102 protein-coding genes, 1 tRNA gene and 3 pseudogenes (2 of these 106 running past the window's edge) are annotated in these 113,136 nt (G+C 64.7%); 66 read left to right on the forward strand and 40 right to left on the reverse strand.

From position 1 onward, the window contains the following. The 5 genes from ACVIGA_RS38120 to ACVIGA_RS38140 form a co-directional block, all read right to left on the reverse strand. Positions 1–345 carry the beginning of a DMT family transporter gene (locus ACVIGA_RS38120; RefSeq protein WP_456670085.1) on the reverse strand. 573 nt of this gene lie to the left of the window's left edge, so 345 of the gene's 918 nt are visible here — the first part of the coding sequence; the start codon lies at positions 343–345; its stop codon lies beyond the left edge, outside the window. A gap of 127 nt (positions 346–472) precedes the next feature. Then, a complete protein-coding gene (locus ACVIGA_RS38125; RefSeq protein WP_456670086.1) occupies positions 473–1,078 on the reverse strand; it encodes a GrpB family protein in 606 nt (201 codons plus the stop codon). Then, the gene (locus ACVIGA_RS38130) at positions 1,079–1,675 is read right to left on the reverse strand and encodes a DUF2889 domain-containing protein (protein ID WP_456670087.1); all 597 of its coding nucleotides are present in this window, start codon (positions 1,673–1,675) and stop codon (positions 1,079–1,081) included. 190 nt (positions 1,676–1,865) lie between these two features. Beyond that, positions 1,866–3,422 (reverse strand): long-chain-fatty-acid--CoA ligase, encoded by a 1,557-nt coding sequence (locus ACVIGA_RS38135; protein WP_456670088.1) that lies wholly within the window; start codon positions 3,420–3,422, stop codon positions 1,866–1,868. After that, positions 3,352–4,269 (reverse strand): TetR/AcrR family transcriptional regulator, encoded by a 918-nt coding sequence (locus tag ACVIGA_RS38140; RefSeq protein WP_456670089.1) that lies wholly within the window; start codon positions 4,267–4,269, stop codon positions 3,352–3,354. The genes ACVIGA_RS38135 and ACVIGA_RS38140 overlap by 71 nt, the downstream gene beginning before the upstream one ends. Here ACVIGA_RS38140 and ACVIGA_RS38145 point away from each other — a divergent pair. The 7 genes from ACVIGA_RS38145 (at position 4,256) to ACVIGA_RS38175 (ending at position 11,899) form a co-directional block, all read left to right on the forward strand. Further along, positions 4,256–5,440: a lipid-transfer protein gene (locus tag ACVIGA_RS38145; protein WP_456670090.1), complete on the forward strand. Its 1,185-nt coding sequence runs from the start codon at positions 4,256–4,258 to the stop codon at positions 5,438–5,440. The genes ACVIGA_RS38140 and ACVIGA_RS38145 overlap by 14 nt on opposite strands. An 8-nt stretch (positions 5,441–5,448) precedes the next feature. Continuing rightward, the gene (locus ACVIGA_RS38150) at positions 5,449–5,880 is read left to right on the forward strand and encodes a MaoC family dehydratase N-terminal domain-containing protein (protein WP_456670091.1); all 432 of its coding nucleotides are present in this window, start codon (positions 5,449–5,451) and stop codon (positions 5,878–5,880) included. Continuing rightward, entirely contained in the window at positions 5,877–6,284 is a 408-nt protein-coding gene (locus tag ACVIGA_RS38155; protein ID WP_456670092.1) for a MaoC family dehydratase, read from the forward strand. The genes ACVIGA_RS38150 and ACVIGA_RS38155 overlap by 4 nt, the downstream gene beginning before the upstream one ends. A 215-nt stretch (positions 6,285–6,499) precedes the next feature. Further along, positions 6,500–7,327, forward strand: a complete 828-nt coding sequence (locus ACVIGA_RS38160) for an SDR family NAD(P)-dependent oxidoreductase (RefSeq protein WP_456670093.1) — start codon at positions 6,500–6,502, stop codon at positions 7,325–7,327. A gap of 184 nt (positions 7,328–7,511) precedes the next feature. Further along, positions 7,512–8,657, forward strand: coding sequence for an acyl-CoA dehydrogenase family protein (locus tag ACVIGA_RS38165; protein ID WP_456670094.1), 1,146 nt, complete (start codon positions 7,512–7,514; stop codon positions 8,655–8,657). Positions 8,658–8,963: 306 nt separating this feature from the next. Beyond that, positions 8,964–10,628 carry a thiamine pyrophosphate-binding protein gene (locus tag ACVIGA_RS38170; protein ID WP_456670095.1) on the forward strand — a complete coding sequence of 555 codons (1,665 nt, stop codon included), beginning with the start codon at positions 8,964–8,966 and terminating at the stop codon, positions 10,626–10,628. Further along, a complete protein-coding gene (locus ACVIGA_RS38175) occupies positions 10,628–11,899 on the forward strand; it encodes an NAD(P)/FAD-dependent oxidoreductase (RefSeq protein ID WP_456670096.1) in 1,272 nt (423 codons plus the stop codon). The genes ACVIGA_RS38170 and ACVIGA_RS38175 overlap by 1 nt, the downstream gene beginning before the upstream one ends. Before the next feature lie 9 nt (positions 11,900–11,908). Here the strand turns inward: ACVIGA_RS38175 and ACVIGA_RS38180 are convergent, their stop codons facing one another. Together ACVIGA_RS38180 and ACVIGA_RS38185 are read right to left on the reverse strand one after the other, a co-directional pair. After that, positions 11,909–12,142, reverse strand: coding sequence for a hypothetical protein (locus ACVIGA_RS38180; RefSeq protein WP_456670097.1), 234 nt, complete (start codon positions 12,140–12,142; stop codon positions 11,909–11,911). Positions 12,143–12,150: 8 nt separating this feature from the next. Beyond that, positions 12,151–12,597 (reverse strand): hypothetical protein, encoded by a 447-nt coding sequence (locus ACVIGA_RS38185; protein ID WP_456670098.1) that lies wholly within the window; start codon positions 12,595–12,597, stop codon positions 12,151–12,153. A 29-nt stretch (positions 12,598–12,626) separates the two neighbouring features. On the opposite strand from ACVIGA_RS38185, the gene ACVIGA_RS38190 reads away from it, so the two are divergent. Genes ACVIGA_RS38190 through ACVIGA_RS38210 form a run of 5 tightly spaced genes read left to right on the forward strand, consistent with a single transcriptional unit; the run spans position 12,627 to position 17,261 of the window. Further along, positions 12,627–12,842: a hypothetical protein gene (locus tag ACVIGA_RS38190; RefSeq protein WP_456670099.1), complete on the forward strand. Its 216-nt coding sequence runs from the start codon at positions 12,627–12,629 to the stop codon at positions 12,840–12,842. Then, positions 12,829–14,538, forward strand: coding sequence for a circadian clock protein KaiC (kaiC, locus tag ACVIGA_RS38195; RefSeq protein ID WP_456670100.1), 1,710 nt, complete (start codon positions 12,829–12,831; stop codon positions 14,536–14,538). The genes ACVIGA_RS38190 and kaiC overlap by 14 nt, the downstream gene beginning before the upstream one ends. Then, positions 14,535–14,855, forward strand: coding sequence for a circadian clock KaiB family protein (locus ACVIGA_RS38200; RefSeq protein WP_456670101.1), 321 nt, complete (start codon positions 14,535–14,537; stop codon positions 14,853–14,855). The genes kaiC and ACVIGA_RS38200 overlap by 4 nt, the downstream gene beginning before the upstream one ends. Continuing rightward, a complete protein-coding gene (locus ACVIGA_RS38205) occupies positions 14,852–15,160 on the forward strand; it encodes a circadian clock KaiB family protein (RefSeq protein WP_223973248.1) in 309 nt (102 codons plus the stop codon). Before ACVIGA_RS38200 ends, ACVIGA_RS38205 begins: the two co-directional genes overlap by 4 nt. Before the next feature lie 7 nt (positions 15,161–15,167). Further along, positions 15,168–17,261: a response regulator gene (locus ACVIGA_RS38210; protein ID WP_456670102.1), complete on the forward strand. Its 2,094-nt coding sequence runs from the start codon at positions 15,168–15,170 to the stop codon at positions 17,259–17,261. A 123-nt stretch (positions 17,262–17,384) separates the two neighbouring features. Here ACVIGA_RS38210 and ACVIGA_RS38215 read toward each other — a convergent pair whose 3' ends face one another. Both ACVIGA_RS38215 and ACVIGA_RS38220 read right to left on the reverse strand, forming a co-directional pair. Next, a complete protein-coding gene (locus ACVIGA_RS38215) occupies positions 17,385–17,570 on the reverse strand; it encodes a hypothetical protein (protein WP_456671020.1) in 186 nt (61 codons plus the stop codon). An 887-nt stretch (positions 17,571–18,457) separates the two neighbouring features. Then, positions 18,458–19,438, reverse strand: coding sequence for an NADPH:quinone oxidoreductase family protein (locus ACVIGA_RS38220; protein WP_456670103.1), 981 nt, complete (start codon positions 19,436–19,438; stop codon positions 18,458–18,460). Between the two features lie 273 nt (positions 19,439–19,711). On the opposite strand from ACVIGA_RS38220, the gene ACVIGA_RS38225 reads away from it, so the two are divergent. The 7 genes from ACVIGA_RS38225 to ACVIGA_RS38255 all read left to right on the forward strand — a co-directional run bounded on the left by ACVIGA_RS38225 (position 19,712) and on the right by ACVIGA_RS38255 (position 28,233). Beyond that, positions 19,712–20,485 carry a motility protein A gene (locus ACVIGA_RS38225; protein WP_223973228.1) on the forward strand — a complete coding sequence of 258 codons (774 nt, stop codon included), beginning with the start codon at positions 19,712–19,714 and terminating at the stop codon, positions 20,483–20,485. Between the two features lie 28 nt (positions 20,486–20,513). Further along, positions 20,514–21,344 carry a flagellar motor protein MotB gene (locus tag ACVIGA_RS38230; protein WP_375780444.1) on the forward strand — a complete coding sequence of 277 codons (831 nt, stop codon included), beginning with the start codon at positions 20,514–20,516 and terminating at the stop codon, positions 21,342–21,344. Between the two features lie 112 nt (positions 21,345–21,456). Then, positions 21,457–23,391 (forward strand): potassium transporter Kup, encoded by a 1,935-nt coding sequence (locus tag ACVIGA_RS38235; RefSeq protein WP_456670104.1) that lies wholly within the window; start codon positions 21,457–21,459, stop codon positions 23,389–23,391. 154 nt (positions 23,392–23,545) lie between these two features. Further along, the gene (locus ACVIGA_RS38240; protein WP_456670105.1) at positions 23,546–25,471 is read left to right on the forward strand and encodes a potassium transporter Kup; all 1,926 of its coding nucleotides are present in this window, start codon (positions 23,546–23,548) and stop codon (positions 25,469–25,471) included. Positions 25,472–25,609: 138 nt separating this feature from the next. Next, positions 25,610–25,939, forward strand: coding sequence for a rhodanese-like domain-containing protein (locus ACVIGA_RS38245; protein WP_223973220.1), 330 nt, complete (start codon positions 25,610–25,612; stop codon positions 25,937–25,939). A gap of 8 nt (positions 25,940–25,947) precedes the next feature. Further along, positions 25,948–27,117, forward strand: coding sequence for an aminotransferase (locus ACVIGA_RS38250; RefSeq protein WP_375780447.1), 1,170 nt, complete (start codon positions 25,948–25,950; stop codon positions 27,115–27,117). A 6-nt stretch (positions 27,118–27,123) separates the two neighbouring features. Then, positions 27,124–28,233 carry a polyamine ABC transporter substrate-binding protein gene (locus tag ACVIGA_RS38255; protein ID WP_456670106.1) on the forward strand — a complete coding sequence of 370 codons (1,110 nt, stop codon included), beginning with the start codon at positions 27,124–27,126 and terminating at the stop codon, positions 28,231–28,233. Positions 28,234–28,354: 121 nt separating this feature from the next. Here the strand turns inward: ACVIGA_RS38255 and ACVIGA_RS38260 are convergent, their stop codons facing one another. From ACVIGA_RS38260 to ACVIGA_RS38290, 7 genes and pseudogenes are all read right to left on the reverse strand, one after another. Further along, the gene (locus ACVIGA_RS38260; RefSeq protein ID WP_375780449.1) at positions 28,355–29,290 is read right to left on the reverse strand and encodes a lipid A biosynthesis lauroyl acyltransferase; all 936 of its coding nucleotides are present in this window, start codon (positions 29,288–29,290) and stop codon (positions 28,355–28,357) included. 17 nt (positions 29,291–29,307) lie between these two features. Beyond that, the gene (locus ACVIGA_RS38265) at positions 29,308–30,585 is read right to left on the reverse strand and encodes a beta-ketoacyl-ACP synthase (protein WP_223973206.1); all 1,278 of its coding nucleotides are present in this window, start codon (positions 30,583–30,585) and stop codon (positions 29,308–29,310) included. A gap of 27 nt (positions 30,586–30,612) precedes the next feature. Then, positions 30,613–31,798: pseudogene (locus ACVIGA_RS38270) on the reverse strand (beta-ketoacyl-ACP synthase). Continuing rightward, positions 31,791–32,267 carry a 3-hydroxyacyl-ACP dehydratase FabZ family protein gene (locus ACVIGA_RS38275; RefSeq protein ID WP_223973202.1) on the reverse strand — a complete coding sequence of 159 codons (477 nt, stop codon included), beginning with the start codon at positions 32,265–32,267 and terminating at the stop codon, positions 31,791–31,793. Before ACVIGA_RS38275 ends, ACVIGA_RS38270 begins: the two are co-directional and overlap by 8 nt. Positions 32,268–32,276: 9 nt before the next feature. Further along, positions 32,277–32,576 (reverse strand): acyl carrier protein, encoded by a 300-nt coding sequence (locus ACVIGA_RS38280; protein ID WP_021081038.1) that lies wholly within the window; start codon positions 32,574–32,576, stop codon positions 32,277–32,279. A gap of 181 nt (positions 32,577–32,757) precedes the next feature. Further along, a complete protein-coding gene (locus tag ACVIGA_RS38285; RefSeq protein ID WP_456670975.1) occupies positions 32,758–33,114 on the reverse strand; it encodes a hypothetical protein in 357 nt (118 codons plus the stop codon). Positions 33,115–33,201: 87 nt separating this feature from the next. Further along, positions 33,202–34,083: an ion channel gene (locus ACVIGA_RS38290; RefSeq protein WP_456670107.1), complete on the reverse strand. Its 882-nt coding sequence runs from the start codon at positions 34,081–34,083 to the stop codon at positions 33,202–33,204. Between the two features lie 87 nt (positions 34,084–34,170). On the opposite strand from ACVIGA_RS38290, the gene ACVIGA_RS38295 reads away from it, so the two are divergent. Beyond that, entirely contained in the window at positions 34,171–34,797 is a 627-nt protein-coding gene (locus ACVIGA_RS38295) for a ParB-like protein (RefSeq protein ID WP_456670108.1), read from the forward strand. Here ACVIGA_RS38295 and ACVIGA_RS38300 read toward each other — a convergent pair. The 3 genes from ACVIGA_RS38300 to ACVIGA_RS38310 form a co-directional block, all read right to left on the reverse strand. Continuing rightward, positions 34,758–35,270, reverse strand: coding sequence for an MgtC/SapB family protein (locus tag ACVIGA_RS38300; protein ID WP_456670109.1), 513 nt, complete (start codon positions 35,268–35,270; stop codon positions 34,758–34,760). The genes ACVIGA_RS38295 and ACVIGA_RS38300 overlap by 40 nt on opposite strands. An 8-nt stretch (positions 35,271–35,278) precedes the next feature. Continuing rightward, positions 35,279–35,857 carry a peroxidase-related enzyme gene (locus ACVIGA_RS38305; RefSeq protein ID WP_375780451.1) on the reverse strand — a complete coding sequence of 193 codons (579 nt, stop codon included), beginning with the start codon at positions 35,855–35,857 and terminating at the stop codon, positions 35,279–35,281. A 98-nt stretch (positions 35,858–35,955) separates the two neighbouring features. Continuing rightward, positions 35,956–37,707, reverse strand: coding sequence for an ATP-binding protein (locus tag ACVIGA_RS38310; protein WP_375780452.1), 1,752 nt, complete (start codon positions 37,705–37,707; stop codon positions 35,956–35,958). A 514-nt stretch (positions 37,708–38,221) separates the two neighbouring features. On the opposite strand from ACVIGA_RS38310, the pseudogene ACVIGA_RS38315 reads away from it, so the two are divergent. The 7 genes and pseudogenes from ACVIGA_RS38315 to ACVIGA_RS38345 form a co-directional block, all read left to right on the forward strand. Further along, a pseudogene (locus ACVIGA_RS38315) lies at positions 38,222–39,997 on the forward strand (putative bifunctional diguanylate cyclase/phosphodiesterase); the annotation flags it as partial. A gap of 95 nt (positions 39,998–40,092) precedes the next feature. Continuing rightward, entirely contained in the window at positions 40,093–40,278 is a 186-nt protein-coding gene (locus ACVIGA_RS38320; protein ID WP_456670110.1) for a hypothetical protein, read from the forward strand. A 151-nt stretch (positions 40,279–40,429) separates the two neighbouring features. After that, positions 40,430–41,387, forward strand: a pseudogene (locus ACVIGA_RS38325) (catechol 2,3-dioxygenase). A gap of 137 nt (positions 41,388–41,524) precedes the next feature. Then, complete coding sequence (soxC, locus tag ACVIGA_RS38330; RefSeq protein ID WP_456670111.1) at positions 41,525–42,802, forward strand: sulfite dehydrogenase; 1,278 nt, start codon at positions 41,525–41,527, stop codon at positions 42,800–42,802. A gap of 34 nt (positions 42,803–42,836) precedes the next feature. Then, positions 42,837–43,334, forward strand: coding sequence for a c-type cytochrome (locus ACVIGA_RS38335; protein WP_456670976.1), 498 nt, complete (start codon positions 42,837–42,839; stop codon positions 43,332–43,334). Positions 43,335–43,470: 136 nt separating this feature from the next. Continuing rightward, complete coding sequence (locus ACVIGA_RS38340; RefSeq protein WP_456670112.1) at positions 43,471–43,788, forward strand: BA14K family protein; 318 nt, start codon at positions 43,471–43,473, stop codon at positions 43,786–43,788. 147 nt (positions 43,789–43,935) lie between these two features. After that, positions 43,936–45,423 (forward strand): amino acid permease, encoded by a 1,488-nt coding sequence (locus ACVIGA_RS38345; RefSeq protein WP_456670977.1) that lies wholly within the window; start codon positions 43,936–43,938, stop codon positions 45,421–45,423. Positions 45,424–45,618: 195 nt separating this feature from the next. Here ACVIGA_RS38345 and ACVIGA_RS38350 read toward each other — a convergent pair whose 3' ends face one another. After that, positions 45,619–46,968 (reverse strand): aminotransferase class III-fold pyridoxal phosphate-dependent enzyme, encoded by a 1,350-nt coding sequence (locus tag ACVIGA_RS38350; protein ID WP_456670113.1) that lies wholly within the window; start codon positions 46,966–46,968, stop codon positions 45,619–45,621. Positions 46,969–46,980: 12 nt separating this feature from the next. Continuing rightward, positions 46,981–47,922, reverse strand: coding sequence for an FCD domain-containing protein (locus ACVIGA_RS38355; RefSeq protein WP_456670114.1), 942 nt, complete (start codon positions 47,920–47,922; stop codon positions 46,981–46,983). A 56-nt stretch (positions 47,923–47,978) separates the two neighbouring features. Between ACVIGA_RS38355 and ACVIGA_RS38360 the strand changes: the two genes are divergently transcribed. The 6 genes from ACVIGA_RS38360 to ggt all read left to right on the forward strand — a co-directional run bounded on the left by ACVIGA_RS38360 (position 47,979) and on the right by ggt (position 55,972). Then, complete coding sequence (locus ACVIGA_RS38360; RefSeq protein ID WP_456670115.1) at positions 47,979–49,139, forward strand: C45 family autoproteolytic acyltransferase/hydolase; 1,161 nt, start codon at positions 47,979–47,981, stop codon at positions 49,137–49,139. A gap of 29 nt (positions 49,140–49,168) precedes the next feature. Then, the gene (locus ACVIGA_RS38365; protein WP_456670978.1) at positions 49,169–50,710 is read left to right on the forward strand and encodes an ABC transporter substrate-binding protein; all 1,542 of its coding nucleotides are present in this window, start codon (positions 49,169–49,171) and stop codon (positions 50,708–50,710) included. 16 nt (positions 50,711–50,726) lie between these two features. Continuing rightward, positions 50,727–51,671, forward strand: a complete 945-nt coding sequence (locus ACVIGA_RS38370; RefSeq protein ID WP_456670116.1) for an ABC transporter permease — start codon at positions 50,727–50,729, stop codon at positions 51,669–51,671. A gap of 16 nt (positions 51,672–51,687) precedes the next feature. Further along, positions 51,688–52,500 carry an ABC transporter permease gene (locus ACVIGA_RS38375; RefSeq protein ID WP_456670117.1) on the forward strand — a complete coding sequence of 271 codons (813 nt, stop codon included), beginning with the start codon at positions 51,688–51,690 and terminating at the stop codon, positions 52,498–52,500. Beyond that, positions 52,497–54,110: an ABC transporter ATP-binding protein gene (locus tag ACVIGA_RS38380; RefSeq protein WP_456670118.1), complete on the forward strand. Its 1,614-nt coding sequence runs from the start codon at positions 52,497–52,499 to the stop codon at positions 54,108–54,110. The genes ACVIGA_RS38375 and ACVIGA_RS38380 overlap by 4 nt, the downstream gene beginning before the upstream one ends. A gap of 155 nt (positions 54,111–54,265) precedes the next feature. Beyond that, positions 54,266–55,972: a gamma-glutamyltransferase gene (gene ggt, locus ACVIGA_RS38385; RefSeq protein WP_456670119.1), complete on the forward strand. Its 1,707-nt coding sequence runs from the start codon at positions 54,266–54,268 to the stop codon at positions 55,970–55,972. Positions 55,973–56,034: 62 nt separating this feature from the next. On the opposite strand, the gene ACVIGA_RS38390 is transcribed toward ggt, so the two are convergent. After that, entirely contained in the window at positions 56,035–56,385 is a 351-nt protein-coding gene (locus ACVIGA_RS38390; protein WP_456670120.1) for a hypothetical protein, read from the reverse strand. Between the two features lie 550 nt (positions 56,386–56,935). On the opposite strand from ACVIGA_RS38390, the gene ACVIGA_RS38395 reads away from it, so the two are divergent. The 4 genes from ACVIGA_RS38395 to ACVIGA_RS38410 all read left to right on the forward strand — a co-directional run bounded on the left by ACVIGA_RS38395 (position 56,936) and on the right by ACVIGA_RS38410 (position 60,644). After that, positions 56,936–59,413 carry a penicillin-binding protein 1A gene (locus ACVIGA_RS38395; protein WP_456670121.1) on the forward strand — a complete coding sequence of 826 codons (2,478 nt, stop codon included), beginning with the start codon at positions 56,936–56,938 and terminating at the stop codon, positions 59,411–59,413. 175 nt (positions 59,414–59,588) lie between these two features. Continuing rightward, on the forward strand, positions 59,589–59,789 hold the full coding sequence (locus tag ACVIGA_RS38400; RefSeq protein ID WP_456670122.1) for a hypothetical protein: 201 nt from the start codon (positions 59,589–59,591) through the stop codon (positions 59,787–59,789). 191 nt (positions 59,790–59,980) lie between these two features. After that, positions 59,981–60,054, forward strand: a tRNA-Gln gene (locus ACVIGA_RS38405). 182 nt (positions 60,055–60,236) lie between these two features. Next, positions 60,237–60,644 carry a GNAT family N-acetyltransferase gene (locus ACVIGA_RS38410; protein WP_375783610.1) on the forward strand — a complete coding sequence of 136 codons (408 nt, stop codon included), beginning with the start codon at positions 60,237–60,239 and terminating at the stop codon, positions 60,642–60,644. 24 nt (positions 60,645–60,668) lie between these two features. Here ACVIGA_RS38410 and ACVIGA_RS38415 read toward each other — a convergent pair whose 3' ends face one another. Continuing rightward, complete coding sequence (locus ACVIGA_RS38415; protein WP_456670123.1) at positions 60,669–61,313, reverse strand: TetR/AcrR family transcriptional regulator; 645 nt, start codon at positions 61,311–61,313, stop codon at positions 60,669–60,671. 117 nt (positions 61,314–61,430) lie between these two features. On the opposite strand from ACVIGA_RS38415, the gene ACVIGA_RS38420 reads away from it, so the two are divergent. Beyond that, positions 61,431–63,716: an arylsulfatase gene (locus ACVIGA_RS38420; protein ID WP_456670124.1), complete on the forward strand. Its 2,286-nt coding sequence runs from the start codon at positions 61,431–61,433 to the stop codon at positions 63,714–63,716. A gap of 114 nt (positions 63,717–63,830) precedes the next feature. Here the strand turns inward: ACVIGA_RS38420 and ACVIGA_RS38425 are convergent, their stop codons facing one another. The 3 genes from ACVIGA_RS38425 to ACVIGA_RS38435 all read right to left on the reverse strand — a co-directional run bounded on the left by ACVIGA_RS38425 (position 63,831) and on the right by ACVIGA_RS38435 (position 68,761). After that, positions 63,831–64,343 (reverse strand): invasion associated locus B family protein, encoded by a 513-nt coding sequence (locus ACVIGA_RS38425; RefSeq protein ID WP_456670979.1) that lies wholly within the window; start codon positions 64,341–64,343, stop codon positions 63,831–63,833. 105 nt (positions 64,344–64,448) lie between these two features. After that, complete coding sequence (locus ACVIGA_RS38430) at positions 64,449–67,595, reverse strand: efflux RND transporter permease subunit (RefSeq protein ID WP_456670125.1); 3,147 nt, start codon at positions 67,593–67,595, stop codon at positions 64,449–64,451. After that, positions 67,592–68,761: an efflux RND transporter periplasmic adaptor subunit gene (locus tag ACVIGA_RS38435; protein WP_456670126.1), complete on the reverse strand. Its 1,170-nt coding sequence runs from the start codon at positions 68,759–68,761 to the stop codon at positions 67,592–67,594. The genes ACVIGA_RS38430 and ACVIGA_RS38435 overlap by 4 nt, the downstream gene beginning before the upstream one ends. A 182-nt stretch (positions 68,762–68,943) precedes the next feature. Here ACVIGA_RS38435 and ACVIGA_RS38440 point away from each other — a divergent pair, with 182 nt between their 5' ends. From ACVIGA_RS38440 to ACVIGA_RS38470, 7 genes are all read left to right on the forward strand, one after another. Continuing rightward, a complete protein-coding gene (locus tag ACVIGA_RS38440; RefSeq protein ID WP_223973131.1) occupies positions 68,944–69,405 on the forward strand; it encodes a MarR family winged helix-turn-helix transcriptional regulator in 462 nt (153 codons plus the stop codon). A 127-nt stretch (positions 69,406–69,532) separates the two neighbouring features. Continuing rightward, positions 69,533–69,772, forward strand: coding sequence for a hypothetical protein (locus ACVIGA_RS38445; RefSeq protein WP_092085525.1), 240 nt, complete (start codon positions 69,533–69,535; stop codon positions 69,770–69,772). A gap of 227 nt (positions 69,773–69,999) precedes the next feature. Beyond that, positions 70,000–72,564 carry a TonB-dependent receptor gene (locus ACVIGA_RS38450; RefSeq protein ID WP_456670127.1) on the forward strand — a complete coding sequence of 855 codons (2,565 nt, stop codon included), beginning with the start codon at positions 70,000–70,002 and terminating at the stop codon, positions 72,562–72,564. A gap of 20 nt (positions 72,565–72,584) precedes the next feature. Next, a complete protein-coding gene (locus tag ACVIGA_RS38455) occupies positions 72,585–73,274 on the forward strand; it encodes a Fe2+-dependent dioxygenase (protein WP_456670128.1) in 690 nt (229 codons plus the stop codon). A 3-nt stretch (positions 73,275–73,277) separates the two neighbouring features. Further along, positions 73,278–74,345: a tonB-system energizer ExbB gene (exbB, locus tag ACVIGA_RS38460; protein WP_456670129.1), complete on the forward strand. Its 1,068-nt coding sequence runs from the start codon at positions 73,278–73,280 to the stop codon at positions 74,343–74,345. Positions 74,346–74,348: 3 nt separating this feature from the next. Next, complete coding sequence (gene exbD / locus ACVIGA_RS38465; RefSeq protein ID WP_456670130.1) at positions 74,349–74,813, forward strand: TonB system transport protein ExbD; 465 nt, start codon at positions 74,349–74,351, stop codon at positions 74,811–74,813. Between the two features lie 12 nt (positions 74,814–74,825). Beyond that, on the forward strand, positions 74,826–75,620 hold the full coding sequence (locus ACVIGA_RS38470) for an energy transducer TonB family protein (protein ID WP_375780491.1): 795 nt from the start codon (positions 74,826–74,828) through the stop codon (positions 75,618–75,620). 114 nt (positions 75,621–75,734) lie between these two features. Here ACVIGA_RS38470 and ACVIGA_RS38475 read toward each other — a convergent pair whose 3' ends face one another. The 4 genes from ACVIGA_RS38475 to ACVIGA_RS38490 form a co-directional block, all read right to left on the reverse strand. Beyond that, complete coding sequence (locus ACVIGA_RS38475) at positions 75,735–76,943, reverse strand: ABC transporter substrate-binding protein (protein WP_456670980.1); 1,209 nt, start codon at positions 76,941–76,943, stop codon at positions 75,735–75,737. Between the two features lie 239 nt (positions 76,944–77,182). After that, positions 77,183–77,590, reverse strand: coding sequence for a hypothetical protein (locus ACVIGA_RS38480; RefSeq protein WP_456670981.1), 408 nt, complete (start codon positions 77,588–77,590; stop codon positions 77,183–77,185). A 102-nt stretch (positions 77,591–77,692) separates the two neighbouring features. Further along, positions 77,693–78,373, reverse strand: coding sequence for a site-2 protease family protein (locus tag ACVIGA_RS38485; protein ID WP_456670131.1), 681 nt, complete (start codon positions 78,371–78,373; stop codon positions 77,693–77,695). A gap of 84 nt (positions 78,374–78,457) precedes the next feature. Continuing rightward, complete coding sequence (locus ACVIGA_RS38490) at positions 78,458–79,360, reverse strand: DMT family transporter (protein WP_456670132.1); 903 nt, start codon at positions 79,358–79,360, stop codon at positions 78,458–78,460. A 94-nt stretch (positions 79,361–79,454) separates the two neighbouring features. Here ACVIGA_RS38490 and ACVIGA_RS38495 point away from each other — a divergent pair, with 94 nt between their 5' ends. After that, entirely contained in the window at positions 79,455–80,324 is an 870-nt protein-coding gene (locus tag ACVIGA_RS38495; protein ID WP_456670133.1) for a LysR substrate-binding domain-containing protein, read from the forward strand. Here ACVIGA_RS38495 and ACVIGA_RS38500 read toward each other — a convergent pair. The 4 genes from ACVIGA_RS38500 to gntR form a co-directional block, all read right to left on the reverse strand. Then, a complete protein-coding gene (locus ACVIGA_RS38500) occupies positions 80,321–81,067 on the reverse strand; it encodes an SDR family NAD(P)-dependent oxidoreductase (protein WP_456670134.1) in 747 nt (248 codons plus the stop codon). The two genes, ACVIGA_RS38495 and ACVIGA_RS38500, sit on opposite strands and share 4 nt — an antisense overlap. A gap of 190 nt (positions 81,068–81,257) precedes the next feature. Beyond that, positions 81,258–81,989 (reverse strand): SDR family oxidoreductase, encoded by a 732-nt coding sequence (locus tag ACVIGA_RS38505; protein WP_456670135.1) that lies wholly within the window; start codon positions 81,987–81,989, stop codon positions 81,258–81,260. A 111-nt stretch (positions 81,990–82,100) separates the two neighbouring features. Beyond that, entirely contained in the window at positions 82,101–83,939 is a 1,839-nt protein-coding gene (locus tag ACVIGA_RS38510; RefSeq protein ID WP_456670136.1) for an IlvD/Edd family dehydratase, read from the reverse strand. 212 nt (positions 83,940–84,151) lie between these two features. After that, a complete protein-coding gene (gene gntR / locus ACVIGA_RS38515) occupies positions 84,152–85,180 on the reverse strand; it encodes an HTH-type transcriptional regulator GntR (RefSeq protein WP_223973093.1) in 1,029 nt (342 codons plus the stop codon). 205 nt (positions 85,181–85,385) lie between these two features. Here gntR and ACVIGA_RS38520 point away from each other — a divergent pair, with 205 nt between their 5' ends. The 15 genes from ACVIGA_RS38520 to ACVIGA_RS38590 all read left to right on the forward strand — a co-directional run bounded on the left by ACVIGA_RS38520 (position 85,386) and on the right by ACVIGA_RS38590 (position 100,868). After that, positions 85,386–86,453, forward strand: coding sequence for an ABC transporter ATP-binding protein (locus ACVIGA_RS38520; RefSeq protein WP_223973091.1), 1,068 nt, complete (start codon positions 85,386–85,388; stop codon positions 86,451–86,453). 118 nt (positions 86,454–86,571) lie between these two features. After that, positions 86,572–87,894 (forward strand): ABC transporter substrate-binding protein, encoded by a 1,323-nt coding sequence (locus tag ACVIGA_RS38525; RefSeq protein ID WP_223973089.1) that lies wholly within the window; start codon positions 86,572–86,574, stop codon positions 87,892–87,894. A 109-nt stretch (positions 87,895–88,003) separates the two neighbouring features. Then, positions 88,004–88,963, forward strand: a complete 960-nt coding sequence (locus ACVIGA_RS38530; RefSeq protein ID WP_223973080.1) for a carbohydrate ABC transporter permease — start codon at positions 88,004–88,006, stop codon at positions 88,961–88,963. Next, complete coding sequence (locus tag ACVIGA_RS38535) at positions 88,956–89,855, forward strand: carbohydrate ABC transporter permease (RefSeq protein WP_375780501.1); 900 nt, start codon at positions 88,956–88,958, stop codon at positions 89,853–89,855. Before ACVIGA_RS38530 ends, ACVIGA_RS38535 begins: the two co-directional genes overlap by 8 nt. Before the next feature lie 52 nt (positions 89,856–89,907). After that, the gene (gene denD, locus ACVIGA_RS38540; RefSeq protein ID WP_456670137.1) at positions 89,908–90,894 is read left to right on the forward strand and encodes a D-erythronate dehydrogenase; all 987 of its coding nucleotides are present in this window, start codon (positions 89,908–89,910) and stop codon (positions 90,892–90,894) included. 26 nt (positions 90,895–90,920) lie between these two features. Further along, a complete protein-coding gene (locus ACVIGA_RS38545) occupies positions 90,921–91,877 on the forward strand; it encodes a sugar kinase (RefSeq protein WP_456670138.1) in 957 nt (318 codons plus the stop codon). Continuing rightward, positions 91,874–92,524 (forward strand): bifunctional 4-hydroxy-2-oxoglutarate aldolase/2-dehydro-3-deoxy-phosphogluconate aldolase, encoded by a 651-nt coding sequence (gene eda, locus ACVIGA_RS38550; RefSeq protein ID WP_456670139.1) that lies wholly within the window; start codon positions 91,874–91,876, stop codon positions 92,522–92,524. Before ACVIGA_RS38545 ends, eda begins: the two co-directional genes overlap by 4 nt. 45 nt (positions 92,525–92,569) lie before the next feature. Beyond that, positions 92,570–93,739: an acetyl-CoA acetyltransferase gene (locus ACVIGA_RS38555; RefSeq protein ID WP_456670140.1), complete on the forward strand. Its 1,170-nt coding sequence runs from the start codon at positions 92,570–92,572 to the stop codon at positions 93,737–93,739. Positions 93,740–93,867: 128 nt separating this feature from the next. After that, positions 93,868–95,400, forward strand: coding sequence for a class I adenylate-forming enzyme family protein (locus tag ACVIGA_RS38560; protein WP_456670141.1), 1,533 nt, complete (start codon positions 93,868–93,870; stop codon positions 95,398–95,400). Positions 95,401–95,492: 92 nt separating this feature from the next. Then, entirely contained in the window at positions 95,493–95,693 is a 201-nt protein-coding gene (locus tag ACVIGA_RS38565; RefSeq protein ID WP_050404710.1) for a hypothetical protein, read from the forward strand. Between the two features lie 168 nt (positions 95,694–95,861). Continuing rightward, complete coding sequence (locus ACVIGA_RS38570) at positions 95,862–97,061, forward strand: CaiB/BaiF CoA transferase family protein (RefSeq protein WP_212315046.1); 1,200 nt, start codon at positions 95,862–95,864, stop codon at positions 97,059–97,061. A gap of 11 nt (positions 97,062–97,072) precedes the next feature. Continuing rightward, positions 97,073–98,239, forward strand: a complete 1,167-nt coding sequence (locus tag ACVIGA_RS38575; RefSeq protein WP_456670142.1) for an acyl-CoA dehydrogenase family protein — start codon at positions 97,073–97,075, stop codon at positions 98,237–98,239. Positions 98,240–98,347: 108 nt separating this feature from the next. Beyond that, entirely contained in the window at positions 98,348–99,484 is a 1,137-nt protein-coding gene (locus ACVIGA_RS38580) for a thiolase family protein (RefSeq protein ID WP_456670982.1), read from the forward strand. Further along, positions 99,481–99,840: a Zn-ribbon domain-containing OB-fold protein gene (locus tag ACVIGA_RS38585; RefSeq protein WP_456670143.1), complete on the forward strand. Its 360-nt coding sequence runs from the start codon at positions 99,481–99,483 to the stop codon at positions 99,838–99,840. The genes ACVIGA_RS38580 and ACVIGA_RS38585 overlap by 4 nt, the downstream gene beginning before the upstream one ends. 500 nt (positions 99,841–100,340) lie before the next feature. Next, positions 100,341–100,868 carry a carboxymuconolactone decarboxylase family protein gene (locus tag ACVIGA_RS38590; RefSeq protein ID WP_456670144.1) on the forward strand — a complete coding sequence of 176 codons (528 nt, stop codon included), beginning with the start codon at positions 100,341–100,343 and terminating at the stop codon, positions 100,866–100,868. Positions 100,869–101,054: 186 nt separating this feature from the next. Here the strand turns inward: ACVIGA_RS38590 and glsA are convergent, their stop codons facing one another. Both glsA and ACVIGA_RS38600 read right to left on the reverse strand, forming a co-directional pair. Then, positions 101,055–102,914, reverse strand: a complete 1,860-nt coding sequence (glsA, locus tag ACVIGA_RS38595; protein ID WP_456670145.1) for a glutaminase A — start codon at positions 102,912–102,914, stop codon at positions 101,055–101,057. A 282-nt stretch (positions 102,915–103,196) separates the two neighbouring features. Next, on the reverse strand, positions 103,197–103,418 hold the full coding sequence (locus tag ACVIGA_RS38600) for an acetyl-CoA carboxylase biotin carboxyl carrier protein subunit (protein WP_223973016.1): 222 nt from the start codon (positions 103,416–103,418) through the stop codon (positions 103,197–103,199). 130 nt (positions 103,419–103,548) lie between these two features. Here ACVIGA_RS38600 and ACVIGA_RS38605 point away from each other — a divergent pair, with 130 nt between their 5' ends. Then, a complete protein-coding gene (locus ACVIGA_RS38605; protein WP_456670146.1) occupies positions 103,549–104,568 on the forward strand; it encodes an IclR family transcriptional regulator in 1,020 nt (339 codons plus the stop codon). Next, positions 104,453–106,012, forward strand: coding sequence for an acyl-CoA carboxylase subunit beta (locus tag ACVIGA_RS38610; protein WP_456670147.1), 1,560 nt, complete (start codon positions 104,453–104,455; stop codon positions 106,010–106,012). The genes ACVIGA_RS38605 and ACVIGA_RS38610 overlap by 116 nt, the downstream gene beginning before the upstream one ends. 127 nt (positions 106,013–106,139) lie before the next feature. On the opposite strand, the gene ACVIGA_RS38615 is transcribed toward ACVIGA_RS38610, so the two are convergent. Continuing rightward, on the reverse strand, positions 106,140–107,303 hold the full coding sequence (locus ACVIGA_RS38615; RefSeq protein ID WP_456670148.1) for a patatin-like phospholipase family protein: 1,164 nt from the start codon (positions 107,301–107,303) through the stop codon (positions 106,140–106,142). Between the two features lie 221 nt (positions 107,304–107,524). On the opposite strand from ACVIGA_RS38615, the gene ACVIGA_RS38620 reads away from it, so the two are divergent. Next, a complete protein-coding gene (locus ACVIGA_RS38620; RefSeq protein WP_456670149.1) occupies positions 107,525–108,310 on the forward strand; it encodes an acetoacetate decarboxylase in 786 nt (261 codons plus the stop codon). Positions 108,311–108,327: 17 nt separating this feature from the next. On the opposite strand, the gene ACVIGA_RS38625 is transcribed toward ACVIGA_RS38620, so the two are convergent. Then, positions 108,328–109,632 carry an MFS transporter gene (locus ACVIGA_RS38625; protein WP_456670150.1) on the reverse strand — a complete coding sequence of 435 codons (1,305 nt, stop codon included), beginning with the start codon at positions 109,630–109,632 and terminating at the stop codon, positions 108,328–108,330. A 120-nt stretch (positions 109,633–109,752) separates the two neighbouring features. Then, the gene (locus tag ACVIGA_RS38630; protein WP_456670151.1) at positions 109,753–110,949 is read right to left on the reverse strand and encodes an acetyl-CoA C-acyltransferase; all 1,197 of its coding nucleotides are present in this window, start codon (positions 110,947–110,949) and stop codon (positions 109,753–109,755) included. Between the two features lie 589 nt (positions 110,950–111,538). Here ACVIGA_RS38630 and ACVIGA_RS38635 point away from each other — a divergent pair. Next, entirely contained in the window at positions 111,539–112,000 is a 462-nt protein-coding gene (locus ACVIGA_RS38635) for a hypothetical protein (protein WP_456670152.1), read from the forward strand. Positions 112,001–112,041: 41 nt separating this feature from the next. On the opposite strand, the gene ACVIGA_RS38640 is transcribed toward ACVIGA_RS38635, so the two are convergent. After that, positions 112,042–112,209, reverse strand: a complete 168-nt coding sequence (locus ACVIGA_RS38640) for a hypothetical protein (RefSeq protein WP_298364293.1) — start codon at positions 112,207–112,209, stop codon at positions 112,042–112,044. 282 nt (positions 112,210–112,491) lie between these two features. Here ACVIGA_RS38640 and ACVIGA_RS38645 point away from each other — a divergent pair, with 282 nt between their 5' ends. Further along, positions 112,492–113,136 carry the 5' portion of an MFS transporter gene (locus ACVIGA_RS38645; protein ID WP_456670153.1) on the forward strand. 618 nt of this gene lie beyond the right edge of the window, so only the first 645 of its 1,263 coding nucleotides appear in the window; the start codon lies at positions 112,492–112,494; its stop codon lies off the right edge, out of view.

Consider the following 113,136-nt stretch of genomic DNA (forward strand, 5'->3'; position numbering starts at 1 on the left):
GATCACGCTGCCGTGCCCGAGGGGCACGAACACGAAGCCGGCATAGCTGATCAGCGACATCACCGGCCCGCCCAGCATCATCAGCGCCATGCCGCGGCCCCATCCGATGCCGCAGAGGTCTTTCAGGCCGGCGCGCACAACGAGCGGGATGAACACGATGCCCGACCACAGGAAGCGATGCATCAAGAGGTCCACAGGCGTGAACCCGACTTTCAGGCCGTGCCGGGTCGCCACGAAGCCGAGAGCCCAGCACAGCGCCGCGCCAAGACCGCATGCGACCCCGAGCAGAATGGCTTTTTTGTCAGGAAGGGCTGCCGGCTTGGCGCCGGCCTTGTGTTCGTTCATGCCCGGACGAGTACGTTAGCTCCCAGGATGGATCAACCCATCGCGACGCAGGGCTGGTTGGCGCAGCAGCCAATTGCGAGGGTCTTGTTCGGTAAGGAACGTGCAGGCTTGCCAAGGTCCGCTTGTGCTATCGGGCTCGTGCCGCTGCGCGCCACGCACGCGCCTTGGCTGTGGTCTCCTCGACGAAAGCATCCTTGCCGGTCCGATAGGCTTCGATGTCGTCTTGTGAGGCGGCGGCGAGGGCCCGCTTGATGTCGGCGTAGGCGCGGGCCGACTCACCGTGAGCGCGCAGATAATCGCGAAACACCAGGCGCGCTTCCCAATTCGGATGCGACGGCTCCATCATGTGCAGATGGTGGGTCCACGGACCCGGCGGCCCCTTGCGGAAGAACAACTCGCCGGGGATCCACGATGCATATTCAGGTATGTAGGTATAGCCGAGCGCCTCCAGCGGCTTGATGCAGTGTTGCTCGGCCTCTTCGAGGCTTCGCACGCCAACCAGCAGGTCGATGATGGGCTTCGACGGCAGGCCTGGAACGGCCGTGCTCCCGACATGCTCGATGGCCAATGCGAACGCGCCGAGAGCCTGCTCGATCCGCGTGCGCTCCTGCGCGAACAAGGCGGGCCAGTTGGGATCATAATCCGACACGACAATCGACCCGGCGCCGTATTTCTCCACGTTCACCCCCTGATGCTTCTCACAGAGTATCCGTGGGCTGCGCTGGGGCGTCACTCACGAACCCTGCTTCAACTCGACAGGCTTCTTCGCGAACTGCGGAAAAGTCTCGGCCACGACGGGTCCATCCAGCCGCCACGAATAGCAGCCGCCGACGAAGAACGGTGGCTCAGTGACGCCCTGCTGGTGATCGAGCGCGCCGCGGCCCTGCGGGTCCTTGCCGGAGGTCGCGGTCTGGAACAGCGTCGTCACCGCGGGGCCCAGCAACTCGGCGAGATGGGTGCAGGTCTCGAGCTTGCCGATCTTGTGGCGGACCAGATCGCGCCAGCCCTTGCCGATGCGTTCGCCGACCAGGCGCTGCAGAATGCCTTCGACGTCGATGCAGGACGGGTAGGGCGTCGAGGCCATCGTGGTGCCGGTCTCGCGGATCGTGAAGCTGTCGTCGACCGCGAGCCGCAGCCTGATGTCGTGCACGGGATCCTCGGGCTGCTGCAGGCCGCGATGCTTGTCCTGCCGCGCATAGGGCTTGGTGTCGACCAGCCGCGCCTCGACCTCCCACAGCCCGTCGTCACGGAGATAGCCGAGACATTCGACGGAGCGGCGGTGCATCAGGCGGCGGGGTTTGCCGTCGGCGTTGGTATCAGGTGCGGACATCGGAACTCGCTGGATTGAATCTCAGATTGATCCAATCGGTCGTGTGCTCCGATGTCAACGTCCGCGGCTGAATGGCGTCATGAGGACCCTGTCATTCCGGGGCGATGCGGAGCATCGAGCCGGAATCTCGAGATTCCGGGTTCATGCTTCGCATGCCCCGGAATGACGAGAACTAGGTCGGAGCAGCGCATCAGCTGACGCGCCGCTCGCGGTTTTCCCAATACGGTTCGCGCAGCTCGCGCTTGAGGATCTTGCCGGCGCCGGAGAGCGGCAGCGGAGTTGCCGTGATGTCGACGCTGCGCGGGCATTTGTAGCCGGCGATCAGCGCCTTGCAGTGCTCCATCAGCTCGTCCGGCGTGGCGCTGGCGCCGGTCTTCATCACCACGACGGCGTGGACCTGCTCGCCCCAACGCTCGCTCGGGATGCCGATCACGGCGCATTGCGCCACCGCCGGATGCTGGGCCAGCGCATTCTCGACCTCGGCCGAATAGACGTTCTCGCCGCCGGAGATGATCATGTCCTTGACGCGGTCGACCACGTAGACGAAGCCGTCGTCGTCCATGTAGCCGCCGTCGCCGGTGTGCATCCAGCCGTCGATCACGGCGCGCGCGGTTTCCTCGGGCCGCTCCCAATAGCCCATCATGACCATATCGCCGCGCACCGCGATCTCGCCGACGGTGCCCAAAGGCACGACCTTGTCGTCGGCATCGACGATCTTGACCTCGGCGCCAAGCGTGGCGCGGCCGGCGCCGCGGTGCCGACCCTTGGCGCGGCCGTCGCCGATATGCTCCTTCCAGTGCAGCAGCGTCGCGATCGGCGACAGCTCCGTCATGCCATAGGCCTGGGTGAACTCGACATGCGGCAGCGCCTTCATGGCGCGCATCATCACGGCGTCGCTGATCACGGAGGCGCCGTAGGAGATCCGCTTCAGCGACGAGAGGTCGTAGTTGCCGAGCGTCGGGTGATCGACGAACATCTGGATCATGGTCGGAACCAGCAGCACGTCGGTGATGCGCTCCTTCTGCACGGCGCTTGCGACGCCGTCGGGCGTAAAGCCCTGGATCACGACATTGGAGCCGCCGGACAGCAGCACCGAATACATCGCCGCGCCATTGGCGAGGTGGAACATCGGCGCGGCGTGCAGATAGATCGAGGTGCCCGGCCACAGGCCTTCGCCGAGCGCGTTCAGCGCATTGGCCATCAGATTGCCATGGCTCAGCATCACGCCCTTGGAGCGGCCGGTGGTGCCGCCGGTGTAGAAGATGCCGGCGAGGTCGTCGCGGGTGCGCATCGCGTCCGGAATGGGCTCACTGCGCGCGATCAGTGTCTCGTAGTTCTCCATGCCCGCCGGCGTCTCGCCTTCGTCGGCATAGACCAGCTTGAGGCCCGGGATGGCCTTGGCGAGCGTCGCGCCGACCGGCGCAAACGCCTTGTCGACGAACAGGATCGTGGCGCGGCAATCGCGCAGCGCGTCCTCGTTCTCAATCGGCGACCAGCGGATGTTGAGCGGCACGATCACGGCGCCGGCCCAGCCGACGGCCAGATAGAGTTCGAGATAGCGGTCGGAGTTCAGCGACAGGATTGCGACGCGGTCGCCGTTATCGGCGCCAAGCGAGCGGATCGCGGCGGCGAGGCGGGCGACGCGAGTACCGACCTCGCGCCAGTTGCGCCGCTGCTCACCGCAGACGACCGCGAGCCCGTTTGGATTGACCTGCAGCGCCCGCCGCAGCCCGTGTGTGATGTTCACTCCCGTCCTCCCTTGATGCGTTTCCCACGTTTCCCTTGCGAGGCGGTTTGCCCGCCTTCTCTGCAGCCGGAACGGCTGCTTTGCGCGTTGATGTCGTTCGCGTTGTTGTTTTGGCGATGCCGTCGGTGAGGCGGATCGCGAATTCCTCGGCGACGGCGCGTCCGGTCAGCTCGCCGCCGGGTTGGAACCAGTGTCCGATCCAGTTCAGCGAGCCGGCGATGGCGAACGCCGCGAGCTTCGGGTCGCAGGGTTTCACCGAACCGTCCGCGATGCCAGTGGCGATATAGTCGCGGAAGGCACGGTCGATCCGCCGCTTCGCGGTCTGCACGGTCTTGCGGTTGTGCTCGCTCAGATCGCGGAGATCGAAGCGGACCAGGCTCTTGCCGTAGTCCGTCGTCATCAGCTCGGCGTAACGGATGGTGAGCTTGCGCAGCTTGTCGAGGCCGCTGCCGGCGCCGGCCGAGGTCTCGGCAATGCATTCGTCGACCAGCTCGTGGCCGATCGACCAGCACTCGAACAGGATCTCGTCCTTGCCGCGGAAGTAATTGTAGAGCGCCGGCTTGGTGATGTTCAGCCGCTTGGCGACGTCGTTCAGCGTGGCGCGGTGATAACCCTGTTCGAGGAACAGCTGCACGGCGGCGCGCAGCACGGCTTCGCGCTTCTCGTCGCGGGCGCGGCGCCGGCTCTCGAACGGCAGCCAGGGCGACTCGGTACTGGAAGGGGGGAAGCGGGCGTCCATCGCGTGGCTGTTGTCGCATTGACTCCGGAAGGGTGCCCGTATATTACCCATGGGTAATAAATAGTCCAGTGGGTAATTTCCGGGAGGATCCGCGATGACGTCACGCACCTATGTTGCCGGGGTCGGCATGATCCCGTTCGTCAAGCCCGGCGCCAATGCGCCGTATCATGTGATGGGCGCCGAGGCCGCCAAGCTCGCGCTCACTGACGCCGGGCTCGATTACGGCCGTGTGCAGCAGGCCTATGTCGGCTACGTCTATGGCGACTCCACCTGCGGCCAGCGCGCGCTTTATCCGGTCGGCATGACCGGCATCCCGATCGTCAACGTCAACAACAACTGCTCGACCGGCTCCACCGCGCTGTTCCTGGCGCGGCAGGCAATTGAATCGGGCGCCGCCGATTGCGTGATGGCCCTCGGCTTCGAGCAGATGAAGCCCGGCGCGTTGGGCGCCGTGTTCACCGATCGCCCCAGCGCGTTCGACGATTTCGACGCTGCCGCCGACAAGCTCGTCGATGCGCCCGGCGTGCCGCTGGCGCTGCGCTATTTCGGCGGTGCAGGCCTCAGTCACATGAAGAAATACGGCACGCCGCTCAGTGCTTTTGCCAAAGTGCGCGCCAAGGCGAGCCGTCACGCCAAGAACAACCCGCTGGCGCTGTTCCGCAAGGAAGTCACCGCCGACGACGTCATGAACGACCAGGTGATCTGGCCCGGCGTGATGACGCGGCTGATGGCGTGCCCGCCGACCTGCGGCGGCGCCGCCGCGATCCTGGTCTCGGAGAAATTCGCCGACCAGCACGGCCTCAACAAGAGCGTCCGCATCGCCGCGCAGGCGATGACGACCGACACGCCCTCGACCTTCGGTGCCTCCGACATGATGCAGGTGGTCGGCTACGACATGGCGCGCGATGCCGCGAGCAAGGTCTATGAAGCCGCCGGCATCGGGCCTGCGGATCTCGACGTCGTCGAGCTGCATGACTGCTTCGCCCACAACGAGCTGATCACCTATGAGGGGCTCGGCCTGTGCGGCGAGGGCGAGGCCGCGAAATTCATCGATGACGGCGACAACTCCTATGGCGGCAGGATCGTCACCAATCCGTCCGGTGGGCTGCTGTCCAAGGGCCATCCGCTTGGCGCCACCGGGCTTGCGCAGTGCTACGAGCTGACGCGGCAGCTGCGCGGTACGGCCGCTGCGACGCAAGTGGAGGGCGCGCGGCTCGGGCTGCAGCACAATCTCGGCCTCGGCGGCGCCTGCGTCGTGACGCTCTACGAACGCGCCTGAGGCAGCCCATGGTCGATCAATCCGCTGTCGGGCGTACGTTTACGCCGGTGACCGCGCGCGTCGAGCCGGGGCGTCTGCGCTTCTTCCTCGACACGCTCGGCGAGACCAATGCGGTCTATCGCGATGGGGCAGCGGCACCGGTGCCGCCGACCTATTTGTTTTGTCTGGAGATGATGGATGCGCCTGATGCGTTCGAGTTCCTGACCGCGCTCGGCATCGATCTCGCCCGCGTGCTGCATGGCGAGCAGCGCTTCGACTATCACGCCCCCGTTGTCGTCGGCGACACCCTGACCTTCCGGCCGCGCGTCACCAGCGTGACCGAGAAGAAGGGCGGGGCGATGACGCTGATCGTGGTCGAGACCGCGGTCACCGACCAGGCCGGCGTGCATGTCGCCGATACCTCGCGCACCATCGTGGTGCGCAATGCGAGGCCGTCATGAGCAGCAGCATCCCGTCGGTCGGCGACCGCATCGTCCACAAGGAATTCCCGCCGATCACCCGGCATCGCCTCGCGCTGTATTGCGGGGCCTCCGGCGATCACAATCCGATCCATGTCGATATCGACTTCGCCAAGCAAGCCGGCTTTCCGGACGTGTTCGCGCACGGAATGCTGGTCATGGGCTATCTCGGCCAGGCGCTGACGGACGCGGTCAGCCCGTCGCGCATCCGCTCGTTCTCGACCCGCTTTGCCGCGATCACCCAGCTCGGCGCCGCGTTGACCTGCGAGGGCACGGTGACCGAGCTGATCGAGCAGGGCGGCGAGAAGCGGGCAAAACTCACGCTGACGACGAAGGACCAGAACGGCGAGATCAAGCTCGCGGGGGAAGCAGTTATCGCGCTGTAGCGGGGTGACGAACTGTCGCCACGAAGAAACTGCGCTCCCTCGCCCCGCTCTTGCGGGGAGAGGGTTGGGGTGAGGGGCTGCTTCCGCGAGCTCTGCTCTCGGCGAGACCTTTACCCCCTCACCCGGAACGCATCTGACGATGTGTTCCGACCTCTCCCCGCAGGCGGGGCGAGGTGAAGCGGAACGCAACGAGAGAAGTCTTCGAGGGAGAAACCATGTCGAAACTGCAAGGCAAAGTCGCGCTCGTCTCCGGATCGGGCCGCGGCATCGGGCGCGCGATTGCGCTGAAGCTCGCGCGCGAGGGCGCGAAGGTCGTGGTCAACGATCTCGACGCGGAGCCGGGTAACGCCGTCGTCGCCGAGATCAAGGCCATGGGCGGCGAGGCGATCGCGGTCAATGGCAGCGTCGTCGAGACAGGCTTTGCAGATCGCTTCGTCGGTGCGGCCATCGAAACATTCGGCGGCCTCGACATCATCGTCAACAATGCCGGCTACACCTGGGACTCGACGATCCAGAAGATGTCGGACGAGCAGTTCCAGGCGATGCTCGACGTGCATCTGGTCGCCCCGTTCCGCATCCTGCGCGCGGCATCCGAGCCGATCCGGGTGATGGCGAAGAAGGAGGCCGAGGCCGGCCGCGAGGTGTTCCGCAAGGTCGTGAACATCTCCTCGATCGCGGGCCTCTACGGCAATGCCGGGCAGGCGAGCTATTCTTCCGCAAAGGCCTCGCTGATCGGGCTGACGCGCACGATGTGCAAGGAGTGGGGCCGCTACAAGGTCAACGTCAATTGCGTGGCGTTCGGCCTGATCAACACCCGCCTGACCCAGCCGATCGAGAGCCAGCAGAAGACCATCGACGTCGCCGCTCGCGACATCAAGGTCGGCGTCCAGCCGCAGATGCTGGAGGCGATGGGCCGGATGATCCCGCTCGGCCGCGGCGGCACGCCGGAAGAGGCGGCGGACGCGGTCTATCTGTTCTGCGCTCCGGAATCGAACTACATCAGTGGTCAGGTGATCGTCGCCGGCGGCGGTTTGATCGTCTAGTCTGGTTGCGTCACAACGCGTCGTGGTGCCTCCCCGTCATTGCGAGGAGCGATAGCGACGAAGCAATCCATCCTTCCGCACAAGCGGTAAGATGGATTGCTTCGCTTCGCTCGCAATGACGGGGATAGGTCCTGGTTGTCGGCACAAGCCGTTTATGACGCATAGAACTAACAAAGAGGGAATGATGCACTACCGATCGTCCTGGATGACCGAGGAGCTGGACACCTTCCGTGACCAGTTCCGCAAATTCCTCGCCAAGGATTTGGCGCCGCACGCCGAGAAATGGCGCGAGCAGAAGCTGGTCGACCGCTCCGCCTGGCGCGCGCTCGGCGAGATGGGCGCGCTGCTGCCGAGCGTGCCGGAGGCCTATGGCGGCCTGGGCGCCAGCTTCGCCTATGACGCCGCCGTGCTCGATGACCTCGAGAGCACGGTCCCGGAGCTGACCACCGGCGTTTCCGTGCACAGCGCGATCGTCGCGCACTACATCGTCAACTATGGCTCGGAGGAGCAAAAGCGGCGGTGGCTGCCGAAGATGGCGTCGGGCGAGATGGTCGGCGCCATCGCGATGACCGAGCCCGGCACCGGCTCCGACCTGCAGGCGGTCAAGACCACGGCGAAAAAGCAGGGCAATTCCTACGTCATCAACGGCCAGAAGACTTTCATTACCAATGGCCAGGCCGCCGATCTCGTCGTCGTCGTGGCGCGCACCGGAGCACCAGGCGCGAAAGGCATCTCGCTGATCGTCGTGGAGACCGCAGGCGCCGAGGGCTACCGGCGCGGCCGCAACCTCGACAAGATCGGCCTGCATGCGTCCGACACCTCGGAGCTGTTCTTCGACAATGTCACGGTGCCGCCGGAAAACCTGCTCGGCAATGAGGAGGGCAACGGCTTCGTCCAGCTGATGCAGCAATTGCCGCAGGAGCGGCTGTCGCTTGCGATCGGGGCGGTCGCCTCGATGGAGCGCGCGGTCAAGATCACCGCCGAATACACCAAGCAGCGCACAGCCTTCGGCAAGCCGCTGATCGAATTCCAGAACACCGCGTTCACGCTCGCCGAGCGCAAGACCGAGGCGATGATCGCCCGCGTGTTCGTCGACTGGTGCGTCGACCGCCTGGTCGCCGGCGATCTCGACACCGTGACGGCGTCGATGGCGAAATGGTGGTGCTCGCAGAAGCAGGTCGAGACCGCCGACGAATGCCTGCAGCTGCATGGCGGCTACGGTTACATGCAGGAATACCCGATCTCGCGCATGTTCATCGATTCCCGCATCCAGAAGATCTATGGCGGCACCAACGAGATCATGAAGGTGCTGATCGCACGCTCGCTGTAAAGGTTCGCCGTCATTCCGGGGCATGCGAAGCATGAACCCGGAATCTCGCGCCGCAACTTCGAGATCCCGGGTTCGATGCTGGCGCATCGCCCCGGAATGACGGAGTCCGTGGATGCGGCGCGGCAACCGCCGGCTCTGCGCAAATAAGTGGCGTCCCGCCGCTGCCCTTTCCCTGCCGCATGGCTCGATGCCGCCGCGGCATCCCGCGGCGAGTTCGGCCTTGCGCCATAATCCCGTCTATCATACCCCCGTCGGATCACGTTCCGCGCGAGCCGCAAGCGCGCGCCAATGCCGCAGGGAGCCCTCATGACCAAAAGCAACGCCCGCACCGGAGGCCAGATCCTGATCGACCAGCTGGTCGCGCAAGGGGTGGAGCGCGTCACCTGCGTGCCGGGCGAGAGCTATCTGGCGGCGCTCGACGCCCTGCATGACAGCCCGGTCGACGTCGTGATCTGCCGCGCCGAGGGTGGTGCTGCGATGATGGCGGAGGCCTATGGCAAGCTCACCGGGCGTCCCGGCATCTGCTTCGTCACCCGCGGCCCGGGCTCGACCAACGCCGCGCACGGCGTGCACATCGCGATGCAGGATTCCACCCCGATGATCCTGTTCGTCGGCCAGGTCGACACCGGCATGCGCGAGCGCGAGGCGTTCCAGGAGCTCGACTACAAGGCGGTGTTCGGCACCATGGCGAAATGGGCGGTGGAGATCGATCGTCCGGACCGCATTCCGGAGCTGGTCGCGCGCGCCTTCCGCGTGGCGCTGCAGGGCCGCCCCGGTCCGGTGGTGATCTCGCTGCCGGAGAACATGCTGACTGAGACCGCAGCGGTCGCCGACGCGCCGAAGGTCGAGCCTGCGCAGAGCTGGCCGGCGCCGTCGGATCTCGAACGCCTCGGCAGCATGCTCGCCGGTGCCAAGGCACCGATCGTGGTGCTCGGTGGCTCGGCCTGGACCGCAGAGGCCGCCAACGGCATTGCGCGCTTTGCCGAACGCTTCGACCTGCCGGTCGCGACCTCGTTCCGCCGCGCCTCGCTGTTCGACGCCGACCATTCGCATTATGCCGGCGATCTCGGCATCGGCCCGAGCCCGAAGCTCAGGGATCGCTTCACCGGCGCTGACGTCATTCTCCTGATCGGCGGCCGCATGTCGGAAATGCCGTCGTCGTCCTACACGCTGCTCGACATTCCCACACCGAGCCAGCAGCTCATTCACGTGCATCCGGGCTCCGAAGAGCTCGGCCGCGTCTACCAGCCCGCTCTGGCGATCCAGGCGACGCCCACAGCCTTCGCTGCCGCGGTCGAGAGCATGAAGCCCGCAGCCGCGCCCGCCTGGAAGGGCGAGGCGGCCAAGGCGCACGCGGATTATCTGGCCTGGACCGACAAGCCGCGCGAGCTGCCGGGCTATTTCCAGTACGGCGAGGTCGTGACCTGGCTGCGTGACCGGCTGCCGAAGGATGCGATCGTCTGCAACGGCGCCGGCAATTACGCCGGCTGGATTCATCGACACCACCGCTTCCACGCTTTCGCCGCCCAGCTCGCGCCGACCTCGGGCTCGATGGGCTACGGCGTACCGGCGGCCGTGATGGCCAAGCGGCAGCATCCGGATCGCGTCGTCGTCGCGTTCGCGGGCGACGGCTGCTTCCTGATGAACGGGCAGGAGTTCGCCACCGCTGTGCAGTATGACGCGCCGCTGATCGTCGTCGTCATCGACAACGCGCAATACGGCACCATCCGGATGCATCAGGAGCGCGACTATCCCGGCCGCGTCGTCGGCACCCAGCTCAAGAACCCGGACTTCGCGCTCTACGCCAAGGCGTTCGGCGGCCATGGCGAGCGGGTCGAGCGCACCGAAGACTTCGCGCCGGCGTTCGAGCGGGCGCTGGCCTCCGGCAAGCCGGCGATCCTGCACTGCCTGGTCGATCAGCGCGCGCTGTCGGTCGGCAAGGATTTTGTGCCCGAGCAGGCTGCGCAATAATGCCTGACTCCGCCGGCCGTCACGTCGCGATCATCGGCGCCGGCGCGGTCGGCGTGATCAGCGCCATCGAGGCGCTGCGCGCGGGCCATCGTGTCACGCTGATCGATCCGGGCGAGCCCGGCGGCACCCAGGCCGCGAGCTATGGCAATGCCGGCTGGCTGTCGTCGCATTCGGTGATCCCGCCGGCCGAGCCCGGCACCTGGAAGAAGGTGCCGGGCTATCTGATGGACCCGCTCGGGCCGCTTTCGATCCGCTGGTCGTATCTGCCGAAAGCCTTGCCGTGGCTGATCAAGTATCTGCTGTCGAGCCGCATCGAGGCGCAGGTCGAAGCCACCGCGCGGGCGATGCGCGATCTGCTCAAGGACGCGCCGCTGCTGCACCGGCAGCTCGCCGAGGAAGCCGGCGTGGCCGAACTGATCGAGCGGCGCGGGGTGATGCACGTGTTTCCCTCGCGCGATCAGTTCGACCGCGACCTCGGCTGGCGCATTCGGAAGCGCGTCGGCATCGAATGGCTGGAGCTCGATGAAGACGAGATGCGCCAGCGCGAGCCCGATCTGCATCCGCGCTACAAGTTCGGCGTCGTGGTCGAGGAGGCCGGCCGCTGCCGCGATCCCGGCGCCTACGTCGCAGCGCTCGCCGCGCACGCGATCGCGAGCGGCGCCGAACGCATAGCCGCCAAGGCGATAGGACTCAAGCTTGCGGGCGACAGGCTGGTCGCCGTGGTCACCGAGCGTGGCGAGATCGCCTGCGACGCCGCGGTGGTCGCCGCCGGCGCACGCTCGAAGCAGCTGACCGCATCGATCGGCGATCCGTTGCCGCTCGAGACCGAGCGCGGCTACCACGTCATGATCGAGAATCCGGAATCCGGGCCGCGCAATTCGATGATGGCCTCGGATGCCAAGATGGTGGTCAACTGGACCGACAAGGGCCTGCGTGCCGCCGGCACGGTGGAGATCGCGGGGCTCGACGCCGCGCCGAACTGGAAGCGCGGCGAGATCCTGCGCGAGCATCTCTTCAGCATGTTCCCGAAGCTGCCGAGGGACATTCCACCCTCACGGATCAAGACATGGTTCGGCCATCGCCCGAGCATGCCCGACGGGCGGCCCTGCATCGGCCTTAGCCGCGTCTCGCGCGACGTGGTCTATGCGTTCGGCCACGGCCATGTCGGGCTGGTCGGCTCGGCCCGCACCGGCCGGCTGGTCGCGCAATTGCTCAGCGGCAAGGTGCCGGAGATCCCGCTTGCGCCATTCGCGCCGTCACGCTTTTTGTAGAAGTGGATTTCAGCTCTCGCCGGCCCAGGCCGCGATCGCAGCCGGCGCGATCACGCGTCTCGGCGTGTGCGGATTGATCGTTCCGGCGCTGACGTCCTGAGTCTGTTCGAGCAGGGTACGCGCAAACACCTTGGCATCCTGTTCGGTCGTGAAGGTGCGGGTCTGGCGCGCGAAGCGGTGGTGTCCGGCGTCAGGGGTTCTGATGGCGAACGAGACGTACCAGGTGGCCTTGTCCATCTTCATCGCGCGTCTCAGGCGACGATGCTTCGCCCGCGCGATCGGGACGTGGTGCTGGATGTTCGATATGCAAAATGTGCCAAGGGAAGAATCCTGAAATACAACAGATGCCGCCAAATTACCTCCCGGTGAACAATCAACACCACGGGACCGGCACGTGCCGATGATAGCGGGATGTTACCGTTCAACCAAGGGGTGAAATAAGAATGCGCCGCTCCAGTATTGGTTCCTGCGCGAGCAGCATGCCGCGTTTTTCGAGCCGTGGAGCTTGCGAGTGCGCGGGCCGTGCGGGCGGTGTTCGATCGCATCGTATAGCGCGCATCGCGGATCGATGCGCTGATCAGTGGAATCCCTGCGGTGCTGCGCTCGGCTGATGCGCCGCCGGACAGCTTCGGATTGGTTCCTAATTTCCGGAGAAATATCGCAGGCGCGCCCGTATTGCTTCTGAAATACGTGAGCAATACCTTTTCGTCAGCGAAAGCGCGAAGCCATGAAGCAGGCCATCACCGTTCGGATCGATCCTGATTTACTGGCTATCGCGCGTGCGTGCGCGAAGCAGGAAAATCGAACTTTGACCAATTTTCTTGAGACAGCCTTGAAGGAGCGCATTGGTTCGTCCGATACGTCGCAGTTGCCCAAGCATCAATTTGCGAGCCGCAAGAGTGGCCGCGCCGGTTCAAAAAGGTCTTTGAATGGCAAATCGTAAATCTCCGGTCCTCGCCGCGGGACCATCGGTTCAACTTCCAAAAACTCGGACGGGCATCGGCGGCTTGGATGATCTGACACTCGGTGGCCTGCCGACCGGTCGGCCGACGCTGCTATGCGGCTCGGCCGGATGCGGAAAGACTCTCTTTGGAATGACGTTTCTCGTCAACGGCGCGACCAGGTTCGACGAGACCGGCGTGTTTATGAGTTTCGAAGAGCGTGAGCAGGATTTAGCCACGAACGTGAATTCGCTCGGCTTCGACGTCGAGGAATTGATTTCCAGCAAGAAGCTGGTCATCGACTACGTCCGGATAGAGCGCGCCGAGATTGAGGAAAGCGGTGAGTACGATCTGGAGGGCCTTTTCGTCCGGCTCGGGCACGCGATCGATACGATCGGGGCAAAACGGGTCGTTCTCGACACGATCGAAGCCCTCTTCTCGGGGCTCGCCGATACTGCGATCCTTCGTGCGGAGCTTCGGCGCCTGTTCGGCTGGCTCAAGGACAAAGGCGTTACCGCCATCATCACGGCGGAACGCGGTGATGGCCAGCTCACCCGCTTCGGCATCGAAGAGTACGTTTCGGACTGCGTCATCCTTCTCGACAACCGCGTTCAGGAGCAGGTGGTCACTCGCCGCCTGCGCGTCGTCAAATACCGGGGCTCGGCCCACGGGACCAACGAATATCCCTTCCTGATCGACGACGAAGGAATCAGCGTCCTGCCGATCACGTCGGCGGGCCTCGGTCATTCCATCTCGGATGAGGCCGTTCCCACCGGCGTCAAGGATTTAGACGCCATGCTGGGAAGAGGCGGCTATTACAAAGGGTCGAGTGTGCTGATCTCCGGATTGGCGGGAACGGGCAAATCGACTTTCGGGGCGGCCTTCGCCGATGCCTCATGTGGCCGCGGCGAACGCAGCCTCTATTTCGCCTTCGAGGAATCTCCCGATCAGGTCGTCAGGAACATGAGATCCGTCGGGATCGACCTGAAGAAGCACCTCGATTCCGGTCTGCTCCGGTTCGAAGCGGCACGACCGAGCCTCTTCGGATTCGAGATGCATCTGGCCCGCATGAACCGCGACATCGAGAAATTCAAGCCCGCCACCATAGTCGTCGATCCGATATCTGCGTTTCGGGGACCCGCGATGGAAATCCATGCGACGCTCGTCCGGCTGGCCGACATTTGCAAGACCAGGGGGATTACGGCCGTGTTCACCAGCTTGTCGGCTATCGACGATCTGATGAACGAGAGCGAGCGAAGCGTGTCTTCGCTCATGGACACGTGGATCTCGTTGCGGGACGTCGAAGCGGACGGTGAGCGCAATCGCACCCTGTACTTGCTCAAGTCGCGCGGCATGAGCCACTCGAAGCAGATCCGCGAGTACGAGATCAAAGACGACGGTATCCATCTCACAGCGCCTTATCTCGGTCCGGAAGGCGTCTTGACCGGTGCAGCCAGGATGGCGCAGGAGGCGCGCGAGCGCGAGGCCGATCGCGAACGCAGCGAGCAGACCGAGCAACGTCAGCGCGTATTGACGCGCAAGCGGGAGGCGTTGGAGCGCCAGATCGCGGAAATGCGGGCAGAGCTCGAGGCCGAAGCGGAAGAGGTTTCAAAGGTCATTGCGCATCAGGGCGTCCGGAGCGCATCGGCGGCGTCGGATCGCGCCGCAATGGCGCAGAAGCGCGGAGGAAACCGATGATGGATTCGAACGGCGCCCCCGACGATATCGCCGAGTTCAATTTGCGGCTCTACGTGGCAGGCCAGACGCCAAAATCGCTGGCGGCGATCGCGAACCTCCAGAAGATATGCGAGGAAAACCTCGCCGGCCGGTACAAGATCGAGGTGATCGATCTCGTCGTGTCGCCGCAACTGGCCGCTGGTGACCAGATCGTCGCGATACCGACGCTCGTCCGGCGGCTTCCGCCGCCGCTCAAGCGCATGATCGGCGACCTTTCGAACTCCGAGAAGGTGATCGTCGGGTTGGATCTGCGGCCGATAGGAAAGAGCCGGACATGACCTCTGCAAACCACCCGGATGGCAGATACAAGCTGCGCCTTTTCGTGACGGGCTCTACGCCGCGTTCCGCCCGGGCCATCGCCAACATGCGCAGGATATGCGAGGAGAACCTTCACGGCCGGTACGATCTCGAAGTCGTCGACGTGTACGAGAACCCCGACTCGACCCGCGAACTGCAGATCATCGCGACTCCCACGCTCGTCAAGATCTTGCCCGAGCCGCTGCGCCGGATCATCGGGGATCTGTCCGACAATGAAAAAGTCCTTGCGGGATTGAACTTGACGCCCGTGAAGCCGGGCAGCTGACTATCCGATGACGGAACGCGCCGCCAACGACACGGAGTACGAATCGCTAACCGGAGAGGAACTGATCTCGCGCCTCCGGGAAGCGGAGGAGACCCTGGAGGCCATCCGCACCGGAGCGGTGGATGCCGTCGTGATCGCCGGCTCGCAAGGGCAGCAGGTCTACACGCTCGAAAATGCCGATCGTCCATATCGGGTTCTCGTCGAGCAGATGCAGGAAGGAGCCATCACGCTTTCCGAAAGAGGGACTATCCTGTACTGCAACGAACGTTTCGCGACGCTCGTCGCCAGCCCACACGACAGCATCATAGGCCAACCACTCACCAGATACGTTAGTGTCGACGAGGGGAGGGTCTTGTCGAACATGATCGCGACCGGCGCCGGCCCGGGAGTTTCCGGAGAGTTCGGGATCGTGAATTGTCTCGGTCACGAAGTGCCCGTCAACATCTCCCTGATCGATCTGAAGGTGGACGAGGCAATGCCGAGACTGGTTTGCGGCATTGTGACGGACCTGACGTCCAGCCGCATGCGGACCCGCGAATTGAGCGCCGCAAACGAGAAGCTCGCCAACGAGATCATCGAACGGCGCAAGACCGAAGAGAATCTCCAGCTGACGCTCGACGCCGCGGAAATGGGAATATGGGAGCTCGATCTTTCCGACAATCGGATGAGATGTTCGCTGCGGCACGACCGGATTTTCGGCAACGCGACGAGTCCCGCTCCCTTCGACCTGGCGGCATTGGCGGATCGCTTCGTTCCGGAAGATCGACACAAGGTTCGCGAGGCGTTTGAAACAGCGCGCGCGAGCGGCGCGGTCGAGTTCGAGCACCGGATTCGTCGGGCCAGCGACAACGCGGTGCGTTGGGTCAACGTGAAGGGTCGAACCTTCTATGACGGCAAACGGCCCGTCCGCATCACAGGGGTGACCGCGGACATCACCCAACGGCGTGAAGTCGACGAGCAGTTGCGGCAGGCCCAGAAAATGGAAGCCGTCGGGCAGTTGACGGGCGGCATCGCGCACGACTTCAACAACCTTTTGATGATCATCGGCGGTAGCCTCGACATGCTAGGCCGCCGCATGTCGGGCGACGAGAGGGTTGTGCGGCTGTTCGAGGCGGCACGGCAGGCCGTGGCTCGCGGGTCGAAACTGAACCAGCAGCTGTTGGCGTTCTCTCGCCGTCAGAATCTGCAAATCGAAGTCGTTCAGATCAATGACCTGATCCCGACCTTCGAACATCTTCTCGACCGGGCGGTCGGTGAGACCGTCAAGACGAAATTCGTCAGGGGCCGGGATCTCTGGGAATGCCGCACCGATCCGCATCAACTCGAAACCGCCATAGTGAACCTTGCCATCAACGCGCGCGATGCGATGCCACAAGGCGGAGAGCTCGTCATCAAGACGGCCAACCGGCGCGTCGACGAAGCGTTCGCGTCCCGATGGGAAGCGGCGGCTGGCGAATACGCGATGATATCTGTCGGGGATACAGGGGTCGGAATGTCGGCGGAGGTGCTCGCGCACGTTTTCGAGCCGTTCTTCACAACAAAGGATGTCGGAAAGGGAACGGGATTGGGGCTGAGTCAGGTCTACGGATTCGCCAAGCAATCCGGGGGATTCGTGGCGGTGACCAGCGCGCCGGGATGCGGGACGGTGATCGAGGTGTTCCTGAGGCGGTCGACGGACTCCGTCCCGATCGTCCGGAAGCCGGCTGAGGCCACGTTGGAGACTGGAACCGGGGTCGTTCTGGTCGTCGAAGACGATGCCGACGTGCGGGCCACGACCAGCGGGATGTTGCAGGACCTCGGCTACTCGGTACTGTCGGCGGCGACTGGTAGCGCCGCGCTTGAGATAATACAGGCGAATGCCGGTCTGGATCTCGTCTTCAGCGATGTCGTTATGCCGGACGGCATGAGCGGTGTAGAATTGGCGCGACGGATCGGTTTCGTGCGGCCCGCGTTGCCGGTGCTGCTTACCTCCGGCTATACGGCTCAACGAGCCATTCCGGAATTGCCTACGGGCGAGCGAGCCCTTCTGAAAAAGCCCTTCAGTCACTCCGACTTGTCGATTGCCATCCGGAAAATCATGGCAAGCGTTTCCGCTACATGAGCGGACATCGATCAGGCATAGCGACGCCGTTTTCGCTCGATCGCCCCATTGTGGCGAGCCTGCAATATCCGCTCTGTCCCGCTGCATGAGGACGAGCGCCCCCCCGGGTCTATGAGCGCGCGCCTAGACGGCTTCGCCCTTGCCGGCCGCGGCAATGGCTTTCTCGACTTCCGCGGCGAGGGCCGCAAGATCCTCAGCGAGCTTGGTGAACAATTCGCGCTTCTGGACGTCCGTGGCCAGGTCGCGGATCAGCGCGCACTCCGCAGCGTCGGTGCGAAGCTTCTCAAGATGCGTCAGCATGTCCTGCACTTTTTTCTCCCCACAGCCGTTTTCGGCAAACGGTAGGTGGCGCGGATTCCGGCGACAATAACGTATGATAGTTTGTCCGCCGGCCCCGGATCCTTGATTTAGGTCATTCGGCTTTTCAGAATTTGACTTGACGACGGACCCAACTCAGATGTTCAATATGCCTGTCTCACCCGGCACGAGGGGCGCTTCGCGGTCGTCACGAACGTGGGTCGAGATGCGGTGGACGCGAATTGCGCAACTGACGAGTGCGCATGAAGCGGACGGTGAAGTCGTGTGGTCCTGACGCCCTAGCGGCAGGTGTCCTCTCGCAAAACGCGAAAGCGCGTTTGCGAAGGCGGTGACAAGCAAGCCCAGTCTCGCCGGGGAGAGCACGAAGTAAGCCGTAACCCATCGCGCAGGGAAAGCCGGGTTGTTTCCGGTTACACCTGTGGTCCTACCCCCCGTGCTTTCTACCTTTTGCACGGGGCCCATGGGTGCGATCGGCACCCGGCTTTCCCTGCGCCCTCTGTTCGCAGAGCGGCAAAACGAAGAGCAAGACTCGGACAATTGATGTCGCGAGAATGCGAAGCTGTGTCCTAATGCACATCTGTCATCACCCGCGCATGCGCATGCGGGCGATCCAGTACGCCCGGCCCCTCGATTCGAGCACAACTGCCTCTGGAATACTGGATCACCCGCATGCGCGGGTGATGACACCGAATAAGGAGTTTGACAGCTGAATCAGAACTATCCCCATCATGCTGAGGTGCGAGCGAAGCGAGCCTCGAAGCCGGACGGCCTCACGGTGGCCGTGCATCCTTCGAGACGCGCTACGCGCTCCTCAGGATGACGGGTCTGGTAGGTTTCGCAGGGACGACAGCGAGGATGAGGTGAGGGCGGTGCCTCTCTCACGACCCGATCCGCACCACCATCTTGCCGAGCGCCGCGCGGGTCTGCATCGTTGTGAACGCCGCGCGGAAATCTTCAAGCTCGAACACCTTGCCGACGACAGGCGTCAGCCGGCCGTCGTTCAGCCATGCCGACAATTGCGTCATCACGCGCGCCTGCGCCTCGGGCTCGCGGCGCGCGATCTGCGCGGCGTCGACGCCGATCAGGAGGCCGCCCTTCAAGAGCGGCAGATTGAACGGCAGAGCGGGGATCTGGCCTGCCGCGAAGCCGACCACGACATGGCGGCCGTTCCAGGCGATCGAGCGGAATGCTTGCAACGAGACCTCGCCGCCGACCGGATCGAAGATCACGTCGGGACCATGGCCGCCGGTTGCGTCCTTCAGCGCATCGCGCCAGTCGGGCTTGGTATAGTCGACGACGGCGTCGGCGCCGAAGCTCGCCGCGAAGCTGCGCTTCTCGTCGGTCGAGGCCGCGGCAATGACGCGCGCGCCGATCAGCTTGCCGACCTGGATCGCAGCGACGCCGGTGCCGCCGGCGGCACCGAGCACGAGCAACTGCTCGCCGGCCTTGAGCGAGCCGCGTTCGGCGAGCGCGTACAGCGCGGTGAGGTAATTGGTGCGGAAGGCGGCGGCGGCCTCCATCGACAGGCCGTTAGGCATGACCTCGACGGCGGCAGGCGGCACCAGGATGTACTCGGCCAGCGCGCCCGAGCGCGCCGCGCCCATCACCCGCATGCCCGGTACAATGCCGGCGACGTCGCTTGCGACCTCGTCGACCACGCCGGCGAATTCCGCACCGGGCGTAAAGGGCAGGGCATCCTTGGTCTGATAGCGGCCCTCGACCTTCAGCCCATCGACGAAGCCGATGCTCGCGGCGTGGACCCGAACGCGGATCTGTCCGGTGGCGGGCCGTGGGACAGCGATCTCCTTCAGCCCGATCCGATCGATGGGTGCGTATTGCTCGACGACGACCGCCTTCATCCTGTCCTGCTCGCTTGTTCGTTTCCTCTCGGCAAAGCTATCCCATGTCCGTTGTTCTACGGGGAGACCTTTTGCGCATGCAGCGACGGCGTCCCATGCGGAAAGCCAACATCTTCAACGGCATCACGAAAAGGCAGCCGTTTACCCGTTGTTATCCCTACCAAATTCGGTAACGCGTCCTTAATGGCATTAACGTTAGGGTTTTTCCACGCGGCCCGCCTCGGGCTGCGCGCCGTCCAGGACAGGCGGGTTGCGTTCGCGTTGGAGTTTTTCATGGATATCATGACAGGCGCCGGGCTGTTGGCCGGCATCATCGTCATCGCGGTGATGATGTTCATGGGCGGCGACCTGCACATGTTCATCTCCGAACATGCCATGATCATCATCTTCGGCGGTTCGATCGCTGCGACGATGATCCGCTTTCCGCTCGGCGTGATGCTGCACGGGCTGCCGCTTGGCGCCAAGTTTGCCTTCACGATGAGCCGGCTGTCGGCCCGCGACCTCGTCGACGAACTCGCCCGCATCGCCGAGATCGCCCGCAAGCAGGGCCCGGTCGGCCTTGAAAAGGTCGAGACCAACGAGCCGTTCCTCGCCAAGGGCATTCGCTACGTCGCCGACGGTTACGACCTCGAATTCATCCGCGACAACCTGGAGCGCGACCGCGACAATTTCCTGATGCACCTCGACGAGGGCAGCAAGATCTATCGCGCGATCGGCGACTGCGCGCCGGCCTTCGGCATGATCGGCACGCTGATCGGCATGGTGCAGATGTTCGCCAACATGACCGACCCTTCCAAGCTCGGCCCGTTCATGGCGACCGCGCTGCTCGCGACCTTGTACGGCGCGCTGGTCGCCAACCTGTTCTGCCTTCCGATCGCGGACAAGCTGCACGGCAAGCTGCTCGACGAGGAGACCAACCGCACGCTGATCATCGACGGCATTCTGATGATCCGCGATTCCAAGAGCCCGGCGCTGGTGCGCGAGATGCTGCTGGCCTACCTGCCGGAAAAGCATCGCCACGAGGAAGGCGAGCCGGTGCCGGCCTGACCGGCCGGCGCTTTCGGGAAACGCAGCGATGGCCAAGAAAAAGCGCGGCGACGCCCATGGTGGAGGTCACGGCTGGTTCGTGACCTTCGCCGACCTGATGGGCCTGATGATGAGCTTCTTCGTGATGCTCGTCGCGTTCTCCACCATGGACAACAACAAGTTGAAGATCGTCGCAGGCTCGATGCGCGACGCCTTCGGCGTGCAGACCAATGTGCGCTATTCCGGCATCGTCGAGTCCGACGGCCTGCCGACCCGGCCGAAGCTGAAGAATGTCGATCACATCTCGCCGGAGGAATCCTCCGCCAATCCGACGCCGGACGAGCAGGAGCGCAGCCAGGTCAACGGCGCGCGGCTGAAAATCGACCGCGAATTCGCGCTCGCCTCCGCCTCGCTGCGCCAGGCGCTGCAGGACATGCCCGAGCTGACCGAGATTTCCAAGAACATCATGTTCGAGGAGACCAAGGAGGGGCTCAACCTCGAGATCGTCGACCAGGACGGCCGCTCGATGTTCGCCGACGGCTCCAGGGAGCCGTATGAGCGCACCCGCCGGCTGATCCAGAAGCTCGCCGCGCCGCTGAAGGCGACGCCGCTGCGGATCGCGATCGTGGGGCATACAGCCGCAGGCTTCGTGCCGGCGCGCAGCGATTACGACGCCTTCGACCTGTCCGCCGACCGCGCCAATGCGGTGCGGCAGATCCTGGAGCGGGAGGGGCTGCCGTCGTCCCACATCTTCGCGGTTTCCGGCAAGGCGGACGGCCAGCCGCTGTTTCCCGACGATCCGACGCTGCCGGCGAACCGTCGCGTGACCATCACGTTGATGCGGGAAAATCCGCCGTTGCCGCCGGATCTGAAGCCGTAGCTCCGGGTTACCCTGCTACCGTCGTCGGCCGGGTTGCTCGGTTGACAGGCGGGGCGGAAGCGTCGATAGCCGCGCGGATCAAAATCAACCGACCGAGCGTTCCAACCTCGCCATGGCTGTCAGCGTCTCATCCACCGAAGCCCAGGAAACCCAAGGCGCGGGCCAAGGAACAGGTCAGGGCAAAGGCCAAGGCGCCTCCGGCTTCTGGGCCCTGACACTGGGCAGCATCGGAGTCGTGTTCGGCGATATCGGAACCTCGCCGCTCTACGCATTCCGCGAGGCGGTCGGCGGCGCCGCACACGGCCAGCCGGTGACCCGGATCATGGTGCTCGGCGTGCTGAGCCTGATCCTGTGGGCGCTGTTCACCGTCGTCACCGCCAAATACGTCCTGCTGCTGCTGCGCGCCGACAACAATGGCGAGGGCGGCACGCTGTCGCTGATGGCGCTCGGCCAGCGCGCGATCGGACGGCGCAGCTGGCCGTTGCTCGCACTCGGCGTGGTCGGCGCCTCGATGTTCATCGGCGATTCCATGATCACGCCGGCGATCTCGGTGCTGTCGGCGGTCGAGGGCCTCAAGCTCGCCACGCCGCATCTCGAGCACTATGTGGTGCCGCTGACGATCCTGATCCTCGTGCTGCTGTTCTCGGTGCAGCGCATCGGCACCGCGCGCGTCGCCGCCGCCTTCGGGCCGGTGATGGTGGTGTGGTTTGCCTCGCTCGCAGTGATGGGGGTGGTCCACATCATGGACGATCCGTCGGTGCTGGCGGCGATCAATCCCTATTACGCAATCCAGTTCCTGCTGACCCACGGCACCGTCGGCCTGGTGACCCTCGGTGCGGTGTTCCTCGCGGTGACCGGCGGCGAGGCGCTGTATGCCGACCTCGGGCATTTCGGCCGCAAGCCGATCCAGTCCGGGTGGCTGTTCTTCGTGCTGCCGTCGCTGCTGCTGAATTATTTCGGGCAGGGCGCGCTGGTGCTGTCCGATCCCGCCGCGATCGAGAACTCGTTCTATCGCATGGTGCCGGACGTGCTGCTGCTGCCGTTGATCGGGCTCGCCACCGCCGCGACCGTGATCGCGAGCCAGGCCGTGATCACCGGCGCCTATTCGCTGATCAGCCAGGCGGTGCAGCTTGGGCTCTTGCCGCGCTTCGAGGTCCGCTACACCTCCGAGACCCATGCCGGCCAGATCTATCTGCCGCGGGTCAACCGGCTGCTGCTGATCGGCGTGCTGCTGCTGGTGCTGCTGTTCCGCACCTCGAGCGGGCTCGCCTCGGCCTACGGCATCGCCGTCTCCACCACCATGGTCGCCGACGGCATCATGGGCTTCATCGTGATCTGGAAGCTGTGGAACTGGCGCGTGGCGTCGGCCGCCGCATTGATCCTGCCGTTCGTGATCGTCGACATGACCTTCTTCAGCGCCAATCTCTTGAAGCTGTTCGAGGGCGCGTGGGTACCGCTACTGTTCGGCGTCGTGATGGCGACGATGATCTGGACCTGGCGTCGCGGTGCCGCGATCCTGATCGCCAAGACCCGCCGCATCGAGGTGCCGTTGCGCGACCTGATCCACAGCCTGGAGAAGCGGCCGCCGCATATCGTCAAGGGCACCGCGGTGTTCCTGACCAGCGATCCCAGCTTCGTGCCGACCGCGCTCTTACACAATCTCAAGCACAACAAGGTGCTGCACGAGCACAATGTGATCCTGACCATCGAGACCGCACCGACACCGCGCGTCGACCTGTCGGAGCGCGTGACCATGGAGAAGGTCAGCGACAAGTTCACCGCGGTGCGGCTGCGCTTCGGCTACATGGAATCGCCGAACGTGCCGAAGGCGCTCGCGGTCGCGCGCAAGCTCGGCTGGCAGTTCGACATCATGGCGACCTCGTTCTTCGTGTCGCGGCGGTCGCTAAAGCCCTCCGCCCAGTCCGGGATGCCGCAGTGGCAGGACCACCTGTTCATCGCAATGAGCCGGTCCGCCAACGATGCCACCGACTATTTCCAGATCCCGACTGGGAGGGTGGTTGAAGTGGGTACCCAGGTAACTATTTGATGCGGCAACGGATTCTACAGTTGAAAAGCCGTGATCTATGCGTGATATGCATGGCGGAGGCCTGAATCCGGGCTAACCTATGCATTCCTGCCGGGAGTATAGGCCTGCGACCCGGCATTGTGCAGTGCGGCAGAAGACAGAGGCGCAGCTTCCCATGTCATCCGAGAGTGCGATCACCGCGGCGGAAACGCCCGCGGCAAACGGCCATGGCGAGGCGCATTCAACCGCCACCTTTAAGGCGCTGATGCTCGGCAGCATCGGTGTCGTCTATGGCGACATCGGCACCAGCCCGCTGTACGCGCTGCGCGAAGCCGTCGTCGCGGCGGCCGGTGGCGAGGGCGCCGTGACGGCGCATGCAGTGCTCGGCGTGCTCAGCCTGATCCTGTGGGCGCTGATCGTCGTCGTCACGCTGAAATACGTCGTGATCCTCCTGCGTGCCGACAACAACGGCGAGGGCGGGACGCTGGCGCTGATGGCGTTGGCGCAGCGCGCGGTCAGCAAGGGCGCCGGTGCGATCGTGCTGCTCGGCATCATCAGCGGCGCGCTGTTCTATGGCGACGCTGTCATCACCCCCGCGCTTACGGTGCTGTCGGCGATCGAGGGCATCAAGCTCGCGACCGCGACGTTCGATCCCTATGTCGTCCCGATCACCGTGGTCATCCTGCTGTTCCTGTTCTCGGTGCAGTCGCGCGGCACCGCACGCGTCGCCGCTTTCTTCGGACCCGTGATGTGCATGTGGTTCGCCGTGATTGCGCTTGCGGCACTGCCCCACATCGCGCGGCATCCTGAGGTGCTGTACGCGCTCAACCCGATGCTTGCGGTGTCGTTCATGCTGCATCACGGCGTGATCGGCTTCATCACCCTGGGCGCGGTCTTCCTCGCCGTGACCGGCGCCGAGGCGCTCTATGCCGATCTCGGCCATTTCGGTAAACGCCCGATCCAGGCCGCCTGGATGTCCATCGTGCTGCCGTCGCTGGCGCTCAACTATCTGGGGCAGGGCGCGCTGCTGATCTCCGATCCCAAGGCGGTTGAAAATCCGTTCTTCCTCATGTTCCCGGACTGGGCCTTGATCCCCATGGTCGCTCTTGCCACCGCGGCGAGCGTGATCGCGAGCCAGGCCGTCATTACCGGCGCATATTCGCTGACGCGGCAAGCGATCCAGCTCGGCCTGATGCCGCGGTTTGAGATCCGCCACACGTCGGAAGCGCATTCCGGCCAGATCTACATGCCGCGCATCAACCGGTTGCTGTTCATCGCGGTCATTGTGCTGGTGCTGATGTTCCGCTCGTCGAGCGCGCTGGCGTCGGCCTACGGCATCTCGGTGACCGGCACCATGGTGGTGACGGCGATGATGGGCTTCGTGGTGATCTGGAAGGTCTGGCGCTGGTCGCCGATCGCCGCCGCGGCGCTGGTTGCACCGTTCCTGTTCCTGGACGTCACGTTCCTGGCCGCCAACCTGCTCAAGGTGTTCGAGGGAGGCTGGGTGCCGCTTGCGCTCGGCGGGGCCATGATCGTGGTGATGTACACCTGGCGGCGCGGCAGCCGGCTGTTGTTCGAGAAATCCCGCAAGTTGGAATTCCCGCTCGCCGATCTCGTCGCGATGCTGGAGAAGCGGCCGCCGCAGCGTGTCTCCGGCACGGCCGTGTTCCTGACCAGCGATCCCGTCAGCGCGCCGACCGCGCTGATGCACAGTCTCAAGCACTACAAGGTGCTGCACGAGAAGAACGTCATCCTCACCATCGAGACCGCGCCGACGCCGCGCATCGATCCGTCCGAGCGGGTGCGGATGGAGCAGCTGACCGAGACCTTCGCCAAGGTGACGCTGAAATTCGGTTTCATGGAGCAGCCGAACGTGCCCAAGACGCTGGCGATCGCCCGCAAGCTCGGCTGGCAGTTCGACATCATGTCGACCTCGTTCTTCCTGTCCCGCCGTGCGCTGAAGCCGGCGGCGCATTCGGGCATGCCGAGCTGGCAGGACCATCTGTTCATCGCGCTGAGCCGCTCCTCGAACGATGCCACCGATTATTTCCAGATCCCGACCGGGCGGGTGGTCGAGGTCGGCACCCAAGTCACGATCTAGGGTCCACGATCCCTGCGTTTCCGCGCGGCATCTAACCCGTTTCGGGCGCTTGATTTTCTTGCCGCGAGAGGCGACTTTGCGGCCCGGACCGGCGAGCCGCGCGACGCTCGCCCAAGCTGATATCGGGAGGATATTTCCGTGGCGGATCACAAGGTGGAAGATTTGTTTCCGGACGAGGTGTCGAAGGGCATAGCGGAAGGCCGCTATCTCCTGGTCGACGTGCGTGAGCCCAATGAGGTCACCGTCGAGGCCTATCCCGATGGCGTCGTGGTGCCGCTATCGACGTTCGATCCATCAGCGATTCCCGATCCGCAGGGCAAGCAGGTGGTGTTCGCCTGCCGCTCCGGCAAGCGCTCGGTGACGGCCTCGCTGGCGGCCCAGGCCGCGGGCCTGCCCTATGACAAGCATTTGGCGGGCGGCATCATCGGCTGGAAGGCGGCGGGACTGCCGACCAAGACGGGCGGCTGATCCCTGACATGACCTCCATGAACAAGGTCTTCGCGGACCTTCCCGTCACGATCTTCGAGGCGATGTCGCAGGCTGCGCGCGACAACAACGCCATCAATCTCGGCCAAGGCTTTCCCGACGATCCCGGACCCGAGGACATCCGCCGCGCCGCCGCGGACGCATCGATCAACGGCTACAACCAGTATCCGTCGATGATGGGCATTCCGGAACTGCGTCAGGCGATCGCGTCGCATTACGGCCACTGGCACGGGCTCAAGCTCGATCCGATGACCGAGGTGATGGTCACCTCCGGCGGCACTGAAGCACTGACTTCCTCGATCCTGTCCGTGGTCGAGCCGGGCGACGAGGTGGTCTGCTTCCAGCCGGTCTATGATTCCTATCTGCCGATCATCCGCCAGGCCGGCGGCATTCCGCGGCTGTTGCGGCTCGAGCCGCCGGAGTGGCGGCTGAACGAGGAGATGCTGCGTAGCGTCTTCAACCACAAGACCAAGGCGGTGCTGTTCAACAATCCGCTCAACCCGGCGGCGGTGGTCTATCCGCGCGAGGACCTCGAACTGTTGGCGCGGTACTGCCAGGAGTTCGACGTGGTCGCGATCTGCGACGAGGTCTGGGAGCACGTCGTGTTCGACGGCCGCGAGCACATCCCGCTGATCACGATTCCGGGCATGCGCGACCGCACCATCAAGGTCGGCAGCGCCGGCAAGATCTTCTCGCTGACCGGATGGAAGATCGGCTTCGTCTGCGCCGCGCCGCCGCTGCTGCGCGTCGCTGCCAAGGTGCACCAGTTCCTCACCTTCACGACGGCGCCCAATCTGCAGGCGGCGGTGGCGTACGGCCTCAACAAGCCGGACGACTACTTCCTCGACATGCGCAAGGACATGGCGCGCAGCCGCGACCGCCTGACCAAGGGGCTGGAGAGCATCGGCTTTCCGGTGCTGAAGTCGCAGGGGACTTATTTCCTCACGGTCGACCTGTCGCCGCTCGGGCTCAATGAGACCGACGCGGAGTTCTGCTGGCGAATTGTGCAGGATTACAAGGTCGCGGCTATTCCAGTGTCGGCGTTCTACGAGCAAGATGCGGTGACGTCTGTCGTGCGTTTCTGCTTTGCCAAGAAGGACTCGACGCTCGACACCGCGCTGGAGCGGCTGTCCGACGCCGTACATCGTCGCAAGAGGTAGACCAGAATGCAGAACCAGAGCCGTCGTCTCGTCAGCCTCGTCGGTACGATCGCCACGGTTCTGTTGTTCGCTGCCTCCGCACGCGCGGAGGAACGCACGGTCAACTTCTACAACTGGTCGAACTACATGGCGCCGGGAGTCCTCGAGGACTTCACCAAGGAAACCGGCATCAAGGTCGTCTACGACACGTTCGACGCCAACGAGACGCTGGAGACTCGGCTGCTCGCGGGCAAGTCAGGCTACGACGTCGTGGTGCCGACCGGCTATTTCCTGCAGCGGCAGATCACCGCGAAGGTGTTCCTGAAGCTCGACAAGTCGAAGCTGCCGAACCTCGCCAATGCTTGGCCCGTGGTGACCGGGCAGCTCGCGACCTACGATCCCGGCAACAATTTCGGCGCCAACTACATGTGGGGCACCACGGGCATCGGCTACAACGTCAAGATGGCGGAGAAGATCCTCGGGCCCGATGCCAGGATCGACAGTTGGGACATGGTGTTCAAGCCGGACAACCTGGCGAAGTTCAAGGATTGTGGCATCCACATGTTAGATTCCGCAGATGACATTCTGCCGGCCGCATTGAGCTATCTCGGCCTCGACCCGAACTCGACCAAGCAGGCTGACCTCGAGAAGGCCGCCGATCTCGTCATCAAGATCCGGCCCTATGTACGCAAATTCCACTCGTCCGAATATCTCAGCGCGCTGGCATCGGGTGAGATCTGCTTCGTGGTCGGATGGTCGGGCGACATCATGCAGGCGCGCAGCCGGGCGGCGGAAGCCAAGACCGGCGTCGAGATCGGCTACACGATCCCGAAGGAGGGCGCGCAGATGTTCTTCGACAATCTCGCGATTCCCGCCGACGCAAAGAACGTCGCTGAAGCCTATGAGCTGATCAACTACCTCTACCGTCCCGAGGTCGCGGCGAAGAACTCGAACTTCCTGTCCTACGCCAACGGCAATCTGGCGAGCCAGAAGCTGATCGATCCGAAGATCTTCAACGACAAGAACATCTATCCCGACGAGGCGATGCAGAAGAAGTTGTTCGTGATCACGGCGCGCGATCCGGCGACGCAGCGGATCATCAATCGCCTGTGGACGCGGGTGAAGACCGGGAGGTGACATTCTCGTCGCAGTATGTGCCGTCATTGCGAGGAGCGTCAGCGACGAAGCAATCCATGGTTCCGCAAGTGGCGAGATGGATTGCTTCGCTTCGCTCGCAATGACAAATGACAGTCTCCGCCTACCGCCAGCGCCGGTGCAACCAGAGCCACTGATCCGGATATTCGCGGACCCAGCCCTCGACGATGTCGGTGATCGCCTGCGTCGTGCCCTGGATATCGATCTGGCCCGATGCGTCGAACACCGGTTTCACTTCCTCGGTGACCTCGCCGCGGAAGCGGCCGTCGGGCAGGCGGATGATCCGGGTGCCGTGGATCGGGCAATCGATCTGCCGGCGCAGGCGCGCCAAGAGCGGGTTGGCGGTGGTCTTGCGGCCGAAGAAGGTGACGGGAACGCCGTTGGTCAAATACTGGTCGACCAGCATCGCGACGTGCTGGCCGTTCTTCAGCGCCTGCGCCAGCTTGAGCGGCGCGTCGCGGCCGGCCGGGACCAGCGTGCCCAGGTTGACAGCGCGGATGCGTTCGATGGCGCGGTCGGCGGCTTCGATGTTCGGCCGCCGGAACAGAATCGTAGCATCGAGCCCATGTGCCGCCGCGGCAATCGGCGAGAGCTCCCAGTTGCCGAGATGTGCGGCAAAGAACAAGGCCGGCTTGCCGTCGTCACGCAACTGGTCGAACAGCTGCTTGCTGCGCTCCGAGAATTCGACGCGGCCCGGCTTGTCGGGATTCCGGGGATCGTGGTCCCAGATGCGGTCGATGTGCGCGAATTCAGCGCCGATGCGTCCGAGGTTGTGCCAGACGCCCGTCAGGATCTCTTCGATCTCCTGCGGTGACTTTTCCGGGAAGGCGGCCGTGAGATTCTCGCGGCCGATGCGATCCTCGCGCAGCCGGCGGCCGATGAAATGCGCGGCGCGGCCGAAGAACCGCGCGGTCTTCTCCGGATCGAAATAGCGCGTGGTGCGCAGCAGGCCGATCGTCAGCCCGCCGATCGCCGCATCGGTCACAGGTTTTGCGGCATCACGCAGATGCGCGCGGGCGCGAAGGAGCAGGCGTTTCATCTGATGAGGCGAGGGCGCTAGGCCGGCTCGCGTGTCAGGATCAGCGAAGCGTTCTGCCCGCCGAACCCGAACGAGTTCGACATCACGGCGGTCACCTTGGCGTCGCGCGCCTTGTTGCCGACCACGTCGAACGGGATCGCCGGATCGGGCACCTCGTAATTGATCGTCGGCGGAATCCGCTGATGCTCGAGCGTGAGCAGCGAGAAGATCGCCTCGACCGCACCGGCGGCCGAGATGGTGTGGCCGACCATCGATTTGTTCGATGACACCGGAATGTTCTTGGTGTGCTCGCCGAACACCGCCGCGGTCGCAAGATATTCCATCTTGTCGTTTTCCGGCGTCGAGGTGCCGTGTGCGTTGATGTGATCGATTTGCTCGGGCTCCATGCCCGCGTCAGCAAGCGTCTTGCGCACGCAGCCGATGGCCGGCTTGCCGTCCGGGGCAGAGCGGGTGCGATGGAAGGAATCGGTGAGCTCGCCGCAGCCGGCGACGACGCCCAGGATGCGCGCGCCGCGCGCCATCGCGGCGTCGTAGCTCTCCAGCACCAGCGCGCCGGCGCCCTCGGCCATCACGAAACCGTCGCGGTTCTTCGAGAACGGCTTCGAGGCGCCCTGAGGCGGATCGTTCTGGGTGGAGAGGGCCGAGAGCAGCGAGAATCGCACCAGGGCTTCAGGATTGACCGAGCCGTCGGTCGCGATGCACAGCGTGGCGTCGGTTTCGCCGCGACGGATCGCCTCGACGCCGAGCTGGATCGCGGTCGCTCCGGACGCGCAGGCGGTCGAGAGCGAAATCGGCGACCCCTTGGTGCCGAAGGTCTCGGCGAGGCTGAGCGCGACCGAACCGAAGGTGAAGCGCCGGTGGAAATGCGTAAACTTGCCGCCGCTGCAGGTCGCCAGATAGTCGATGATGCCGAAGTCCTTGGTCGGAACCTCGCGTGCGACTTCGAGCCGCTGCGGCCACTCGGTCTCGATCGGCGCGACCGCGAGAAACAGCGGGCCGGGGAAGTCGCCCTTGGTGCCGATGCCGGACTGCTCCAGCGCCTCTTCGGTCGCGATCTCCGCCAGGCGCTGCGACAGGCTGGTCGAGGAGAACGGGTCGACAGTGACGAAATCGACGGCGCCGGCCATCGTCGTCTTCAGGCTGTCGAGCGGGAAGCGCGTCACGGTCTTGATGCCGGACTCGCCCGCGCTGAGGCGCTTCCAATTGTCGGTTTTGCCGCCGCCGAGCGACGTCACGATTCCCATGCCGGTCACGACGACGATCGGTCGGCCGAATTTATCGCGTGGTGCTGTCATGGTGTCCCCGTCGGTGCTTGCGCCGAATTACTTGACGGCCTCGACCAGTGCCATGCCTTCGCCCTGCCAATGGCCGACCCCCAAACACGACAATCTGGGTTGGCGCCCCGGTCTTTTCAACCTCCAGCCCGGTCGGGTCGTTGGCCGGATAGAGCGCGCCGCGGGAAATCGACAGCGCAGCCAGCGCGAGGCCGAGCGGGAACTGCGCCTCCATGGTGTGCCCGAAGGTCGTTCCGGTGGCGCGCACGGCAAGGCCAGGATGCTGCCCGAGGAATTCGCGCTCCTCGGCGGTCGCGGGCTCGGCGCCGGTCGCGCCCGTGATCAGCATGGCGTTGTCGTTGCTGACCCCGAGTTGCGGCCACAGCGTCTGCAGCGACTTGGTCACTGCGCCGGGCTGCTTGCGCTTGGCAAGATCGGCGACGACCTTGGTCAGCTTGGCGTACGGCTTGGCGCCGCGCGCTTCGGCGTGCTCGCGCGACTCCATCACCAGGAAGGCGCCGGCAGAGCCGATGGCGAAGCCCGGGTTGTTCCTGCGGGCCCAGACCGACGCGTATTGATCCTTGAGGGCGAAGTCGCCGAACGAATAGAGCATCAACAGGTCGCCGCGATCGCCATTATGGGCCGCGCCGACCAGTGCGATGTCGCTCTGTCCGGCCCCGATGCGTGCGACGGCGATCCGCGCGGCGTCGATGCTCGAGGCTTCCTCGCCCATGAAGGTGCGCGACGTCCCGCACACGCCGTGAACGATTGCGATGTTGCCGGCGAGCAGGTTGGAGAGCTGCGCCAGGAACAGCGTCGGGCGCAGCTCGTTCATCAGTTTTTCGTTGAGAACGGCAGGCGGCAGCTTGCCCTGCGCATCGGCGTTCATGATCGCGAGGTCGACATTGAGATCGCGCTCGCCGCCACCGGCCGCGATGATCATGTCCATCCGCGACAGGATTTCCTGATTGCCTTTGACGCCGGCGGAATCGAGCGCCAGCCCGGCTGCGTAGGTGCCGATCCGCTGCCACGTCTCCATCTGACGCTGATCGCCCTTCTTCGGGATCTGCGCGTCGAAGCTGACGGGGGCGATCGGATGGATCACATACGGCGCGAGGCGTTTCTCGTCGGCATTGACGCGCTTGGCGCCGAGCGCCTCCCAATGCGCATCCAGCCCCTCGCCGAGCGAGGAGAGCAGGCCGACGCCGGTGATCCAGACTTCCTTCTCAGCCATTACAAATTGCCTGCAGCGGAAACCCGATCTTGTTGGCGAGCGCATCCATGTGCACACGCAAGTCCGGGCTGGGGAAGGGAATATGACGGAAGGTCAGCTCGGCGTTGCACTTGAGCTCCTTGCCGACGCGGACCTTCGCCGATGTCACGGTGAAGCCTGAACCTTCGTGTTCGATCTTGGCTTCGATCGTCAGTGTCGAGCCGGGGCTGACGAAGCCACGCATCTTGGCTTCCTTGACCATCGCAAGGAAGGGCATGCGCTCGAACCTGGTCAGACCGAGGATCAGCCAGCCCGAGCTCTGGGCCATTGCTTCGGTGAGCAGCACACCGGGCATGATCGGGTAGCCCGGGAAGTGCCCCGCGAACACAGAGTGGCTGTCCGGCGGGACATCCGCCTCGACGACAATGGTCTTTGCGTCGAGGTTGAGGTCGACAATCCGATCGATCAGCTGAAAAGTTTCAAGCTGCATGATGGGCGATTACGAGGCTGAGCCCGTGCCCGCGTTCTTGGCTGCAACCAGCTCGTCGATGCGGTCGGCGAGATTCTGCAACACGAAGTACTGCTCCGTCGTGGCCTTGCCGTCGTTGACCTCCTGGGTCCACTTCTCGAGCGGCATCTTGATCCCGAAGGCCTTGTCGATGGCAAAGGCGATGTCGAGGAAGTCGAGGCTGTCGATCCCCAGATCGTCGATCGCGTGGCTCTCCGGCTTGATCGTATCGCGCGGGATGTCGCAGGTCTCCGCGATAATGTTGGCGATCTGCTCGAATGTGGAGGACATCATTAAGCCTTTGATATATTGAAGGTAAATCCGGGTCGGCTCGGAGGAGGCGGGCGCGGTGCCCCGGATTGCCTGATTGCTGCTGCCGGAGTCGTGTGCCCGTATATCGGAGCAGGGCCGTTAGTTCAATGGAGCTTGGCCGGGCTGGCAAGGACGGTTTTTAGGTACGGTTCCAGCCTGACTAGGTGCGTGGCATCACCGTAATCTTCGCGCAATCCCGGCGTCCCATCAGCACGCAATCCTGGGTCTTGCGCAAATCCGCGATGCTCATGGCGAGCCAGATACCGATCGCGGTCAGCGCCACGGTGAAGGCGAAGGCGGCGATGTTGGCGAGCATGCGCTGGCGGAAATCGTCGGGCTCCTCGCGCGGCTTCTCATAGCGGGAGAGGTCGTTGGCAACGGAAACAGGAACGACGGAAGTCGGGCGGGTCGATTGGACCGGGTCCTCGCGCTTGCCGGGCGGCTGCGCCGAGGTACGCGGCCGGAATTTCAGCACCACGTGCTCGTCATCCGAGGAAATTGGCCGCTGCGTCTTCACTGTTTTCAGTCCGGTCGCGTCGCCACTCATGTTTAGCATGTTCGTTGCGCTTCACACCTAAAATCTTGATACGCGCAGAGGTGGTATTTATCCTTCGAGGGTCTCGTGGAACCGACTGTAGTCGATCCGCAGACGTCCGTCGTCGGTCGCCTGCAGGATCTCGGCATAGCGATGACCGAAGCGGATGTCGGAATGTTCGTACGATTTTCGCGCATGCACAGTTTGCGCTGCAATGTCGTCAAGGCCCGACACGAAGAGGCCGATCCCGGCATTGACGGCTTTAAGCTCCGCGGCGTCGAGGCCGTAGAGCGGGCTGTCCTGGTCGATCACATGAAACAGGGTCCAGCTCAGCGCCAGCGCCGGGCTCTCGCTGCGCAGGAGCGGCAGTTCGTAGAACCGGCGGTATGGCATGCCTTCCTTGCTGACGCCGTTCTTGAACAGCCACAGCCGCGCGGTGGCATTGGCGATAATGTTGTGCCGCTCGTTGGCCAGGCGGATCATCAACGTGAGCTGGCCCTCATGGTCCGAGATCACGGGATGGTCGGCGAACAGCAGACGCGCGCTCGGCCGCGAGAAGCGGGCAAAGATCAGTCCGGTCATCAGCGACATCGAGAAGATGCCGGTGAAGAGTTCGATGGTGGCGATGAAGTGCCCGTAATGCGTCTGCGGGTGCATGTCGCCATAGCCAGCGGTCGAAAGTGTCTCGATGCTGAAATAGAGGTAGTCGACGTATTGGCCGTCAGGCACGTTGGCGATCGGATGATCGCCGAGCCAATACAATAGCGCGAAGACGGCGTTGAAGCTGATGAACACCAATGCTGCACCGCCAATAAAGGCGGGCCAGGATGCCGTCATGCAGCGATGGCTGATGTCTGCCCAGAAACTGAGCTCCAACCCCTCGGTCACGACCTCGCGGTTGCCGAGGCGGATCGTGCGGGCCTTCGCGCGTTCGCTTGCTCTCAATGCCATTCGGCCGAACCGGCTCTTCCGCCTGCCTGCGTCATCATGTCATAATGGAACCCATTCCGGAGTGCCGGTCAAACGGGAGTACAAACCATGGCCCATACGCGCGAGCCTTACGTCAAACCGGTCCCGATCCTGTCGCTGCGGCCGACCCAGATGACGGTCGGCATGCACGAGGTGAAGGAGAAGCGGAAGCGCTGGCGCGAGCACAGCTCGAGCAAGAAGCGCGCCGAACTGCTGGGCAAGCACATGATCCCGGTCGTCCATGGTCCGGACGATCGCTACTACGTGGTCGATCACCATCACATGGCGCGTGCGCTGCACGAGGAGGGCGTCAAGGACATCCTGGTCACGGTGATCGGCGATCTCACGATGGTCGAGCGTGACGTGTTCTGGGGCGTGATGGACAACAAGCGCTGGGTCTATCCCTACGATTCCAAGGGTGAGCGCCGGCACTTCAGGGACATTCCGAAGTCGATCAAGGATCTCAAGGACGATCCGTTCCGCAGCCTCGCCGGCGAAATGCGCCGGGCCGGCGGTTTCGCAAAGGACACGACGCCATTCAGCGAATTCCTGTGGGCCGATTTCCTGCGCCGCCACATCCCGCGCAAGACGGTGGAGAACAATTTCGACAAGGCGCTGGAGAAGGGCTTGGCGCTCGGCCGCGGCAAGGAGGCGGTCTATTTGCCCGGATGGTGCGGGCCGGCATCCGACGACTGACCGGGCGCGGCCTCCGGTCTGTGCTGGTCCTCCTTGCCGCCGAGCGCGTGGTGCAGCCACCGCTCGGTCCGCTTGCCGAAGGTCAGCAGCAGGAATGCCAGCACGAGCGCGGTGATGACGATGGGCCAATGTCCGGCGCCGCAGACGATGCCGACGCATGCGGCGAAGAACGCGCAAGCGGCGCTGGTCAGGCCACGAACCTGAAAGCGGTCGCCCTGGCGAACGATCACGCCGGCGCCGAGAAAGCCGATGCCGGTCAGCACGCCCTGGATCACGCGGCTGACCGCATCGGTGAAATGGCCGGGCTCGACGGCCTGCAATGCCAGCAGCACGACCGTGGCCGTCGAGAGGCTGACGAGACCCAGCGTCTTCAGCCCGATCGGCTTGCCGCGCAGGTCGCGGTCGAGCCCGATCGCGCTGCCGGCAAGGGTGGCCGCGCCGAGACGCAGGATGATCTCGCTCCAGTCCACCAAGGCGTCCTCTATTTCGGCTGCCGGCCGAGCATGTAGAACTCGTCGTTCGGCCGCATCCCGGTGACGTTCGCAAGCCGGTTCGAGAGCGCGAAGAAGGCCGCGACCGCGGCGATATCCCAGACGTCGTCGTCGCTGAAGCCGTGGGTCGCGAGCGCGGCGAAATCCGTCTCCGAGACCTCCTCGGCCGCGCGGCTGACCTTCATGGCGAAATCGAGCATCGCGCGCTGCCGCGGCGTGATGTCGGCCTTGCGGTAGTTGATCGCGATCTGGTCGGCGATCGCAGGGTTCTTGGCGCGGATGCGCAGGATCGCGCCATGGGCGATCACGCAATATTGGCATTGGTTGGCGGCGCTGGTCGCCACCACGATCATCTCGCGCTCGGCCTTGGAGAGGCCGGAGTCCTTTTCCATCAGCGCGTCGTGATAGGCAAAGAACGCGCGAAATTCGTCGGGGCGGTAGGCAAGCGTGAGGAATACGTTCGGCACGAAGCCGGACTTCTCCTGCACCGCCAGGATGCGGGTGCGGATGTCCTCGGGGAGCTTGTCGAGAGCGGGCGTCGGGAAGCGCTTTGTGGTCGGCTGCGTCATGAGATGGTTCCGGCGTGCCGCGGGGACGCGGCGTCACGCGAAACCATAGTGGATGACGGCTTGGGCGCAAGGCGCATCGGCGCCCTGCCATAGTGACGTCAGCGCAGCGGCTTCTTCAGGAGAGAGAAGCGGTCCGGATCGAGGCCCAGTGACGGCTGCAGCATCGGAGCCTCGGCGGGCGCCATCGTGCGCGGCGGCTGCGTCGGAGGGTTGAAGTTGGCATCGCCGCTCGCCGAATCGCGATGCGAGGTGGCGCCGCGCCAGCGCTCCAGCACGGCGCTGACGAAATGCATGTCATGGCCGGCGGTGACCGACGGCACCGTAGCGATGGTGGCTTCGCCGCGCGGCAGCTGGTGCGGCGGCACCTCCTTGAAGCGCAGCCGGGTCGGCAGCGCCACGCCTTCGCCGAACGCCAGCACTTCGCGGGTGCCGAGCGAAGGCACGAACGACAGCAGGTTGGCGGCGGCATCCGACACCGCGGAGCGCAGCAGCGCCTGGTCGCGGTCGTTGGCAAGCCGCATCGTGAACAGCGTGTTGCACTGGGAGATGATGGTCGCGTCGAGCTCGGCCGGACGCTGGGTGATCAGGCCGAGATAGACGCCGTATTTGCGGCCTTCCTTGGCGATGCGCGACACCGCCTTGCGGGTCGGCCCGAAGCCGATGTTGCGGTCGGCGGAGGCGTAGCGGTGCGCTTCCTCGCAGACGAACAGCATCGGCGAGACGCCGTCGCTCCACAGTCCGAAATCGAACGCCATGCGGCACAGCACCGACACCACGGAATCGACGACTTCCGCCGGGAAGCCGGCGAGCTGCATGATGGTCATCGGCTTGCCGTTGGCGGGCAGGCGGAACAGATGGCTGATCACCTCGGCCATGGTGTCGCCGCCGACATTGGCGTTGTCGAACATGAAAGCGTAGCGCGGATCGTTGCGCACCGCGTCGATGCGCGAGATCAGCTTGTGATAGATGATGCGCGAGGAGCGGTTCTCGAGCTTGCCCATGCGCTCGTCGATCAGCGAGATCAGGTCGACGAGGCGGTAGGGTACCGGCGTATCGACGGTGTAGCCGACCTGCTTGGGGTCGACGCGCTTCAGCCCGAGACCGACCCGGTCGGAGTTTTGGTACTGGGTGTAGATGCCCTTTGCCATCGGAATCACTTCGGCGAGGATGTCGAGCTCTTCGGGCACGCCAGGCCGGCCGCCGAACAGCACGTCGACGATCTCTTCGAAGTTGAACAGCCAGAACGGCAGCTTCAGGTTTCGCGGGTTGAGCACCTGCGCGCGCTCGCCGAAGCAGCGGCCATATTCGTTGTGCACGTCGAGCAGGAAGATGCGCAGGTTCGGCCGCGACTTCAGGATCTCGTTGAGCAGCAGCGACACGCCGGTGGATTTGCCGACGCCGGTCGAGCCGAGCACTGCGAAGTGCTTGGACAGCATTTCCTCGACGTCGACATAGGCGATAACCGAACGATCCTGCTGCAGCGTGCCGACATTGATCTGGTCCGAGCCGCTCGGCGCATAGACCGTGCGCAGCTCCTGGTTCGTGATCAGATCGGTGCTGTCGCCGATGGTCGGATAGTGGGTGACACCGCGCTGGAATTTCGGGCGGTCGCCGCCGAGGATTTCGCCGAGCAGGTCGACCGAGGCGGTCGCCATGTATTCGTCGGACGGCGGCAGGTTCTCGCACGACACTTCGGTGATCATGGCGACGATGACCGAGCTCGCGCAGCGGATACTGACGAACCGGCCGACGGTCGCGCGCATTTCTGAAAGCTGCAACTGGCCGCCAGTCAGCAGCCCAACCCGGGCCTGCGAGCCGCGCACAGAGATCACACGTCCAAAGGATGTCACAGTTCCAGCCTGGCTCGTTGGCAAAATCTAAATGTCCGGACCAATATGCGCGCCCGGGTTTGGAAAAACCGTTAAATCGCCGAGGTTGCGCATCGGCTAAATCTACACCTTCCCGGTGACGATTTGTTTCTATCGTGCCGCGAGATTGCGTTCCGTCGCGCGCATCGGCGGCGAAATCGTCGCTTTCCGGCACAGCCGGGCTTGTTTGGCGGTTTTCCTGTTAAGGCGGAATTCACCATCTCCGAGGAGTGCATCGGCAGCTCCGTAGGTTTACGGGGTTTTCGGCGCGATGTGTTACGCGCTGTCTCCAGGTATCGTGTAACCGATTGCTAACTGCGAGTTGTAACGACCTTTCCATCAGTGCTGCGTAACGATGCCGCGCCCGGGAGAGATCAGCGTGCGCATCGAACACCGCAATTCATCGTCAGGAAATGCCGACGCCGGCTCGACCAAGGGGCTGGCGTTCTGCGCCGGCCTGCTGGTCGGCAGCCTGTTCGGAAGCGTGACCGCGCAGTGGAGCGAGCGCGAAGGCCTGCTGATGGCGGCCTTTGCGATCATGGCCGTGATCGTCTTCCTGTTGCTGAAGCGGCATCAAATCTCCGACGCGCGGCTCGCCTCCGAACGTCGCAACCTCATGACCGCCGTGGACAATATTCCGCAGGGGCTCGTGCTCTACGATGCGTCGGCGCGCATCATCATCTGCAACCACCCCTACATCGAGATGTTCGGGCTCTCGCCCGATGTGGCGAAGCCCGGCTGCACCATGCAGCGGCTGATCGCGCACCGGCAAGAGACCGGCTCGTTCGATGGCGACGTCGACGAATTCTGCGATGCCATTATCCGCAATGTGAAGCTTGGCCGGGGGACGCGTCAGCTGACCGAGGCGCCGGGCGGGCGGGCGATCGAGATCGTCAACAAGCCGCTCCCGGAGGGCGGATGGGTGGCGACCATCGAGGACGTCACAGAGCGGACCCGCACCGAGAACAAGATCGCGCATATGGCGCATTATGATGCGCTGACCGATCTGCCCAACCGCCTGCTGTTCCGTCAGCGCCTCGAGCAGACGCTGACGGCGATCGGGCCCGACGAGCAGATCGCGGTCATGTATATCGACATCGATGAGTTCAAGAGCGTCAACGACGCGCTCGGCCATCAGATCGGTGACGAACTGCTCAGGGCAATCGCCGAACGCCTGCGCTCCTGCGTCGGGGAGACCAACGTCGCGGCGCGGCTCGGCGGCGACGAGTTTGCCGTGATCCAGACTGCGGTCCGCGATCAGACTGAGACCATGCAGCTGCTGGCCGCGATCTATCAGACCATCCGCCAGCCGATCGAATGCAGCGGGCACCTGATCACGACCGACGCCAGCATCGGCATCGCGGTCGCGCCCGACGACGGCCTCGACCTGGATCAATTGCTGCGCAACGCCGACCTCGCGCTCTATGGCGCGAAGAGCGACGGCCGCCGCACCTACCGGTTCTTCGAAGCCGGCATGGACGCGCGCGCCAAGGCCCGGCGCAGCCTGGAACTGGAATTGCGCCAGGCGATCGCCGAAGGCAGCTTCGAGCTGCACTATCAGCCGTTGCTCCATCTCGAGGACGGCAGGGTCAGCTGCTGCGAAGCGCTGGTGCGCTGGCGCCATCCCGAGCGTGGCATCATCTCGCCGGCGGATTTCATCCCGGTCGCCGAGGACACCGGTCTGATCAACGATCTCGGGCACTGGGTGCTCAACACCGCGTGCCGGGAAGCGGTGAACTGGCCGGATCACATCAACGTCGCGGTCAACGTGTCTCCGATTCAGTTCAAGAGCCAGACGCTGGCGCTGAACGTCGCCGCCGCGCTCGCGGCGTCGGGGCTCGCGCCCTCGCGGCTCGAGCTCGAGATTACCGAGGCCGTGCTGATTCGCGACGACGAGGCCGCGCTCGATATCCTGCATCAGCTTCGCGAGCTCGGCATCCGGATCGCGCTCGACGATTTCGGCACCGGCTATTCGTCGCTGAGCTATCTGCAGCGCTTCCCCTTCGACAAGATCAAGATCGATCGCGCCTTCATCAAGGATCTCGCCGGGACCGGCGCGTCGTCCACGATCGTCCAGGCCGTCGTGAACATTGCCGCCGCGAGCGATATGACGACGACAGCGGAGGGCGTCGAGACCGAGCAGCAGCGCAATATGCTCCGCATCCTCGGCTGCACCGAGATGCAGGGCTATCTGTTCAGCCGGCCGGTGCCGAATGTCGAAATCCGCGAGCTCTTGTCGTCGCATCGCGAGAAGGCCGTTTCGGTGGCCTGAGCGCCGGCCTCGGCCGCTTTCGATATGTGATTTCTGCCACGGAATGCCGCGCGAGCGCCGGCCATCTTGTTGATACGCAACAAGAGGGCTCCGCCATGTACATTCTCGTCAATGCGCTGCTCGTTCTGGCGATCGCGTTCTTCTTCTTCCTGCCGATGACCGATCGCCGGACCGCACGGATGAAGCTCTGCATGGTGTGCGCGCTCGCCGTTGCGCTGACCGTGTCGGCGACCATTTCCCGGCCGCATGGTCCGGCACCGGTGATGGCGTCAAAGGGCTAGGCGCGCGCTCGCTTCAACGAGGGGCGCAATTTTCGGCGTCAACATTTTGTTGACGGGACCTAATCCTTTGTACACTAGTACAAATCCGTCCGCCGTTTACCGCCCGAGCTGAAAGAGGCCGGTCCGGCGTCGTCACGGAGGGAGACCGTCCATGCAGCCGGAACCGATCTTCGATCTCGCTCATCTCGGGCACATGGAGCTGCTGACGCCGAAGCCGGACGAGAGCCTGAAGTTCTTCGTCGATGTCATGGGCATGACGGTCAGCGGCCGGAAGGGCGAGTCGGTCTATCTGCGCGGCTGGGACGATTACGAGCGTTATTCGCTGAAGCTGACCGCGTCGAAGACTTCAGGCATGGAGCACATGGCGCTGCGGGCGCGCAGCCAGCAGGCGCTCGAGCGCCGCGTCGCCGCGCTGAAAGGCTCGGGCTTCGACATCGGCTGGATTGAAGCCGACATGGGGCAGGGACCGGCATTCCGCTGCCGCGATCCCGACGGCCACGTCATCGAGCTCTATTACGAGACCGAATGGTACGAGGCGCCGGCCGAGCTGAAGCCGGCGTTGAAGAACCAGGCGCAACGTTTTCCGGCGCGCGGCGTCAATGTCCGCCGGCTCGACCATCTCAACTGCCTCGCGGTCGACATCAAGGCCAATCGCCTGTTCTTCGAGAACTACCTGGGATGCCGCACCACCGAGCAGATCGTGCTCAACGACGGCACGGAAGCCGCGATGTGGATGACGATGTCGAACAAGAGCTACGACTTCGCCTATACCCGCGACCACTACGGCAAGATGGGACGTTTCCATCACGTGACCTACGCGCTGGATAGCCGCGAGGAGATCCTGCGCGCGGCGGATATCTTCCTCGAGCACGGCGTGCACATCGAGACCGGGGCCGCACAAGCACGCGATCCAGCAGACCTTCTTCCTCTATGTCTATGAACCCGGCGGAAACCGCGTCGAGGTCGCCAATGCCGGCGCACGGCTGATCCTCGCGCCGGACTGGAAGCCGATCGTGTGGACCGAGGAGGAGCGCAAGAAGGGCCAGGCCTGGGGGTTGAAGACGATCGAGTCGTTCCACACCCATGGCACGCCGCCGGTGAAAGAATAGAGCGCGCGCTCACTTGCGCCGTCGTGCAATCCACGCGTTCGGTATCATTGCGGAATGCTGCACTGCGCGCAGCAGCATTGCCTCGCCTCGGCCGTTTGGTGTTAGGCTGCACCTCGTAACGTCAGAGGAAAACGTCGATGAGCGAACACACGACGGACAAGCGCGTGCGAGAGGCGTCTCGCAGGCGATTCCTTCAAGCGGGCGCAGCATTGGCCGGTGGCTCCGCGATCGCGGGAGTTGCCGGTTCTACCGCGCTTGCTGAACAGGGGAATAATCTTCCGCCCAGCGTGCCGGAATGGATGAAAGCGCCCGGCGACCCGATGGGAAGCCAGCCCTACGGCACGCCGTCGGTTCACGAGAAGGGCGTCGTCAAGAACATCTCGAAGACGCTGCCGCAATACATCTCCGCGTCGGGCCGCACGCCGTTGCAGGAGCTCGACGGCATCATCACGCCGAACGGTCTGTTCTACGAACGCCACCATGGCGGCGTGCCGACCATCGATCCGGCCGAGCACCGGCTGATGTTGCACGGCATGGTCGATCGCCCGCTGGTGTTCACGATGGAGGACATCCGCCGCTTTCCATCGCAGTCGCGCATTCACTTCCTCGAGTGCTCCGGCAATCCGGTCTACACCAAGCCCTACGGCAAGACGGCCTCCGACCTTGTCGGCCTGCTGAGCTGTGCGGAATGGACCGGCGTGCCGCTGAAGACGGTGCTCGACGAAGTCGGCCTGCAGGCGGGGGCCAAATGGATCGTCGCCGAAGGCGCCGATGCCGCCGCGTTGACCCGCTCGATCCCGATCGAGAAATGCCTCGACGACGCCATGCTGGTCTACAGCCAGAACGGCGAGCGGCTGCGTCCGCAGCAGGGTTATCCGCTGCGCCTGTTGCTGCCGGGCTTTGAGGGCAACATGAACGTGAAATGGCTGCGCCGGCTCAAGGTGGTCGCCGAGCCGGCCTATTCGCGCGAAGAGACCTCGAAATACACCGACCCGATGCCGGACGGAACGTCGCGCGAGTTCACCTTCTATATGGAGGCCAAGTCGATCATCACACGGCCGTCCGGCGGTCAGAAGCTGACCACGCACGGCTTTCACGAGATCACCGGGATAGCCTGGAGTGGCCACGGCAAGATCAAGAGCGTCGAGATCTCGCTCGACGAGGGCAAGAGCTGGCAGCAGGCGGAGCTGCAGGAGCCGGTGCTGACGCGTGCGCTCACGCGCTTCCGTTTGCCTTGGCACTGGGACGGCACCCCCGCCGTGATCCAGAGCCGCGCCATCGATGAGACCGGCTACGTGCAGCCGACGCTGGCGGAATTGGTGGCGGTGCGCGGTCTCAACTCGTTCTACCACAACAACGCGATCTGGCCCTGGCGTATCGATGCGAATGGCGAGGTGACCAATGGCCAGGCGTAACCTCAAGGCGGCGCTGCTGGCCGGCGCGATCGCGATGCTCGGCGCAGCTGTTCATGCCGAGGAGCGCTACGGCATCGGCCGCGTGGCGACGCCGGCGGAGATCGCCGGCTGGAACATCGATATCGGCCGTGGCGGCGCGGGGTTGCCGCCGGGCAGCGGCAACGTCGAACGCGGCCGCATCGTGTTCAGCGAGCAATGCGCAGTGTGCCATGGCGACAGCGGGCAGGGCGCGGTCGGCGATCGTCTGGTCGGCGGGCAGGGCACGCTGGCGAGCCCAAAGCCGATCCGCACCGTCGGTAGCTACTGGCCCTACGCCCCGACCTTGTTCGACTACATCCGCCGCGCGATGCCGCAGAACGCGCCGCAGTCGCTGAGCAATGAGGACGTCTACGCGGTGTCCGCCTATATCCTCAGCCTGAACGGCATCGTTCCGGCCAATGCGGTGCTCGATGCGAAATCGCTCGCCGCCGTCAAGATGCCGAACCGCGACGGATTCGTCTCCGACCCGCGGCCCGACGTGCATAATCGCTGAGCGGCGAGCCACGGCCTGTTGGCTCGCGGCATCGTGAGGCCGGGGCTCCTGTGCCCGGAGAGGCGTCGCCACCATATGGTCTTGGGGCGGCTCGGCCGGCCTTTGACATGTTTCATTGATCGATAGGAGTGGTCGCATGTCCGGATTGAGGGCGGTTGCAGCCGCCATATTGCTCGCAGGGATGTCGTTCTCGCCTGTCGTTGCCCAGATTTCCGAGCCGGCGTTGCTCGAGTCTGAAAACCCCGGTCGCAGCGCGATCAACGGCGGCGCCCTAACGCCGTGGGGAGAGGCCCAGCAGGCGCAGCAGCGTGGCGGCAATCCGGCGAATGCCTATGGCGCCATACCGGCGGCACCGCCATCCGCACCGTCCACGTCCTGCGCACGCTACCGTTCGTTCGATCCGGCGTCCGGGACCTTCCTTGGCCGCGACGGCCGCCGCCATCCCTGCCAATAGGCGCCGCGCATCCCGCATCGCGGTGGATAAGCACGCCAGCCATCACCCGGCGCCCGAACGCCTGGACGTCGGACGCGTTATAGTCCGATGATCGTGTCGGGTCCCGCCGGGCCCGAGCGGCGGAGGGCAGCTGGCGTGACTGACACCCTGGCCGGTTTCTGGGACCGAAAGCCGACCGCGGAACTGCTGCGGGAAGCGGCGCGCGCCGACGGCGACGCGGAGACGCCGATTTTCAAGCGCTCGCTTTCGGCGTTGCAACTGGTCACGCTCGGCATCGGCGGCATCATCGGCGCCGGCATCTTCGTGCTGACGGGCCATGCGGCCGCCGCCAATGCCGGTCCCGCCGTGACGCTCTCCTTCATGCTTGGCGCCGTCGCCTGTGCTTTCGCCGGCCTGTGCTACGCCGAGATGGCGTCGACCGTGCCGATCTGCGGCAGCGCCTACACTTATGCCTATGCCACGCTCGGCGAGCTGATCGCCTGGATCATCGGCTGGGACCTGATCCTCGAATATGCGGTCGGCGCGATCGCGGTCTCGGTCGGATGGTCCGGCTATTTCGTCAGCTTGATGCGCGATTTCGGCATCAACCTGCCGCAGCAATTCACCTCGGCGCCGCTCGCCTACGATGCCAACACCGGTGCGTGGTCGTCGACCGGCGCGGTCATCAACATCCCGGCGATGGCGATCATCGCGTTCGTCACCGCGCTACTCGTGGTCGGCATTCGCGAGTCCGCGCGCTTCACAGGGTTCGTCGTCGTGGTGAAGCTCGTCGTCATTGCCTTGTTTCTCGCCACCGCAGCTTCCTCGGTATCGCTGGCGAACTGGGTGACGGCGAGCAATCCGGAGGGCGCGCTGATCCCGCCGAATGCCGGTCCCGGCGTATTCGGCTGGTCCGGCGTGGTCCGCGGCGCGGCGGTGGTTTTCTTTGCCTATATCGGCTTCGACGCGATCTCGACCGCGGCGCAGGAGGCGAAGACGCCGGAGCGCGACATGCCGATCGGGATTCTCGGCTCACTCGTCATCTGCGCCGCGCTCTATGTCGCGGTCGGCTTCGTGCTGACCGGCATCGTGCCGTACGACAAGCTCAGCGTGCCCGATCCGATCGCGGTCGGCATCGATGCCGTTGGCATCGGCTGGCTCGGTCCCTTCATCAAGCTCGGCATCCTGTTCGGGCTGACGTCGGTGATCCTCATCATGCTGCTGGCGCAGCCGCGGATCTTCCGCGCCATGGCGCATGACGGGCTGCTGCCGGGCATCGCGGCTAAGATCCATCCGCGCTTCCAGACGCCCTATGTCTCGACCATCTTCGCCGGCAGCGTCGCTGCAATTCTCGGCGGGCTGCTGCCGATCGGGCTGGTCGGAGAGCTCGTCTCGATCGGCACGCTGTTCGCGTTCACCGTGGTCTCGATCGGAACGCTAGCGCTGCGTCTACGCGATCCGGACTTGCCGCGCCCGTTCAAGGCGCCGGCGATATGGCTGGTGGCGCCCGCCGCCGCGGGGACCTCGCTGTTCCTGATGTGCGGCCTGCCGCTCGACACCTGGATCAGGCTCGCGGTGTGGCTCGTAATCGATCTCGTGATCTATGCGGCCTATGGCCGACGCCACAGCCGCCTGCGGGCGAGGGGCGGGGTGTAAATCAAGTGCGGCGTCTCCGCGAAGAAGCGGTCGTCCCTGCGAAAGCGGGGACCCATACGCCGCAGCGGGTGTTGTGGATGGGATTCGTCATTCCAGCGCGGCAAGCCAATCAACGTTCGTGGTTATGGGTCCCTGCTTTCGCAGGGACGACACCGGATTTGTTGCGGCATTGAAGTCAAACGTCCGCGGCCACCTTCACTCGATCGCGTTTAGCGCGCGGCGGATCGCCGCGAAGATCGCCTCGATCTGGTCCTCGGTGATGATCAGCGGCGGTGAGATCATCAATGTATCGGCGGCGGCGCGGATCAGGATGCCGTCATCGTCGTAGCATCGCCGGGCGCATTCGGGACCGCGTACCCCGGCAGCGCCGTCGCGCGGCTTCACGTCGATCGCGGCCAGAAGGCCGATGTTCCTGATATCGATGACATGCGGTGCGTCCCTCAACGCATGCGCCGCCGCCTCCCAGATCGGCGCCATGCGCCGGGCGCGCTCGAACAGGCCGAGATCCTGATAGACATCGAGCGCGGCGAGGCCGGCCGCGCAGGCGAGCGGATGCGCCGAGTAGGTATAGCCGTGGAACAGCTCGACGGTGTTTTCCGGGCCGTTCATCAGCGCGGAGTAGACCTTGTCGCTGACGATGACGCCACCCATTGGGACGGCGGCATTGGTCATGCCCTTGGCGCAGGTAATGAGGTCTGGTGTCACGCCGAGCGCATTGGCCGCGAACGGCGCGCCGAGCCGTCCGAAGCCGGTGATCACCTCGTCGAAGATCAGCAGAATGCCGTGCTGATCGCAGATCTTGCGCAGCCGCTCGAGATAGCCTGACGGAGGCGGGTAGACGCCGCCCGAGCCGGTCACCGGCTCAACGATCACGGCCGCGACGGTCGAGGGGTCGTGGATCAGCAACAGCTTGTCCAGCTCATCGGCGAAATGCGCGCCCCATGCCGGCTGCCCGCGCGAGAATGCGGTGTGCTCGGGATCGTGGGGCAGCGCCAGATGGTCGATCTCGGGCAGCAGCGGGCCGAAATCGCGGCGGTGACGGTACAGGCCGCTCACCGACAAGCCGCCCCAGCCCATGCCGTGATAGGCCTTGGCGCGCGAGATGAAGCGGATGCGGCTGGCTTCGCCGCGGGCGCGGTGATAGCCGCGCGCGATCTTGAGCGCGGTGTCGACCGACTCCGAGCCGGAATTGGTGAAGAACACATGGTCGAGACCGTCAGGCGTGATTTCGGTGATGCGTCCGGCGAGCTCGAACGCGGCCGGGTGGCTCATCTGGAACGAGGAGACGAAATCGAGTTTCGCGGCTTGCGCCTGGATCGCCTCGACGATCCGCTTCTGGCCGTGCCCGGCGTTGACGCACCAGAGCCCCGCCATGCCGTCGAGAATACGCCGACCGTCCTGGGTGATGTAGTGCATGCCCTCGGCGCCGGTGAACAGCCGCGGGTTGGACTTGAACTGCCGATTGGGCGTCATCGGCATCCAGAACGGCTCCATCGCCTCGCGGGTGAGGGGCGTGTTGGTTGCCGCGGCGTGCGGTGAATGCATGGAGGCCTCCTGTTACTTGCGGGCGTTGGTGCGGCCGTTGGCCGGATCGTCGGTGACGCGCTTGACCTTTGAGGCGCCTTCGAGATGCTTGCGCATCAGCGCCGCCGCGGCCTCGCGCTCGCCGGCCTCGAGCCGGTCGAGGATCGCAAGATGCTCGCGGCAGTTCACCAGCACGCGCTCGTAGCCGAAGGTCCAGTCGTAGTTCGCAAAGCTGCGCAGCCGGTTCTGCTGCTGCACGGCAACCAGCAGGAAGCGGTTGCCGGAGGCGGCCGCCAGTCCCTCGTGGAAGGCCGCGTTCATCTCGAAGAAGGCGATGCTCGCCGTCTCGCTCCAGGTTTGCCTCGTCGCGTCCTGATGACGGCGGCGCATCTCGGCGGCCCAACTCGGGTCGAGCCGAAAGCCCGGCTCCAGCAGGGCGGCCGGCTCGATCAGGATCCGGTAGCGGTAGCTTTCTTCGCGCGCCCTGGCGTCGGCGATGATCGGCTGAAATCGCCAGCCGTGCCCGGGCTTGCGTTGCACCGCCGCGACCTCCGCAAGCTTGGCCAGCACGCGCTGCACCACCGGACGTGACGCGCCGTAGCGCTGCATCAGGTCGCGCTCGGAGACGTCGACCGGAAGGCGACCGCTGCGCCGGTCGCGCGCGATCGCCACGAACAGCCGGTCGGTGTCCGCAGGCGTCGGCTTGCTAGCCGTCTTCGGCGCCGGCGGGGCCGTGTCCGTGACGAAATAGCCGCGGCTTGCGCCGACCCGTATGAGGCGGCGGCCTGCCAATATTTTCAGCGCCGCGCGCACCGGCGTGCGCGAAACCTGCAGGCGTTCCGCCAGCGCCACCTCCGCAAGTCGCGTGCCGGGCGCGAGTTTTTCCGCCCGGATCAGTTCCAGGATGCCCGCGGACAGTTCGCGTTGCAGGCGGCTCGGGGCTGCCTTTGCAATGGGCGCAGATTTTTGTTTCATGTACTTACAAAATACATTAGCCTTTGCGGAAACGCAAAAGGAAGTTGACGCAAACGATGGTCGAACCATTTCCCCTGATCGAGATTTCCGGCGCGCCGCACGAGCGCGGCAAGCAGTATGGCCGCCAGGCGGCCGATCGCATCCGCAAGGGCACCTCGCACTACTTCTCGCAGCTCAAGGAGCTCTCGCTCGATGCCGCCGGCGTCGCCGAGCTGGTGCGCGACTATCTTCCGGTCATCGAGGCGTTCGAGCCGACCTATATCGAGGAGATGCACGGCATTGCCGAGGGCGCCGGCGTTCCGTTCGAGGACATCGTGCTGCTCAACGCCCGCACCGAGATCCTCAAGCTCGCCGAACCGTCGGTCCGGGCGCGGCTGAAGACACCCGACGAGCCCGACGGCTGCACAGGCGTCGTCGTGCTGCCGCAGGCAACCGCGTCGGGTCGGCTGATCCACGCCCAGAACTGGGACTGGAAGCGGGAATGCGCCGAGACCGCCGTCGTGCTGAAGGTACGCCGCGACGATGGTCCCGATCTCATGACCTTCACCGAGGCCGGCGCGCTCGGCCGCTGCGGCTTCAACGCGGCCGGCATCGCTATCACCGCGAACTATCTGCAGTGCGATCGCGACTATCGTCAGATCGGCGCGCCGCTGGCGCTGATCCGACGCAAGGTGCTGGAGAGCGACCATGTCGCGCTGTCGATGCGCACGGTCTACTGCACGAAGAAATCCGCCGCCAACAACATGATCGTCAGCCATCGCGACGGTGTCGCGATCGACTTCGAATGCGCGCCGGACGAGACCTTTCAGGTGCATCCCGATCGCGGGCTCTTGGTGCATGCCAATCATTTCGTCAGCCCGGTTGCGCTCGGCAAGCTCAAGGACACCGGCATCGCCAGCACGCCCGACAGCCTCTATCGCGACATCCGGGTCCGCGATTTGTTGCAGCCGCATCTCGGCGCCATCAGCTTCGAGACCGTGAAGTCGGCGCTGTTCGACGATTTCGCCTATCCGTGGTCGGTGTGCCGGCCGCCGCGCCGCAATCTCGGCAACAATCTCAGCGCCACCGTCGCGATGATCCTGATGGAGCCGGCGAGCGGGTTGATGGAAGTCGCGCCGCTGCCGGCGCTGAACCGGCAGTTCACGTCCTATCGGCTCGACGTGGTGGCCAGCCCCCGCAATGAGGCCGCGCCATCGGCGGCCGCGAGGGTGTCCTGATGGTCCTGTGTCGGCCATCGCGTGCGATGATGGTCGGCCTGCTGGCACTGTCGGCGATGCTGACCGTGGCGCCGCTGCGCGCGGATGCCGAGACGCTATTGCGGACTCGACTGAACGCCGACATCCGCTCCACCGATCCCGGCACCAACCGGGACGCCAATACCGACGGCGTGATGGCGCATATCGTCGAGGGCTTGGTCGCGTTTCGTGACGATACCTCGATCGGTCCGATGCTGGCGGACAGCTGGACCGTCTCGAACGAGGGCAAGACCTACACCTTCCATCTCCGGCAAGGCGTCAAGTTCCACAACGGCGCCGGCATGACTGCGGACGACGTCATCTGGTCGCTGAAGCGCTGGCTCGATCCCGCCACGCAATGGCGCTGCCTGTCCGAATTCGGCGCAACCGGCATCGCCCAGATCCAGAAGATCGAGGCGCCCGACGCGCAGACGGTCGCGATCACGCTGGACCGGCCGACGGCGTTGTTCCTGTCGACACTGGCGCGGCCCGATTGCGGGCAGACCGCCATCATCCAGCCCGACTCGGTCGGGCCCGACGGCAAGTGGATTGCGCCTGTCGGGACCGGACCTTTCAAGCTCGGCGAATGGAAGCGCGGCCAGTACGTCGATCTGGTGCGCTTCGAGGGCTATGCCGCGCGCAGCGAGCCGCGCACCGGCTATACCGGCGCCAAGATCGCGCAAGTCGACCGGATCAGGTTCAACGTCGTTCCCGACGGTTCGGCGGCCAAGGCGGGCCTCTTGTCCGGCTCGCTCGATGCGATCAGCAATCTTGCGATCCCCGATGTCGAGGACCTCAAGACGCGGCCGGATGTGCAGCTCAGCATCACGCCCGCGCTCGGTCTCACCGGCATCCTGTTCCAGACCCGCGATCCCCTGCTCAAGGACGTGCGGATCCGGCGGGCGATCGCGCTCAGCCTCGACACGCCGCAGATCATTGACGCGGTCATGGAGGGCATCGCGCGCGCCAACAATTCGGCGCTGCCGATCGGAAGTCCATTCTATGGCGAGGTGGAGGCCCAAGGCTACACGCAGAATATCGCGGAAGCCAAGAAGCTGCTCGCGCAGGCCGGCTACCACGGCCAGCCGATCAAGATGATCGCCAACAAGCGCTACAGCTACGTGTTCGATTCCGCCGTTTTGGTGCAGGCGATGGCGCAGGCTGCGGGCATCAATATCGAGATCGAGGTGCTGGATTGGGCCGCCCAGCTCGATCGCTACAACCGCGGCGATTACCAGTCGATGGCCTTCGTCTACTCGCCGCGGCTCGACCCGTCGCTCAGCTTCGAGATGCTGATGGGGCCGAAGGGGACGCAGCCGCGCAAGGTCTGGGACGATCCGGAGGCGCAGCGGATGCTGCAGGAGTCGATGATGATCGACGACAAGGCGAAGCGCCAACGACTGTTCGACGAGTTGCACCGCCGCTTCATCGACGACGTGCCGATGATCGTCCTGTTCAACGGCGCCGAGATCGCCGCCCTGCGCAACAACGTCAAGGGATTTGCCGGCTGGCTGTTCGGACAACCGCGCTTCTGGGGCGTGAGCCTGCAGTAGGGGAGGGATCGCGGCGATGCTGGGCTACCTCGCACGACGGCTGGCCATGACGATCCCGACGCTACTGCTGGTGGCGGTCGCGGTGTTCACGCTGGTGCGCCTGATCCCCGGCGATCCGGTGCAAGTGATGCTCGGCGACAACGCTGATCCGGCGCAGGCCGCGCAACTGCGCGCGCAGCTCGGGCTCGATCAGCCGGTGCCGCTGCAATTCCTGTACTGGCTCGGCAAGCTTGCGACCGGCGATCTCGGCCATTCCATCACCAACAACCTTCCGGTGCTGCCGCTGATCCTGGAGCGTTTCCAGGTCTCGGCCACCATCGTGGTGGTGGCGGTCGGCCTTGCTGCCTGCATCGCGGTCGTGGCGGGTCTCGTCGCGGCCTGGAAGCAGAACAGCGCGCTCGATCTTGCGATCGTCGGCGGCGCTACGCTCCTGCTGTCGATCCCGAGCTTCTGGCTCGGCCTGCTGCTGCTTCTGCTGTTCGGGTTGAAGCTGAAATGGCTGCCGGTGATCGGCTACGTGCCGTTCTCGGAAAATGTCTGGCAGGCTACATTGTTCATGGTGCTGCCGATCGTCACCCTGACCGCGGTCGAGATCGGCGTGCTGACGCGGATGGCGCGGGCGGCCTCGATCGAGGTGCTGCGGCTCGAATACGTCACGCATGCGCGCGCCAAGGGCGTCCCGGAATGGCTGGTGCTTGGCCGCCATGTGCTGCCGAACGCCTTTGCGCCGACCTGGACGCTGATTGGCCTCGTGCTCGGCCATCTGCTCGGCGGCATCGCCGTGATCGAGACCGTGTTCACGCTGCCGGGGCTCGGACGGCTGCTGGTCGATTCGATCTTCGCGCGCGACTATCCGGTGGTGCAGGGCTCCCTGCTGTTCACCGCGGTGATCTATGTCGTCGTCAACCTGATCGTCGATCTCTGTTATCCGCTGTTCGATCCAAGGGTGGCGGTGGCATAAAAAGGGTGACCGTGGCATGAAATGGCGCATCAACACCGTCATCGGCGGCGCGCTGATCGGGCTCGTGCTCGGCACAGCCGCGACGGCCGCGTTCTGGACGCCGTTCGATCCGCTGCGCATCAATCTGAAGGCGCGGCTGCACGCGCCGTCCGCGCTGCACTGGTTCGGCACCGATGAATTCGGCCGCGACGTACTGAGCCGGCTGATGGCAGGGGCCGCCGCCAGCGTCGTGGTGGCGCTCGCCACCGTCCTGATTGCCGTCGGTGTCGGCGTGCTGATCGGCGGTGTCGCGGGCTATCTGCGCGGCTGGACCGATCGCATCATCATGGCCGTCAACGACGCGCTGCTGGCCTTTCCTGGCATCCTGCTGGCGCTCGCCGTGATGATCGTGATCGGCGCCAACAAGTCCGGCCTCGTGCTGGCGCTGGGGCTCGCCTACATCCCGTCGGTCGCGCGTGTGGTTCGCGGCACCGTGCTGTCGATCCGCGAGAAGGAATATATCGAGGCCTCGCGGGTGATCGGCAACTCCGAACTCTATTCGATGCTCCGCCACGTGCTGCCCAATGCGATCGCACCGGTGGCGGTGCTCGCCACCAGCATGTTCGGCTGGGTGCTGCTGGCCGAGAGTGCGCTGAGCTTCCTCGGTCTCGGCGTGCCGCCGCCGGCGCCGACCTGGGGCAACATGCTGGCGGCGAGCCGGCCGTATATGGAGACCGCGGCCTGGCTCAGCATCGCGCCGGGACTATGCATCGCGCTGACGCTGCTCGGCATCAATCTGCTCGGCGACTCCTTGCGCGATCGCCTCGATCCCAGGATGGCGCACGGATGACCGCACCACTGCTGACCGTCGATCATCTGCGCATCGAGGCTGCCCGGACCGGCGCTGTCGTCGTCGACGATGTGTCGTTTGCGATCGAGGGCGGCGAATTCCTTGCCGTGGTCGGTGAATCCGGCAGCGGAAAGACCGCCGCGGCGCGCGCCATTCTCGGCCTGCTGCCGCCCGGTCTGCGGCGGGTCGGCGGCGCGATCCGGCTCGACGGCGAGGATCTCGCGGATATCGCGCCACGGCGTATGCGCGCGTTGCGCGGCCGCTCGGTCGGCATGGTGTTCCAGGAGCCGATGGTGTCGCTCAATCCGGCGATCAGCGTCGGCGCGCAGATGGCCGAGGGCCTTGCCCTGCACGAGAGGTTGACGCGGGGCGAGATCAGGCAGCGCTGCCTCGACATGCTGGCGCGGGTGCAGATACGCGATCCCGAGCGGACCTTCGATGCTTATCCGCACGAATTCTCCGGCGGGATGCGCCAGCGCATCATGCTGGCCTCGGTGATGCTCTTGAAGCCAAAGCTGCTGTTGGCCGACGAGCCGACCACCGCGCTCGACACGCTGAGCCAGCGCGAGGTGCTCGACCTGATGGTCGAACTGGCGCGCGATCACGGCACCGCGGTGATGCTGATCACCCACAATCTCGGCCTGGTGTCGCGCTATGCGCAGCGTGCGGTCGTGCTGCGGCAAGGCAAACTGGTGGAGACCGGCAGCGTCCGGCAGATCCTCTCCGCGCCACGCGAGGCTTACACGCGTCAACTCGTCGATGCGCTGCCGCGGCGGCGCGCCGCGACCGGGCCCCGCGCAGCCGGCGAGCCGCTGATCAGCGTGCGTGGCCTGAAGGTCGCGTTCGGCGGGCGGCAGCGCCTGTTCCGCAGGGATGCCGATGTTGCTTCGATCAATGGTGTCGACCTCGAGATCGGCGCCAGTGAAACCGTCGCCGTGGTCGGCGGCAGCGGCTCAGGCAAGACCACGCTCGGCCGCGCGATGCTGCGGCTGATCCCGGCGGCCGCCGGCGAGATCCGCTTTCAGGGCAGGGACGTGATCGCGACGCGCGACCGCGCGTTCCGTCTGGCCTCGCAACTCGTGTTCCAGGATCCGTATTCGTCGCTCGACCCACGCATGCGCGTCGGTGAGATTGTCGCCGAGCCGCTGCGGCATGTCCCGGAGCTGTCATCCAGCGAGCGCGACCGGCGCGTGGCCAGCATGCTCGACGAGGTCGGGCTCGCCGGCTTCGCCCAGCGGTGGCCGCATGAGCTCTCCGGCGGTCAGCGCCAGCGCATCGCGATCGCACGCGCGATCGTGCGGCATCCGTCCTTCGTGGTCGCCGACGAGCCGGTCTCCGCGCTCGACATGACGATCCAGGCCCAGGTGCTGAAGCTGTTCGAACGTCTGCAGGCGCAATACGGCTTTGCCTGCCTCTTCATCAGCCACGACCTCGCCGCGGTCGAGCAGGTCGCCGACCGCGTGGTGGTGATGCAGGGCGGCCGTATCGTCGAGCAAGGGTCGCGCGACGACGTGTTCGACCGTCCGCAGCACGAGTATACCAGAGCGCTGCTCGCTGCGACGCCGGTGCTGGATTTCGCCGGGCAAGCCGCCGCGCGCGCCTCGGGCTGACGGAAAGTCAAGACTGATGCGGCGCGACGATCCTGTAGTGCGCGGGCGCGCAGCCTGCTACACTTGCTCGCTCCGATAGAAGCAACATGCGCCGCACCCAGACGGCGCAAATCGGGGGAACTCCAATGCGAAATCCACGAACGGGCGCGCGATGGATGGTCGCGGTCCTTGTCGCGATCGGCGTCACGGCGTCAGCCCCTGGCCGCGCCGCCTCGGTTGCGCCGGTCGCCGCCGAAAACGGCATGGTGGTATCCGCGCAGCATCTCGCGACGCAGGTCGGCATCGAGGTGTTGAAGCGGGGCGGCAACGCGGTCGACGCTGCGGTTGCGGTCGGCTACGCGCTGGCGGTGGCCTATCCTGCCGCCGGCAATCTCGGTGGCGGCGGCTTCATGACCATCCAGCTTGCCGACGGCCGCAAGACCTTCCTGGACTTCCGCGAGACCGCCCCGAAGGGCGCCACCGCGAACATGTATCTCGACAAGGACGGCAACGTCATTCCCGGCCTGTCGACCAAGGGGCATCTCGCGGTCGGCGTGCCCGGCTCGGTGGCCGGCATGGAATATGCACGCGAGAAATACGGCACGATGAAGCGCGCGGACGTCATCGCGCCGGCGCTGCAACTCGCCGAGGACGGCTTTGTGCTGGACCAGGGCGACGTCAGCATGCTGGAAACCTCGACCAAGGATTTTCAGGACGATCCGGCCTCGGGCGCGATCTTCCTCAACAACGGCAAACCGTTTCAGGCCGGCGAACGGCTGACGCAGCACGAGCTCGCCGAGACGCTCCGCGAGATCAGCAAGCGCGGCACCGACGGCTTCTACAAGGGCTGGGTGGGGGCGGCGATCGTCGCCTCGAGCCAGGCCGGCAAGGGCCTGCTCACGCAGGAGGATCTCGACAATTACAAGGTTCGCGAGCTCGCGCCGGTCGAATGCGACTATCGCGGCTACCACGTGGTCTCGGCGCCGCCGCCAAGCTCGGGTGGCGTCGTGATCTGCGAGATCCTAAACATCCTAGAGGGCTACCCGCTGAAGGAGCTCGGCTACCATTCCGCGCAGGCGGTGCACTACCAGATCGAGGCGATGCGCCACGCCTATGTCGATCGCAACAGCTATCTCGGCGACCCCGACTTCGTGAAGAATCCGCTCGAGCGTTTGCTCGACAAGAATTACGCCGCGAAGATCCGCGCCGTGATCGACCCGGCCAAGGCCGGCGTGTCCAAGGACATCAAGCCCGGCGTTCCGCCGCATGAGGGCAGCAACACCACGCATTATTCGATCGCCGACAAGGACGGCAACGCGGTGTCGGTCACCTACACGCTCAACGACTGGTTCGGCGCCAAGGTGACCGCGGCCAAGACCGGCGTACTGCTGAACGACGAGATGGACGACTTCACCGCCAAGGTCGGCGTGCCGAACCTCTACGGCCTAGTGCAGGGCGAGGCCAATTCCATCGTCCCCGGCAAGTGTCCGCTGTCCTCGATGAGCCCGACCATCGTCACCAGGGACGGCAAGCCGGTCATGGTGGTGGGGACGCCGGGCGGCAGCCGCATCATCACGGCCGTGCTGCTGACGATGATCAACGCCATCGACTACGGCATGAACGCACAGGAAGCCGTGGACATGCCGCGCTTCCACCAGCAATGGCTGCCGGACCTGACCAACCTCGAGGACTTCACGCTATCGCCGGACACGCGGAAGATTTTGGAAGGCATGGGCCAGACGTTCGGTCCGCCGCAGCCGGCCAATCACCTCGCGGTCATCATCATCGGGGCGCCGTCGCTGGGCGGCAAGCCGGTCGGCAATAATCGCTTCTATGGGGCGAACGATCCGCGCCGCAACTCGGGGCTTGCCGGCGGCTACTGATTGCCGATGCGCGGTCGCATGCGGACGGCCGGGCAGGGACCGCTTGCAAAGCCGGTCGTGCGTCAGGCGACGGCCGTCGACCTGCCGTCGTCGTGCCCGCTTGTGAGCAGCAGGCGCCGGCGGATCGCATCCTCGATCAGGGCCAGCGATTGCCTGGCTTCACGCGCCTCGGCTTCCGCAGCCTGGGCTCGGAATTCGACCGCATCGAGCTGCTCCTGCTGGGATTCGATGCGCCGTCGGGCCTCTTCAAGCGCCCGGGACGCGTCCCTCAGCTTGCGTTCGGTGGCGGCGATGATTTCGAGCTGCGCCTGTTCGGCGGCCTCGGCGCGCGCTTCGCCGGCGCGGGCCCGGTCCTCGATGCTGCGGAACAGGTCCGCCGCCTGATAGACGAGGTCCAAGGCCTCGGTGCCCATCGCCGATGTGGGGGTCTCGGAAATCCGAGGACATTCGGGTCGGCCGCAAAAGGTCGTCTAAATCCGCGCAGTGCCATGCAAACCAGCCCTCGCGAGTCGCGTGTATGGCAACAACTTGCGGTAGTTATGGTTAATAGACCATTAATCCTGGCGGCCCGCCGGCACTGTCCACCGGTTTCTGACGACACGGTGCCTGGAACGGCAGCCGGGTAGTGAAACCGCTCGGTCCGGCCTGCGCTTTTCTTTCGCAACCGGCTCGCCGCGCAGGTGCCGTGATTGGAGACCGACGTGCCGTCCGCCGGGCGCGCCGGCGAATCGGAGGACGGAGGGCTCGAGGCCAATGCGGTCCTGCGGAGCGTCCGAACAGCTGGGAGGGCCTGATTTGGCAGCGCGCGCGAGCCGGGCTCTATGGCATAAGTTTGACGCCTGGCGCGCTTTAATTCTCCCGTGTTGAATTGCAGGTCCATGGTGCGACCGATATACCGGGCGGCCTAAGTGGCAGGCAGCGCACTCAGAACGAGCGACGTATTCGCCACGGAAAATCTGGTCGATGAAATTTCTGTTGCGGTTCTTCGGGTTCCTGTTCACCGCAGGAACCATCCTGTTCCTGGCTGGTCTCGCCGCGGTCGCAGGGCTGTTCTGGCATTTCTCCAAGGACCTGCCCGACTATTCGCAGCTCCAGAACTACGAGCCGCCGGTGATGACCCGGGTGCATGCGGCTGACGGATCGCTGCTGGGCGAATTCGCCAAGGAGCGCAGGCTGTATCTGCCGATCCAGGCCGTGCCGAAGCTCGTGATCAACGCGTTCCTCGCGGCCGAGGACAAGAATTTCTACGAGCACGGCGGCATCGACTATACCGGCATGGCGCGCGCGGGCGTCTCCTACATCCAGAACTTCGGTTCCAACCGCCGTCCGCAGGGTGCTTCCACGATCACCCAGCAGGTCGCCAAGAACTTCCTTCTGACCAACGAGGTGTCGTTCACCCGCAAGATCAAGGAAGCCCTGCTGGCGATGCGAATCGAGCGGGCCTATTCCAAGGACAAGATCCTCGAGCTCTATCTCAACGAGATCTACCTCGGCCTCGGCGCCTACGGCATCGCGGCGGCCTCGCTGGTCTATTTCGACAAGTCGGTCAACGAACTGACGGTCTCGGAAGCTGCCTACTTGGCGGCGCTGCCGAAAATGCCGGCCAGCCTGCATCCGGTGCGCAACCGTGCGCGTGCCATCGAGCGGCGCAACTACGTGATCGACCGCCTGCAGGAGAACGGCTGGATCACCGCTGCCGACGCCGACAAGGCGCGCAAGGATCCGCTGACCGTCACCAACCGCAGCAACGGCGCGCACACCTTCGCCGGCGAATATTTCTCCGAAGAGGTCCGCCGCGACATCTTCGAGCGCTATGGCGAGAAGAAGCTCTATGAGGGCGGCCTGTCGGTGCGCACCACGCTCGACCCCAAGGTCCAGGTGATGGCGCGCAAGGCCATGGTGGCGGGGCTCGTGAACTATGACGAGCAACAGGGCTATCGCGGCGCGATCCAGAAGCTCGACCTCACCAGCGACTGGGGCGTCCCGCTCGCCGAGATCAAGTCGCTCTCGGACATCTCGCCGTGGCGGATGGCGGTGGTGCTGGAGAGCAACGACCAGTCGGCGCGGATCGGCTTCCAGCCCGGCCGCGAGCTCGGCGGAGCCATCAGCAAGCAGCGCGAGACCGGCATCATCACGATGGACGGCGTGCGCTGGGCGAGGACCAAGGGCAAGACGCCGACCGCGGTCTCGCAGGTGCTGCAGCCTGGCGACGTGATCTACGCCGATCCGCTGTTCAAGGACGGCAAGGTGGTCGAGGGCCAGTACCGGCTGCGCCAGATCCCCGAACTGTCGGGCGCGATGGTGGCGATGGATCCGCACACCGGCCGTGTGCTCGCGATGGTCGGCGGCTTCTCGTTCGACCAGAGCCAGTTCAACCGCGCGACGCAGGCCTATCGGCAGCCAGGCTCGACCTTCAAGCCGATCGTCTATTCGACGGCGCTCGACAACGGCTACACCGGATCGACCGTGATGATCGACGGCCCGATCGAGATCGACCAGGGGCAGGGCAACATCTGGCGGCCGGAAAACTTCTCCACCGGCAAGTATCAGGGCCAGGTCACGCTGCGCAACGCGCTCCGCCTGTCGCTCAACACCGTGACGGTGCGGCTGGCGCAGGAAATCGGCATGCCTGTCATCGGCGAGTATGCCAAGCGGTTCGGCGTCTATGACGAGCTGCCGAACTATCTCGCCTATGCGCTCGGCGCCGGCGAGACCACGGTGATGCGGATGGCCACGGCCTATTCGATGATCGCCAATGGCGGCGTCCGCGTGAAGCCGACCCTGATCGACCGCATCCAGGATCGCTACGGCCACACCATCTTCCGGCACGACCAGCGCGAATGCCGCGGCTGCGACGCGCCGGAAGGCTGGAAGAGCCAGCCCGAGCCGCAGCTCGTCGACCGCCGCGAAAGGGTGCTCGACGCGATGACCGCCTACCAGATCACCTCGCTGATGGAGGGTGTGATTCAGGCCGGTACCGGCACTGCGCTGAAGGACGTCGGCAAGCCGCTCGCCGGCAAGACCGGCACTTCGAACGAGGCGAAGGACCTCTGGTTCGTCGGCTTCTCGCCGGACCTCGTGGTCGGTCTCTATGTCGGCTACGACAAGCCGCGCTCGCTCGGCCGCAACGCGCAGGCCGGCCACACCGCGGCGCCGATCGCGCGCGACTTCCTGAAGCTCGCGCTGGCCGACAAGCCCGCCACCCCGTTCAAGCAGCCGGTCGGCATCCGGCTGGTGCTGGTCGATGCCAAGACCGGCCTGCGTGCCTCGTCCGGTCAGAACCGGGGCGTGGTGCTCGAGGCCTTCAAGCCGGGCCAGGCACCGCCGTTCTATGATCCGACGTTGGTCGCCGGCACCGACGTGATCAACGGGACCCAGCAGGCCATCCCGCCGGACGCGGGCCGTGCGGTCATGCAGTCCAGTCCGAGCGGGCTGTACTGAGGCCAAACGGCAGGCCATTCGCGGCTCGGGTGGTGCGGCGCTTTGTCAGAGCGCATCACGCCGCCGTGGTTGAACGTGCCGCGCGCGGCGCCGACCCAAAATAGAGTCCTCGACCGGAGAACCCCGAAGCGCGGCGTTTCCATTCGCGTCCGCGCGTGTCGAGCCGTGGATCGCGATGATCAAGGCGTTGCTGGTCGTAATGCGGCTGATCTGGACCGTTCTCGTGGTTGGGGCGGCAACCCTGATGGGCGCGGTCCTTGGATGGGGGTGGCACGGCTGGATTGGTGCCATCGCGCTCGGCACCGTAGGACTTGGCCTTGGAGCCCTGCTTGCAGCCTGCCCCGAAGTGCTGCTTGAACTGCTCGCTGAAATGTAACGCCTCTGGCCGACGCTGATCGCTCGCTTTCGGCTGCGATTTTCACGCCCGTTCCACACCATCAATGCTTGCCAAGCGTGGGACCAAGCGGGTAGAAGGTCGCACTCGCGCGGGCGCTGATTTGGCAGGCGAACCCGCTGCACCGAGATGTCCAGTCGTCCAACTAAGTTGTTGATACCACGGACAATTCTTGGGGAATGGTGTAACGGTAGCACAACAGACTCTGACTCTGTTTGTCTTGGTTCGAATCCAGGTTCCCCAGCCAATCTGCCTCAGTGGCGCGATCATCCTCCAAATCCTAACGACTTGCCGGGCGGACCTGCGCCTGAAGCGGGACCGCTCGTGGCGCGACGTGTGCCATGACGGCATCGAGGGTGGATCAGCGCGGCGTAATCCACCATGGTCTCGCGACTGTGGTGCAGCCTGTTGCGACAGAGGTTTAAGGTGATGGACGAAATTCTTTATGCCCGCGAGCCGTCGATCGGCGTCGACGAATTCATCGAGGTGCTGCGCCAGTCGGGCCTCGGCGAGCGGCGGCCGCTGGCGGATGCCGACCGGATGGCGCGCATGATCGCCAATGCGAACCTGATCGTGACGGCGCGCAAGGCGCACCGGCTCGTCGGCGTATCGCGCGCGCTGACCGATTTCGCCTATTGCTGCTATTTGTCGGACCTTGCGGTCGATCGTGAATTTCAGGGGCATGGCATCGGCAAGCGCCTGATCGCGGAAACCCGGCGCCACGCCGGACCTGAATCGATGTGCCTGTTGCTGTCGGCGCCCGACTCGATCGGGTTCTACAAGACCATCGGCATGCCGCAGCCGGACAACGCATTTCTCTACAAGCGCGAGCGATAGCGGCAGGCCAAGGTCTGCCGCGCGCTATCTGATCTCGGCCTTCAGCAGCAGCGCGAGGCAATCGGCCAGCCGTTGCTCGATCTCCCTGTCGCGCAGCGAGAGCGGGCCGGGATCGTTGAGGATCGCGTTGACAAGCGTGCCCAGCACGACCTGGAAGCCGAAGGCGATGGCGCGGGTCTTCGCCGCCTTGCGGCCCTTGCCCATCGCAGGCAGCAGCAGCGGGGTGGCGTGCTCGGTGGTCGCGCGTGCGAGGCTCTTGAACGTGGTCCACTTGTCCGGCCGGGTGTCGTCGTGCTGGAGCGCGGCGCGCAGCACGCCTTCATGGGCGCGGATCCAGCCGATGACACCCGACACGACGCGGCGGCAGAGCTCATCGAGCACGAGATTGCCGGCGGGACTGTCCATCCGGGCGAGATGCCGCGCGCCGTCCTGCGCGGCGAGTGCGATCAGGGCGTTGAAGTAGGCTTCCTTGCTCTCGAAGCGGCTGTAGAAGGCGCCGACGGTGGCGCCGACCTTGCTGCACAAGGCTTCGATCGACAGCTCCGCGAGGCTTCTTGTCCGCAACAGCTCGGCACCGGCTTCAAGCAGCGCCAGTGTCGTCTCACGGCTGCGCTTCTGGCGCGAGGGGGTGACGCCGGGAAGGTCGAACTGGGCTGAAAGCCGCGGCATTTGCGCTTGCGTCTCCTGATTTTCATAATCATAATTCGGATTATCATTTGAAGCAATCCGGCCGCACCGTGCCGGTACGGGCCGCAGGCCAACCGCGGCGAGGACAGGGAGAGCGCCATGAGCGAGCATCGGACGCCGCCGTTCGGCGGCAGCATCGGCAAGACGGTTGCGACCTCGAAGCCATGGTGGCCTGATGCGCGCCAGCCGCCGGCCGGTGCGCCGAACATCCTCGTCGTGCTGTTCGACGACGTCGGCTTCTCCGATTTCGGCTGCTACGGCTCACCGATCCGGACGCCGACCATCGACCGGCTCGCCGCCGAGGGCCTGCGCTACAGCGGTTTCCACACGACCGCGATGTGCTCGACCACGCGCGCGGCGCTGCTGACCGGGCGCAACCATCATTCGGTCGGCGTCGGGTGCCTCGCCAATTTCGATTCCGGCTATCCGGGCTATCGCGGCAAGATCGCGCGCGAGGCGGGGACGCTTGCCGAGATGCTGCGGCAGCACGGCTATCGCAACTACATGGTCGGCAAGTGGCACGTCACGCCGCTGACCGAGAGCGGCGCCACCGGTCCGTTCGACGGCTGGCCGCTCGGCCGGGGCTTTGACCGCTTCTACGGTTTCCTCGACGCGGAGACCGATCAATATGCGCCGGAGCTGGTATCCGACAACACGCAGATTGATCCGCCGGGGACTTACGAGAGCGGCTATCATCTGACGACCGATCTGGTCGACCAGTCGATCCGCTTCATCGCCGATCACGTGGCCGATCGTCCCGATCTGCCGTGGCTGACCTGGCTTGCGCTCGGCGCCTGCCATGCGCCGCATCAGGCACCCGCCGACATCATCAAGAGCTATGACGCAAGCTTTGCCCATGGCTGGGACGTCGAGCGCGAACAGCGGATGGCGCGGCAGAAGGCGATGGGGCTGGTGCCTGAAGCCACCAGGATGCCGGCGCGAAACGACGGCGTGAAAGCGTGGGATGCGCATTCCGCCGACGAGCAGCGCGTGTTCACGCGGTTGCAGGCGGCCTATGCCGGCATGCTCGACCATGCCGACCGGCATCTCGCCCGGCTGATCGTCTTCCTCGACAAGGCCGGCATCCGCGACAACACGCTGGTCATCGTGATGTCCGACAATGGCGCGAGCCAGGAGGGCGGGCCGCTCGGCTTCGTCAACGCGATGGGGCCGTATAATTTCCGGCCCGAGCCGCTGCCGGTGAAATTGCTGCGGATCGACGACATCGGCGGGCCGGACACGCACTCGAACTTTCCGCACGGCTGGGCGATGGCCTCGAACACGCCGCTGCGGCGCTACAAGCAGAACACCCATGGCGGCGGCATCCGCGATCCCTTCGTGATGAGCTGGCCGAAGCGCATCAAGGCGAAAGGCGAGCTGCGTCATCAGTTCGTCCACGCCTGCGACCTGACGCCGACGCTGCTCGATCTGATCGGCATCTCCGCGCCGGCCGAGATCGTGGGCTGTCCGCAGATGCCGCTGGAAGGCGAGAGTTTTGCGCGCTCGATCGACGACGCCTCGGCGCCGTCGAAGACATCGGCGCAGTATTTCGAGATGTTCGGCCATCGCGGTCTCTGGAAGGATGGCTGGAAGGCGGTGTCGTTTCACCCCTCCGGCACGCCGTTCGAGAACGACACATGGGAGCTGTATCATCTCGATCAGGACTTCTCCGAGGTCGACGACCTCGCAGCGAAGGAGCCCGAGCGTCTGGAGCAGATGACAAGACTGTGGTGGAGCGAGGCCGAGGCGCACAACGTGCTGCCGCTCGACGATCGTTTCGGGCCGCGCTTTGCCGAGAACGCGGCGCGCTTTCACGGCGCGCGGACCAAGTTCACCTTTCATGCCGGCATGGGCCACGTGCCGACCGATGTCGCGCCCGACGTGCGCAGCCGCAGCTACACCATCGAGGCACATGTCGAGATTGCCGAGGGCGCGAGCGGCGTGCTGATCGCGCATGGCGACGCCACCTCGGGCTACAGCCTCTACATCAAGGATGGCCTCCTGGTGCACGATTTGAATGTCGGCGGCGGCCATGAGCTCGTCACCTCGAGCCGCAAGGTGCCTGCGGGCGCGCACCGGCTCGGCGTGCATGTCGAGCGCCTGCTGCGCAAGGAGCCGCCGGCCAAGGGCGCGCGGACCGGCGTCACCGAATACACGCTGACGATCGACGGCGAGCCGGTGGGGTCGATGCAGACCCAGCTCGGTTTCCACAATTTCATCTCGTGGTCCGGGCTCGACATCGGACGCGATCGCGGCAGCCCGGTCTCGCACTACGCGGCGCCGTTCGAATTCACCGGCAGGCTGTTGCAGGTGTCGGTCGTGATGCATGACGACCAGAAGCTCGATGGCGATGGCGTCGGGAATGCGCAGATGGCGCGGCAGTAGGCGAGTCCTTCCCGGCGTCATTGCGAGCGGAGCGAAGCAATCCACGGCGCCGCAACGGAAGCATGGATTGCTTCGTCGCTTCGCTCCTCGCAATGACGGAGGGAGTTCCGCGCCTTACTTGATCTTGTCGTACACCGTCGCGAAGTCTGCGAGCGGCATCGGGATGCTGATGGTCTCCTTGCCAAGATTCTGGAACGACACCTTGAGCTGCTTGCCTGTCTTCAACTGGGCCAGCACGTCGGGCGCGATCGGCGCATTGATGTAGCAGCCGCGCGCCTCGCAGGTCTGGATCGGCACGTCGACGGCCTTGCCGTCGTCGACCTGCAGCTTGGCGCCGACGGGCAGGTTCAGCCCGAGCGGAAGCTGGATCAGCGCAACCGGCGCGCGCGTGTCGCCGGGAACGCGGATATTGACCAGCACGATGAGCTGGCCGGTCTTGGTGAGAACAGCCGTCTGCTCCATCGCGCATTCGAGCGGCGCGTCGCGGCTCGCGCTGGTGCAACGCGCGACCCAGCCCGTATTGTTGGGGGATGCGGCATCGCCTTGCGGAGCGGTCGGAGCAGCTGCCGGAGCCGGCGCGGGTGAATTCTTCGCCTTGGGTGTCTGGGCGTGGCCAAGGCCGACCATGCCGAGCACGGTGAACAGGACGATGAGCGACTTTGCGACAATCTTCACGATACCGGCTCCGAAATGAACACCTTTCGGGTGTGCCGGTATGGGGCAAAAGTCAAGTCACTCGGCGGCCTGCTTGACCGATCCGTCCTCGCCGTCGTCGGCATCGTGCTCGGCGCGCGGCGAGCGGCCCCAGTTCGCAAACGCGTTGGAGAGCCTGTCGAGGTAGAGATAAACCACGGGCGTCGTGAACAATGTCAGCGCCTGGCTGACGATCAGGCCGCCGACCATCGCGTAGCCGAGCGGCTGGCGGATTTCGGAGCCGGTGCCGGTCCCTAACATCAACGGCACACCGCCGAGCATCGCGGCCATCGTGGTCATCATGATCGGGCGGAAGCGGAGCAGGGCGGCCTGGCGGATCGCCGCCACCGGCTCCATGTGCTGATCGCGCTCGGCGGCGATAGCGAAGTCGACCATCATGATGCCGTTCTTCTTGACGATGCCGATCAGGAGGATGATGCCGATCAGCGCGATCAGCGAGAAGTCGAAGCCGGCGGCCATCAGAATCGCCAGCGCGCCCACGCCGGCCGAGGGCAGCGTCGACAGAATGGTGATCGGGTGGATGTAGCTCTCGTAGAGAATACCGAGGATCAGGTAGACGACCACGAGCGCCGCCAGGATCAACAGCGGCACGGTCGACAGCGATTGCTGGAACGCCTGCGCGGTGCCCTGGAAGCTCGAGCTCAGGGTTGGCGGCGCGCCGAGGTCGATCATCGCCTTCTGCACCGCGTCCGTCGCCTGGCCGAGCGCGACACCCTGCGCCAGGTTGAACGAGATGGTGATCGCCGGGAACTGGCCCTGGTGGCTGATCGACAGCGGTCGCACCGGTGTGCTGGTCCATTTCGCAAAGGTCGACAGCGGCACCTGTTCGCCGGTTAGCGGCGACTTGATGTAGATGTTGTTCAGCGTATCGATCGAGCCCTGCAACTCCGGCAGCACCTCAAGGATGACGTGGTAGCTGTTGAGCTGGGTGAAGTACTGCGTGACCTGGCGCTGGCCGAACGCGTCATAGAGCGTGTCGTCGATCAGCTGCGGCTGAATGCCATAGCGCGAGGCGGTGTCGCGGTTGATCTTCAGCTCGACGGTGGTGCCGTTGGTCTGCTGGTCGGTGGCGACGTCGCGCAGCTGCGGCAGTGTCTGCATCTTGCCGAGAATCTTCGGTGCCCATTCGTTCAGCTCGGCGAGGTTGGCGTCCTGTAGCGTGAACTCGAACTGGGTGCGGGTCGGGCGGCCGCCGAGGCGGACGTCCTGCGCGGCCTGCATGAACAGCCGGGCGCCGAGCACCTTCTCCAGCTTCGGCCGCAGGCGGGCGATGATCTGCTGGGCATTGGCATCGCGCTCGTTCAGCGGCTTGAGCGTGATGAACATGTTGCCGTTGTTGCCGGCCCGGCCGCTGCCGCCGATCGCCATCGCCACCGTCGCCACGCCGGGATCCTGCATGACGATCTTGCTGAGCTCCTCCTGCTTACCCTTCATTTCAGCGAACGAAATGTCCTGGTTGGCCTCCGAGGTCGCGGTGATCAGGCCGACGTCCTGCTGCGGGAAGAAGCCCTTCGGGATGATGACGAACATGTAGACCGACAGCGCCAGCGTCGCGAAGAAGATCATCAGGGTCGTGAACTTCCAGCGCAGCGCGAGGTCGAGCCCGCTCTGATAGCCGCGCAGCATCGCGTCGAAGCCGCGCTCGCTGAGCTTGTAGAGACGACCGTGCCGTTCCTCATTGTGGGCACGCAGGAAGCGCGAGGCCATCATCGGCGTCAGCGTCAGCGACACGAACATCGAGACGAAGATGGTCATCGCCAGCACCACCGCGAATTCGCGGAACAGGCGGCCGATGATGCCGCCCATCAGCAGCAGCGGGATCAGCACCGCGACCAGCGAGATGCTGATCGAGACGATGGTGAAGCCGATTTCCTTGGAACCCTTGAAGGCGGCGGCCATCGGCCGCTCACCTTCCTCGATGTAGCGGCTGATATTCTCCAGCATCACGATGGCGTCGTCGACCACGAATCCGACCGCGATGGTCAGCGCCATCAGCGACAGATTGTCGAGCGTGTAGCCGAAGATCCACATCAGCGCGCAGGCGCCGAGCAGCGCCAGTGGCACGGTCACTGCCGGGATGACGGTGGCCCAGAAGCTGCGCAGGAAGGCAAAGATCACCATCACGACCAGGAAGATGGTCAGGAGCAGGGTGAACTGGACGTCCTCCACCGCGGCGCGGATCGTGGTCGTGCGGTCGCTGATGACCTCGATCTTGACCGCCGGCGGAATGGCCGCGACCAGCCGGGGCAGCGCGGCCTTGATCTTGTCGACGGTGTCGATGACGTTGGCGCCGGGCTGCTTGAAGACAACGAGGAACACGCCGCGCTTGCCGTTGGCCCAGGCCGCCTGCTTGGCGTCCTCGGGTCCGGTCACGGCCTGGCCGATGTCGCGGATGCGCAGCGGGCCGCCATTGCGATAGGCGATGATGACGTCGTTCCAGGGCTCCGCCGTGAGCAGCTGGTCGTTGGCATAGATGGTGTAGGCGCGGGTGGCGCCGTCGATATTGCCCTTCGGGCTGTCGACAGTTGCGATGTTGATCGCCGCGCGGACGTCTTCAAGCGACACGCCTTTCGCGACCAGCTTGGCCGGGTCGATCTGGACGCGAACCGACGGCTTCTGCTGGCCGCCGATGATGACCTGCGCGACGCCGGAAATCTGGCTGATCTGCTGGGCAAGCTGGGCGTCGACGGAATCGCTGACCGTGGTCAGCGGCAGCGTGTCGGATGTCGCCGACAGCAGCATGATCGGCGCGTCCGCCGGATTGACCTTGCGATAGGTCGGCGGCGAGGGAAGGTTCTTCGGCAACTGGCCGCTGGCGGCGTTGATGGCGGCCTGCACGTCGTTGGCGGCGCCGTCGATCGAGCGGTTGAGGTCGAACTGGATCGTGACGGACGCCGTGCCCAGATAGCTCGTCGAGGTCATCTGCGCGATGCCGGGGATCTGCGCGAACTGGCGCTCCAGCGGCTGGGCGACCGAACTCGCCATCGTCTCCGGGCTGCCGCCCGGCAGCGTCGCGGTGATCTGGATGGTCGGGAAGTCGACTTGCGGCAGCGGCGCGACCGGCAGCAGGGGATAGGCGACGAGGCCGACGAACAGGATGCCGGCCATCAGCAGCGAGGTGCCGATCGGGAAGCGAATGAATGGTGCGGAAATTCCGTCGCTCATTCCTGCGTAACCTTCGACTGGGACCGGTCCGTGCTCGCCACCGCCGTCGTCACCAGGGTTCCTGGCGAGACCTTGTACTGGCCCGCCGTGATCACCTGCTGTCCCGGCGACAGGCCATCCTCGATCACCGACTTGCCGTCGATCGACTGGCTGACCTTGAGCTTGCGAAGCTCGGCCTTGTTCTCCTGATTGACTGAATACGCGTACAGGCCTTCGGTGCCATGCTGCACTGCGTCATCCGGGACGACAGTGGCATCCTTCAACGTTCTGACCAGAAGCCGGGTCGAGACCGACTGGCCCGGCCACAGCGCATGGTCCTTGTTATCAAACACCGCCTTCAGCCGGACAGTCCCGCTGGTGGTGTCGACCTGATTGTTGATCAGCGCAAGCGCGCCGGTGGACAGCACCCGCTTGCCGTCGGTGGTCAGGGCAATGGTCTTGGGCGGCGCCACAGCCAGTGCAGCCTTGATATCGGGCAGCTGGTCTTCCGGTGCGGTGAAGATCACCGTGATCGGCTCGATCTGGGTGATCGTCACGATGCCGGTCTGGGCCGAGGCGTTGACGATGTTGCCGATATCGACCAGTCGCAGGCCGACGATGCCGTCGATCGGGGACTTCACGGTGGCGTAATCGACCTGGGTCTGGGCGTTGAAGATGGCGGCGTCATCGGCCGCGATCTGGGCCGTGAGCTGGGCCACGGTGGAGCGCTGGGTGTCGAGCTGCTGGCGCGTCGCGAACTCGCCGAGCTTGGTGTAACGCTGCAGGTCGAGATTGGCGTTGGCGATGTTGGCCTCGTCCTGGGCCTTCTTGGCCTTGGCCTGGTCGAGCGCCGCCTGATAGGGCCGCGGATCGATCTCGACCAGCGTGTCGCCCGCCTTGACGAACTGGCCTTCCTTGAAGGCTATCCTGGTGATCTGGCCGTCGACCCGGGTGCGGACCTGGACGGTGTTGAACGCTTGCACCGTGCCGAGACCGGTCAGGTAGACCGGGAAGTCGGCCTTCTCGACCGGCGCGATCTTGACCGGCACGGCCGGGCGCTGGGCGGACCGCTTCTGCGCGGCTTCAGCCGCCTGCAGGTCGTTCGTGTGTTTCTGCCAGCCGAAATAACCGGCCGCGCCAACCGCAGCGATCACTAAGACCCAACCGATGGTGCGTGACTTTGACATGCGGACTCTTGGGCTCGACGTAACAATAAAGGGTGATCGAAACGGTTCACAGAGCTTGCGGATATAATATGCGTGCACTTAATGTGTAAACACACCAAGGCTTGAGAATCCTAAACATTTGGAAAGGTTTAGGTCAGAAACGAGCAGAAACATTCCGCCCGGGAAACGCTCCGAGGACCCCCATGTCGCGCGATCTCAAACGCCAGTTCATTGCGCAGCTCGTCGAGAGTTCCAGGCTGCTGCGCAACTATATCGATCATCGCGCCAAGGCGCGAGGCACCACGCGCGCACAATGGATCGTGCTCTTCCGCCTGCGCGAGCAGGAGGGACTGTCCCAGGTCGATCTCGCCGACGTGCTCGAGTTGCAGCCGATCTCGCTGGTGCGGCTGCTTGACCGCCTCGTCGAACATGGCCTGCTCGAACGCCGTCCCGATCCCAGGGATCGCCGCGCCAATCGCCTGTTCCTGACCAAGAGCGGGCGCCGCCTCGTCGACGATCTCGACAGTCTGCGCGATGAGATCGCCGGCGACGTGCTCCGCGACGTATCGGACAAGCATGTCGAGAGCGGACTGGCCACGCTGCGCGAGGTCAAGGATCGCATCAAGGCGCTCGGCGAGGATGCCGGGCACATCGCCGCGAAATAGCGCGCGCCTCGCCGCGTCCAGACCTGCTCTCCATCCGTTCACCTGGTGCGGCTTGCGCGACGTGGTTGAAACGCTGCGGGATGTCGTTCATATCGCGCAGCGACGATGCGAGAGGATGAGGGCAGCGATGGACGAGTTGAACGGACGCATGATGGCATGCCAGATCCTGGTCACCGGGTTGATCGCGCGCGTCGCCAACGAGCAGCGTGACCCGCTGCGCTTTCTCACCGACTTCCGCGACGAGATCAAAGCGGTCGTTGGCGGCGTCAATATCGCCGGTCTCGAGAACAGCGACCGCGTGCGGCAGGTCGCGCAGCGGACCATCGACGAGCTGTTCTCGCTGATGAAGCCTCCAAGCGCCGAGTGATTGGCGAGACGCCTTGGTACTAGTTTAGAACGATTATTAGAACGCTTAAAAATTGGAGTTTAGAACGATTTCAAACCACAGATTAGAATCGCTTTGAATTGGGGCGATTCAAGCCAACTGTGGCGCTGTTCGCATTGACAAAGAAAGTCGCGCTCGATAACCGAAAGAGACAGTTCGTCGCACGGTGATTTTGCGAACGGACTTGCTTTTCTGGGGGCGTGCAAGAAATGAGCAATGTGAAGGCGCCGAGATCGCTGCGCTTCGATGCGGCGATCGGTTCGGCTGATGATACGGGTTGTTCCGCCACGAAGGTCTCCGCTGTCGCGAGCCTGATCGCGGTGGCGTCGTTTTCTGGGGCTGAGGCGCAGCAATCCAGCCTGCCGCCGGTGAATGTGGACGCCCCGGTCGCGCGTCCGCGGCCCGTCACGTCAAAGCCCACGTCGGACCAGGTCCGCGCCCGCAACGCGTTGCGCCGCGCCGCACGCCGCAGCAATCAGCAGGCCCAGCAGGCGCCAGTGCCGTTTCCCAACGCCGGCGGTCTTCCCGCTGACCGCGACCGCTACGCCGATCCGGCCGCGCCGTACAAGGGCGACCGTTTGCAGGCCTCCGGGAAGTATCCCGAGCCGATCCTGAACACGCCGAAGTCGGTCACGGTACTGACCAAGGACGTGCTCGAGGACAAGAACGCCACCTCGCTGAAATCGGCGATCCTGTCGACGGCCGGCGTCACGCTCGGTACGGGCGAGGGCGGCAATGCCTTCGGCGACCGCTTCTTCATCCGCGGCTTCGATGCGCGCAACGATATCTTCATCGACGGCGTGCGCGACGCCGGCGTCAGTGTCCGCGAGAACTTCTTCACCGAGCAGGTCGAGATCCTGCGCGGCCCGGGCTCGTCCTTCGCGGGGCGCGGCACGACCGGCGGCGCGATCAACATCGTCACCAAGCAGGCGACGACCGAGAACAGCTTCTACAACATGGACACCTCGTTCGGCACCGATCGCACCAAGCGGGTGACGCTCGATGTCAACCAGGTGATCAGCCCGACGCTGGCGATCCGCGCCGGCGGCCTGTTCCAGGATGCCGGCGTCGCCGGCCGCAGCTATGTCACCGACAATCGCGATGGTGGTTTCGTCGCTGCGACCTGGAAGCCGGTCGATGCGGTGAAGATCAGCGGCAACTACATCCACACCGAACTCACTGGTATCCCGGATTTCGGCGTGCCGTACTACCGGCCGAGCACGGCGAGCACGGCCGGCGGCCCGTTCCCGGACTTCGGCGTCAACCGCAACAATTTCTACGGGTTCGTCAATCGCGACTTCTTCAGGACCGGGCAGGACATCGGCACGATCAACGCCGAGGTGCAGATCACGCCGGACCTGACGATCAGCAACAAGATCCGCGAATCGCGTTCGACCCAGAAATACATCGGCACGCTGCCGGAATCGCCGACGCTGGCCGCGGGTGCACCGTTCACAGCATATACGCTGAGCGCCAACCCGCAGAGCCGCTTCCAGGTTACCGACGTGTTCGCCAACCAGACCGAGGCGACCTACAAATCGGTCGATGGGCTCGGCTTCAAACACACGACGACGGCGGGCGTCGAATACGACAACGAGCGGTCTTCGATCGACAGCTTCACTGGCCTTGCCTCCGAAATAACCACCGGTACATCGTCTTTCACAGGGAGCGGCTCACTCTCCGGTGTCAGCGTCTTCAACCCGCAATACACAAACATCCCGTTTACGAACAGCGCGAGCCTCAGCGGACGGCCGACCAAGATCGGTATCGACACCGTGAGCGGATACGTGATGGATTCCGCCAACTACAACGACTTCGTCATCCTCAATGGCGGCGTCCGCTATGACGACTACACCATCAAGACCAGCGGCTATGGTACGGTCAATGGTGTCGCGAACGTCTTCGGTCAGCAACAGCAAGACTACGGCATGCCGAACTTCAACCTCGGCTTGACGCTCAAGCCGTTGCCGAACGGGAGCGTCTATGCCGCCTATGCCACGTCATCCAACCCCGTCGGCGCGGAGTTTGACGGCACGAGCATTCAGTATGGTGGCATCGCGCCAGTTCTCAACGGCAATCCAAACCAGATATTCGGGCCGGAGAAAAACAAGGCGATTGAAGTCGGCACCAAGTGGGAGTTGTTCGATCGTCATTTGCTGGTTACGGCGGCGCTGTTCCAGACTGAGAAGGAGAACGCGCGCGAATCCATGAACGTCACCGCGGCGACTGCAACCGCCGCATGTCCTTATCCGGCTGGTACGACCGGAACTGTCTCCTGCATCAGCGCAGGCGCGGCCTATCGCATCCGGGGCATCGACCTCGGAGTGGGCGGCAAGATCACCGACAAGTGGAGCGTGTTCGGTGGCCTCGTGTTAATGCAGTCGGAGGTGACCAAATCGAATATTCCGCCGGCTAACACGATTCTGTACACTTCGAACGTCGGCTTGCCGCTCGCCAACGTGGCGCATCAGTCGTTCAGCATGCTCTCGAAATACCAACTGACCGATATGTGGGAAATCGGCGGGCAGGCGGTGTATCGTTCCAAGATGTACGGCGGCACCTTCCTCGCGGCAAACCAGGGCACGTCGATCCCGAGCTATTGGCGCTTCGACGCCTTTGCCGAGGCCAAGATCGACAAGCATTGGACCGTGAAGCTGTTCGTCAACAACATCTTCGACAAGCGCTACTACGACGCGCTGTACCAGAGCGCAGCACCGTTCGTGCTCGAAGCGCCGGGACGCGCTGCGTATCTGGTTGTGTCTGCGCGTTACTGACGGAGGCTTCGCGGCACGAGATGCTGGTCTGTATTCCCAATGTATTGAGCAAGGCTGATGTGGCGGACTTCCGCCGCATCATGGATGCCAGCGATTGGGAGGACGGCCGCTCGACCGCGGGTGCCGCGTCCGCGATGGTCAAGCGCAACGAGCAGCTGCCGCCCGACAGCGAAGTCGCGCGGCAGCTCGGCAACCGGATCCTGTCGGCGCTGTCGGCAAGTCCGCGCTTCATCTCGGCGGCGATCCCGCTTAGAATCTTTCCACCCTTGTTCAACCGCTATGCCGCAAGCGACGGGCACCATTTCGGCCTGCATGTCGATAATGCGGTGCGGGGCGACAGGCTGACAGGCATGCGGATCCGCACCGACCTGTCGGTCACGCTGTTTTTATCGGAGCCGGAAGAGTACGATGGCGGCGAGCTCGTCATCGAGGACCTCTATGGATCCCATGAAATCAAGCTGCCGGCAGGCGATCTCGTGGTTTATCCTGCGTCCAGCTTGCATCTGGTCACGCCGGTCACGCGGGGAGTGCGGGTAGCGTCTTTTTTCTGGCTGCAGAGCATGGTACGGGATGCCCACGCGCGCAGCCTGATCTTTGATCTCGATACTGCGATCCAGGCTCTGGTGGAGCGGCTGGGCCGCGATGACCCTGAAACGGTCAAATTGACCGGGATTTATCACAACCTGATCCGTCACTGGGCTGAAGTGTAACTGATGATGACATTCAAGTTCCCCGCTGCATCCGCCATGATCGCCTCGCTGGCGATGCTGATGCTGATTGCGCCGTCCTCGGCGCAGCAGCAGACGGCGCCTGCCGCGCAGCCCGCGCCCGTGACCCGGGCCCAGTCCGCACCCGCGGCTCAGCCGCCGGCGGCGCAGGCCCAGCCAGCGGCACCTGCCCAGACCGCGCCGGTGGCCCAGCCGGCGCCGCAAGCCCAGGCCCAGCAAACTCAGGCCGCGGCGGCACCTGCCGCAGCAGCTCCCGCACCGACCGCACTCGATGTGTCGCCGGCCGCGTCTGCGAACGGCGATGGCAAGGTGCTGAAGTCGACCAGCACCGGTCTGCACGAATTGTCGCCGTGGAACATGTTCCTGAACGCAGACATCATCGTGAAGGCGGTGATGCTCGGTCTCGCTTTCGCCTCGCTCGTGACCTGGACCGTGTTCATCGCCAAGATGGTCGAGCTGACCGTGGCGCAGAGCAAGCTGCGCGGCGCGCTCGCCAAGATCGCTGAATCGCGGTCGTTGGCAGAAGCGCAGTTCGCACTCGGCGCCAAGGGCAGCGTGCTGTCGTCGTTCATTGCGGCCGCGATGCGCGAGGGACGACTGTCGGCGGGCATCTCGAGCGACGCCGGCATCAAGGAGCGCGCCGCGTCGAGCTTTGCGGAAATCGTGCGCGCCGAAGCCCGCAAGATCCGCGTCGGCATGGGCCTGCTTGCGACCATCGGTGCGACGTCGCCCTTCGTCGGCCTGTTCGGCACGGTCTGGGGCATCATGAACAGCTTCATCGGCATTTCGAAGTCGCAGACGACGAACCTTGCGGTGGTGGCGCCCGGCATCGCGGAAGCGCTGCTCGCAACCGCGATCGGCCTCGTCGCGGCGATCCCGGCGGTTATCATCTACAACCATTTCTCGCGCGTCACGAAGGTCTATCTCGAACTCGTCAACCGCGCCTCGGGCGCGGCGGGACGGCTCCTGTCGCGCGATCTCGATCGCACCCATGGCAGCGTTCCCGGCGACGTTCCGCGCACCGCGCATCCGCGCGCCGCGGCGGCGGAGTAGGCGATGGCAGTCTCGATCTCCGAGAACGATGGCGACGACGATTTCGCGGAATCCCACGAGATCAACGTCACGCCGTTCATCGACGTGATGCTGGTGCTGCTGATCATCTTCATGGTGGCGGCGCCGCTCTCGACCGTCGATCTGCCGATCGATCTGCCGACCTCCAGCGCAACGCCGCAGAAGAAGCCGGACAAGCCGACCTATCTCAGCATCAAGCCGGATCTCACGCTGGCGATCGGAGAGAACGCGGTGAAGCGGGCCGACCTGGTCAATTCGCTCGATGCGGTGCCCGACATGACCAGGGACAAATACGTGTTCCTGCGAGCCGATCGCATGGTGCCCTATGGCGAGCTGATGGGCGTGATGGAGCTCTTGCGCTCCGGCGGCTACTCGCATGTCAAACTGGTTGCGCTCGAGGGTCTGCCCGGAGCGCCCGCGGCGCCGCAGGCCGAGCCGGCCAAACCCTGACGGCGAACAGCGATGTCCACCAACCCTGATCTTGATCTGCGGACGTCGAAGCGGCTCTGGGTGATCGCCGCGGTGACGGCGGTCGGGCTGCATCTGGGTGGCGCAGCGCTGGCGCTGACGAATTTGCGCGGCGACGACGGCGACGAGGGGCTTGGTGCCGCCGGCGCGGAATATGCCATCGAGCTCGCCTCTCCTGACGTGCCCGATGATGCCGCACCGCCCGGTGCGCCGGCTGACGAGCAGCAGGCCGTGCAGGAGATGGCGCAGCAGAAGGCCGAGGTGAAGGACACCGACCTGCCTCAGGCCAAGCCGATTGAGGCCGACGACCCCGACCGCATCGTGACGGAGGACACCGCCAAGAAGCAGAAGGAGGACGAGGCCAAGGTCGCCAAGGTCGAGACCAACGCCCAGGAAGCGCAGCAGGCCTCGGAAGCGGCCGCGCCGACCAAGCTGGAGGACGCGCGTCAGTCGGACACCACCAAGGCCCCCAACCCCGGCATCGGCAAGGACAAGCTCGCGCTGACGGCCAAATGGGGCAAGAAGATCAGCGCCTACCTCGACCTGCACAAGAAGTTCCCGGAGAGCGTCAAGGCCAAAGAGGGCAAGGTCAAGCTTGCCCTGGTGCTCAATCGTCTCGGCAAGGTCCTGTCCGTTGCCGTGATGGAAACGTCGGGGGACGTCGCATTCGACGACGCCGCGGTCTCGATGGTCCATCGTTCCGATCCGGTGCCCGCGCCGCCGGCCGGACTGACCGAAGACCAGTTCTCCTTCACTCTTCCCGTTACCTTCAACAAGCCGAAGAAGTAACCGCTGTCATTCCGGGGCGCGACGAAGTCGCGAACCCGGAATCCATTGTGCCGCATGCTCGGCGGATCGATGAACTCCGGGCACTAGTCTCGCGAGACCCGGAATAGCGGCGGCTCAGCTCTTCTTCACCAGCGGGCAGGCGCTCTTCTCGAGCGGCAGGAAGGCTTCATCCGCGGGGATGGTCGCCACCAGCTTGTAATAGTCCCACGGATACTTTGATTCCGACGGCTTCTTCACCTCGAACAGATAGGCGGGGTGGATCTTGCGGCCGTCGATCCGGATCGACCCCTTGCCGAACAGCGGATCGTCGGTCGGCAGCTCTTTCATCTTGGCGACGACGGCGCGGCCGTCATGCGGATTGCCGCCGAGCGCTTCCAGCGCCTTGAAGTAATGGATCAGCGAGGCATAGACGCCGGCCTGCACCATGGTCGGCGGGTTTTTCTTGAACCGCTCCATGAAGCGCTTCGAGAAGGCGCGGGTCTGGTCGTTCATGTCCCAGTAGAAGCTCTCGGTGAAATTCAGCCCCTGCGCGACGTTGAGGCCGAGCGAGTGCACGTCGGTCAGGAACATCAGCATGCCTGCGAGCTTCTGGCCGCCCGAGACGATGCCGAACTCGGCGGCCTGCTTGATGGCGTTGGTGGTGTCGCCGCCGGCATTGGCAAGGCCAATGACCTTGGCCTTCGAACTCTGCGCCTGCAGCAGGAAGGACGAGAAGTCAGCCGTGTTGAGCGGATGCTTGATGCTGCCGAGCACCTTGCCACCGCCTGCGGTGACGGCCCCGGTGGTGTCGCGTTCGAGCGCCTGGCCGAACGCATAGTCCGCCGAGATGAAGAACCAGGTATCGCCGCCGGATTTGACCAGCGCCCGTCCGGTGCCGTTGGCGAGCATGTAGGTGTCGTACGACCAGTGCACCGTATTGGGCGTGCACTGCGATCCCGTGAGGTCGGACGAGCCCGAGCCGGAGTTCAGGTTGACGACATTCTTGTCCTTGGCGAGGTTGGCGATCGCGAGCCCGACATTGGAGGCCGCGAGATCGACGAACACGTCGACCTTCTCTACATCGATCCACTGCTTGCCGATGTTGACCGCGACGTCGGGCTTGTTCTGGTGATCGGCCGAGATCAGGTCGATCTTCCAGCCCTTGGCCAGCAGCCCGGAATCCTCGATCGCCATCTGCGCCGCCACCGTCGAGCCGGGACCGCCGATATCCTGATAGAGACCGGACTGATCGCCGAGGGCGCCGACCTTGGCGACCTTGTCCATGGTCTGCGCCGACGCGCTGCCGGCGAGCACGAGGCTCGTCGTCATGACCAACGCTGTCATGACTTGGGCCGTCTTGATCGAGGCTGCAATGGAACGCTTCATCTTCCCTCCAGTATGATTTTTGTTTTTGAGTTCCTCATTATGCCCGGCATCGGTCGCATCGCCTAGGGCACAGGCGCGGTCGATCGCGCGCGATATTCCACGCTGCGGCGATTAAGCGGCCAGTGACGCGCGACGCGACGCCGCAGCGCTGCGCGCGTCGACGATGAAAGCGGAAATGGGCTGAAGCGCGGACCGCGCTATTTCCAGTAGTAGCGGATCGCGACGTAGACCACGACAAGGCAGGCGAAGATCAGCGCCACCGGCATCGGACGCTTGGCGTTCGGGGCAGCGGTGGCCGCTTTCTTGGCGGGCAGGCGTCGGAACGCGGTGACGTTGCCGGTGTCGGCGGCCGGTTCGCGCGAGCGTGCCGGAACCTCGGGTGCTTTGCCGGCGCCGCCCATCTCCGCGTAGTAGGTGCGATACATCTCCTGGATCGTCGCCTCGCCCGCGTCGGCGTCGCTCATCTGGTCTAGCAGCTTTTTGTAGATGGCCAGGAAATTCTGCGCTTCCGGCGGCAGGGCGGAGGCGCCGTTCAGCTTCGCCATCATCTTCCACGTTGCAAAGTCCGCCCGCGCGCGGGTGTCGGCGCGTCGTGCAATCAGCATATCGGCAGCTTTGATCACCATGGCCTCGAAGCGTTCCCGTCCCTGCGCATGAGTAGGAAGATTGGGTTCCGACTTTCCGATCGGGTCATCCGCAAATCAAGGCTATGTGTTTCCGGTAATGAGGAGAAGGGCGTTGATTACATAGCCGGTCAGAGTTCGCAGTATCGTTGAAATAACATCAAGATTTAGGCCGATCTGCCTGCCGATCACGGGCAGCAGGATCAACAGGCCGATCAGGATCAGCATGCCGTAGGGCTCCAGCCGGGCGAGCGGAACCGCCAACGGCCGCGGCAGCAGCCCGACGGCGACCCGGCCGCCATCCAGCGGCGGGATCGGCATCATGTTGAAGATCGCAAGCACGATGTTGATCAGGAAGGCGTTTTTCAGATTGTCCGCGGTCCATTTTGCCGCATCCGCGGGAACCAATGGCAGCGCGTGGAATGCCAGCGCCGCCGCGGTCGCGAGGATGATGTTGGTGACCGGGCCGGCGAGCGCCACCCACACCATGTCGAGCTTGGGATGGTTGAGGTTGCGGAAGTTCACCGGCACCGGCTTGGCGTAGCCGAACAGGAACGGCGAATGCGCGAGCAGCAGCATCGCGGGCAGGATCAGCGTGCCGAACGGATCGATATGCTTCAGCGGATTGAAGCTGACGCGGCCGAGCTTCCAGGCGGTGTCGTCGCCGAGCCGGTGCGCGACGAAGCCGTGCGCCGCTTCGTGGAAGGTGATGGCGATCACCAGCGGCAGCACCCAGACGGAGACGTCGTAGAGGGAAATGTTCAATGGCTTGCCGCCTCGGGTTGGCTTTGACCGGAGCCTCAGGCTAGCACGGATTCGCGGACGGCCTTGCGGGGGCGTGGCCGCGGGTCAGGGTATGTCCGGCGTGACCGCGCGTGCCTGTTGCGCCTGGGTCGTCGCGATCCAGATGCCGGCAAACACCGTGACGATGCCGGCCATCAGATTCCAGCTCAGCGGCTCGCCGAGCAGGGCCGCGCCGACCAGCGAGGCGGCGATCGGATTGACGGTGACTGATATGGCCACCCGAGTTGGCGTCGTCCGCTCCAGCGCGAAGGCCCAGAGATAGAAGGTGAGTGCTGCGCCGAACGCGCCGAGATAGGTCGCGCCGAACCATTGCGGCGCACCGAACTCCGCAACCGGCGCGAAACTGCCGCGCAGCAGAGAGCCTGTTATCAGGACCGCGGCCCCGGCAGCCATGGCGAGCGTGGTGAAGGAGATCGGGCCGGAGCGGCGGATATAGGGCTTCGACCAGATGCTGTAGAGCGCCATGCACAGCGCGGCCGCGACCATCAACAGATCGCCGCGCCAGGCGCCCGGCGGCGCCGTGGTGAGCCCGGAGAGCAGCGCCATCGAGACGCCCAGGATGGTGACCAGCACGCCGGTGGTCTTTCGCGCGGTGAGCGGCTCGGCGCCGAGCGCGGCACCGACCAGCATCGTCAGCAGCGGCAGCGTCGAGAGCGCAAGCGCACCGCGGGCGGCCGTCGTGAAGATGAGCGATGCATTGAACAGGATTGGAAACGCCGCAAAGAACAGCAGGCCGAGGCCGGTGACACCTGGCCAGTCGCGCCGCGGCGGCCAGTTTCCACGCTGCAGCAGCGCCAGCGGCAGCAACAGCAGGACGCCGATGCCGAAGCGGAACGCGCCGATCGCCAGCGGATCGATCGCGCCGACCAGAAACCGCGTCGCCCCGATCGAGGTTCCGCCGAGCGCACTCGACGCAACCGCGGCCAACACCCCCCAGATCTCACCCATCCCGCTTCGATCTCCCTGTTTTGCTTGCGTAATCTAGGGAAGGGGCGATAATCATGGAATGGAATAGATTTGATCAATCAAATCACGGATCGTGATGAGTGCGCCCGTCCTGGACCCGGACCTTCTGCAAGCCTTTGTCGCGGTGGCGGACCATCGCTCCTTCACCCGCGCCGCCGCGGCGCTGAACCGGACCCAATCCGCCGTCAGCATGCAGGTGAAGCGGCTGGAGGAGCGGCTGCAGGCCGAGCTGTTTCACCGCAGCACATCCAGTGTCGATCTGAGCGCGGCCGGCGAGGGGCTAATCGGTTACGCCCGCCGCATTCTGAGCCTCAACGCCGAAGCGATCGGCCGGGTGCGCGAGCATGGCATCGACGGGCGGGTGCGCCTTGGCGTGATGGACGATTACGGGACGCTGATCGTCCCGCCGCTGCTCAAGGAGTTCATCGCCAACTATCCGCTGATCCATGTGGAGATGGAGACCGGGCTGACATCGTCGATGACGGACCGGCTCGGCGAAGCCTTTGACCTCGTGATCGCGATGCACCCCGAGGGGCGCGGCGAGGGTGAGTTGCTGCGCACCGAGCAGGCGGTGTGGGCCGCCAGCACCACGCATCGTGTCGAGGAGCTCGACCCGCTGCCGGTCGCGCTCTATCCGCAGGGCTGTCTGTTTCGGAGCTGGGCGATGCAGGCGCTGGACGAAGCGAGCCGGCCGTGGCGGCTCGCCTTCGTCAGCCACAGCCTGTCCGCCGTCGAGGCGATCGCGGCGCAGGGTCTTGCCGTGACGGTTGTGAAGTCGGGGACCTTTCCGCCGACGTTGCGGCGCCTGACCGCGCGCGACGGCATGCCCCGGCTGCCGCGCGCAGAGATCCGTCTGCATCGCGCGCCCCACCTCGCGCGCGCGGCGTCATTGCTCGCCGATCATCTTGTCACGGCGCTTCGGCAGCCAGCGAGGCGCGGGAGTTAGTACGTCGCCCGTCCGCCGGAGATGTCGAACACCGCGCCGGTCGAGAACGCGCAATCTTCCGACGCCAGCCACGCCACCATCGCGGCGAGCTCCTCGACTTGCACGAAGCGGGCTTTCGGAATCTTCGACAGCATGAAGTCGATGTGCGCTTGCGTCATCTGGTCGAAGATCGCGGTCTTTGCCGCGGCCGGTGTCACCGCGTTGACCAGGATGTCGTGGTGCGCGAGCTCCTTGCCGAGCGATTTGGTGAGCGCGATCAGGCCGGCTTTCGACGACGAATAATGCGCGGCGTTCGGATTGCCTTCCTTGCCAGCGACCGAGGCGATGTTGACGATGCGGCCGTATTTCTGGCCGATCATGGTCGGCACGATCGCCTTGCAGCAGATGAAGGGCCCCTCGAGATTGATGCGCATCACCCTGCGCCAATCGTCGAGATCGGTTTCCCATACCGGCTTGTTGGCTCCGGTGATACCGGCGTTGTTGACGAGAATGTCGATCTTGCCGAACGCCCGCAGCGTCTGGTCGCGCGCGGCGTCGACCGCGGCGGGATCGGTGACGTCAGTCTTGATCGTGATCACGTTCTCGCCGATCGCCCTGGCGGTCTTCTCGGCCAGCGGCTGGTCGAAATCCCAGATCGCGACCCTGGCGCCGGATGCGACGAAGCGCTCGGTGATGGCGCGGCCGAAGCCTTGCGCGCCGCCGGTGACGACGGCGCAGCGGCTGTTGAGATCGATCTTGTTCATTGGTGTTGTCCTTTGACGTTTCCTCGGTGCGGCCGCACGGACGTTCTGCTCCCTCGCCCCGCACTTGCGGGGAGAGGGTTGGGGTGAGGGGTTGTCTCCGCATACTGGTGCGGAGGTATTGCGCCTCGCCCCTCACCCGGAAGCTTCGCTTCCGACCTCTCCTCGCAAAGAGCGGGGAGAGGTTTGAAGGTCAGAGCATGAAGCCGCCGTCGACGACCATGTCGACGCCGGTGGTGAATGCGGCCTCGTCGCTTGCAAGATACACCGCCATGGCCGCGATTTCCTCGGCGGTGCCGAGTCGGCCCATCTTCTGGCGGGCGACGAACTTCTCGCGTCCGTCCGGGCCTGCGGCGGCGGCGCGATCAAGCATCGAAGGCGTTTCCACGGTACCCGGGCAGATGCTGTTGCAGCGGATGCCCTGGGTGATGAAGTCGAGCGCAACCGCGCGCGTGAGCAGCGAAACTGCCGCCTTCGACGCGCTGTAGACATAACGGTTGGCCGGCGGCCGCAATGCCGCGCAGGACGAAATGTTGACGATGCTGCCGCCGCCGCTTGCCAGCATCGCAGGCAGAAACGCCTTGATGGTCCGGTGCATGGACTTGACGTTGAGATCGAACGAGAAGTCGAAGTCCTCGTCCGAGCACTCCAGAATGGTGCCGTGATGCACGAAGCCCGCCGCATTGAGCAGGATGTCGATCTTGCCGACGCGCTTGGCGAAAGCGTTGACCTCGGCGGTGCTGCGAACGTCGAGCCGTGCGGTCTCGGCGATGCCGTCCTTGCCCAGGGTGGCGATGCCGCTCTCGTTGATGTCGGTGGCGATTACGGTCGCGCCTTCACGCGCGAATGCGATCGCGCATGCGCGCCCGATACCGGCCGCCGCGGCGGTGACGACGGCGCGCTTTCCCTTCAGTCGATTGGACATGCGTTTCTTCCTTCTCTCTTGACCGTCATTCCGGGGCGCGCGCAGCGCGAACCCGGAATCTCGAGATTCCGGGTCTGGTGCTACCGCACCATCCCGGAATGATGGTGATGTTTAGTGATTATCCCGCGCCACGCCGATCTTGCCTGCGATGTCGTGATAGCGCGTCGCGAGCTCGAGGCAGGCGCCGGTCGCGTGCTGACCGACGGTCTGGCGGTAGAGCTCCTGCCACGGCGTCTGGTTGGCCGGGTGCGGGAAGCCGCCCTTGGCCTTCAGCTCGGCGCGGCGGGTGCGCAACTCATCCTCCGAGATCATGATGTTGGCGCTGCCCTTGTTGAGGTCGATGCGCACCTTGTCGCCGGTCTCGAGGATCGCGAGCCCACCGTCGGCCGCCGCTTCGGGCGAGGCGTTGAGGATCGAGGGCGAGCCCGAGGTCCCGGACTGCCTTCCGTCGCCGATGCAGGGCAGGGACAGGATGCCGCGTTTGATCAGTGCCGCCGGCGGCTGCATGTTCACGACCTCAGCGCCGCCCGGATAGCCGATCGGGCCGGTGCCGCGCACGAACAGCACGCAGTGCTCGTCGATGTCGAGCGCGGGATCCTCGATCCGCGCGTGATAGTCCTCCGGGCCCTCGAACACGATGGCGCGGCCCTCGAAGGCGTTCAGATCCTTCGGGTTGGACAGATAGCGGTCGCGGAATTCCTTCGAGATCACGCTGGTCTTCATGATCGCGGAATCAAAGAGATTGCCGCGCAGCACAAGGAAGCCGGCGTCCTTCACCAGCGGCTTGTCGTAGCCCCAGATCACGTCGCCGTCGGGCTTCGGCGCTTCCTTGCAATTCTCGCCCATGGTGCGGCCGTTGACGGTGAGGGCGCCTTCATGGATGCGCTTGTGCTTGATCAGCTCGCGCACCACCGACGGCACGCCGCCGGCGCGGTGATATTCCTCGCCGAGATAGAAGCCGGCCGGCTGCATGTTCACGAGCAGCGGCACGTCATGGCCGTATTTCTGCCAGTCGTCGATCGACAGCTCGACGCCGACATGGCGCGCCAGCGCATTGATGTGGATCGGCGCGTTGGTCGAGCCGCCGATCGCGGAGTTGACCACGATGCAGTTCTCGAACGCCTCGCGGGTCAGGAAGTCCGACGGCTTCAAGTCGTCCCAGACCATGTCGACGATACGCTTGCCAGTCTCGTAGGCGATCTGGCCGCGCTCGCGATAGGGCGCCGGGATCGCCGCGCAGCCCGGCAGCGAGAAGCCGAGCGCTTCCGCGAGCGAGTTCATCGTGGAGGCGGTGCCCATGGTGTTGCAATGGCCGACCGACGGGGCCGAGGAGGCCACGATCTCGATGAACTGCTCATAGTCGATCTCGCCCGCAGCGAGCCGCTCGCGCGCCTTCCACACCACCGTGCCGGAGCCGGTGCGCTGGCCCTCGTGCCAGCCGTTCAGCATTGGGCCGCCCGACAGCACGATCGCCGGCAGGTTGACGGTCGCCGCCGCCATCATGCAAGCCGGGGTGGTCTTGTCGCAGCCGGTGGTCAGCACCACGCCGTCGAGCGGATAGCCGAACAGGATCTCGACCAGGCCGAGATAGGCGAGGTTGCGGTCGAGCGCCGCGGTCGGGCGCTTGCCGGTCTCCTGGATCGGATGGGTCGGAAACTCCATGGCGATGCCGCCGGCGGCGCGGATGCCCTCGCGGACGCGGTGCGCGAGCTCGAGGTGATGCCGGTTGCAGGGCGACAGGTCGTTGCCGGTCTGGGCGATGCCGATGATCGGCTTGCCCGACTGCAATTCCTCGCGGGTCAGGCCGTAGTTCAGATAGCGCTCGAGATAGAGCGCGGTCATGCCGGGATTGTGCGGGTTGTCGAACCATTCCTGGGAGCGGAGCCTGCGGCCCTTGCCCTTGCTGGTCTCGCCTGCGGCGCTGTGCCCGTTGGTGTGGGGTTTTGTCATTGGTTTCTCCCGCAATGCAAACTCTTGATGGGCCCATTCAAGGGCTCTGGTTCAACGTGTTGTACCTTGCGCAAATCGTCACGCATTACAAACCTCGACGATCACGCACAGGTGTTTCACTGGATGGATTGGACCTTAGTTGAAGGCACTTGGTTGCGCTACCATTTTGTCATTTTTCGCGTCCCATGTGACGGGCTGGTGTCGGGCTGATGTCAGCTGCGTCGCGCCGAGCTTTGCCGTTCCATGACACTGAAGCCCAGATCGACGACGGGGTCAGTGGGCCGGCGTCCTTCGAGTGTCTCGATCACCATCATGGCAGCGTTTCTGCCCATTTCGTAGCGATTGGTCCGCACGCTGCTCAGCGTCGGCTCGCTCGACGCCATGAATTCGAGGTCGTTGAAGCCGACGATCGCCATCTGCTCCGGCACCGCCACGTGACGGCGCTTGCATTCGAACAGCGCGCCGAGCGCAAGGTCGTCATTGACGCAGAACACCGCGTCGATGTCGGGCGTCTTGGCGAGCAGGTCGGCAAACAGCGTCCCGCCCAATGTCACCGAGGTTGGAATCGCGGTCGTGACGATGAGCTGCGGATCGAACAGCGCCGCCTCGGTCATCGCGGCGCGATAGCCGTCAAGCCGCCGCTGCACCCGCGGATCCATTCGTGCGCCGAGGAAGCCGATCCTCCGGTTGCCCTGCGCGAGAAGGTGGGCAATTGCGGCTTTTGCCGCGTCAAAATGCGAAAATCCGATCATCATGTCGATCGGGGAGGGCCCGACCTCCATGATTTGCACGATCGGGCAATCGACGGTTTCCATGATGCGGCGGGAATCCGCGGTCTGGTTGATGCCGGTGACGATCAGCCCGGCCGGCTTCTGTGCCAGAAAAAGACGCAGCAGGCGCTCTTCCTGGAGGATGCTGTAGCGGGTGTTGGCGAGCTGAATGCTGTAGCGGCTGCCGTCGAGCGCGTCATAGATGCCGCGCAGCACGTCGGCGAACACATTGTTGGTCAACGACGGGATCAGGACACCGATCACCTCGGTGCGCTGCGACGCAAGCGCACGTGCCGCGAGATTGGGCACGTAACCGAGTTCTTTTGCCGCACTCTCGACCCGGGCGCGCTTGCCGGCCGAGAGCGCATCCGGATTCCTGAAGAAGCGCGAGGCCGTAATCGGACTGACGCCGGCGAGTTTCGCGACTTCGGTGAGCCGGATCTTGCCTGGCGTGATGTGTTTTCGGGCCATTTGCCGCTCATATCACGACCTTCGTCGCAGACAAACCGATATTGACAGCGCTACCAAGCGATTGCTAATCGAACGATTGCCAAAACCGGATAAACTGCGGACAATAACGCAAGTCCAACAGAGCCGCGTACCCAGCGTGGCCGGAACAAAACAGAGCGGTGGCGGCACTTGTCGTACGCCGTCGGGAACTTGAGGAGGGAAGTGGATGTCGTCGGTCCAGATTCGCGACGTGCGGAAATCGTTCGGCAATTTTGAAGTCCTGCACGGCGTGTCGATCCCGATCGAGGACGGCGAGTTCGTCGTTCTGGTCGGCCCCTCCGGCTGCGGCAAGTCGACCCTGCTGCGCATGCTGGCGGGACTTGAGAACATCACCTCTGGAACGATCTCGATCGGCGACCGCGTCGTCAACAATGTCCAGCCCAAAGAGCGCGACATTGCGATGGTGTTCCAGAACTACGCGCTCTACCCGCACATGACGGTCGCCGACAATATGGGCTTCTCGCTGAAGCTGCGCGGCGCCAAGCCCGAGGAAATCTCGAGCGGCGTCAAGCGCGCCGCGGAAATCCTTGCGCTGACGCCGCTGCTCGATCGCTATCCGCGCCAGCTCTCCGGCGGCCAGCGCCAGCGCGTCGCAATGGGCCGCGCCATCGTGCGCGATCCGCAGGTATTCCTGTTCGACGAGCCGCTCTCGAACCTCGACGCCAAGCTGCGCGTCGCCATGCGCACCGAGATCAAGGAATTGCATCAGCGGCTGAAGACCACGACCGTCTACGTCACCCACGACCAGATCGAGGCCATGACCATGGCCGACAAGATCGTGGTGATGCATGACGGCATCGTCGAGCAGATGGGCTCGCCGCTCGAGCTCTACGACACGCCTGCGAACCAGTTCGTCGCCGGCTTCATCGGCTCGCCCGCGATGAATTTCCTCAAGGGCAACGTCAAGGTGAACGGCGCCGCCTATTTCGAGGGACCGAATGGCGTCAAGTTGCCGCTGAAATCGGCGCCGGCCAATTCCGACGGCAAGCCCGCGGTCTACGGCGTGCGGCCCGAGCATTTCACCATCGCCGATGACGGCGCCGAAGCCGAGATCGTAGTGGTCGAGCCGACCGGCTCGGAGACCCAGGTGTTCGCCAAGCTCGGCGGCGAGCAGGTGGTGGCCGTGTTCCGCGAGCGCCATCTGTTCAACCCGGGCGACAAGGTTCGGCTCAAGCCGGATCCGGCGCTGGTCCATCTGTTCGACGATTCGACGGGTAAGCGGCTGAACGGCTGAGCGATGCCGCGCCCGCAGGCAGCGTCAGCGCATTTATCACGAGAATGCCGGCCCGCAGTATTTGGGCGGGACAAGCGACGTCTGAAGCGACAACCAAAAAAACGGGAGAAAATTGCCAATGTCGATTTTTGATACTGACCGCCGCTCGTTGCTCAAGGGCGGCGCCACCATGCTGGCCGCCGCGGCGACGATGACGAGCGATCAACTGCTCGGCTACGCCAAGGCTTGGGCGCAAACGTCGCAATGGAAGCCGGAGCCGGGCGCCAAGATCAACCTGCTGCGCTGGAAGCGCTTCGTGGAAGCCGAAGACGTGGCCTTCATGAAGATCGTCGATGCGTTCCAGAAGGCTAACAACGTTACGATCAACGTCTCCAACGAGTCCTACGACGATATCCAGCCGAAAGCGTCGGTCGCGGCCAATACCGGGCAGGGCCTCGACATGGTGTGGGGCCTCTATTCGCTGCCCTTCCTGTTCCCGAGCAAGTGTGTCGATGTGACCGACGTCGCCGACTATCTCGGCAAGAAGTGCGGTGGCTGGGCCGATTCCGGCAAGGCGTATGGCATGCTGAACGGCAAGTGGATCGGAATTCCGGTCGCCGCCACCGGCGGGCTGGTCAATTATCGCGTCGCTGCGATGGAAAAGGCCGGCCACAAGGAGTTCCCGAAGGATCTCGCCGGCTTCGCTGATCTCGTAAAGGGCATGAACAAGAACGGCACCCCGGCCGGCATGGCGCTTGGCCACGCCTCGGGCGATGCCAACGGCTGGCTGCATTGGGCGCTGTGGGCGCATGGCGGCAAGCTGATCGACAAGGACAACAAGGTCGTCGTCAACTCGCCGGAGACCGCGAAGTCGCTCGAATACGTCAAGGGCCTGTATGACAATTTCGTGCCGGGTACCGCGTCGTGGAACGACAGCTCCAACAACAAGGCGTTCCTTGCCGGGCAGCTTCACCTCACCGTGAACGGCATTTCGATCTACGTCACGGCGAAGAAGGAAAATCCGCAGATCGCCGAAGACATGAATCATGCCCACCTGCCGGCCGGTCTCGATGGCAAGACGCGGGAGATGCATCTCGGCTTCCCGATCCTGATCTTCAGCTTCTCGAAGTATCCGCAGGCTTGCAAGGCGTTCACGGCCTTCATGCTGGAGCCGGATCAGTTCAATCCGTGGGTCGAAGCGGCGCAGGGCTACCTGTCGCACTTCCTGCTCGACTATGACAAGAACCCGGTCTGGACGGCCGACCCGAAGACGACGCCCTATCGGAGCGTGGCTCAGACGGCGTCGACCCCGGCTGGCGAGGCGCAGATGAGTGAAAACGCGGCGGCCGCGATTGCCGACTTCGTCGTGGTCGACATGTTTGCGAACTATTGCACCGGACGCGAGGATGTGAAGACCGCGATGGCCTCGGCCGAACGCGCGGCCAAGCGCATCTTCCGCTAGGTGACGGCCGGCGCGGCAAGCCGTGCCGGCATCAGTTCAAGAGCGATCTGAGGTGGCGCACGATCCAAAATCGGTCGCGCGTCACCGTCTGATTCGGAGTTGAGAGCGAATGAGCACTGTCCAGACATCGATGCCGGCGCAAGCCGCCGCGGCAGGCGAGCCGTCGCTTTGGTCGCGGCTCAGCGGAAACCGCAATTGGGCCGCGTTCTGGTTCATGCTGCCGACGGCGGCGTTCCTGATCCTGTTCCTGGCCTATCCGCTCGGCCTCGGCGTCTGGATGAGCTTCACCGACGAGCGCATCGGTCGCGCCGGAGCCTTTGTCGGTGTCGAGAACTACCAGTGGCTGTGGGACGACTCGATCTTCTGGCTGTCGGTGTTCAACACCTTGCTTTACACGCTGATCGCAAGCGCCATCAAATTCGCGATCGGGCTCTATCTCGCGCTGCTGTTGAACAGGCACATGCCGTTCAAGGCCGTGATCCGGTCGATCGTGCTGATCCCGTTCATCGTGCCGACCGTGCTGTCGGCCATCGCGTTCTGGTGGATTTACGATTCGCAGTTCTCGATCATCTCGTGGTCGCTGATCAAACTCGGTTTGATCCACAGCAACATCAACTTTCTCGGCGACACGGATTGGGCACGGGCGAGCGTGATCTTCGCCAATGTCTGGCGCGGCGTTCCCTTCGTCGCGATCACCCTGTTGGCCGGCCTGCAGACGGTCTCGCCATCGCTCTATGAAGCCGCAACGCTCGACGGTGCCACCAACTGGCAGCGCTTTCGCTTCATCACCTATCCGTTGCTGACCCCGATCATCGCCGTGGTCATGACGTTCTCGGTGCTGTTCACCTTTACCGACTTCCAGTTGATCTGGGCGCTGACCCGCGGCGGCCCGGTCAACGCCACCCACCTGATGGCGACGCTGAGCTATCAGCGCGGCATCATCAGCGGTCGGCTGGGCGAGGGCGCCGCGATCGCCACCGCGATGATTCCCTTCCTGGTGGCGGCCATCGCCATCTCCTGGTTCGGAATGCAGCGCCGCAAATGGCAGCAAGGATCGAGCAATGACTGATTCAACCTTGCAATCGAAGACCGCGACCGGCGACGACAGCGAGGGCATGAGCTATCTGGAGTCGCTGCCGCGGCGCCTCGTTACGCTTTATTTGCCGCTGTTCATCATCCTCGTGGTGCTGCTGTTCCCGTTCTATTGGATGGTGCTGACGTCCATCAAGCCGGACGAGCAGCTCATCGACATGGAGAAGTTCAACCCGTTCTGGGTGGTTCATCCGACCTTCAAGCACATCAGCAAGCTGCTGTTCGAGACGCAGTATCCGCGCTGGCTGTGGAACACGATGTATGTCGCTGTCGGCGCCACCTTCCTGTCGATCGTCGCCAGCGTCCTGTCGGCCTATGCGATCACGCGGCTGCGCTTCAAGGGCGCGGAGGCCGTCGGCGTTCTGATTTTCTTCGCCTATCTGGTGCCGCCGTCGATCCTGTTCATCCCGCTGGCCTCGGTGATCCAGGCCTATGGGCTGTTCGATTCTCCACTGTCGCTGATCCTGGTCTATCCGACGCTGCTGATCCCGTTCTCGACCTGGCTTCTGATGGGTTATTTCAAGACCATCCCCTATGAGCTCGAGGAGTGTGCGCTGATCGACGGCGCGTCGCGCTGGCAGATTCTGGTGAAGATCATCGTGCCGCTGGCGATCCCTGGCCTGATCTCCGCCTTTATTTTCTCGTTCACTCTGTGCTGGAACGAGTTCATCTATGCGCTGACGTTCCTGCAATCGACCCCGAACAAGACGGTGCCGGTTGCCATCGTCAACGAATTCGTCGACGGCGATATCTACAAATGGGGATCGCTGATGGCGGGAGCGCTGGTCGGCTCGTTGCCGCTGGTTATCCTTTACGCCTTCTTCGTTGAGCATTATGTCTCGGCGATGACGGGTGCCGTGAAGGAATAAGCGCGCAGGGCCCGCGGACGAATTCGAACAAGAGAAGAAAAGGAGCAGGGTCGTGCACATTCTGATTCTGGGCGCCGCCGGCATGGTCGGCCGCAAGCTGACCGAGCGTCTGTTGCGTGAGGGCCGGCTCGGCAAGCAGGACATCAGCAGGATGACCTTGCAGGACGTGGTCGCACCGGCCAAACCCGTCAACGCCGCGATCCCGGTCAATGTCGTCGCATCGGATTTCGCCGACGCCGGCGCCGCGGCGCCCCTGATCGCAGAGCGCCCGGACGTGATCTTCCATCTCGCCGCGATCGTCTCTGGCGAGGCGGAGGCCGAGTTCGACAAGGGCTACCGGATCAATCTCGACGGCACCCGCTACCTGATCGACGCGATCCGCGCCGTCGGCGGCGGCTACAAGCCGCGGCTGGTGTTCACCTCCTCGATCGCGGTGTTCGGCGCGCCGTTCCCCGAGAAGATCGGTGACGAGTTCTTCCATACGCCACTGACCAGCTACGGCACGCAGAAGTCGATCTGCGAGCTCCTGATCAACGATTACACCCGCAAGGGCCTGCTCGACGCGATATCGATCCGCCTGCCGACGATATGCGTGCGTCCGGGCAAGCCGAACAAGGCGGCGTCCGGCTTCTTCTCCAACATCATCCGCGAGCCGCTGGCGGGCGAGGAGGCGGTGCTGCCGGTGTCCGAGGACGTGCGGCACTGGCACGCCTCGCCGAAATCGGCGGTCGGCTTCCTGGTTCACGCCGGTACCATGGACCTCAACGCGATGGGGCCGCGGCGCAATCTCAGCATGCCCGGGATGTGTGTCAGCGTCGGCGAGCAGATCGCCTCGCTGGAGCGCGTTGCCGGCAAGAATGTCACCGCGCGGATCAAGCGGGTGCCCGATCCGACCATCATCAGCATCGTCTCGGGCTGGCCGCGCGATTTCGCCACCGAGCGCGCGCTGAAGCTCGGCTTCACCACGGCGGAGAAGACGTTCGACGACATCATCCGCATCCACATCGAGGACGAACTGGGCGGCAAGTTCGCCGCCTAGCTCCGCTCAGGCACGCGGGTCTTGGCATGACAAGGGTCGCCAGCATCGGCGAATGCATGATCGAGCTGCGCCAGGCTCCGGGCGGCCAGCCCGGAGGTCTGTATTCGCGCGCCTTTGGCGGCGACACGCTCAACACCGCCGTCTACCTGTCCCGGCTCGGCGTCCACATCGATTATATTACCGCGCTCGGCGATGATGTGTTGAGCGATGAGATGATCGCGGGTTGGGCGAGCGAAGGTATCGGCACCAAGCATGTTGCGCGATTGGCAGGCAAGCTGCCCGGGCTCTATCTGATCCAGACCGACGACAAGGGTGAACGGCGTTTCTTCCACTGGCGCGACAGCGCCGCCGCGCGCGAGCTGATGGACCTGCCCGAGACGGCCGACCTCCTGAACTCGCTCGCGACCTACGACATCGTCTATCTCTCGGCGATCACGCTCTCGATCCTGCGCGAGGACGGACGGGAACGGCTGATGGCGGCGCTGAAGCGCGCGCGGCTGCTGGGCACGCGGTTTGCGTTCGACACCAATTTCCGCGCCCGCGGCTGGCCGGACCTGAATGTCGCGCGAACAGTCTTCAGCAGCGCATTCGAGACCGCCGATATCGTGCTGGCCTCGACCGAGGATCTGGCGCCGCTCTATCCCGGCGAGGGCAACACCGCACTGCTCGCCGGCATCCCGAGCCCCGAGGTCGTGCTGAAGCTGGCCGAACCCGCCTGCATCGTGCGCTCCGCCGGCGGAACGCGCGAGGTGAGAGCGGAGCCGCTGGCCCAGCCGGTGGTCGATACCACGGCGGCCGGCGACAGTTTTGCCGCGGCCTATCTCGCCGCGCGGCTCGGCGGCGCCGAGCCCGAGGAGGCGGCGCGCGCCGGCCATCGTCTGGCCGGCGTCGTGGTCTGCTATCCCGGTGCGATCATTCCCCGCTACGCCATGCCGCCGAAGAAGGCGCCTCGTCCCCCACCATCCCGCAAGGCCTCGCAATGACAACGACATCGAAGCAGGAGCAGATCGCCGAGCTGATCCGTCAGGCCACCGTGATCCCGGTGCTGACCATCGAGCGGCTTGCCGACGCGGTACCGCTCGCCAGGGCGCTGGTCGCGGGCGGCGTGCGGACGCTCGAGGTGACGCTGCGGACGGCGGTCGCGGTCGATGCGGCCAAGGCCATCATATCAGAGGTGCCCGACGCGGTGGTCGGGATCGGCACGATCCTCAATGGTGACGATCTGGCGCGCGCCGAGGCGCTCGGCGCCAAATTCGGCATCAGCCCGGGCGCGACGCCCGAGTTGTTGAAAGCGGTCGCTGCCGGCCGGCTGCCTTTCGCGCCGGGGATCGCAACCGCCTCCGAGTTGATGCAGGCGCTGGCGCACGGTTTCGACGTCGTCAAATTCTTCCCCGCCGAGCAGGTCGGCGGTATCAAGGCACTGCGCGCCTTGGCCGGTCCATTCCCGAACGTCAGGGTCTGCCCGACCGGAGGCATCGGCGAGGCCAACGCGGCGACCTGGCTTGCCGAGCCCAATGTGCTGGCGGTCGGCGGCTCCTGGCTGTGCCCGGCAGCCGATATCCGCGCCGGCAACTGGGCGGGCATAACCGCCATGTGCGCGAAGGCGATGAAAACGCTGAAAGCGGCCTGAAGATACGCTACATAACTCCCTGAACAGGAACAGGGAGATACGGCCATGACCGCCAGCATTGTGGGTTGGGCGCACACGCCATTCGGAAAGTTCGACGCCGAGACCGTCGAGGGCCTCGTGGTCAAGGTCGCCAACGAAGCGCTAGCGGACGCCGGCATTGCCGCATCCGACGTCGACGAAATCATGCTCGGCCACTTCAACGCCGGCTTCTCGCCGCAGGACTTTACGGCCTCGCTGGTGCTGCAGGCCAATCCTGCGCTGCGCTTCAAGCCGACCACCCGCGTCGAGAACGCCTGCGCCACGGGCTCGGCCGCCGTGCATCAGGGCATCCGCGCCATCGAGGCGGGCGCCGCGAAGATCGTGCTTGTCGTCGGCGTCGAGCAGATGACGAAGACGCCGGGTCCGGAGATAGGCAAGAACCTCCTGAAGGCGTCGTATCTGCCCGAGGACGGCGACACGGTCGGCGGCTTTGCAGGCGTGTTCGGCAAGATCGCGCAGGCCTATTTCCAGAAATACGGCGACCAGTCGGATGCGTTGGCGATGATCGCCGCCAAGAACCACAAGAATGGCGTCGCCAATCCTTACGCGCAGATGCGCAAGGATTTCGGCTTCGAGTTCTGCCGCGCCGAGAGCGAGAAGAATCCGTTCGTTGCCGGTCCCTTGAAGCGCACCGATTGCTCGCTGGTGTCGGATGGCGCAGCCGCACTGGTGCTGACCGATGCCGAGACCGCCAAGACCATGGGCAAGGCCGTGAACATCCGCGCCACCGCCCACGCGCAGGACTTCCTGCCGATGTCGAAGCGCGACATCCTGCAGTTCGAAGGCTGCACCACCGCCTGGCAGCGCGCGCTGCAAAAGGCCGGCCTGCAGCTCTCCGATCTCTCCTTCGTCGAGACCCACGACTGCTTCACGGTCGCCGAACTGATCGAATATGAAGCGATGGGCCTGACGCCGAAGGGCCAGGGCGCGCGCGCGATCATGGAAGGCTGGACCCAGAAGGACGGCAAGCTGCCGGTCAATCCGTCCGGCGGCCTCAAGGCTAAGGGCCATCCGATCGGCGCCACCGGCGTCTCCATGCACGTGATGAGCGCGATGCAGCTCTCAGGCCAGGCACCCGAGGGCATGCAGCTCAAGAACCCGCAGATCGGCGGCATCTTCAACATGGGCGGTGCTGCGGTCGCCAACTACGTCTCGATCCTCGAGCCGCTGAAGTAGGCGACATTCTCTTCATTCGTCATGGCCGGGCTTGACCCGGCCATCCATGTCTTCCTTCTTTACGTGGCGCCAAAGACGTGGATGCCCGGGTCAAGCCCGGGCATGACAGCTTGCTTGGGGCTAGTGCGATGAACATTGCCGAATGGCTGGCGGCGACGGCGCGGGCGCGTCCCGATGCGCCGGCGCTGCTGACCGGGTTCGACCTCGACGCTGATTATGCAACCTTTGCCCGCCGCGCCGCCTCGATCGGGGCGGCGCTGGCGCGCGATCACGGCATTGCCGCCGGCGACCGCATCGCGCTGTTCGCATCGAACTGCACGCAATATCTCGAATGCCTCTATGGCATCTGGTGGATCGGCGCCGCGGCAATGCCGATCAACGCCAAGCTGCACGGCCGCGAGGCGGCGTGGATCTGCGGCAATGGCGGCGCCAAACTGGCTTTCGTCTCCGACGACACGATCGGTGCCCTGCTTGAGGCGAAGGACGATTGCCCCGCCGGCATGACCATGCTGTCGGTTGACAGCGACGCTTACAAGGCGATGCGAAGCGGCGAGGGGCCGCCTGCGCCATTGCCGCGCGAAAGCAATGATCTCGCCTGGCTGTTCTATACATCCGGCACCACCGGCCGCCCCAAGGGCGTGATGCTCAGCCACGGCAATCTGCTCGCGATGTCGCTGTGCTATCTGGCCGACGTCGATCCGGCGACGCCGCACGATGCCTCGCTCTATGCCGCACCGATCTCGCATGGCGCCGGCCTCTACAATTTCCCGCATGTCCGGATGGGCGGCCGCCACGTCGTTCCCGAGTCCGGCGGCTTCGATCCGGACGAGGTGCTCAACCTCGGCCGTCAGCTCGACAATGTCGTGATGTTCGCGGCGCCCACCATGGTGCGCCGCCTGGTTGATGCCGCGAAGAAGCGCGGCGAGAACGGCGAGGGGCTGCGCACCATCATCTATGGCGGCGGGCCGATGTACACCGCCGACATCACCGATGCGATCGCGACCATGGGCCAGCGCTTCGTGCAGATCTATGGCCAGGGCGAGTCGCCGATGACGATCACGGCGCTGTCGCGCGACTGGCATCGCGCGAGCGATCATCCGCGCTATCTCGAGCGGCTGGCGTCGGTCGGCACCGCCCAGAGCGTCGTCACCGTGCGCATCACCGGCAAAGACGGCAAGCCGCTCGCCGCAGGCGAGACCGGCGAGATTGAGGTCAAGGGCTTAACCGTGATGCTCGGCTACTGGAACAATCCGAAGGCCAACGCCGAGACGCTGAAGGACGGTTGGCTGCGCACCGGCGATGTCGGCCGGCTCGACGCCGACGGCTTCCTGACGCTGTCGGACCGCTCCAAGGATGTGATCATCTCCGGCGGCACCAACATCTATCCGCGCGAGGTCGAGGAAGCGCTGCTGACGCATCCTGATGTCCGAGAGGTCTCGGCGATTGGTGTGCCGGATCCGGAATGGGGCGAGATCGTCGTCGCCTGCGTCGTGCTCGAGGAGGGTGCTGCCGCCGACGACGGCAGGCTCGACGCGCATTGCCTTGCCTCGATCGCCCGCTTCAAGCGGCCGAAGCGCTATGTCTATCTCGATGCCCTGCCGAAGAACAATTATGGCAAGGTGCTGAAGACCGCGCTGCGGGAGATGATGGCCCAAGGATAGGCCAAAGGGATCGGCCAAGGAATCTGCAAAGGGATAGGCCGCGACCTCCCGCCGCGCTAAGCTGCTTGCGCCTGTCACCGGGAGAACGGACCATGGGTATCGAGACGTCCCTGTCGCTGTCGGAAGTGAACGATCGGATCGCAATCCTCCGGGACAATATCAGGCAGCTGATCGAGCAGGCCGCGGGTGCCGCCGGCGCCGAAGTCGAGGAGCGCATCGCCGAACGGCTCGAGCAGCAGAATGCGGAACTGGAGAGGCTCCTGAAGGCGCGCGAGGCGATGACCGGGCAGTAACCGGCGTCGGGCCGGCGGTGGGCTTCATCTTGCCCGCCCTGCGTTCCGCCGCGCGGAAACGATCCGGCCGCCGCCGCGCATACGCCCATACGCCCGGCGCAGCTTGATCTCGGCGAAGCGCTCCCGTTACTAGCTGCGTAACCAGAACATCCGGGAGCGAACAGCAAGATGGGACCACTGCAGGGTATCAAGGTCGTCGATATGACGACCGTGCTGATGGGACCCTATGCCACCCAGATGCTCGGCGACTACGGCGCCGATGTCATCAAGGTGGAATCGCCTGACGGCGACGTGACGCGGCAGATCGGTCCGACACGGCATCCCGGCATGGGGCCGGTGTTCCTCAACACCAACCGCAGCAAGCGTTCGGTCTGCCTCGATCTGAAGAAGCCGGCGGGGCGCGAGGCCGTGCTGCGGTTGATCGCGCAGGCCGATGTGCTGGTCTACAATGTGCGGCCGCAGGCGATGGCGCGGCTGCAGCTCGGTTACGACGTCGTCGCCAAGGTCAACCCGCGGCTGATCTATGCCGGCGTGTTCGGCTTCGGCCAGGAGGGACCCTATGCCGCCAAGCCCGCTTATGACGACCTGATCCAGGGCGCCACCGCGCTGCCGGCGCTGATGGCGCAGACCTCGGATGGCGTGCCGCGCTACGTGCCGAATGCGCTGGTCGATCGCATCGTCGGCCTCACCGCGGTCGGCGCGATCTGCGCGAGCCTCGTGCATCGCGACCGGACCGGGCAGGGCCAGCGCGTCGACATTCCGATGTTCGAGACCATGGCCGGCTTCGTCATGGGCGACCATATGGGCGGCCTGACCTACGATCCGCCGCTCGACAAGGGCGGCTATGCGCGGCATCTGTCGCCGGACCGGCGGCCCTACAAGACCTTGGACGGCTATATCTGCGTGATCGTCTACAACGACAAGCAGTGGGAGAATTTCTTCAAGGCGACCGGCCGCGACGATCTGCGCAGCGATCCGAAATTCGCGACCTTCGCCGGCCGCGCCACCAACATCGATGTCGTCTACGCTGAACTCGCGCGCATCCTGCAGACCAAAACCACGGCCGAGTGGAACGAGATCCTCGAGAAGGCCGACGTGCCCGTGATGCCGATGCACGATCTCGAGAGCTTGCTCGAGGATCCGCACATGGTCGCGACCGGCGTCTTCCCCGTGATCGACCACCCGACCGAGGGCCGTATCCGCAGCATGACGCCGTCGGCGCGATGGTCGGAGACCAAGGTCGAGCCGAGCCGGCTCGCGCCGCGGCTCGGCGAGCACAGCGCGGAGATTTTGCGCGAGGCAGGTTTCTCGACTGACGAGATCGCGGCGATGGTGCGCGACGGCGCGGCCAAAGTGGTGAAGGCATAGGAGCACGACAGATGGATTTCGCACTCTCCGCCAACCAGGAATCGATCCGCGACGCCGTCGCCAAGATCTGCTCGCGCTTTGACGAGGCCTATTGGCTGAAGAAGGACAAGGAGGGCGGTTATCCGGCCGACTTCCACCGCGCGCTGGCCGATGCCGGCTGGCTCGGCATCTGCATTCCCGAGGAGTACGGCGGCTCCGGCCTCGGCATCACCGATGCCGCGATCATGATGCGCACGATCTCCGAATCCGGCGCCGGCATGTCCGGCGCATCGGCTGTGCACATGAACGTGTTCGGGCTCAATCCGGTTGTCGTGTTCGGCACCAAGGAGCAGTGCCAGCGCATGCTGCCGCCGATCATCGACGGCCGCGACAAGTCCTGCTTCGCGGTGACCGAGCCCAACACCGGCCTCAACACCACCCAGCTCAAGACCCGCGCCGTGCGCCAGGGCAACAAATACATCGTCAACGGCCAGAAGGTGTGGATCTCGACCGCGCAGGTCGCCAACAAGATCCTGCTGCTCGCGCGAACCACCCCGCTTGAGGAGGTGCGCAGCGCGACACACGGCCTCAGCCTGTTCTACACCGACTTCGACCGCAAGCGCGTCACCGTGCACGAGATCGAGAAGATGGGCCGCAAGCCGGTCGACTCCAACGAGCTGTTCTTCGAGAATTTCGAGATCCCGGTCGAGGACCGCATCGGCGAGGAGGGCCGCGGCTTCGAATACATCCTGCACGGCATGAACCCCGAGCGCATCCTGATCGCGGCTGAAGCGGTCGGCCTCGGCCAGATCGCGCTGAAGCGGGCGTCGGAATATGCCAAGGGCCGCATCGTGTTCAACCGCCCGATCGGCATGAACCAGGGGATCCAGCATCCGCTGGCGAAGTGCTGGATGGAGCTCGAGGCTGCCTGGCTGATGGTGCTGCGCGCCGGCTGGCAATACGACCAGAACCTGCCCTGCGGCCCGGCCGCGAACTCGGCAAAATATCTCGCGGCGGAAGCCGGCTTCCACGCCTGCGAGCAGGCGGTGATGACCCATGGCGGCTTCGGCTATGCCAAGGAATATCACGTCGAGCGCTATTTGCGGGAATCGCTGATCCCGCGCATCGCGCCGATCAGCCCGCAGCTCATCCTCAGCTTCATCGGCGAGAAGGTGCTCGGCCTTCCGAAGTCGTATTGATGTTAACCCGTCATTCCGGGGCGATGCGCAGCATCGAACCCGGAATCTCGAGATTCCGGGTCTGGTCCTTCGGACCATCCCGGAATGACAGCGGATCGAGGTGAACAGATGAGCTTCGTCACCGGCGTCGGCCTCACGTCCTACGGCAAGCATGAGGGCCTGTCCTCGCTCGACCTGATGAGCAAGGCGGCCGAGCTGGCGATTTCCGATGCCGGGCTGAAGCGCTCCGACATCGACGGCATCCTCTGCGGTTACTCCACCGTCTCGCCGCACATCATGCTGGCGACGGTTTTCGCCGAGCATTTCGGCATTCGCCCGTCCTATGCCCACGCCGTCCAGGTCGGCGGCGCCACAGGCCTCGCGATGACCATGCTGGCGCATCACCTGGTCGACGCCGGGGTGGCAAAACACGTGCTGGTGGTCGGCGGCGAGAACCGGCTGACCGGACAGAGCCGTGACGCCTCGATCCAGGCGCTGGCCCAGGTCGGCCATCCCGACTACGAGGTGACGCTGGGGCCTACGATCCCGGCCTATTACGGCCTGGTCGCGACGCGCTACATGCATGAATACGGGCTCACGCAGGAAGACCTCGCCGAGTTCGCGGTGCTGATGCGCAAGCACGCCCTGAAGCATCCCGGCGCCCAATTCCACGAGCCGATCACGGTTGCCGACGTGATGGCCTCGAAGCCGGTGGCGATGCCGCTCAAGCTGCTCGACTGCTGCCCGGTGTCTGACGGCGGCGCGGCCTGCGTGATCAGCCGCGAGGCGACCAGCGAGCGTCAGGTTCGCGTCCGCGGTTGCGCCCAGGCGCACACCCATCAGCACATCACGGCTGCGCCCGCGCTGAGCGAGCTGGGTGCGGAGATTTCGATCGCGAAGGCGAAAGCGGTGTCGGGCATGGCGATATCGGACGTGCGCTACGCTGCGGTCTACGACAGCTTCACGATCACACTGGCGATGCTGCTGGAAGATCTCGGCCTTGCCAAGCGCGGCGAGGCGGCGGCGCGGGTGCGCGCCGGCTACTTCAACCGGGATGGAGAGATGCCGCTCAACACCCATGGCGGCCTGCTCAGCTACGGCCATTGCGGCGTCGGCGGCGCGATGGCGCATCTGGTCGAAACCCATCTGCAGATGACCGGCCGCGCCGACAATCGCCAGGTGCGCGACGCCTCGGTGGCGCTGCTGCATGGCGACGGCGGCGTGCTGTCCTCCCATGTCAGCATGTTCCTGGAGCGTGTGCGATGAGTGAAGCGATCGCTGACTGGACCAAGGGCGCGGAAGCCATCGTCTACCAGACCTGCAACGCCTGCGGCGCGCGGCAATATTTCCGCCGCAGCTTCTGCGCGGCCTGCGGCGCAACTGATCTTACCGAGCATCGCGCGAGCGGAGCAGGGACGGTGTATGCGACGTCACTGGTCTGCCGCGCCGCAACGCCGGAGACCCGGGCGCATGTGCCCTACAACATCCTGCTCGTGGATGCCGACGAGGGCTTTCGCATGATGGCGCATGGCGACAACGATCTCGCGATCGGCGACAAGGTTTTGGCGCGCTTCACGCAATTCGCGGGACGGCTGGTTCCGTATTTCGCAAAGGCAAGATGAGGGGCTGAACGATCCAGTCAGAACGCAAGACCAGGCTGAACTGGTTCGCTCTTGCCCCTCTTAGTCTACGGATAGCTTGTTTGGGCATGATCTCCGCGCAAGCGCTACGCGTTTGTCGCGAGGAAAACCGCTACACACCTTTCCGGATCATGCCTCAGTGCCAATAAAAGACAAAGCTGGCGATGACGAGCATCGCCGTCACCGCCAGCATTTGCGCAAGCGCTTCCGAGGCCGCCCTCTTGGTGGCTTCCTTCATGCGTTTCCCCTAGACTTGGGCGTGACTCATCGTGGCGCAAATTGCGCGCACGACGGCCAGATTTTTTACTCGGAACACCCCGCGTCGAGCATTCGCTTTTGATGAGTCCCCACTCAGCGAATATCGACCGTGTCAGGGTTGTCTGGGAATGCGGCGGCAATTTGACTTGCGCGTGTTGCTCCTGCGACGGTCGGCGGATACTGTTTCGGAACCAGACAGAAACGACAGAGATCAAGGTTAGGAAATGGCCCGTATCGACTACTCCGATCCCGCGAAGGCAAGCGCGCGCACCCGCGAGATCCTCGACAAGAACCGCAACGCCAACATCTTTCGCATGATGGCGCATTCACCGAGCTACTTTGAACAATATTGCCGGCTCGGCGGCGCGATCCGCCACAAGGGCGAGCTCGATCCGATCGTGCGCGAGCTTGCGATCACGCGCACCGGCATTCTCTGCGAGGCGCCGTATGAGATCGTCGCGCACAAGCGCATCGGCAAGAATGTGGGTGTCACCGATGAGCAGAACGCCGCGCTGGAGAACTGGCAGTCGGCGAGCTGCTTCAACGAGGTGCAGCGTGCGGCGCTGACCTTCACCGACGAGATCGTCAAGCTGAAGAAGCCGACGGATGCGACCTTCAAGGCGATCGCGGCACTGTTGACGCCGGCCGCGCTGATCGAGCTGCAGCTCTCGGTCGGCTTCTACATCATGACATCGAAATTTCTCGAGACGTTCGAGATCGACATGCAGCCGGTGACGGAAGTCGTGAGCTGAACGGCTCGCGCCGGGCAGTTCTTCGCCTCGCCCCGCTTGCGGGGAGAGGCCGGAGCGCATGAAGCGAAGCGGAATGCGGTCCGGGTGAGGGGGAGTCTCCGCGAGTCCGACTCGAAGTCATTTTGCTGAGGCAGCCCCTCACCCCAGCCCTCTCCCCGTAAGAACGGGGAGAGGGGGAAGCAAGACCTACCCCGACGTCAGCAGATCCACCTTCGCATTCGCCACGATCAGCCGCTCGGCCAGGATCTGCGCGAGGTTGCGCATGATCCGCTCGCCGGCGCGCGGGTGCTGCTCGCGGAAGCGCTCGAAATCCCCAATCGCGACCTCATAGGCCGTCGCCGACATGTCGGCGATCACGTCCGCAGAGCGCTTCGTCTCGAGCAGCGCCATCTCGCCGAACGCCATGCCGGCGGTCAGGGTCGCAAGCCGGATGCCGTCGGGCAGGGTGACATGGACCACGCCGCTGCGCAGGAAGAACAGCGAGGTCGCCTCACGGTCCGCGGCGATGATCTTTTCATTCGGCTGGTAGGTCCTGACCGTGCAGAGCGAGGCGATGTCTGCGATCTCCCGCTCGCTCAATCCGGCGAGCAGTGGCTGCTCGGCAAGCTCCGTGGTCTCGAGGAAGTCGATCGAGCCGCCATAGCGGTAGACGATCTGGTCCTCGGCCCATTCGATCGCGGTGTCGAGCAGATAGAAATCCCTGATATTGCCGAGCCGGTTGGTCCACTCGCTGATCGTGGTCCATTCGCGCGAGGCCCGCTTGATGCCAGAGAGGATCACGGTGACGCCGAGCTCGGCCAGCTCCTGAAAGGCTTCCGCCACCAGCCGTGCGCCGGCGCGGGTCGTCGCGGTGACACGGCGGAGGTCGAAGATCACGAACTCCGGTCGCGGGCTGCCGGCGAGGCGGCGCGAGACATAGTCGACATTGGAGAGCGACAGCGTGCCGACCAGCTCGATCACGCGGACCTCCTGGAAGTGCTTTGCCAGGATCTCCTGCTCCTGCGGCCGTCGCACCCGGCGTGACGGGTTCTTGCCGATGTTGTAGTCGGCGATGATGCTGTGGCGGGCGTCGTCGCTGCGGTTCAGCATGTGCAGGTCGTAATGCGCCGACAGCGCCTCGCAGACCTTGATGCCGCGCACGCTGTTGCCGTGCTTGTCGAGCTTCGGCGAGTAGCTGCCGAGCCCGAGCCGCGCCGGCAGCGCCGCCAGAATGCCGCCGCCGACCCCGCTCTTGGCGGGGATGCCGACGCGGTAGATCCATTCGCCGGCGTAATCATACATGCCCGACGAGGTCATCACCGACAGCGTGCGCGCGATCGCGTAGGGCGTCACCACCTGCTCGCCGGTCAGCGGATTGATGCCGCGGTTGGCCAGCGTCGCCGCCATCACGGCGGTGTCGCGCGCGGTGACGAGGATGGCGCATTGCCGGAAATAGACGTCGAGCACCGCAGGCACGTTTTCGGTGATCACGCTGTTGGTGCGCAGGAGATAGCCGATCGCCCGGTTGCGGTCGCCGGTGGCGCTTTCGGAGGCATACACCGCCTCGTCGACGTCGAGCTCGCGGCCGGCGAAGCGGCCGAGCGCCTGGCGGATGTAGTCGAACGCGCCGTCGCCCTTGTCGGCATGAAGCAGGCCGGAGCAGGCGATCGCGCCGGCATTCACCATCGCATTGAACGGGTGGTTATCGGCATTGAGCCGGATCGAGTTGAAGGGATCGCCCGAGGGTTCGACGCCGATCACGCTTTCCACCCGCTCGGCGCCCAGCGTGTCCAGCGCCAGCGCGAACACGAACGGCTTTGACATCGATTGGATGGTGAACGGCACCCTGGTGTCGCCGACCTCGTAGACATGACCGTCGAGCGTCGCCAGGCTGATGCCAAAATGGGCAGGGTCGGCCTTGCCGAGCTCGGGGATGTAGTCGGCCACTGCGCCGCCGGCCTCCGGAAGGAAGTCTGCGTAACAAGTGTGCAGAAACCGCAGCAGCGGCGGCTTCGAGCTGGACCAGGCCGTGGTGGTGGCGGTGACGGGAGGAGGCGATCGTTTCATCGCCTCCTGTTGTGCAACGCAATCAGGGCGCGCGCAACCGAGCGCGCATCGGCATCGGCCGGGTGCGGAGGCGAGCAGGCGCCAACTGGAGGCTGTCGGTTTTCGAACAGATGTTCACAAAACGAGCGCTTGCTCGGCGATTGTGTCGCCATACGAAACGTTCGGGTCGAGAATGTTTCGAAAGCGAAACAGCTTGCGACGCCGTGCGACTCCCAGAGGAACCACCGCCGATCACATGACATCCGGGAATTTGGTCCGAGCCGAGCGGCTCGACGGCCGCGCTCAGGTCTCGACGATCGCGACGGCCTGGCCTTCGGCGATGACGTCGTCAATCTTGACCAAAATCGACTTGATTTTGCCTGCTGTCGTCGACGTGACCGGGATCTCCATCTTCATCGCTTCGACGAACGCGATCTCGTCGCCGTCGCCGATGCTGCTGCCGGCTTCAACGGGAAGCGCGCAAACGCGCCCGGCAACTTCGGTCACAACCTTGATCTCTGGCATTCCACTCTCCGATACCGTCTTGCGGAAATTTCATCCGGCGAACGGCTTTTTGTTGTGGCGGCAGATTGCCTGAGGTAGCTTCATCTGCAAGTGGAATTTTATTCCGCATGACGGAATGGAGCCAAAACAAATGGGACGGCGCTCGGAACGGCTTAGCCGGCAGGGAATGCTCGCCAGCGAGACTGGCGATGGCGATGTCATCCAGGTGGTGTCGCGCGCGTTTGACGTGTTGCGGTGCTTCGAGGGGCACGAAGCCCGGCTCGGCAATCTCGAAATCTCGAACCGCTGCGGCCTGCCGCGTTCGACGGTGTCGCGCTTGACGCACACGCTGACGCGAATGGGGCAGCTGGTCTATCTGCCGCGCGATCAGAAATATCGCATCGGCCCGAGCGCGGTCGCGATGAGCACCTCGATGATGAAAGGCTTGCAGCTGCGCAACCTGATCCGACTGCGTTTGCAGGATGTCGCGGATCAGTTGCCCGGCACCGTGGGCTTCGTGATCCCCGACCGCTTTCAGCTGGTCTATCTCGAGTTCGCCCGGGCGGCGAACGCGCTCGGCCTGCATGAAGCCACCGGCAGCCGCATCTCGATGGCGACCACCGCCGCCGGCCACGCCTATACTGCGGCGCTAGATCCCGCGATCGGTGATGCGCTGATCGCAGAGATGGAAGGCGAGTTGCCGGACAGCGCCAAGATGCTGACGCCGCGCATCGCGGCCAACCGCCGTCATTTGCAGGAGCACGGCTATGTCGTCGCCTGCGGTCTGTGGAGCCCGCACATCAACGGCGTCGCGGTGCCGCTGTGGTCGCCGCAATACCAGACCTATGTGGTCACCACGATCGGCCTGCTCTCGGCGATGTATGACGAGCAGCGGCTGCATCGCGAGGTCGCGCCGCTGATGGTCGACCTCGCCGCCGCGGTAGGCAGCCTGCTCGAAGGCGCCGACGGCGACATCTTCAGCAATCGGATCGAACGCAAGTCACTCCCGGTGGCCACCCATAACAACAACAAAATCATCAAGACGGAGGCAATGAATGAACTGGAAGCCGGAACTCGACGACCTCGCCCGGCGCGAAGCGTTCGCGCGGGAGATGGGAGGCGTCGACAAGGTCAAGCGGCAACGCGACCAGGGCCGGCTCACGGTTCGTGAGCGTATCGACAAGCTCGTCGACCAGAACAGCTTCCATGAGGTCGGTGCCATCTCCGGCATCGCCGAATACGACGAGAGCAACGAACTCAAGCATCTGACGCCGGCGAACTGCGTGTTCGGCCGCGCCAGGGTCGACGGTCGCACCGTGGTCGTGGTCGGCGACGATTTCACCGTGCGCGGCGGCTCGGCGGACGCATCGATTTCCGCCAAGCCGCTGATGGCGGAGGAGATGGCGCACGACTTCCGCCTGCCGATCGTCCGCGTGATCGAAGGCTCCGGCGGCGGCGGGTCGGTGAAGACGATCGAGACGAGGGGCGCGGCCAATCTGCCCGGCGGTGTCGGCGGCACGCGCTGGTACTGGTACACGACCGCCAATCTGGCGCGCGTGCCGGTGGTCGGTCTTGGGCTCGGATCGGTCGCGGGCCTCGGCGCCGCGCGGCTGGCGGCCACGCATTACTCTGTCATGACCAAGAGCTCCGCGATGTTCGTCGCCGGCCCGCCAGTGGTGAAGCGGCTCGGCCAGGATCTGACCAAGCAGGAGCTCGGTGGCGCCGACATCCAAACCCGCGCCGGTGCGATCGACCAGGCGGTCGAGACGGAGGAAGAGGCGTTCGACTACGCGCGGCGCTTCCTGTCCTATCTGCCGGCGTCGGTCTACGATCTGCCGCCGACCATTCCCTGCACCGACGATCCGGAACGTGCCGAGGAGTCGCTGCTGAAGGCCGTGCCGCGCAACCGCAAGCAGGTCTACAAGATGCGGCCGATCATCGATGCGGTCGTCGACAAGGGCTCGTTCTTTGAGGTCGCCGCCAATTTCGGCCGGCCCGTGATCACCGGGTTGGCGCGGATCGAGGGCAGGGCGGTGCTGCTGCTCGCCAGCGATCCCTTCCACTACGGCGGTTCGTGGACGGCGGATGCCTGCGCCAAGGTGGTGCGCTGGGTCGATTTCGCCGAGACCTTCCACCTGCCGGTGGTCTATCTGATGGACTGCCCCGGCTTCATGATCGGCCTCGAGGCGGAGAAGTCGGCGACCATCCGCCACGGCGTGCGCGCGATGGCGGCGGTCAACCAGAGCACCGTGCCCTGGTGCACCATCATCATCCGCAACGCCTTCGGCGTCGCCGGTGTGGTGCATCAGCCGGCCAATCGGTTCTCGATGCGTTATGCCTGGCCGTCGGCCTATTGGGGCTCGCTGCCGCTCGAGGGCGGCATCGAGGCGGCCTATCGCGCCGAGATCGATGCGGCCGCCGATCCCGCCGCCAAGCTGCGCGAGATCGAGGACCGTCTCAACAAGCTGCGCTCGCCGTTCCGCTCGGCCGAGAAGTTCTGGGTCGAGGAGGTGATCGATCCGCGCAAGACGCGCTCGCTGCTCTGCGAGTTCGCGCGCCTGGCCGAGCCGATCCGCAAGGCCGGCCCGCCGAGCAACATGTCGACGCGGCCGTAAGGGCTGTCCGCAAACTCGGCTCGTCATGCGCGGGCTTGACCCGCGCATCCATCGTCCGCAACCGCGGACGAGTGACTCGTTCGAAGCGGATGGATTGCCGGGTCAAGCCCGGCAATGACGACCTTATCTACTCCGCTTCCCGATGCACGTCGTGGATCACGATGCCCATGCCGTTCTCGGGCATCTTGATCCAGTCGCGGCGCTTCAGCGAGCGCTTGGTATCCTCGTGTCCGCTCGCCCAATGCTCGCGCATCGAGGTGCCGGAGAATTCGTGGTCCTTGGCGTCGCCCTCATAGGCCTTCTGCTGATAGATCAGCTGCAGCAGCGTGATCCCGGGCAGCCGGCTGTTCGCCTTCTTGAGATGGCGCTCCTCGTCCGACAGCTGGTCGTCGGGGATTTTTCCCAGCGCGTTGTGCAGGGCAGTACGCAGATTGTAGGTCTTGCGGTAGACGTCGGTGTTGTAGCGGGTGCGCGACGAATACATGATGTCCTTGTGGCGGGCCATCACGTCCTGGATGTCGCGCGGCAGCGTGCCGCGTGCCGAGAACAGGTCGACCTGGAACACCAGCGAGTTGGCGTTGTCTTCCTGATCAAGCAGATGCTGCAGCGGCGTGTTGGAGACGATGCCGCCGTCCCAGAAGTGGTCGGTGCCGACCTTCACCATCGGCAGCGCCGGCGGCAGTGCGCCGCTCGCCATGATGTGCTCGGGGATGATCTCGTCATGGGCGTTGTCGAAATAGATGAAGTTGCCGGAGAGCACGTTCACCGCACCGACCGCAAAGCGCATCTTCTTGGAATTGATGCGGTCGAAATCGACCAGCTCGAGCAGCGATTCACGCAAGGGCGTGGTGTCGTAATAGCTCGTGGCGGTGCGCGCGCCGGCCGGGCTCAGCCATGGATTGCTCTGATGCGGGGTGAAAAAGCCGGGCTGTCCGAGCGTCGTCGTCAGCCATGAGCTGGTGAAATTGCGCGCCTTGCGGAAGATGTCGCCGTCCGGCGTGTAGTGCCAGATCTTGCGGGAGGTGATGCGATCCCAGAATGTGTGCAACCGCTCCAGCCGCTTCTCGGGCGGATTGCCGGCGATGATCGCGGAGTTGATCGCGCCGATCGAGACGCCGCAGACCCAATCGGGCTCGATATTGGATTCGTGCAGCGCCTGATAGACGCCGGCCTGATAGGCGCCGAGCGCGCCGCCGCCCTGCAGAACCAGCGCCACGCGATCGCATCCTTCGGGACGCCAGCCGGGCGTCGCGTGCTCGATATCGTCGACATGAGGGGATCGCGCGTCCATATCAGACACTCCAAAAAATTGCGGCGAGAATTCAGGGCGCCGATGACGCCGTGATGACAAGCGTCCCGCCGACGCACGGCGCATCCGCCGTGCCTGCCTGCATGGTTAGCATTGGCCTTCACCGCAAGACGCGGGTCATGCCCGTGACGGAAATCCCTCACATCGCTGTCAATCTCGGCCGCTAGCCTCCGCGCAATATTTCCGAACAGGGGGTTATTGCGATGCGCAGGGAAGATCTGCTCAAGCTTCCGTCCATGCCGGCTGCCGGTCCGAGCTATCCCGCCGGACCGTACCGCTTCATCGATCGCGAATTCCTCGTCATTACATATGAGACCGATCCGGAATTGATCCGCGCCGGCCTGCCTGAGCCGCTGGAGCCGATCGAGCAGGCGATCGTGCATTACGAATGGATCAAGATGCCCGACAGCTCCGGCTTCGGCAGCTACACAGAATCCGGCCTCGTGATCCCCGCGCGGCTGCATGGCGAGGAAGTCAACTTCGTCTGCCAGATGTATCTCGACGATGATCCGCCGATCGCGGCCGGCCGCGAGATCTGGGGCTTTCCGAAGAAATACGCCCATCCCAAGCTCGAGATCGTCAAGGACACCCTGACCGGCACGCTGGAATATGCCGGCCAGCTCGTCGCGATGGGCACGATGGGCTACAAGCACGAGAGCATGGCGGGCAATGGCGACGTCACCCGCGCCACGCTGTCGAAGACGCAAGTCAATCTGAAGATGATCCCCGGCGTCGACGGTCATCTCGAGATCTGCCAGCTGGTTGCGATCAACCTGACCGACATCGTCGTCAAGGGGTCGTGGATCGGGCCGGGCCGGCTGCATCTGGTGCCGCACGTCAACGCACCGGTCGCGGATTTCCCGGTCAAGCGCGTCGTCGGCGCGCATCATTACATCGCCGACCTGACGCTGCCGTTCGGCCGCGTCGTGCACGACTACAACAAGGAAGCTGCAGACGCGGCGGCGCCGACCGGTCTCGCCGCGGAGTAGCACGCGGCGAGGTTCGGTCAGGCCGCGACCGGTTTCGCCTCCGGCGCGACCTTGGGCTGCGGCCGCGAGATCGCCAGCACACTCAGCGCGGCGATCACGCAGAGCGCGCCGGCGATGAAGAACGCCGGCAGATAGCTCGCATAGAGCGTGCGCGACAGCCCGGCGCCGAACGCGGCGGCACCGGCGCCGAGCTGGTGGCCGGCGAAGATCCAGCCGAACACCAGATTGGCGCGCTCGGCGCCGAAGCGCTGCGCGGTCAGGCGCACCGTCGGCGGCACGGTTGCGATCCAGTCGAGGCCGTAGAACATCGCAAACAGCGACAGGCCATAGAAGGTGAAGTCGGAATATGGCAGGTACAGCAGCGACAGTCCGCGCAGGCCGTAATACCAGAACAACAGCTTGCGATTGTCGAAGCGGTCCGATAGCCAGCCCGAGATGATGGTGCCGAAGAAATCGAAGATGCCCATCGCCGCGAGCAGGCTCGCGGCCTGGACCTGCGGAATGCCGTAGTCGAGGCACATCGGGATCAAATGCACCTGGACGAGCCCGTTGGTCGAGGCGCCGCAGACGAAGAAGGTCGCGAACAGGATCCAGAACACCGACGATTTCGAGGAGTCGCGCAGCGTGCCGAGCGCGGCCGCCATGATCGGCGCATTGGCCGGCGGCGGCGCGGGAAGCGGCGCGGTGCCCTCATCGCCGAACGGGCGCAGGCCGACGTCGCTCGGCCGGTCGCGCATCACCCTCAGCACGGCAAAGGCAGCGACGCCGAGCATGACGCAGACGAGGCCAAGCGCGACACGCCAGCCGTAACGCTCGGTGATGGTCGCGAGCAGCGGCAGGAAGGCGAGCTGTCCGGTAGCGACGCTCGCAGTGAGCATGCCGATCACGAGGCCGCGTCGCGCAACGAACCAGCGCGTCGCGATGGTCGCGCCGAGCACCAGCGCGGTCATCCCGGTGCCGATCCCGATCACGACGCCCCACAGCAGGATGAGCTGCCAGACCTGCGTCATGGCGAGCGAGGCCAGCAGGCCCGACACCACGATCAATTGCGCCGCCAGCGTCACGTTGCGCAGGCCGTAGCGGTTCATCAGCGCGGCGGCGAACGGTGCCATCAGCCCGAACAGGATGAAGCGGATCGACAGCGCCGAGGAGATCTCCGCGGTGGACCAGCCGAACTCCTTCTGCAGCGGCACGATGAAGACGCCGGGGGCGCCGACGGTGCCGGCCGAGATCAGCGCGGCCAGGAAGGTCACGGCGACCATCACCCAGCCGTAATGGATGTTGCGGCGGGCGAGGGCGGAAGCAAGCCAGTTCGAGATCATTGGGCCCCGGATGAAATGCGATGAGGGTTCTATTCGTGATGCACAATATGCCACGAGGGAGCTATGGCTAAAATGCCAAAGTTCCCTCGTTTTCGGACTCAGTGGTGAGACTGTTTTGGACTAGTGCGTGACCCGCTCGACGGCGATCGCGGTGGCTTCGCCGCCGCCGATGCACAAAGCGGCGACACCGCGCTTCAGGTTCTGCGCCTCCAGTGCGTGCAGCAAGGTCACGATCAGCCTCGCGCCGGTGGCGCCGATCGGATGGCCGAGCGCACAGGCGCCGCCGTTGATGTTCAGCCGGTCACGCGGAATTCCGAGATCGCGCTGCGCCGCCATAGCGACCACCGCGAACGCCTCGTTGATCTCGAACAGGTCGACATCGCCGACGCTCCAGCCGACCTTGTCGAGCAGCTTCCTGATCGCCGGGATCGGCGCGGTGGTGAACCATTGTGGCTCCTGGCTGTGGGTGGCGTGGCCCTTGATTTCGGCCAGCACAGGCAGGCCGTCGCGGTCGGCGAGCGAGCGTCGCGCCAGGATCAGCGCCGCGGCACCGTCGGCATTGGCCGAGGAGGCGGCCGGCGTGATGGTGCCGTTGGCGCGAAACGCCGGCTTCAGCCCGGGGATCTTGGCCGGATCGACCTTCAGCGGGTGCTCGTCATTGGCGATGATGCGCGGACCTGCCTTCTCGGTGAGCGTGATCGGCGCGATCTCGGCCTTGAAGGCGCCGCCCTCGACCGCCTTGCGGGCGCGGCTCAGCGTCTCCATCGCGAACGCGTCCTGGTCGGCGCGGGTGAACTGATAGGCCTCCGCAGTCGCCTCGCCGAAATCGCCCATCGAGCGGCCGGTCTCATAGGCGTCTTCGAGCCCGTCCATCATCATGTGGTCGATGATGCGGTCGTGGCCGGCGCGATAGCCGCCGCGGGCCTTTTGCAGCAGATATGGCGCGTTGCTCATGCTCTCCATGCCGCCGGACAGCACGATCTCGGCCGAGCCGGCCTTGATGATGTCGTGGGCCAGCATGGTCGCCTTCATGCCGGAACCGCAGACCTTGTTGACCGTGGTGGCGCCGGTGGCATCCGGCAGCCCGGCGCCGCGCGCGGCCTGACGGGCGGGGGCCTGGCCCTGGCCGGCGGGCAGCACGTTGCCCATGAAGACCTCGTCGATGCGCTCAGGCGCAAGCTTGGCGCGCTCCAGCGCCGCACCGATCACATGCGAGCCGAGCTTGTGGGCTGCAAGCGGCGTGAGCTCGCCCATGAAGCGGCCGAGCGGTGTGCGGGCGGCGGAGAGGATGACGACGGGATCGGTGCTGGTTGCCATGGCAGGATTCCCTTCAATGCCGGGGATTTGATTGAATTATCCTCATCATATGATGCGCTGCAAAAAATGCAACTCCGGCTCCCATGACAAAATGTCGTGTTCGCATGAGTTGGAGGGAGCGCATTGCGCGGCGGAGTGATGCACGGGGCTCTCCCCACCGTTGTCCCGGCGAAGGCCGGGGCCCATACGCCGCAGCAGATAAGGTGAACGGGACTCGTCGTTCCCAGCGATGCGAAACATGACAATTTATGGTTATGGGTCCCGGCCTTCGCCGGGACGACGCCGAATTTTTTGCGCGACCTTCGCCATTTTATCGCGGGGGCTTGCGCCGTCGGGCAACTCAGATGTCTGGGGCCGCGCTTCCATCTACCCGTCATTCCGGGGGCGCGCGGAGCGAGAACCTGGAATCCATTCCACCACTAGTACGGGGCACAATGGATTCCGGGCTCTCGCTTCGCTCGCCCCGGAATGACGAGTTGAGAGATCCGTGCGAAGCTGGTTACGAACAATCCGAGCAGTTGATGCAGGCTCTGAAGCACTTGAACAGGCAAGCCGGTCTAGAAAGCATTGCATCGATCCAGGAACGCCCATGACCACGCTTCGTATCCACGACGGCAGCAACGGCGCACTGGCGCTTGATCTTCGCGATCTGATCGATCTGCTTGCTCCGCGCTCGCTCGAAGCCAGCTGGACGGTTTCGCCGGTCGTGCTGCACGATCCGGTGCTCGACCATTCCTTTGATGAATTCATGATCGTTGGGCAGGGCGCGCCGGGAGAAGATTTCCTCGAGAAGTGCGCAGCCGGCGGTTCGCCTGTCGGTGGTGCGCTGCTTTCAAAAGCTGCACGGGAAGCAACTCAAGTGATTTGGGGGCAGTTCGTCGGCACCCTTCCGGGCAGGAGCGACACATGGATCATGATCCGTGCGATCGACGGCACGTTCTTTGAGGTTACGTCATCTGATGGAGCGGTCCTCAACGCGATCCGCTCGGTTTACAAAGACGTACGGATGGCCGCCGGTCCGGTCACGTCAATTCCGATTGCGCCAGCTTGATGGAGGGCCGGCTCATCCGTTCGTTCGCTGGCGTTGCTGGCCTATTCCGACCGCCAGGCCCCCAGCAAGAACCGCCGCTTCGGTGCGGCGCCGGCCTGCTTCTGCACATCGGGCAGATCGACGGCATAGCGCTTCATCAATAGCTTGATTGCGATCCCGATGATCACAAAGGGCGTCACGTAGATCGCGAAAACTTCGAAGGCTGTCATGGCGTCCTCCGCGGTTTCGGATGACGCATACTAGCACAATCATCTCGCGGGGCGGAGGGGGCGACCGGCGGTCGCGGGCGCTGGGCAGTGCAGCACGTTGGCGCCGATGCCGTCGCGCATGGCCGCATGCGGCGGCTTCGATTGACACCGGCAGGCTCGGCGCTACGCTTCCGGAACAGGACGTTTTCCCAAGAGAATCAACGACCGGGATCTAAATCCGGATTCAAGACCCAGAAGAACCAAGAAAAAGGCAGGACACGCCGTGACACGCGTCATCGCGTCTTGAGCGGGACCACGCGGACTTCCGCGCTCGCGCCATTTCGCATCCGCAGCTATCGCTTTCAATGGCCGTCCGACCTGCTCACCTCCTGGGCGTTCGAGGTCGAGACGCTGGTGCTCGGCTGGTACATCATGGTCGAGACCGGCTCGGTGCTGCTGCTGACCGTGATGGCTTCGTTGCAATATGTCGGAACGCTGGTCGCGCCGGTCGTCGGGATGATCGGCGACCGCATGGGGCATCGCGATCTGCTCGCCGTGATGCGCTTTGCCTATACCGCGCTCGCCGGCACCATCATGATTCTGGCGCTGACCGGCCATCTGGCGCCGCTGAAGGTCATGGTCATCGTCGCGCTGATGGGCGTGATCCGTCCGTCGGATCTCGGCGTGCGCGGCGCGCTGCTCGCCGACATCATGCCGCCGGCGCAGCTGGTGGGCGCCATCAGCCTGGCGCGCACGACGCAGGATAGCGCACGCATCGCCGGCGCACTGACCGGAGCGGGATTGTTCGCGGCGCTCGGCATCGGCTATGTCTATGTCGGGATCGCCAGCTTCTATTTCATGGCCGCGATCCTGATGCTCTGCATGGGTCGCCCGGCCCAAGCGCACGGCATGGCCGACGAGGCGGCCGGTGACGCGCCGGGCTCAAAG

This window comes from Bradyrhizobium sp. USDA 3240, assembly GCF_054063295.1.

What these genes read in the sequence shown, in the direction of transcription:
- ACVIGA_RS38130 (WP_456670087.1), bottom strand. Translation starts at nt 1,675, where the DNA reads ATGTCCGCACCTGATACCAACGCCGACGGCAAACCCCGCCGCCTGATG.
- ACVIGA_RS38145 (WP_456670090.1), top strand. Translation starts at nt 4,256, where the DNA reads ATGACGTCACGCACCTATGTTGCCGGGGTCGGCATGATCCCGTTCGTC.
- ACVIGA_RS38150 (WP_456670091.1), top strand. Translation starts at nt 5,449, where the DNA reads ATGGTCGATCAATCCGCTGTCGGGCGTACGTTTACGCCGGTGACCGCG.
- ACVIGA_RS38155 (WP_456670092.1), top strand. Translation starts at nt 5,877, where the DNA reads ATGAGCAGCAGCATCCCGTCGGTCGGCGACCGCATCGTCCACAAGGAA.
- ACVIGA_RS38160 (WP_456670093.1), top strand. Translation starts at nt 6,500, where the DNA reads ATGTCGAAACTGCAAGGCAAAGTCGCGCTCGTCTCCGGATCGGGCCGC.
- ACVIGA_RS38165 (WP_456670094.1), top strand. Translation starts at nt 7,512, where the DNA reads ATGCACTACCGATCGTCCTGGATGACCGAGGAGCTGGACACCTTCCGT.
- ACVIGA_RS38170 (WP_456670095.1), top strand. Translation starts at nt 8,964, where the DNA reads ATGACCAAAAGCAACGCCCGCACCGGAGGCCAGATCCTGATCGACCAG.
- ACVIGA_RS38175 (WP_456670096.1), top strand. Translation starts at nt 10,628, where the DNA reads ATGCCTGACTCCGCCGGCCGTCACGTCGCGATCATCGGCGCCGGCGCG.
- ACVIGA_RS38180 (WP_456670097.1), bottom strand. Translation starts at nt 12,142, where the DNA reads ATGAAGATGGACAAGGCCACCTGGTACGTCTCGTTCGCCATCAGAACC.
- ACVIGA_RS38190 (WP_456670099.1), top strand. Translation starts at nt 12,627, where the DNA reads ATGAAGCAGGCCATCACCGTTCGGATCGATCCTGATTTACTGGCTATC.
- kaiC (WP_456670100.1), top strand. Translation starts at nt 12,829, where the DNA reads ATGGCAAATCGTAAATCTCCGGTCCTCGCCGCGGGACCATCGGTTCAA.
- ACVIGA_RS38200 (WP_456670101.1), top strand. Translation starts at nt 14,535, where the DNA reads ATGATGGATTCGAACGGCGCCCCCGACGATATCGCCGAGTTCAATTTG.
- ACVIGA_RS38205 (WP_223973248.1), top strand. Translation starts at nt 14,852, where the DNA reads ATGACCTCTGCAAACCACCCGGATGGCAGATACAAGCTGCGCCTTTTC.
- ACVIGA_RS38210 (WP_456670102.1), top strand. Translation starts at nt 15,168, where the DNA reads ATGACGGAACGCGCCGCCAACGACACGGAGTACGAATCGCTAACCGGA.
- ACVIGA_RS38220 (WP_456670103.1), bottom strand. Translation starts at nt 19,438, where the DNA reads ATGAAGGCGGTCGTCGTCGAGCAATACGCACCCATCGATCGGATCGGG.
- ACVIGA_RS38225 (WP_223973228.1), top strand. Translation starts at nt 19,712, where the DNA reads ATGGATATCATGACAGGCGCCGGGCTGTTGGCCGGCATCATCGTCATC.
- ACVIGA_RS38230 (WP_375780444.1), top strand. Translation starts at nt 20,514, where the DNA reads ATGGCCAAGAAAAAGCGCGGCGACGCCCATGGTGGAGGTCACGGCTGG.
- ACVIGA_RS38235 (WP_456670104.1), top strand. Translation starts at nt 21,457, where the DNA reads ATGGCTGTCAGCGTCTCATCCACCGAAGCCCAGGAAACCCAAGGCGCG.
- ACVIGA_RS38240 (WP_456670105.1), top strand. Translation starts at nt 23,546, where the DNA reads ATGTCATCCGAGAGTGCGATCACCGCGGCGGAAACGCCCGCGGCAAAC.
- ACVIGA_RS38250 (WP_375780447.1), top strand. Translation starts at nt 25,948, where the DNA reads ATGACCTCCATGAACAAGGTCTTCGCGGACCTTCCCGTCACGATCTTC.
- ACVIGA_RS38255 (WP_456670106.1), top strand. Translation starts at nt 27,124, where the DNA reads ATGCAGAACCAGAGCCGTCGTCTCGTCAGCCTCGTCGGTACGATCGCC.
- ACVIGA_RS38260 (WP_375780449.1), bottom strand. Translation starts at nt 29,290, where the DNA reads ATGAAACGCCTGCTCCTTCGCGCCCGCGCGCATCTGCGTGATGCCGCA.
- ACVIGA_RS38265 (WP_223973206.1), bottom strand. Translation starts at nt 30,585, where the DNA reads ATGACAGCACCACGCGATAAATTCGGCCGACCGATCGTCGTCGTGACC.
- ACVIGA_RS38275 (WP_223973202.1), bottom strand. Translation starts at nt 32,267, where the DNA reads ATGCAGCTTGAAACTTTTCAGCTGATCGATCGGATTGTCGACCTCAAC.
- ACVIGA_RS38280 (WP_021081038.1), bottom strand. Translation starts at nt 32,576, where the DNA reads ATGTCCTCCACATTCGAGCAGATCGCCAACATTATCGCGGAGACCTGC.
- ACVIGA_RS38290 (WP_456670107.1), bottom strand. Translation starts at nt 34,083, where the DNA reads ATGGCATTGAGAGCAAGCGAACGCGCGAAGGCCCGCACGATCCGCCTC.
- ACVIGA_RS38295 (WP_456670108.1), top strand. Translation starts at nt 34,171, where the DNA reads ATGGCCCATACGCGCGAGCCTTACGTCAAACCGGTCCCGATCCTGTCG.
- ACVIGA_RS38305 (WP_375780451.1), bottom strand. Translation starts at nt 35,857, where the DNA reads ATGACGCAGCCGACCACAAAGCGCTTCCCGACGCCCGCTCTCGACAAG.
- ACVIGA_RS38320 (WP_456670110.1), top strand. Translation starts at nt 40,093, where the DNA reads ATGTACATTCTCGTCAATGCGCTGCTCGTTCTGGCGATCGCGTTCTTC.
- soxC (WP_456670111.1), top strand. Translation starts at nt 41,525, where the DNA reads ATGAGCGAACACACGACGGACAAGCGCGTGCGAGAGGCGTCTCGCAGG.
- ACVIGA_RS38335 (WP_456670976.1), top strand. Translation starts at nt 42,837, where the DNA reads ATGCTCGGCGCAGCTGTTCATGCCGAGGAGCGCTACGGCATCGGCCGC.
- ACVIGA_RS38340 (WP_456670112.1), top strand. Translation starts at nt 43,471, where the DNA reads ATGTCCGGATTGAGGGCGGTTGCAGCCGCCATATTGCTCGCAGGGATG.
- ACVIGA_RS38350 (WP_456670113.1), bottom strand. Translation starts at nt 46,968, where the DNA reads ATGCATTCACCGCACGCCGCGGCAACCAACACGCCCCTCACCCGCGAG.
- ACVIGA_RS38355 (WP_456670114.1), bottom strand. Translation starts at nt 47,922, where the DNA reads ATGAAACAAAAATCTGCGCCCATTGCAAAGGCAGCCCCGAGCCGCCTG.
- ACVIGA_RS38360 (WP_456670115.1), top strand. Translation starts at nt 47,979, where the DNA reads ATGGTCGAACCATTTCCCCTGATCGAGATTTCCGGCGCGCCGCACGAG.
- ACVIGA_RS38365 (WP_456670978.1), top strand. Translation starts at nt 49,169, where the DNA reads ATGGTCGGCCTGCTGGCACTGTCGGCGATGCTGACCGTGGCGCCGCTG.
- ACVIGA_RS38370 (WP_456670116.1), top strand. Translation starts at nt 50,727, where the DNA reads ATGCTGGGCTACCTCGCACGACGGCTGGCCATGACGATCCCGACGCTA.
- ACVIGA_RS38375 (WP_456670117.1), top strand. Translation starts at nt 51,688, where the DNA reads ATGAAATGGCGCATCAACACCGTCATCGGCGGCGCGCTGATCGGGCTC.
- ACVIGA_RS38380 (WP_456670118.1), top strand. Translation starts at nt 52,497, where the DNA reads ATGACCGCACCACTGCTGACCGTCGATCATCTGCGCATCGAGGCTGCC.
- ggt (WP_456670119.1), top strand. Translation starts at nt 54,266, where the DNA reads ATGGTCGCGGTCCTTGTCGCGATCGGCGTCACGGCGTCAGCCCCTGGC.
- ACVIGA_RS38390 (WP_456670120.1), bottom strand. Translation starts at nt 56,385, where the DNA reads ATGGGCACCGAGGCCTTGGACCTCGTCTATCAGGCGGCGGACCTGTTC.
- ACVIGA_RS38395 (WP_456670121.1), top strand. Translation starts at nt 56,936, where the DNA reads ATGAAATTTCTGTTGCGGTTCTTCGGGTTCCTGTTCACCGCAGGAACC.
- ACVIGA_RS38400 (WP_456670122.1), top strand. Translation starts at nt 59,589, where the DNA reads ATGATCAAGGCGTTGCTGGTCGTAATGCGGCTGATCTGGACCGTTCTC.
- ACVIGA_RS38410 (WP_375783610.1), top strand. Translation starts at nt 60,237, where the DNA reads ATGGACGAAATTCTTTATGCCCGCGAGCCGTCGATCGGCGTCGACGAA.
- ACVIGA_RS38415 (WP_456670123.1), bottom strand. Translation starts at nt 61,313, where the DNA reads ATGCCGCGGCTTTCAGCCCAGTTCGACCTTCCCGGCGTCACCCCCTCG.
- ACVIGA_RS38420 (WP_456670124.1), top strand. Translation starts at nt 61,431, where the DNA reads ATGAGCGAGCATCGGACGCCGCCGTTCGGCGGCAGCATCGGCAAGACG.
- ACVIGA_RS38425 (WP_456670979.1), bottom strand. Translation starts at nt 64,343, where the DNA reads ATGGTCGGCCTTGGCCACGCCCAGACACCCAAGGCGAAGAATTCACCC.
- ACVIGA_RS38430 (WP_456670125.1), bottom strand. Translation starts at nt 67,595, where the DNA reads ATGAGCGACGGAATTTCCGCACCATTCATTCGCTTCCCGATCGGCACC.
- ACVIGA_RS38435 (WP_456670126.1), bottom strand. Translation starts at nt 68,761, where the DNA reads ATGTCAAAGTCACGCACCATCGGTTGGGTCTTAGTGATCGCTGCGGTT.
- ACVIGA_RS38440 (WP_223973131.1), top strand. Translation starts at nt 68,944, where the DNA reads ATGTCGCGCGATCTCAAACGCCAGTTCATTGCGCAGCTCGTCGAGAGT.
- ACVIGA_RS38445 (WP_092085525.1), top strand. Translation starts at nt 69,533, where the DNA reads ATGGACGAGTTGAACGGACGCATGATGGCATGCCAGATCCTGGTCACC.
- ACVIGA_RS38450 (WP_456670127.1), top strand. Translation starts at nt 70,000, where the DNA reads ATGAGCAATGTGAAGGCGCCGAGATCGCTGCGCTTCGATGCGGCGATC.
- ACVIGA_RS38455 (WP_456670128.1), top strand. Translation starts at nt 72,585, where the DNA reads ATGCTGGTCTGTATTCCCAATGTATTGAGCAAGGCTGATGTGGCGGAC.
- exbB (WP_456670129.1), top strand. Translation starts at nt 73,278, where the DNA reads ATGATGACATTCAAGTTCCCCGCTGCATCCGCCATGATCGCCTCGCTG.
- exbD (WP_456670130.1), top strand. Translation starts at nt 74,349, where the DNA reads ATGGCAGTCTCGATCTCCGAGAACGATGGCGACGACGATTTCGCGGAA.
- ACVIGA_RS38470 (WP_375780491.1), top strand. Translation starts at nt 74,826, where the DNA reads ATGTCCACCAACCCTGATCTTGATCTGCGGACGTCGAAGCGGCTCTGG.
- ACVIGA_RS38475 (WP_456670980.1), bottom strand. Translation starts at nt 76,943, where the DNA reads ATGACAGCGTTGGTCATGACGACGAGCCTCGTGCTCGCCGGCAGCGCG.
- ACVIGA_RS38480 (WP_456670981.1), bottom strand. Translation starts at nt 77,590, where the DNA reads ATGCTGATTGCACGACGCGCCGACACCCGCGCGCGGGCGGACTTTGCA.
- ACVIGA_RS38490 (WP_456670132.1), bottom strand. Translation starts at nt 79,360, where the DNA reads ATGGGTGAGATCTGGGGGGTGTTGGCCGCGGTTGCGTCGAGTGCGCTC.
- ACVIGA_RS38495 (WP_456670133.1), top strand. Translation starts at nt 79,455, where the DNA reads ATGAGTGCGCCCGTCCTGGACCCGGACCTTCTGCAAGCCTTTGTCGCG.
- ACVIGA_RS38500 (WP_456670134.1), bottom strand. Translation starts at nt 81,067, where the DNA reads ATGAACAAGATCGATCTCAACAGCCGCTGCGCCGTCGTCACCGGCGGC.
- ACVIGA_RS38505 (WP_456670135.1), bottom strand. Translation starts at nt 81,989, where the DNA reads ATGTCCAATCGACTGAAGGGAAAGCGCGCCGTCGTCACCGCCGCGGCG.
- ACVIGA_RS38510 (WP_456670136.1), bottom strand. Translation starts at nt 83,939, where the DNA reads ATGACAAAACCCCACACCAACGGGCACAGCGCCGCAGGCGAGACCAGC.
- gntR (WP_223973093.1), bottom strand. Translation starts at nt 85,180, where the DNA reads ATGGCCCGAAAACACATCACGCCAGGCAAGATCCGGCTCACCGAAGTC.
- ACVIGA_RS38520 (WP_223973091.1), top strand. Translation starts at nt 85,386, where the DNA reads ATGTCGTCGGTCCAGATTCGCGACGTGCGGAAATCGTTCGGCAATTTT.
- ACVIGA_RS38525 (WP_223973089.1), top strand. Translation starts at nt 86,572, where the DNA reads ATGTCGATTTTTGATACTGACCGCCGCTCGTTGCTCAAGGGCGGCGCC.
- ACVIGA_RS38530 (WP_223973080.1), top strand. Translation starts at nt 88,004, where the DNA reads ATGAGCACTGTCCAGACATCGATGCCGGCGCAAGCCGCCGCGGCAGGC.
- ACVIGA_RS38535 (WP_375780501.1), top strand. Translation starts at nt 88,956, where the DNA reads ATGACTGATTCAACCTTGCAATCGAAGACCGCGACCGGCGACGACAGC.
- ACVIGA_RS38545 (WP_456670138.1), top strand. Translation starts at nt 90,921, where the DNA reads ATGACAAGGGTCGCCAGCATCGGCGAATGCATGATCGAGCTGCGCCAG.
- eda (WP_456670139.1), top strand. Translation starts at nt 91,874, where the DNA reads ATGACAACGACATCGAAGCAGGAGCAGATCGCCGAGCTGATCCGTCAG.
- ACVIGA_RS38555 (WP_456670140.1), top strand. Translation starts at nt 92,570, where the DNA reads ATGACCGCCAGCATTGTGGGTTGGGCGCACACGCCATTCGGAAAGTTC.
- ACVIGA_RS38560 (WP_456670141.1), top strand. Translation starts at nt 93,868, where the DNA reads ATGAACATTGCCGAATGGCTGGCGGCGACGGCGCGGGCGCGTCCCGAT.
- ACVIGA_RS38565 (WP_050404710.1), top strand. Translation starts at nt 95,493, where the DNA reads ATGGGTATCGAGACGTCCCTGTCGCTGTCGGAAGTGAACGATCGGATC.
- ACVIGA_RS38570 (WP_212315046.1), top strand. Translation starts at nt 95,862, where the DNA reads ATGGGACCACTGCAGGGTATCAAGGTCGTCGATATGACGACCGTGCTG.
- ACVIGA_RS38575 (WP_456670142.1), top strand. Translation starts at nt 97,073, where the DNA reads ATGGATTTCGCACTCTCCGCCAACCAGGAATCGATCCGCGACGCCGTC.
- ACVIGA_RS38580 (WP_456670982.1), top strand. Translation starts at nt 98,348, where the DNA reads ATGAGCTTCGTCACCGGCGTCGGCCTCACGTCCTACGGCAAGCATGAG.
- ACVIGA_RS38585 (WP_456670143.1), top strand. Translation starts at nt 99,481, where the DNA reads ATGAGTGAAGCGATCGCTGACTGGACCAAGGGCGCGGAAGCCATCGTC.
- ACVIGA_RS38590 (WP_456670144.1), top strand. Translation starts at nt 100,341, where the DNA reads ATGGCCCGTATCGACTACTCCGATCCCGCGAAGGCAAGCGCGCGCACC.
- glsA (WP_456670145.1), bottom strand. Translation starts at nt 102,914, where the DNA reads ATGAAACGATCGCCTCCTCCCGTCACCGCCACCACCACGGCCTGGTCC.
- ACVIGA_RS38600 (WP_223973016.1), bottom strand. Translation starts at nt 103,418, where the DNA reads ATGCCAGAGATCAAGGTTGTGACCGAAGTTGCCGGGCGCGTTTGCGCG.
- ACVIGA_RS38605 (WP_456670146.1), top strand. Translation starts at nt 103,549, where the DNA reads ATGGGACGGCGCTCGGAACGGCTTAGCCGGCAGGGAATGCTCGCCAGC.
- ACVIGA_RS38610 (WP_456670147.1), top strand. Translation starts at nt 104,453, where the DNA reads ATGAACTGGAAGCCGGAACTCGACGACCTCGCCCGGCGCGAAGCGTTC.
- ACVIGA_RS38615 (WP_456670148.1), bottom strand. Translation starts at nt 107,303, where the DNA reads ATGGACGCGCGATCCCCTCATGTCGACGATATCGAGCACGCGACGCCC.
- ACVIGA_RS38620 (WP_456670149.1), top strand. Translation starts at nt 107,525, where the DNA reads ATGCGCAGGGAAGATCTGCTCAAGCTTCCGTCCATGCCGGCTGCCGGT.
- ACVIGA_RS38625 (WP_456670150.1), bottom strand. Translation starts at nt 109,632, where the DNA reads ATGATCTCGAACTGGCTTGCTTCCGCCCTCGCCCGCCGCAACATCCAT.
- ACVIGA_RS38630 (WP_456670151.1), bottom strand. Translation starts at nt 110,949, where the DNA reads ATGGCAACCAGCACCGATCCCGTCGTCATCCTCTCCGCCGCCCGCACA.
- ACVIGA_RS38635 (WP_456670152.1), top strand. Translation starts at nt 111,539, where the DNA reads ATGACCACGCTTCGTATCCACGACGGCAGCAACGGCGCACTGGCGCTT.
- ACVIGA_RS38640 (WP_298364293.1), bottom strand. Translation starts at nt 112,209, where the DNA reads ATGACAGCCTTCGAAGTTTTCGCGATCTACGTGACGCCCTTTGTGATC.